Annotated in this window: 113 protein-coding genes and 3 pseudogenes; 60 read left to right on the plus strand and 56 right to left on the minus strand. The window is 68.0% G+C overall.

The window, feature by feature from the left end; translation table 11 throughout:
• Positions 1 to 652 precede the first annotated feature (652 nt).
• The gene (locus tag ACFY2X_RS39560) at positions 653 to 2,929 is read left to right on the plus strand and encodes a hypothetical protein (protein ID WP_389948243.1); all 2,277 of its coding nucleotides are present in this window, start codon (positions 653 to 655) and stop codon (positions 2,927 to 2,929) included.
• Positions 2,930 to 3,033: 104 nt separating this feature from the next.
• Here the strand turns inward: ACFY2X_RS39560 and ACFY2X_RS39565 are convergent, their stop codons facing one another.
• The 3 genes from ACFY2X_RS39565 to ACFY2X_RS39575 all read right to left on the minus strand — a co-directional run bounded on the left by ACFY2X_RS39565 (position 3,034) and on the right by ACFY2X_RS39575 (position 6,965).
• Complete coding sequence (locus ACFY2X_RS39565) at positions 3,034 to 3,213, minus strand: AAA family ATPase (RefSeq protein WP_389948245.1); 180 nt, start codon at positions 3,211 to 3,213, stop codon at positions 3,034 to 3,036.
• Between the two features lie 8 nt (positions 3,214 to 3,221).
• Positions 3,222 to 3,683: an SAM-dependent methyltransferase gene (locus ACFY2X_RS39570; protein ID WP_389948247.1), complete on the minus strand. Its 462-nt coding sequence runs from the start codon at positions 3,681 to 3,683 to the stop codon at positions 3,222 to 3,224.
• 135 nt (positions 3,684 to 3,818) lie between these two features.
• A complete protein-coding gene (locus tag ACFY2X_RS39575; protein ID WP_389948249.1) occupies positions 3,819 to 6,965 on the minus strand; it encodes a BTAD domain-containing putative transcriptional regulator in 3,147 nt (1,048 codons plus the stop codon).
• A gap of 1,177 nt (positions 6,966 to 8,142) precedes the next feature.
• Here ACFY2X_RS39575 and ACFY2X_RS39580 point away from each other — a divergent pair.
• Positions 8,143 to 8,664: a hypothetical protein gene (locus ACFY2X_RS39580; protein ID WP_389948251.1), complete on the plus strand. Its 522-nt coding sequence runs from the start codon at positions 8,143 to 8,145 to the stop codon at positions 8,662 to 8,664.
• Positions 8,665 to 8,891: 227 nt separating this feature from the next.
• Here the strand turns inward: ACFY2X_RS39580 and ACFY2X_RS39585 are convergent, their stop codons facing one another.
• Positions 8,892 to 9,632, minus strand: a complete 741-nt coding sequence (locus ACFY2X_RS39585; RefSeq protein WP_389948253.1) for an SDR family NAD(P)-dependent oxidoreductase — start codon at positions 9,630 to 9,632, stop codon at positions 8,892 to 8,894.
• A 91-nt stretch (positions 9,633 to 9,723) separates the two neighbouring features.
• On the opposite strand from ACFY2X_RS39585, the gene ACFY2X_RS39590 reads away from it, so the two are divergent.
• Both ACFY2X_RS39590 and ACFY2X_RS39595 read left to right on the plus strand, forming a co-directional pair.
• The gene (locus ACFY2X_RS39590) at positions 9,724 to 10,224 is read left to right on the plus strand and encodes a MerR family transcriptional regulator (protein ID WP_389948255.1); all 501 of its coding nucleotides are present in this window, start codon (positions 9,724 to 9,726) and stop codon (positions 10,222 to 10,224) included.
• A 265-nt stretch (positions 10,225 to 10,489) separates the two neighbouring features.
• Complete coding sequence (locus ACFY2X_RS39595; RefSeq protein WP_389948257.1) at positions 10,490 to 11,143, plus strand: class I SAM-dependent methyltransferase; 654 nt, start codon at positions 10,490 to 10,492, stop codon at positions 11,141 to 11,143.
• 33 nt (positions 11,144 to 11,176) lie between these two features.
• Here ACFY2X_RS39595 and ACFY2X_RS39600 read toward each other — a convergent pair.
• A pseudogene (locus ACFY2X_RS39600) lies at positions 11,177 to 11,563 on the minus strand (helix-turn-helix domain-containing protein); the annotation flags it as partial.
• On the opposite strand from ACFY2X_RS39600, the gene ACFY2X_RS39605 reads away from it, so the two are divergent.
• Positions 11,477 to 11,941 carry a hypothetical protein gene (locus ACFY2X_RS39605; RefSeq protein ID WP_389948462.1) on the plus strand — a complete coding sequence of 155 codons (465 nt, stop codon included), beginning with the start codon at positions 11,477 to 11,479 and terminating at the stop codon, positions 11,939 to 11,941. The pseudogene ACFY2X_RS39600 and the gene ACFY2X_RS39605 overlap by 87 nt on opposite strands.
• 59 nt (positions 11,942 to 12,000) lie before the next feature.
• Here the strand turns inward: ACFY2X_RS39605 and ACFY2X_RS39610 are convergent, their stop codons facing one another.
• Positions 12,001 to 12,579 (minus strand): TetR/AcrR family transcriptional regulator, encoded by a 579-nt coding sequence (locus ACFY2X_RS39610; protein WP_389948259.1) that lies wholly within the window; start codon positions 12,577 to 12,579, stop codon positions 12,001 to 12,003.
• A gap of 76 nt (positions 12,580 to 12,655) precedes the next feature.
• Between ACFY2X_RS39610 and ACFY2X_RS39615 the strand changes: the two genes are divergently transcribed.
• The 4 genes from ACFY2X_RS39615 to ACFY2X_RS39630 all read left to right on the plus strand — a co-directional run bounded on the left by ACFY2X_RS39615 (position 12,656) and on the right by ACFY2X_RS39630 (position 17,829).
• Complete coding sequence (locus ACFY2X_RS39615) at positions 12,656 to 13,642, plus strand: alpha/beta hydrolase (protein ID WP_389948261.1); 987 nt, start codon at positions 12,656 to 12,658, stop codon at positions 13,640 to 13,642.
• Positions 13,643 to 13,791: 149 nt separating this feature from the next.
• Positions 13,792 to 15,630, plus strand: a complete 1,839-nt coding sequence (locus ACFY2X_RS39620) for an ABC transporter ATP-binding protein (RefSeq protein WP_389948263.1) — start codon at positions 13,792 to 13,794, stop codon at positions 15,628 to 15,630.
• On the plus strand, positions 15,627 to 17,342 hold the full coding sequence (locus tag ACFY2X_RS39625; protein WP_389948265.1) for an ABC transporter ATP-binding protein: 1,716 nt from the start codon (positions 15,627 to 15,629) through the stop codon (positions 17,340 to 17,342). The genes ACFY2X_RS39620 and ACFY2X_RS39625 overlap by 4 nt, the downstream gene beginning before the upstream one ends.
• A gap of 178 nt (positions 17,343 to 17,520) precedes the next feature.
• Positions 17,521 to 17,829 carry a cupin gene (locus tag ACFY2X_RS39630; RefSeq protein ID WP_389948267.1) on the plus strand — a complete coding sequence of 103 codons (309 nt, stop codon included), beginning with the start codon at positions 17,521 to 17,523 and terminating at the stop codon, positions 17,827 to 17,829.
• A 145-nt stretch (positions 17,830 to 17,974) separates the two neighbouring features.
• Here the strand turns inward: ACFY2X_RS39630 and ACFY2X_RS39635 are convergent, their stop codons facing one another.
• Positions 17,975 to 18,622 carry a LuxR C-terminal-related transcriptional regulator gene (locus tag ACFY2X_RS39635; RefSeq protein WP_389948269.1) on the minus strand — a complete coding sequence of 216 codons (648 nt, stop codon included), beginning with the start codon at positions 18,620 to 18,622 and terminating at the stop codon, positions 17,975 to 17,977.
• On the minus strand, positions 18,607 to 19,869 hold the full coding sequence (locus ACFY2X_RS39640) for a sensor histidine kinase (RefSeq protein WP_389948271.1): 1,263 nt from the start codon (positions 19,867 to 19,869) through the stop codon (positions 18,607 to 18,609). Before ACFY2X_RS39640 ends, ACFY2X_RS39635 begins: the two co-directional genes overlap by 16 nt.
• A 41-nt stretch (positions 19,870 to 19,910) precedes the next feature.
• Between ACFY2X_RS39640 and ACFY2X_RS39645 the strand changes: the two genes are divergently transcribed.
• From ACFY2X_RS39645 to ACFY2X_RS39655, 3 genes are all read left to right on the plus strand, one after another.
• Positions 19,911 to 20,438, plus strand: a complete 528-nt coding sequence (locus ACFY2X_RS39645; protein ID WP_389948273.1) for a hypothetical protein — start codon at positions 19,911 to 19,913, stop codon at positions 20,436 to 20,438.
• A 70-nt stretch (positions 20,439 to 20,508) separates the two neighbouring features.
• A complete protein-coding gene (locus ACFY2X_RS39650) occupies positions 20,509 to 20,709 on the plus strand; it encodes a hypothetical protein (protein ID WP_389948275.1) in 201 nt (66 codons plus the stop codon).
• A gap of 77 nt (positions 20,710 to 20,786) precedes the next feature.
• Positions 20,787 to 21,656, plus strand: a complete 870-nt coding sequence (locus ACFY2X_RS39655) for a GNAT family N-acetyltransferase (protein WP_389948277.1) — start codon at positions 20,787 to 20,789, stop codon at positions 21,654 to 21,656.
• A 1,117-nt stretch (positions 21,657 to 22,773) separates the two neighbouring features.
• Here ACFY2X_RS39655 and ACFY2X_RS39660 read toward each other — a convergent pair.
• From ACFY2X_RS39660 to ACFY2X_RS39675, 4 genes are all read right to left on the minus strand, one after another.
• A complete protein-coding gene (locus ACFY2X_RS39660) occupies positions 22,774 to 23,802 on the minus strand; it encodes an alcohol dehydrogenase catalytic domain-containing protein (RefSeq protein ID WP_389948279.1) in 1,029 nt (342 codons plus the stop codon).
• Between the two features lie 136 nt (positions 23,803 to 23,938).
• The gene (locus ACFY2X_RS39665) at positions 23,939 to 24,076 is read right to left on the minus strand and encodes a hypothetical protein (protein ID WP_389948281.1); all 138 of its coding nucleotides are present in this window, start codon (positions 24,074 to 24,076) and stop codon (positions 23,939 to 23,941) included.
• A gap of 180 nt (positions 24,077 to 24,256) precedes the next feature.
• Positions 24,257 to 24,901, minus strand: coding sequence for a response regulator (locus ACFY2X_RS39670; RefSeq protein ID WP_389948283.1), 645 nt, complete (start codon positions 24,899 to 24,901; stop codon positions 24,257 to 24,259).
• Positions 24,892 to 26,040, minus strand: a complete 1,149-nt coding sequence (locus ACFY2X_RS39675; protein ID WP_389948285.1) for a sensor histidine kinase — start codon at positions 26,038 to 26,040, stop codon at positions 24,892 to 24,894. Before ACFY2X_RS39675 ends, ACFY2X_RS39670 begins: the two co-directional genes overlap by 10 nt.
• A gap of 111 nt (positions 26,041 to 26,151) precedes the next feature.
• Between ACFY2X_RS39675 and ACFY2X_RS39680 the strand changes: the two genes are divergently transcribed.
• Complete coding sequence (locus ACFY2X_RS39680; protein WP_389948287.1) at positions 26,152 to 27,552, plus strand: serine hydrolase domain-containing protein; 1,401 nt, start codon at positions 26,152 to 26,154, stop codon at positions 27,550 to 27,552.
• Between the two features lie 267 nt (positions 27,553 to 27,819).
• Here ACFY2X_RS39680 and ACFY2X_RS39685 read toward each other — a convergent pair whose 3' ends face one another.
• On the minus strand, positions 27,820 to 28,716 hold the full coding sequence (locus tag ACFY2X_RS39685) for a hypothetical protein (protein ID WP_389948289.1): 897 nt from the start codon (positions 28,714 to 28,716) through the stop codon (positions 27,820 to 27,822).
• Positions 28,680 to 28,901, minus strand: coding sequence for a hypothetical protein (locus ACFY2X_RS39690; RefSeq protein ID WP_389948291.1), 222 nt, complete (start codon positions 28,899 to 28,901; stop codon positions 28,680 to 28,682). Before ACFY2X_RS39690 ends, ACFY2X_RS39685 begins: the two co-directional genes overlap by 37 nt.
• 226 nt (positions 28,902 to 29,127) lie before the next feature.
• Here ACFY2X_RS39690 and ACFY2X_RS39695 point away from each other — a divergent pair, with 226 nt between their 5' ends.
• Together ACFY2X_RS39695 and ACFY2X_RS39700 are read left to right on the plus strand one after the other, a co-directional pair.
• The gene (locus ACFY2X_RS39695; protein WP_389948293.1) at positions 29,128 to 29,598 is read left to right on the plus strand and encodes a WD40 repeat domain-containing protein; all 471 of its coding nucleotides are present in this window, start codon (positions 29,128 to 29,130) and stop codon (positions 29,596 to 29,598) included.
• A 199-nt stretch (positions 29,599 to 29,797) separates the two neighbouring features.
• A complete protein-coding gene (locus tag ACFY2X_RS39700) occupies positions 29,798 to 30,625 on the plus strand; it encodes a Tn3 family transposase (protein ID WP_389948295.1) in 828 nt (275 codons plus the stop codon).
• A 148-nt stretch (positions 30,626 to 30,773) separates the two neighbouring features.
• On the opposite strand, the gene ACFY2X_RS39705 is transcribed toward ACFY2X_RS39700, so the two are convergent.
• Positions 30,774 to 32,336, minus strand: a complete 1,563-nt coding sequence (locus tag ACFY2X_RS39705; RefSeq protein ID WP_389948297.1) for an FAD-dependent oxidoreductase — start codon at positions 32,334 to 32,336, stop codon at positions 30,774 to 30,776.
• 111 nt (positions 32,337 to 32,447) lie between these two features.
• Positions 32,448 to 33,464, minus strand: a complete 1,017-nt coding sequence (locus ACFY2X_RS39710; RefSeq protein ID WP_389948299.1) for a hypothetical protein — start codon at positions 33,462 to 33,464, stop codon at positions 32,448 to 32,450.
• 97 nt (positions 33,465 to 33,561) lie between these two features.
• Between ACFY2X_RS39710 and ACFY2X_RS39715 the strand changes: the two genes are divergently transcribed.
• The 4 genes from ACFY2X_RS39715 to ACFY2X_RS39730 all read left to right on the plus strand — a co-directional run bounded on the left by ACFY2X_RS39715 (position 33,562) and on the right by ACFY2X_RS39730 (position 37,016).
• Complete coding sequence (locus ACFY2X_RS39715) at positions 33,562 to 34,215, plus strand: TetR/AcrR family transcriptional regulator (protein WP_389948301.1); 654 nt, start codon at positions 33,562 to 33,564, stop codon at positions 34,213 to 34,215.
• 101 nt (positions 34,216 to 34,316) lie between these two features.
• Positions 34,317 to 35,231 (plus strand): tyrosine-type recombinase/integrase, encoded by a 915-nt coding sequence (locus ACFY2X_RS39720; protein ID WP_389948303.1) that lies wholly within the window; start codon positions 34,317 to 34,319, stop codon positions 35,229 to 35,231.
• Between the two features lie 284 nt (positions 35,232 to 35,515).
• On the plus strand, positions 35,516 to 35,776 hold the full coding sequence (locus tag ACFY2X_RS39725) for a VOC family protein (protein WP_389948448.1): 261 nt from the start codon (positions 35,516 to 35,518) through the stop codon (positions 35,774 to 35,776).
• A gap of 535 nt (positions 35,777 to 36,311) precedes the next feature.
• Positions 36,312 to 37,016 carry a sigma-70 family RNA polymerase sigma factor gene (locus tag ACFY2X_RS39730; RefSeq protein ID WP_389948450.1) on the plus strand — a complete coding sequence of 235 codons (705 nt, stop codon included), beginning with the start codon at positions 36,312 to 36,314 and terminating at the stop codon, positions 37,014 to 37,016.
• Positions 37,017 to 37,184: 168 nt separating this feature from the next.
• Here ACFY2X_RS39730 and ACFY2X_RS39735 read toward each other — a convergent pair whose 3' ends face one another.
• Both ACFY2X_RS39735 and ACFY2X_RS39740 read right to left on the minus strand, forming a co-directional pair.
• On the minus strand, positions 37,185 to 37,943 hold the full coding sequence (locus ACFY2X_RS39735; RefSeq protein WP_389948452.1) for a class I SAM-dependent methyltransferase: 759 nt from the start codon (positions 37,941 to 37,943) through the stop codon (positions 37,185 to 37,187).
• 269 nt (positions 37,944 to 38,212) lie between these two features.
• Entirely contained in the window at positions 38,213 to 38,881 is a 669-nt protein-coding gene (locus ACFY2X_RS39740; protein ID WP_389948305.1) for a TetR/AcrR family transcriptional regulator, read from the minus strand.
• Positions 38,882 to 38,979: 98 nt separating this feature from the next.
• Here ACFY2X_RS39740 and ACFY2X_RS39745 point away from each other — a divergent pair, with 98 nt between their 5' ends.
• Positions 38,980 to 40,200, plus strand: a complete 1,221-nt coding sequence (locus tag ACFY2X_RS39745; RefSeq protein ID WP_389948307.1) for an alpha/beta hydrolase family protein — start codon at positions 38,980 to 38,982, stop codon at positions 40,198 to 40,200.
• A 17-nt stretch (positions 40,201 to 40,217) separates the two neighbouring features.
• On the plus strand, positions 40,218 to 40,787 hold the full coding sequence (locus ACFY2X_RS39750; protein ID WP_389948309.1) for a TIGR03086 family metal-binding protein: 570 nt from the start codon (positions 40,218 to 40,220) through the stop codon (positions 40,785 to 40,787).
• A 61-nt stretch (positions 40,788 to 40,848) separates the two neighbouring features.
• Here the strand turns inward: ACFY2X_RS39750 and ACFY2X_RS39755 are convergent, their stop codons facing one another.
• From ACFY2X_RS39755 to ACFY2X_RS39770, 4 genes are all read right to left on the minus strand, one after another.
• Positions 40,849 to 41,514: a TMEM175 family protein gene (locus ACFY2X_RS39755; RefSeq protein ID WP_389948311.1), complete on the minus strand. Its 666-nt coding sequence runs from the start codon at positions 41,512 to 41,514 to the stop codon at positions 40,849 to 40,851.
• The gene (locus ACFY2X_RS39760; protein ID WP_389948313.1) at positions 41,514 to 42,179 is read right to left on the minus strand and encodes an SDR family oxidoreductase; all 666 of its coding nucleotides are present in this window, start codon (positions 42,177 to 42,179) and stop codon (positions 41,514 to 41,516) included. The genes ACFY2X_RS39755 and ACFY2X_RS39760 overlap by 1 nt, the downstream gene beginning before the upstream one ends.
• Positions 42,180 to 42,289: 110 nt before the next feature.
• Entirely contained in the window at positions 42,290 to 43,891 is a 1,602-nt protein-coding gene (locus ACFY2X_RS39765; protein ID WP_389948315.1) for a multicopper oxidase family protein, read from the minus strand.
• Positions 43,884 to 44,318: a hypothetical protein gene (locus ACFY2X_RS39770; protein WP_389948317.1), complete on the minus strand. Its 435-nt coding sequence runs from the start codon at positions 44,316 to 44,318 to the stop codon at positions 43,884 to 43,886. The genes ACFY2X_RS39765 and ACFY2X_RS39770 overlap by 8 nt, the downstream gene beginning before the upstream one ends.
• Before the next feature lie 107 nt (positions 44,319 to 44,425).
• Here ACFY2X_RS39770 and ACFY2X_RS39775 point away from each other — a divergent pair, with 107 nt between their 5' ends.
• A complete protein-coding gene (locus ACFY2X_RS39775; protein ID WP_389948319.1) occupies positions 44,426 to 45,325 on the plus strand; it encodes a LysR family transcriptional regulator in 900 nt (299 codons plus the stop codon).
• Positions 45,326 to 45,379: 54 nt separating this feature from the next.
• Positions 45,380 to 45,505, plus strand: coding sequence for a hypothetical protein (locus tag ACFY2X_RS39780; RefSeq protein WP_389948321.1), 126 nt, complete (start codon positions 45,380 to 45,382; stop codon positions 45,503 to 45,505).
• 161 nt (positions 45,506 to 45,666) lie between these two features.
• Here ACFY2X_RS39780 and ACFY2X_RS39785 read toward each other — a convergent pair whose 3' ends face one another.
• From ACFY2X_RS39785 to ACFY2X_RS39800, 4 genes are all read right to left on the minus strand, one after another.
• A complete protein-coding gene (locus ACFY2X_RS39785) occupies positions 45,667 to 45,897 on the minus strand; it encodes a hypothetical protein (RefSeq protein WP_389948323.1) in 231 nt (76 codons plus the stop codon).
• Positions 45,898 to 45,928: 31 nt separating this feature from the next.
• Positions 45,929 to 46,219: a helix-turn-helix transcriptional regulator gene (locus tag ACFY2X_RS39790; RefSeq protein ID WP_389948325.1), complete on the minus strand. Its 291-nt coding sequence runs from the start codon at positions 46,217 to 46,219 to the stop codon at positions 45,929 to 45,931.
• Between the two features lie 394 nt (positions 46,220 to 46,613).
• A complete protein-coding gene (locus tag ACFY2X_RS39795; RefSeq protein ID WP_389948327.1) occupies positions 46,614 to 47,465 on the minus strand; it encodes a class I SAM-dependent methyltransferase in 852 nt (283 codons plus the stop codon).
• Positions 47,466 to 47,500: 35 nt separating this feature from the next.
• A complete protein-coding gene (locus ACFY2X_RS39800; protein ID WP_389948329.1) occupies positions 47,501 to 47,983 on the minus strand; it encodes a hypothetical protein in 483 nt (160 codons plus the stop codon).
• Positions 47,984 to 48,386: 403 nt separating this feature from the next.
• Between ACFY2X_RS39800 and map the strand changes: the two genes are divergently transcribed.
• Together map and ACFY2X_RS39810 are read left to right on the plus strand one after the other, a co-directional pair.
• On the plus strand, positions 48,387 to 49,211 hold the full coding sequence (gene map / locus ACFY2X_RS39805) for a type I methionyl aminopeptidase (protein WP_389948331.1): 825 nt from the start codon (positions 48,387 to 48,389) through the stop codon (positions 49,209 to 49,211).
• 222 nt (positions 49,212 to 49,433) lie between these two features.
• A pseudogene (locus tag ACFY2X_RS39810) lies at positions 49,434 to 49,565 on the plus strand (recombinase family protein); the annotation flags it as partial.
• Between the two features lie 122 nt (positions 49,566 to 49,687).
• Here the strand turns inward: ACFY2X_RS39810 and ACFY2X_RS39815 are convergent.
• Positions 49,688 to 50,314, minus strand: coding sequence for a hypothetical protein (locus ACFY2X_RS39815; protein WP_389948333.1), 627 nt, complete (start codon positions 50,312 to 50,314; stop codon positions 49,688 to 49,690).
• A gap of 101 nt (positions 50,315 to 50,415) precedes the next feature.
• Entirely contained in the window at positions 50,416 to 51,822 is a 1,407-nt protein-coding gene (locus tag ACFY2X_RS39820; RefSeq protein ID WP_389948335.1) for a PLP-dependent aminotransferase family protein, read from the minus strand.
• A 214-nt stretch (positions 51,823 to 52,036) separates the two neighbouring features.
• Between ACFY2X_RS39820 and ACFY2X_RS39825 the strand changes: the two genes are divergently transcribed.
• Positions 52,037 to 52,162 carry a hypothetical protein gene (locus ACFY2X_RS39825; RefSeq protein ID WP_389948337.1) on the plus strand — a complete coding sequence of 42 codons (126 nt, stop codon included), beginning with the start codon at positions 52,037 to 52,039 and terminating at the stop codon, positions 52,160 to 52,162.
• 20 nt (positions 52,163 to 52,182) lie between these two features.
• A complete protein-coding gene (locus tag ACFY2X_RS39830; RefSeq protein WP_389948339.1) occupies positions 52,183 to 52,623 on the plus strand; it encodes a hypothetical protein in 441 nt (146 codons plus the stop codon).
• A gap of 64 nt (positions 52,624 to 52,687) precedes the next feature.
• On the opposite strand, the gene ACFY2X_RS39835 is transcribed toward ACFY2X_RS39830, so the two are convergent.
• Together ACFY2X_RS39835 and ACFY2X_RS39840 are read right to left on the minus strand one after the other, a co-directional pair.
• Positions 52,688 to 52,858 (minus strand): hypothetical protein, encoded by a 171-nt coding sequence (locus ACFY2X_RS39835; RefSeq protein ID WP_389948341.1) that lies wholly within the window; start codon positions 52,856 to 52,858, stop codon positions 52,688 to 52,690.
• Complete coding sequence (locus tag ACFY2X_RS39840; RefSeq protein WP_389948343.1) at positions 52,836 to 53,396, minus strand: recombinase family protein; 561 nt, start codon at positions 53,394 to 53,396, stop codon at positions 52,836 to 52,838. The genes ACFY2X_RS39835 and ACFY2X_RS39840 overlap by 23 nt, the downstream gene beginning before the upstream one ends.
• Before the next feature lie 200 nt (positions 53,397 to 53,596).
• Here ACFY2X_RS39840 and ACFY2X_RS39845 point away from each other — a divergent pair, with 200 nt between their 5' ends.
• On the plus strand, positions 53,597 to 54,067 hold the full coding sequence (locus ACFY2X_RS39845) for a GbsR/MarR family transcriptional regulator (protein ID WP_389948345.1): 471 nt from the start codon (positions 53,597 to 53,599) through the stop codon (positions 54,065 to 54,067).
• Here the strand turns inward: ACFY2X_RS39845 and ACFY2X_RS39850 are convergent.
• The 4 genes from ACFY2X_RS39850 to ACFY2X_RS39865 all read right to left on the minus strand — a co-directional run bounded on the left by ACFY2X_RS39850 (position 54,052) and on the right by ACFY2X_RS39865 (position 56,784).
• Positions 54,052 to 54,843 (minus strand): class I SAM-dependent methyltransferase, encoded by a 792-nt coding sequence (locus tag ACFY2X_RS39850; protein ID WP_389948347.1) that lies wholly within the window; start codon positions 54,841 to 54,843, stop codon positions 54,052 to 54,054. The genes ACFY2X_RS39845 and ACFY2X_RS39850 overlap by 16 nt on opposite strands.
• Positions 54,840 to 55,772, minus strand: a complete 933-nt coding sequence (locus tag ACFY2X_RS39855; protein ID WP_389948349.1) for an alpha/beta hydrolase — start codon at positions 55,770 to 55,772, stop codon at positions 54,840 to 54,842. The genes ACFY2X_RS39850 and ACFY2X_RS39855 overlap by 4 nt, the downstream gene beginning before the upstream one ends.
• Positions 55,773 to 56,105: 333 nt before the next feature.
• Positions 56,106 to 56,249, minus strand: a complete 144-nt coding sequence (locus ACFY2X_RS39860; RefSeq protein WP_389948454.1) for a Tn3 family transposase — start codon at positions 56,247 to 56,249, stop codon at positions 56,106 to 56,108.
• Between the two features lie 187 nt (positions 56,250 to 56,436).
• The gene (locus ACFY2X_RS39865) at positions 56,437 to 56,784 is read right to left on the minus strand and encodes an ArsR/SmtB family transcription factor (protein ID WP_389948351.1); all 348 of its coding nucleotides are present in this window, start codon (positions 56,782 to 56,784) and stop codon (positions 56,437 to 56,439) included.
• A 184-nt stretch (positions 56,785 to 56,968) separates the two neighbouring features.
• On the opposite strand from ACFY2X_RS39865, the gene ACFY2X_RS39870 reads away from it, so the two are divergent.
• Together ACFY2X_RS39870 and ACFY2X_RS39875 are read left to right on the plus strand one after the other, a co-directional pair.
• Positions 56,969 to 57,319, plus strand: a complete 351-nt coding sequence (locus tag ACFY2X_RS39870) for a DUF4158 domain-containing protein (protein WP_389948456.1) — start codon at positions 56,969 to 56,971, stop codon at positions 57,317 to 57,319.
• 46 nt (positions 57,320 to 57,365) lie between these two features.
• Complete coding sequence (locus ACFY2X_RS39875; protein ID WP_389948353.1) at positions 57,366 to 58,826, plus strand: Tn3 family transposase; 1,461 nt, start codon at positions 57,366 to 57,368, stop codon at positions 58,824 to 58,826.
• On the opposite strand, the gene ACFY2X_RS39880 is transcribed toward ACFY2X_RS39875, so the two are convergent.
• The 4 genes from ACFY2X_RS39880 to ACFY2X_RS39895 are packed head-to-tail and all read right to left on the minus strand — an operon-like array spanning position 58,804 to position 61,239.
• Positions 58,804 to 60,522 carry a SulP family inorganic anion transporter gene (locus ACFY2X_RS39880; protein ID WP_389948355.1) on the minus strand — a complete coding sequence of 573 codons (1,719 nt, stop codon included), beginning with the start codon at positions 60,520 to 60,522 and terminating at the stop codon, positions 58,804 to 58,806. The two genes, ACFY2X_RS39875 and ACFY2X_RS39880, sit on opposite strands and share 23 nt — an antisense overlap.
• On the minus strand, positions 60,519 to 60,848 hold the full coding sequence (locus ACFY2X_RS39885) for an ArsR/SmtB family transcription factor (protein ID WP_389948357.1): 330 nt from the start codon (positions 60,846 to 60,848) through the stop codon (positions 60,519 to 60,521). The genes ACFY2X_RS39880 and ACFY2X_RS39885 overlap by 4 nt, the downstream gene beginning before the upstream one ends.
• Complete coding sequence (locus tag ACFY2X_RS39890; protein ID WP_389948359.1) at positions 60,848 to 61,051, minus strand: hypothetical protein; 204 nt, start codon at positions 61,049 to 61,051, stop codon at positions 60,848 to 60,850. Before ACFY2X_RS39890 ends, ACFY2X_RS39885 begins: the two co-directional genes overlap by 1 nt.
• On the minus strand, positions 61,048 to 61,239 hold the full coding sequence (locus tag ACFY2X_RS39895) for a DUF3073 family protein (RefSeq protein WP_389948361.1): 192 nt from the start codon (positions 61,237 to 61,239) through the stop codon (positions 61,048 to 61,050). The genes ACFY2X_RS39890 and ACFY2X_RS39895 overlap by 4 nt, the downstream gene beginning before the upstream one ends.
• Before the next feature lie 630 nt (positions 61,240 to 61,869).
• On the opposite strand from ACFY2X_RS39895, the pseudogene istA reads away from it, so the two are divergent.
• The 5 genes and pseudogenes from istA (at position 61,870) to ACFY2X_RS39920 (ending at position 66,834) form a co-directional block, all read left to right on the plus strand.
• Positions 61,870 to 63,217: pseudogene (gene istA / locus ACFY2X_RS39900) on the plus strand (IS21 family transposase).
• 111 nt (positions 63,218 to 63,328) lie between these two features.
• Positions 63,329 to 63,478, plus strand: coding sequence for a hypothetical protein (locus tag ACFY2X_RS39905; protein ID WP_389948464.1), 150 nt, complete (start codon positions 63,329 to 63,331; stop codon positions 63,476 to 63,478).
• Positions 63,479 to 63,503: 25 nt separating this feature from the next.
• A complete protein-coding gene (locus ACFY2X_RS39910; protein ID WP_389948458.1) occupies positions 63,504 to 64,106 on the plus strand; it encodes an ATP-binding protein in 603 nt (200 codons plus the stop codon).
• Between the two features lie 142 nt (positions 64,107 to 64,248).
• Complete coding sequence (locus ACFY2X_RS39915) at positions 64,249 to 64,674, plus strand: hypothetical protein (RefSeq protein ID WP_389948363.1); 426 nt, start codon at positions 64,249 to 64,251, stop codon at positions 64,672 to 64,674.
• Positions 64,675 to 64,680: 6 nt separating this feature from the next.
• A complete protein-coding gene (locus tag ACFY2X_RS39920; RefSeq protein ID WP_389948365.1) occupies positions 64,681 to 66,834 on the plus strand; it encodes a protein kinase in 2,154 nt (717 codons plus the stop codon).
• Here the strand turns inward: ACFY2X_RS39920 and ACFY2X_RS39925 are convergent.
• The gene (locus ACFY2X_RS39925; protein WP_389948367.1) at positions 66,811 to 67,353 is read right to left on the minus strand and encodes a DUF4158 domain-containing protein; all 543 of its coding nucleotides are present in this window, start codon (positions 67,351 to 67,353) and stop codon (positions 66,811 to 66,813) included. The genes ACFY2X_RS39920 and ACFY2X_RS39925 overlap by 24 nt on opposite strands.
• Positions 67,354 to 67,558: 205 nt before the next feature.
• On the opposite strand from ACFY2X_RS39925, the gene ACFY2X_RS39930 reads away from it, so the two are divergent.
• The 3 genes from ACFY2X_RS39930 to ACFY2X_RS39940 all read left to right on the plus strand — a co-directional run bounded on the left by ACFY2X_RS39930 (position 67,559) and on the right by ACFY2X_RS39940 (position 69,292).
• Complete coding sequence (locus tag ACFY2X_RS39930) at positions 67,559 to 68,386, plus strand: sulfite exporter TauE/SafE family protein (RefSeq protein ID WP_389948369.1); 828 nt, start codon at positions 67,559 to 67,561, stop codon at positions 68,384 to 68,386.
• 361 nt (positions 68,387 to 68,747) lie between these two features.
• Positions 68,748 to 68,978: a serine hydrolase domain-containing protein gene (locus tag ACFY2X_RS39935; protein ID WP_389948371.1), complete on the plus strand. Its 231-nt coding sequence runs from the start codon at positions 68,748 to 68,750 to the stop codon at positions 68,976 to 68,978.
• 17 nt (positions 68,979 to 68,995) lie between these two features.
• Positions 68,996 to 69,292 (plus strand): serine hydrolase, encoded by a 297-nt coding sequence (locus ACFY2X_RS39940; RefSeq protein WP_389948373.1) that lies wholly within the window; start codon positions 68,996 to 68,998, stop codon positions 69,290 to 69,292.
• 150 nt (positions 69,293 to 69,442) lie between these two features.
• Here the strand turns inward: ACFY2X_RS39940 and ACFY2X_RS39945 are convergent, their stop codons facing one another.
• Complete coding sequence (locus tag ACFY2X_RS39945) at positions 69,443 to 70,165, minus strand: VOC family protein (RefSeq protein WP_389948375.1); 723 nt, start codon at positions 70,163 to 70,165, stop codon at positions 69,443 to 69,445.
• Positions 70,166 to 70,315: 150 nt separating this feature from the next.
• Here ACFY2X_RS39945 and ACFY2X_RS39950 point away from each other — a divergent pair, with 150 nt between their 5' ends.
• Positions 70,316 to 70,573 (plus strand): hypothetical protein, encoded by a 258-nt coding sequence (locus ACFY2X_RS39950; RefSeq protein WP_389948377.1) that lies wholly within the window; start codon positions 70,316 to 70,318, stop codon positions 70,571 to 70,573.
• A gap of 466 nt (positions 70,574 to 71,039) precedes the next feature.
• On the opposite strand, the gene ACFY2X_RS39955 is transcribed toward ACFY2X_RS39950, so the two are convergent.
• Positions 71,040 to 72,326, minus strand: coding sequence for an MFS transporter (locus tag ACFY2X_RS39955; RefSeq protein ID WP_389948379.1), 1,287 nt, complete (start codon positions 72,324 to 72,326; stop codon positions 71,040 to 71,042).
• Positions 72,323 to 73,672 (minus strand): M20/M25/M40 family metallo-hydrolase, encoded by a 1,350-nt coding sequence (locus ACFY2X_RS39960; protein WP_389948381.1) that lies wholly within the window; start codon positions 73,670 to 73,672, stop codon positions 72,323 to 72,325. Before ACFY2X_RS39960 ends, ACFY2X_RS39955 begins: the two co-directional genes overlap by 4 nt.
• 73 nt (positions 73,673 to 73,745) lie before the next feature.
• Between ACFY2X_RS39960 and ACFY2X_RS39965 the strand changes: the two genes are divergently transcribed.
• Positions 73,746 to 74,297, plus strand: a complete 552-nt coding sequence (locus tag ACFY2X_RS39965) for a winged helix-turn-helix transcriptional regulator (RefSeq protein ID WP_389948382.1) — start codon at positions 73,746 to 73,748, stop codon at positions 74,295 to 74,297.
• A 56-nt stretch (positions 74,298 to 74,353) separates the two neighbouring features.
• Complete coding sequence (locus ACFY2X_RS39970) at positions 74,354 to 74,491, plus strand: DUF6192 family protein (protein WP_389948384.1); 138 nt, start codon at positions 74,354 to 74,356, stop codon at positions 74,489 to 74,491.
• A gap of 119 nt (positions 74,492 to 74,610) precedes the next feature.
• Here the strand turns inward: ACFY2X_RS39970 and ACFY2X_RS39975 are convergent, their stop codons facing one another.
• Together ACFY2X_RS39975 and ACFY2X_RS39980 are read right to left on the minus strand one after the other, a co-directional pair.
• Complete coding sequence (locus tag ACFY2X_RS39975; RefSeq protein ID WP_389948386.1) at positions 74,611 to 75,372, minus strand: ABC transporter permease; 762 nt, start codon at positions 75,370 to 75,372, stop codon at positions 74,611 to 74,613.
• A gap of 9 nt (positions 75,373 to 75,381) precedes the next feature.
• Positions 75,382 to 76,197: an ABC transporter ATP-binding protein gene (locus ACFY2X_RS39980; RefSeq protein ID WP_389948388.1), complete on the minus strand. Its 816-nt coding sequence runs from the start codon at positions 76,195 to 76,197 to the stop codon at positions 75,382 to 75,384.
• 728 nt (positions 76,198 to 76,925) lie between these two features.
• Here ACFY2X_RS39980 and ACFY2X_RS39985 point away from each other — a divergent pair.
• On the plus strand, positions 76,926 to 77,069 hold the full coding sequence (locus ACFY2X_RS39985; RefSeq protein WP_389948389.1) for a hypothetical protein: 144 nt from the start codon (positions 76,926 to 76,928) through the stop codon (positions 77,067 to 77,069).
• 6 nt (positions 77,070 to 77,075) lie between these two features.
• Here the strand turns inward: ACFY2X_RS39985 and ACFY2X_RS39990 are convergent, their stop codons facing one another.
• From ACFY2X_RS39990 to ACFY2X_RS40000, 3 genes are read right to left on the minus strand one after another with little or no spacing between them, the layout of a single operon-like run.
• Complete coding sequence (locus ACFY2X_RS39990) at positions 77,076 to 77,402, minus strand: DUF1048 domain-containing protein (RefSeq protein WP_389948391.1); 327 nt, start codon at positions 77,400 to 77,402, stop codon at positions 77,076 to 77,078.
• A gap of 1 nt (position 77,403) precedes the next feature.
• A complete protein-coding gene (locus ACFY2X_RS39995) occupies positions 77,404 to 77,760 on the minus strand; it encodes a DUF1048 domain-containing protein (RefSeq protein WP_389948393.1) in 357 nt (118 codons plus the stop codon).
• Positions 77,757 to 78,083 (minus strand): PadR family transcriptional regulator, encoded by a 327-nt coding sequence (locus ACFY2X_RS40000; protein ID WP_389948395.1) that lies wholly within the window; start codon positions 78,081 to 78,083, stop codon positions 77,757 to 77,759. The genes ACFY2X_RS39995 and ACFY2X_RS40000 overlap by 4 nt, the downstream gene beginning before the upstream one ends.
• Positions 78,084 to 78,257: 174 nt before the next feature.
• Between ACFY2X_RS40000 and ACFY2X_RS40005 the strand changes: the two genes are divergently transcribed.
• From ACFY2X_RS40005 to ACFY2X_RS40040, 8 genes are all read left to right on the plus strand, one after another.
• Positions 78,258 to 78,620 (plus strand): gamma-glutamylcyclotransferase family protein, encoded by a 363-nt coding sequence (locus ACFY2X_RS40005; protein ID WP_389948397.1) that lies wholly within the window; start codon positions 78,258 to 78,260, stop codon positions 78,618 to 78,620.
• Positions 78,621 to 78,707: 87 nt separating this feature from the next.
• Positions 78,708 to 79,415, plus strand: coding sequence for a M24 family metallopeptidase (locus ACFY2X_RS40010; protein WP_389948399.1), 708 nt, complete (start codon positions 78,708 to 78,710; stop codon positions 79,413 to 79,415).
• A 163-nt stretch (positions 79,416 to 79,578) separates the two neighbouring features.
• Positions 79,579 to 80,487 (plus strand): MerR family transcriptional regulator, encoded by a 909-nt coding sequence (locus ACFY2X_RS40015; RefSeq protein WP_389948401.1) that lies wholly within the window; start codon positions 79,579 to 79,581, stop codon positions 80,485 to 80,487.
• A complete protein-coding gene (locus ACFY2X_RS40020; RefSeq protein ID WP_389948403.1) occupies positions 80,463 to 80,594 on the plus strand; it encodes a hypothetical protein in 132 nt (43 codons plus the stop codon). The genes ACFY2X_RS40015 and ACFY2X_RS40020 overlap by 25 nt, the downstream gene beginning before the upstream one ends.
• Positions 80,591 to 81,391, plus strand: a complete 801-nt coding sequence (locus tag ACFY2X_RS40025) for an MOSC domain-containing protein (RefSeq protein ID WP_389948405.1) — start codon at positions 80,591 to 80,593, stop codon at positions 81,389 to 81,391. The genes ACFY2X_RS40020 and ACFY2X_RS40025 overlap by 4 nt, the downstream gene beginning before the upstream one ends.
• A 423-nt stretch (positions 81,392 to 81,814) precedes the next feature.
• On the plus strand, positions 81,815 to 83,011 hold the full coding sequence (locus ACFY2X_RS40030) for a cytochrome P450 (RefSeq protein WP_389948407.1): 1,197 nt from the start codon (positions 81,815 to 81,817) through the stop codon (positions 83,009 to 83,011).
• The gene (locus ACFY2X_RS40035; protein WP_389948460.1) at positions 83,008 to 83,151 is read left to right on the plus strand and encodes a DUF1707 domain-containing protein; all 144 of its coding nucleotides are present in this window, start codon (positions 83,008 to 83,010) and stop codon (positions 83,149 to 83,151) included. Before ACFY2X_RS40030 ends, ACFY2X_RS40035 begins: the two co-directional genes overlap by 4 nt.
• A 25-nt stretch (positions 83,152 to 83,176) precedes the next feature.
• Entirely contained in the window at positions 83,177 to 86,335 is a 3,159-nt protein-coding gene (locus ACFY2X_RS40040; protein WP_389948409.1) for a BTAD domain-containing putative transcriptional regulator, read from the plus strand.
• Here ACFY2X_RS40040 and ACFY2X_RS40045 read toward each other — a convergent pair.
• The 5 genes from ACFY2X_RS40045 to ACFY2X_RS40065 all read right to left on the minus strand — a co-directional run bounded on the left by ACFY2X_RS40045 (position 86,319) and on the right by ACFY2X_RS40065 (position 90,585).
• Positions 86,319 to 87,080, minus strand: a complete 762-nt coding sequence (locus ACFY2X_RS40045; RefSeq protein WP_389948411.1) for an ABC transporter permease — start codon at positions 87,078 to 87,080, stop codon at positions 86,319 to 86,321. The genes ACFY2X_RS40040 and ACFY2X_RS40045 overlap by 17 nt on opposite strands.
• The gene (locus ACFY2X_RS40050; RefSeq protein ID WP_389948413.1) at positions 87,077 to 88,021 is read right to left on the minus strand and encodes an ATP-binding cassette domain-containing protein; all 945 of its coding nucleotides are present in this window, start codon (positions 88,019 to 88,021) and stop codon (positions 87,077 to 87,079) included. The genes ACFY2X_RS40045 and ACFY2X_RS40050 overlap by 4 nt, the downstream gene beginning before the upstream one ends.
• A 173-nt stretch (positions 88,022 to 88,194) precedes the next feature.
• On the minus strand, positions 88,195 to 89,016 hold the full coding sequence (locus ACFY2X_RS40055) for an SDR family NAD(P)-dependent oxidoreductase (RefSeq protein WP_389948415.1): 822 nt from the start codon (positions 89,014 to 89,016) through the stop codon (positions 88,195 to 88,197).
• Positions 89,017 to 89,156: 140 nt separating this feature from the next.
• Positions 89,157 to 89,564: a PaaI family thioesterase gene (locus ACFY2X_RS40060; RefSeq protein WP_389948417.1), complete on the minus strand. Its 408-nt coding sequence runs from the start codon at positions 89,562 to 89,564 to the stop codon at positions 89,157 to 89,159.
• Positions 89,565 to 89,739: 175 nt separating this feature from the next.
• Positions 89,740 to 90,585, minus strand: coding sequence for a dienelactone hydrolase family protein (locus ACFY2X_RS40065; protein WP_389948419.1), 846 nt, complete (start codon positions 90,583 to 90,585; stop codon positions 89,740 to 89,742).
• 96 nt (positions 90,586 to 90,681) lie between these two features.
• Here ACFY2X_RS40065 and ACFY2X_RS40070 point away from each other — a divergent pair, with 96 nt between their 5' ends.
• A complete protein-coding gene (locus tag ACFY2X_RS40070; protein WP_389948421.1) occupies positions 90,682 to 91,650 on the plus strand; it encodes a GlxA family transcriptional regulator in 969 nt (322 codons plus the stop codon).
• Positions 91,651 to 91,652: 2 nt separating this feature from the next.
• On the plus strand, positions 91,653 to 91,853 hold the full coding sequence (locus ACFY2X_RS40075) for a hypothetical protein (RefSeq protein WP_389948423.1): 201 nt from the start codon (positions 91,653 to 91,655) through the stop codon (positions 91,851 to 91,853).
• Positions 91,854 to 91,868: 15 nt separating this feature from the next.
• Here ACFY2X_RS40075 and ACFY2X_RS40080 read toward each other — a convergent pair whose 3' ends face one another.
• From ACFY2X_RS40080 to ACFY2X_RS40090, 3 genes are read right to left on the minus strand one after another with little or no spacing between them, the layout of a single operon-like run.
• Complete coding sequence (locus tag ACFY2X_RS40080; RefSeq protein ID WP_389948425.1) at positions 91,869 to 93,149, minus strand: serine hydrolase domain-containing protein; 1,281 nt, start codon at positions 93,147 to 93,149, stop codon at positions 91,869 to 91,871.
• Positions 93,150 to 93,175: 26 nt separating this feature from the next.
• Complete coding sequence (locus ACFY2X_RS40085) at positions 93,176 to 93,412, minus strand: hypothetical protein (protein WP_389948427.1); 237 nt, start codon at positions 93,410 to 93,412, stop codon at positions 93,176 to 93,178.
• Positions 93,413 to 93,416: 4 nt separating this feature from the next.
• Positions 93,417 to 93,821 carry a hypothetical protein gene (locus ACFY2X_RS40090; protein ID WP_389948429.1) on the minus strand — a complete coding sequence of 135 codons (405 nt, stop codon included), beginning with the start codon at positions 93,819 to 93,821 and terminating at the stop codon, positions 93,417 to 93,419.
• Positions 93,822 to 94,178: 357 nt separating this feature from the next.
• Between ACFY2X_RS40090 and ACFY2X_RS40095 the strand changes: the two genes are divergently transcribed.
• A complete protein-coding gene (locus ACFY2X_RS40095) occupies positions 94,179 to 96,641 on the plus strand; it encodes a glycoside hydrolase family 5 protein (RefSeq protein ID WP_389948431.1) in 2,463 nt (820 codons plus the stop codon).
• 198 nt (positions 96,642 to 96,839) lie between these two features.
• On the opposite strand, the gene ACFY2X_RS40100 is transcribed toward ACFY2X_RS40095, so the two are convergent.
• Complete coding sequence (locus ACFY2X_RS40100; RefSeq protein WP_389948433.1) at positions 96,840 to 97,445, minus strand: helix-turn-helix domain-containing protein; 606 nt, start codon at positions 97,443 to 97,445, stop codon at positions 96,840 to 96,842.
• A gap of 86 nt (positions 97,446 to 97,531) precedes the next feature.
• On the opposite strand from ACFY2X_RS40100, the gene ACFY2X_RS40105 reads away from it, so the two are divergent.
• The 7 genes from ACFY2X_RS40105 to ACFY2X_RS40135 all read left to right on the plus strand — a co-directional run bounded on the left by ACFY2X_RS40105 (position 97,532) and on the right by ACFY2X_RS40135 (position 101,741).
• Complete coding sequence (locus tag ACFY2X_RS40105; protein WP_389948435.1) at positions 97,532 to 98,158, plus strand: class I SAM-dependent methyltransferase; 627 nt, start codon at positions 97,532 to 97,534, stop codon at positions 98,156 to 98,158.
• 41 nt (positions 98,159 to 98,199) lie between these two features.
• On the plus strand, positions 98,200 to 98,700 hold the full coding sequence (locus ACFY2X_RS40110) for a DinB family protein (RefSeq protein WP_389948437.1): 501 nt from the start codon (positions 98,200 to 98,202) through the stop codon (positions 98,698 to 98,700).
• A 25-nt stretch (positions 98,701 to 98,725) separates the two neighbouring features.
• Positions 98,726 to 99,754, plus strand: a complete 1,029-nt coding sequence (locus ACFY2X_RS40115; protein WP_389948439.1) for an alpha/beta fold hydrolase — start codon at positions 98,726 to 98,728, stop codon at positions 99,752 to 99,754.
• A 204-nt stretch (positions 99,755 to 99,958) separates the two neighbouring features.
• The gene (locus ACFY2X_RS40120) at positions 99,959 to 100,939 is read left to right on the plus strand and encodes a DUF4158 domain-containing protein (RefSeq protein ID WP_389948441.1); all 981 of its coding nucleotides are present in this window, start codon (positions 99,959 to 99,961) and stop codon (positions 100,937 to 100,939) included.
• On the plus strand, positions 100,920 to 101,357 hold the full coding sequence (locus ACFY2X_RS40125) for a hypothetical protein (RefSeq protein ID WP_389948443.1): 438 nt from the start codon (positions 100,920 to 100,922) through the stop codon (positions 101,355 to 101,357). Before ACFY2X_RS40120 ends, ACFY2X_RS40125 begins: the two co-directional genes overlap by 20 nt.
• Before the next feature lie 3 nt (positions 101,358 to 101,360).
• Positions 101,361 to 101,576: a hypothetical protein gene (locus ACFY2X_RS40130; protein ID WP_389948445.1), complete on the plus strand. Its 216-nt coding sequence runs from the start codon at positions 101,361 to 101,363 to the stop codon at positions 101,574 to 101,576.
• A complete protein-coding gene (locus ACFY2X_RS40135) occupies positions 101,577 to 101,741 on the plus strand; it encodes a Tn3 family transposase (protein ID WP_389948447.1) in 165 nt (54 codons plus the stop codon). It begins immediately after the preceding gene.
• Positions 101,742 to 101,810: the final 69 nt, after the last annotated feature.

The following is a 101,810-nucleotide window of genomic DNA, read 5'->3' on the forward strand; positions in this document are numbered from 1 at the left end:
CGTCCTTGAAGTCCTGATCGAACTTCCGTCGCGTCTCTGCCATCGCCGTCCCCCTTTAAGGCGATGTCTCTACGTTACGAGGGGAAGCCCAGCCCCATATACGGAAGCACTAAAGGCCGTCGTGATCATCGAGGTCATACCAAAGACCGCGAACGTGACCGACATGGCGGCCAAGGCGATGGACACCTATGGGCCCGCCATCAGCCCGGCGGTGCACCGTGTCGAATTCGCCTACCTTGAACGAGCCTCTTCAGGCGAGCCTCTATCTCGGATGGTCGTCGTCTACGAGCGAGCCGGCTCCACGTGGCAAAGACGGTCCCCGCCCTTATGGGGGCTTAAGCCGGATAATCACATCAAGCCCTATATCAGACAGAAAGCATATTATCGGGGAGCGGTGATCGGGGTTTGCATCATTGCCGCACACCATGTTGATGCGATCGCATCAACAGTGCCTCGTTGTCACAACGCACAGCCTGCCACGGCAGTGGACCGGCGGTGTCCTCGCAATCCGCTCCTTGAGCAGGCCCATAGGGGAGTGGCCCCAGTCACGCCGACTTCAGCGTGATTTGATCGTTTCAGTAGTGGCTCGCTAAGATCGGGCGCCTTTGTTTGGATCTTCAGATCCTGTCCGCTCGTGCCCGAGGGTATTCCCATGCGCCGTTACCGTTTCGGCAGAATCGCCACGCTGTTCGCCGCCATTTATGTGGCCGTGGTCATCGTCTCCGGCGTCCGCGCGCTGGCCACCGGCGACCCCGCGCTGCTGCGCGAGATCGTCACCGGAGGATGGGACACCGACTTGGTGCCCTACGCCTGGTGGGTGGAACTCCTCATGGTCGCGGGCGGCGTCCTGCAGGGCTGGGCCTACTGGCAGATACTGCGCGGGCGGCCGACCGGCGCGGCGGCGGTCAACGACAGGCCGGTCCGGCTACTACGAGCGGCCCTGTACCTCAGCGTCACCTGCACGCTGCTGTACCGGCTTCCCCTTCCATACCAGTGGTGGCTCGGCCTACCCTTCGACCTGCTCCAGATCGCCTTCGTCGGGCTGTTCTTCGTGGTCCTGGCCGACGTCCTGCCTCGATGGCTGCGGCTGCTCGGGCTCGTGGCAGGGCTGGCGAACGCCGCCATGAGCATGGCCTCCACCTTCGCCTACGGCCTCGGCCAGTACTCCGTCCTGCAGTTCGTCTCTCCGTACCAGCTCGGAAACGCCGTCTACCTGCTGTGGCTGGTGCCTGTCCTGGTCGGCCAGGACAGGCACGCGCGCTGGACCCGGGGCACTGTGCGGATGGGCGCGGCCTCGGCGCTGCTGTCGCTGCTGTCGTCGGGAAGCGGTTCGTTCATCTCGTTCGGCGGTTGGGGCGTTGACTACAACCTTCTGCTCGTCATGGTCCTGGGCATCATGGGTGTACTCGGAACGGTGTGGCAGGCCCGCTCCGCCCACGACCTGGGCGTCCTGACACCCGTACCGTCTGCGGCGCCTGCGGTCCAGGTCGCACCCGCGCGAGCGTGGTCCCTCGCCGCCGTGGCCGTGGTGCTCCCGCTGATCCCAGCGGCCGTCAACCTCGCGGACGGCATGCCCTCGTGGATCGGCCCCCGCGGCGCGGTCGACGACCTCTTCCACGGGCACGTGAGCTACCCGGCGACCGTGCTCTGGGTCGCCCTGGACATGCTCATCGGGGCCGGCGCCCCGGCCGTACTGATCCTGATCGCGGTCATGCGCAGAACCAGGCGGCTGCTGCGTGTCACGATGCTGACCCTGACCCTCGCCGCGGCGGCAGGAATCGTCACCGCCCTCACGACGAAGTCCGAAGCGGACTGGCAGCTCACCCCCGAGATGACCGAGCAGCGGCTGGCCCTGTACCCGGACGGACTGTTCGACCCGAACGACAAGGGCGAAATCCTCTTCGGGATCTCCCCGCTGTGGTACAGCGCCGCGCTCGCCGCCTCCGCCCTCGTCCTGTTCCTGCTCTACCGTTTCCCATCTACCGCCCGATCGCGCCACCACGTACTCGTGGCGGCGCTGGCCGCCTCCATGGCCCTGTGCTTCCTGCCGGCGGCCGACCAGTCACGCGGTCGGGTCACCACGGCCGAGGACTGCTCATCTTTCGAAGCCCGGGAGACGAACGGCGAGCTCGCGGAGCCCTCGCCACCGACCGACCCGCGTGCCTTCATCTGCGCCGTACGCCGGCAGCACACGTTCCCGTTCGCCGCCACCGCCCCCGACCAGGTACTGCTCGACCACGGCCATCGCCTGTGCGCCGCCTACACCCGCAACGATCCGCGCGAGCTGGCCCGCCTGCAGGAGGTCGAAGGGGTGAACATCCGCAGCCTGAGTAGGGTGCTCAGCGGGATCTGCCCGGCCGCGAAAGCGGAGATCGCGGCGGAAGCGGCCGCCGAGAATCGCGAATTCAACGAGTTCATGGCCGAGGAGCAGCGCAAATGCGACGCCACCCCGCGTCACCGCCCCCTCATCAAGCCCGCCAAGGCGATCCGCCTCAAGGAACCGCAGTGGCCCGAGGCGGGCTTGGAGCTGTACGACGAATTCCCCGGCGAGGGCAAGAGCGCGACCTCCGGCCCGGTTACCGCCGCGCCCGGCTACGTGACGGTGAGCACGGATTCCGACTTCCACGTCTGCGTCACTCTGGAGACCTACACGCGCCGCCCACCGATCGAGACCAAAGGCTGGGACAACGTCGTCGAGGTCGGCTACGCCAACCAGAGCGGCGAGATGAGCTTCACGGACGGCCTGAGCGGCACCGAACTGCCGGACCTGTCGCTCAACGGCCGCAAGGGGCACTACCGCATCCGCCTGCACCTGGCCTGGTTTCCCTGGAAGGGCGAGGAGGACGGCACCCAGCGGCTGTTGATCATGGCGTACCCCGGACCGGGCGACAAGGTCGTCACCTACCGTAGACCGCCGAAGCGACGTTGACGAAGCCGGCGCGAAGGGCACCCGCCGTGACCGCCCGGATGCTGACGGTCGAGTTCGCCCGGGTTCTCGCCTCCCGGTTATCGGGAAACAGAACCTCACCGATGTCACCGAAGCCGTCTGCAGTGTCCTCCTGGCTGCTCGCACCAGCCCGATGCCCGCGCGGCGGCGTACTCCAGCAGGGTGGACTTGCCGATGCCCGCCTCGCCGCGCACCACCAGGGCACCGGCCAGGCCGCCGAGCAACTCGTCGATCCGTGCCTGCTCCGCCTGGCGGCCGTACGACATGCCACTCCTCAGTAGTAGGTGCGCATCAACTCGGTCGCCCAGGCAGGCTGCACGATTTCACCCTGCGGACCGAATTCGACCATGTAGGGCTTGATGTCGAGAACCGGAGTGCCGTCAATGGCGTCGAGGCCGCGCACGCGCACGTCGAGGCCGTCCACGCCGAGAAGGCGGCAGCGGGAGACCCCCAGCCGGTTAGGGCGGTTCTTGCCCCGCTGCGCGAAGATGCCCACCAGCGGCCAGTCCGGATTGCCTCGGGGGCGACGAGCGGCCGTCTGCACGGAATCCGGATGCACGAGGTGGAACTGGAAGATCACCTCCAGGTGTGAGAACGTGTCGAGTCCGGCCAGGGCCTCCGGCCCGAAGCGAGCACCGTCCAGGCGGATCACCGCCGTCTCGGTATTCCAATCGTCGTCAAACGCCTCGGCGCGTCCACCGATCACGGTTCCCACCGGGTGAAATTCTATGGTCATGGTCATGACTGTACGGCTATCGCCCCATCGTCCGAATCAGTCATGACCCTGGTGCGCTCTGGGAGCCGGCGTACCTCGTCCTGCCGCCGCTGCTCGTGGCGGCGACTTGTCCGGCGTCGCATCCGAGCGCGGTCCTTACACCGCGTCTTCCAGCAACGGCGCGAGCTTCTCCTCACACGGTGCGTGTCCGATCTGCCTGCACAGTCGCAAGGCCTGGTCGGCCTTGTGCGCCGCCGCCTTGCGGTCGCCACGTCGCCGGTCCAGTCTGGCCAGCTCCGTCAGCGCGGCCAGCTCAGGCAGCCGGTACGTGTTCTCGGACGCCACGGCGTGTCCCCGTAGCGCGTGGCGGACGGCACCCTCGTGGTCGCCCTGGGCGTCGAGCAGCCGGGCGCGGGCGAGCAGCGCGTAGGCCAGATGCCAGCTCAGGCCGCCTGCGCTGATGAGGTCGTCGGCCAGGTTCAGGCTGTTCGCGGCCTCTGCCGTCAGGCCGAGGTGGATTCCTGCATCGGCCAGCGCGACCAGCGCCGCCGCCTCCACCAGCCGGTCACCCTGGCTGCGGCACACGTGGAGCGCACGCAGCGCCTCGTCCCGCGACTGCGCCCACTGGCCGTTCTCCCAGTGCAGCCGGCTGATCCAGATCTGCGTCGTGGCCGCGCCGTGGCCGCCTATCGAGGTGATCAGGGCGACCGACTGCCGAAGGCAGGTCTCCGCTTCGCCGTACCGGCCCTGGTCGAGGAGCACGGCACCCAACTGCCGCAGATCGGCTCCCTCGGCGTAGGGCAGCTTGTGGCGCCGGCTCAACGCGAGCGCCTGCCTGCAATATTCCTCGGCCAGGTCGAGCCGGCCCAGGTGGTGGTACTGGTTGCCGAGCGCGTTGAGTGCCCGGATGCGGCCGGGCACCGAGCCGAGCTCGCCGAAGAGCTGCGCGGCCCGGACGTTGTCGGCCATCGCCTCGGCGAGGTCGCCCGTCCACGCGCGCGCGAAGCTCAACCCCATCCTGGCCGCCGCCTCGCCCTCCCGCCCGCCGCTCTCGCGGGCGATGCGGACGGCCTGTTCCAGGTGCCCAACGGCCTCCTCGCGGTGGCCGGTGCGAAAGAGACCATCGCCCATGCCGGTGTGCAGCATGGCGGTTACGGCCGGCACATCGTGGGCGGAGGCGGCCTTCAGCAGGGCCGGCGCGATCTCCACCCACTCACCGATGCGGCCGGTGCGGGCACAGATGGCGCGAACCATGTCGGCCAGGCGCCAGACCTCCGGGCCGAGATCACGCTCGATTGCGCGCATCAGCGCGGCCATCAGATTGATGACGTCGGCGGCCTCGGGGGACGGCTGCTCACGGGCGTCCGTATGCGGCTGCAGGCCGGGGAGCAGGAACTCGCCTGGCGCGCACTGGGTGGCGATGGCGGCGCCCAGTTCCAGGTAGTGGTCGAACAGGCGATGCCACGCCGGCTCACGCTCGGGGTCGCGCCCGGCTTCCGCCACGGCGTAGAGCCGGACCAGGTCGTGGAAGCGGTACCGATCGGTGATGTGGTGTTCGAGCAGGTGTGCCGCGGCCAATGCCTTAAGCGAGGCGCGCGCCGCGTCCTGAGGGAGGCCGGTGGCCGCCGCTGCGGCCGCCACGGTGACGTCGGGGCCGGGCACGAGCCCGAGCAGGCGGAAGACCCGCTGCTCGACTGGGGCGAGCACGCGGTAGGAGGCGGAGAAGGCGATGGTGACGGTGTTGTGCTCGGCACCGTCCACGATGAGTCCCGCCAGCGGGTTGCCGGCGGCCAGCTCCGCCGCGACCGCCGCGGTGCCGTCCTCGGGCCGGGCGGCGGCGTTCGCGGCGGCGATGCGCAGCGCGAGCGGCAGCCCGCCGCACGCGCGCACCAACTCGCCGCGCGCATCCGACTCGGCCGGGCCGTCCGCCGGTCCGAGCACGCCGTCCAGCAGTGCCCGGCCGTCCTCGTCGGAGAGCGGGCCGAGCGAGTGCTGCCTGGCACCCGCGTACGCCACCAGTTCGCCCAGCCGGTGCCTGCTGGTCACGAGCGCTACGCCGGTCGGGGGCAGGAGCTGCTCGATCTGGGCAGCTGAGCGAGCATTGTCCAGAACCAGCAGGAACGAGCGCCCCGCCAGCAGCGAGCGGTAGAGGCCGAGCTGGATCTCGAACCCGCCCGGCACCCGTTCAGGATCGACGCCGAGCGAGATCAGCAGCCGAGTCAGCGCCGCTGTCGTGGTCAGCGGCTCATGGTCCGGATCGTAGCCGCGAAGGTCGATGTAGAGCTGGCCGTCGGGGAAGCGGCCCTTGGCCTGGTGCGCCCAGCGCAACGCGAGGGCCGTCTTGCCCATGCCTGCCGTACCGCTGAGCACGCACACGCCGTCACCGCCGCCCAGGCACTCGTTCAGCCACGCCAGCTCCGCGTCGCGGGCGGCGAACCCGGGCACGTCCCTGGGCAGCTCGGCCGGTCGCGCGACGAAGAACGCCAGCGGTCCTCGTCGCGGCGAAGGAGGCGTCGGCTGCGCGGAAAGAGTCACCGCCTGCATGCCCTGCCCCGGGGAGTCCGGTTCGTCGTCCTGCAAGAGCCGCTGGTGCAACTGGCGCAGGGGGCGGCCGGGCTCGATGCCCAGTTCGTCGACCAGCAGCCGTCTCGCGTCTCGGTACACGGCCAGCGCTTCGGCACGGCGCTCGCACCGGTGCAGAGCCAGCATGAGCTGCCCCAGCAGCCGCTCGCGCAGTGGGTGTTCGGCCACCGCCGTGTGAAGTTCGCCGACGATCTCGGCGTGCCGCCCGGACGCCAGCTCCGAGTCGTACAAATCCTCCAGGGCGCAGAGCCGCCTGTCCTCAAGACCCGGGCGTTCCTGGTGGATCAGCTCGACGCTGGTCCCTGCCAGCGCGGGCCCGCGCCACAGCCCTGCCACGGCGCGCAACCGCGCCACGGCGTCGGTGTGGCGCCCCTCCTCGGCGTCGGTGCGCGCGGCGGTTCTGTACCGCTCGAACAGATGCAGGTCGAGCTCGTCCGCGCCGGCGTGGATGCGGTAGCCGGCACCGACACGGCTGATGCGCTCCTTGCCGACCAGAGTTCGCAGCTCGTGGATGTACACCTGCAAGCGCGCGACAGCCGTGCGCGGCGCCCGCTCGCCCCAGACCAGGGCGACGAGCCGGTCGTCCGACACCGTGCGGTTCGCATTGAGCAGCAGGGCGGCCAGCACGGTCCGCTGCTTCGGTGAGCCCAGCGCGATCGGCCCGTCAGGCCCGTCGACCGACACCGGCTCGAGAAGCGCGAACCGCGCCTCCGACTCCATGTGCCCCCTTCACGCCCCGGTTCTCCCGCTGTGATGCTACCGAGTGATGATCGCGCCGCTGAGCGGCCGGGAGAAGCCGGATAGAAGGCGGGGGAAATGGGTGCCGGACTCCGTCCAGCTCGGGGGAGTGGTCAGGGCAACTGGCGATGGAGGCGGTCAGCGCGTGTCCCCCGGCATACCGTTCCCGTACTGACTGTCGGAGTCGTGCCGGGATCCAGACCGGATCCAGCCACCACTCGCAGCGCCAGCCCCGCTTGCGCGACAAGGCGCTGACGTGCCTGGTCGGGGCTGAGCCGGAAAGAAGTACCGCAGCCGCTGTGCCCGCGGTGGCGGCGCACTTTTCTGCTCGCCCAGTCGGCCGATGGCCGCCGGCCCGAGCCTGGAAGCGGCCGGCTTCCAGATCCTGTGACGGGTCCTGTCCAGCCTGAGCCGCCGGCGGGCGGCTCAGGCTGGACAGCCAGGTCAACGGCTGCGCCGCGATCGTCTACGGCAGGCGTGGACGACGTGACCACCTACAGGTAAGTGCGGCCCGGTGGGTCACTTCAGGACCCAGAGCGCCCAGAACGGACTGTCCCATTCGCAGTCCCAGTATTCATGGTCCCCGGAGTACCTGTAGCCCGCTGCCTCGCACTTCGCCAAGGTCCTGTGAACACTCTTGATGTGGGCGGCCTTGTGCTTCACCACATCCGCACTCGCACTCGCGGGCGCGCTGGTGCCGAGTGTTGCAGCCATCGCCAGGATGGTCGCTGGGACCAGCATGCTCGTGATCTTGTTTCGCATGGAGAACCTGCCTTTGCTCGATTACGCGGCAAGAGTCGCAGGCAAGGCTTCCGTGGCTCTTCTCCTTCGCTTCCGGCCGTATCCTCGCACGCTCATCATCGCGCGAGGCAACTCACACTCATGCCGCCGATACGCGCGAAGCCGTTCCCCGCCGGCGGTTTCGGCCGAGCACGCGCCGTACGGGGTGTTCATCTTCACCGTCGGTCTGGGGAGTTCGTGATCCATGCCGCCAGTTCATCGTGAGCAGGCAGGCCAATCGCCCGGAGGCGGCCCAGATGCGCTCCACCGGGTTGGGGCCGGCACTGGCCGCACGAGTGCAGGTCTGCCCGTTCGGCAGCGGGAAGTACGTGCGAGCCGAGCCGTTCACTTGAGAGGCGGGGGCATCGATCATGGAGCCGTGAAGGCAGAAAGGCTCGCGGACCTGTCGGCGGCCGATCCCGGTATGCGGGCTGAGGCCCTGCGATGGCTCGCGGGCAACGGAGACTCCGTCGACGTGGCGGCCGTCGCGCCGCTCGTCCAGGATCCTGGCGAGTTCGACGATCGGGACCATGACGATCCGCCGGAGTCGGCTCGTACGCCTGTTCGGCTGGTCGCTCTCGCCACACTCGCCGAGCTTCGGCCGCCTGGGACGTTCACCGAGACGTTCGACCGCGCCCTCCAGGATGACGATCATCGCGTCCGTGCACTGGCCGCGATGGAAGCCTCGGCCGCGGCACTGCTGGCGAGGCTCGCCGTAGAGCACGATCGAGGTGTGCAGTGCCGGATGGCGCTCGCGCTGCTCGCCCGTGACGTCGGGCGTGAGGAGGCGCTCACGGTCCTCGAACGGCTGCGTAGCGGTGACGATCACGCGGCGGTGGCCGCGGCCTCTCTCCTCAACGCCGTATCAGGCTCCTCGCCCGGCATCGATTCGACGGGGTAGCGGCGCCCGCGTGCCGCCGCGAGCGACTGGACGACACCTCGACCGCTTCGCCGCCGGTCCGGGCGGGGACCTGCACGCGGCGTCGCGGGGGTCCCGGAAGCAACGGCCGGAAAACCAACGGGGTCGTGCTGGGGGCACCAGCGGTAATAGCTGTGGGCTGGAAGCACGATCGAGTACCCGTCCACTCGCGGCCAGCCTGGCGGAGAGCGGACGGGGACGGCTCGCCGTCAGATGGTGTACCCGCCGTCCACGGCGAGGGCGGTGCCGGTGACATAGCGGCCGCCGGGACCCGCCAGGTAGGCCACCGCGGCGGCGATGTCCTCGGCCTCGCCGTATCGCCCCAGGGCGGTGAGGGAGCGCTGGAAATCGGCGGTCTCGCCGTCTGCCGGATTCATGTCGGTGTCGATCGGGCCCGGGTCCACGATGGTGGCGGTGATCCCGAGCGGCCCCAGCTCCCGGGCAAGTCCCTTGGTCAGCCCGATGAGCGCGGACTTGGCCATCGCCTGCAGGACGAAGTTCGAGCCGGGAACGCGCCCGTTGAAGCACGACCCGATGCTGATGATCCGCCCGCCGTCGCCCATGTGCCGGGCGGCGGCCTGGGCGGCCAGGAACACCGACCGGACGTCCACGGCGAGCACCCGGTCCAGTTCCGCAGCGGACACCTCTGCCAGCGGGCCGTAGGTGAGGAAGCCCGCGTTGTTCACCAGGATGTCGATGCGGCCCAGCTCCCGTACCGTCTGCTCCACTGCCTCCGCCGCGGCGTTCGGATGAGCCAGGTCGGCCTGGATGACCACGGCCCTGCCGCCATCCGCCTCGATCTGCTTGGCGACCTCGCGCGCTTGGTCCACTGCCTGGACGTAGGTCAGCGCAACCGTCGCCCCCGCCTCAGCCAGCCGTTTTGATATCGCCGCGCCGATCCCGCGGTTGCCGCCGGTCACCAGCGCTACCTTGCCGGTCAGGTCACTCATCGATGCTTCCTTCGTAGAAGGTGTGTTCGTCATGCCGGCATGGTAGAAGTTAACATCAGTGTCAGGTTCAAGTCGTCGTGCGAGGTGAGGAATGCGGATCGGCGAGCTGGCCCGGCGCAGCGGGGTGAGCGAGCGTTCCCTGCGCTACTACGAGGCACAAGGGTTGCTACGCGCGGAGCGCACCCCCGGCGGCCACCGGGACTACGACGAGTGGGCGGTCGACCGTGTCGTACGCATCCAGACGCTCTATGCCGCGGGTTTGAACAGCAAGAAGATCGCACAACTGCTGCCCTGCATGAGAGATGCGGACGGTCGCCCGAACGAGATCGCCACCCCGGAGCTGGTCGACAAGCTCGCCGCGGAGCGCGATCGCATCAACCGCATGATCACCGATCTGATTCGCTCCCGCGATGTCCTGGACGAAGTGATCGACACGGCGTCGGAGAGCCGCGACCACTGGTCCGGCTTCACTCACGCGTCGACCCTGAGCGCCGGGCCGACCGGCGCGGCAACCACCGCCCAGCGGGGCTTGAGCGGCGACCGAACGGCCAGTGGCGTTAACGAGCTTGAAGGCGTGATGTCGCCGGGCTGACAGGCGGCGGTCGTGGCGGTTCTCAACCCCGCGGAGAGCCTCTGGCCGGTGTTACGTCGCAGCGGTCAGGCCGGCACCGCTTTCACCGGCTCGAGCCATCTCCTCACGTCGCCACGCCATGAGCTCCACTGAAGCATTTCAGGCACCGCCGCCGGATTTCGGGCGAGAAGACGGCTTCCCACTACGAGATCATCACTGCTGATGCCAAGGACGAGCTGAGCGTTTTGTTCAAGACGCGGCATGCCGTGCCGCCGAGACTACGGCTATGGCTGAAAATACATTCACTCCCGCTCTGGGACGTGTGGCGCCCACGCGATTCTACGATCCGATTGTCGCGTTGACCCGTGAACGGCTGTGGCGAACTCTGATGGTCATGCACGTCGCGCCGCGGCCGGAGGATGTCATCGTCGACGTGGGATGCGGCACCGGTTCGACGGAGCTGTTGCTGAATCGGATCGAGCCGCGTGCACAGGTCATCGCCGTGGACCCGGACCCGGACGTGATCGCGGTGGCACGACGCAAGACCGAGGCCTCTGGCGCCAGGGTCCAGTGGAAGATCGGCATGGGTGACGCGCTGCCGCAAGTCCTTGGATCCGGCGTCGCGGACACGGTGGTGTCCAGCCTGGTGTTCCACCAATGTCCGCTCGATATGAAGCGGGCCATCCTCGAGTCGATGTACACGGTGGTGCGGCCTGGCGGAAAGCTGGTCATCGCCGACTACGGGCTACAACGCAACGGTCTGATGCGGCTGGGATTCCGGCTGGTGCAACTCGCGGATGGGGTCGAGGACACCCGGCCCAACGCCGAGGGCATCCTGCCGCATCTGATCGCCCAGGCCGGTTTTCGTGACGTAAGGGAGGCCGAGGTCGTGTCGACACTCACGGGTTCGATCTCGGTGTACGTCGCGTTCCGGCCCTGAGGAGTGCAGCAGCGGGTTCACCACCTTGGGTGTCAGGCCCATCATCTCGCGCATCCACCGAGTCAAGTGCGCCTGGTCGGCAAAGCCGCTCGTGATCGCCGCGCCGGCCAGCGACTCCTCGTTCCGCAACGCCTCGACCGCTCTGCGCAGCCGACTCCAAGCACGCCAGCGTGCCAGTGGCATGCCTAGCTGGCTGCGCGCCAAAGAGCGCAAACGTTGTGGAGACAGGCCGACCCTTGCGGCCACATCCGTCAGCGGGACCGATCCGTCCGACAGTGCCGCCATGGCCGCGAGCAGACGGGGATCAAGTTCGCCGGCCGGCCTGGCACCGGCGTGGCGAACGTCGCTCTCGTCGAGATGGCGCAGTTCGGGTGCGGCAGTGATCCTGGGACCGTAACGCCGGCGCAGCCGGTCGGCCATCGCGCATTGCGGTTCGACGAAGAACACCCGAAGGTCCGCCATCGCGAGCATCCGATGCCGCACCATGGGCGGCACAACGAGCGCGGGCGCCTGGTGACGGCTGCCGCCCGCGTCCACCATGGCCACCTCACCCGCGGGGGCGACGGCGATCTGAAAGGCGGCGTGCCGGTGAAGAGCGCTGTCCACCGACGGGCCCTGGTAGAAGGCGTAGCCATGGCCGACGACGAAATCCGGCATCAGCCTCTCGCCGCCCCTTTCATCATCGGCCATGTGGCAACTTTAATCGGCCTCACCTCTTCCCTGCGGTGGATGACCGGCCGGCGTGCGTACGGCGGCGACGCGGACCGGCAGGTCGGCGGCGAAACCCGGGAGCCGTAGCGCCCGGGGCTCGGGCCGCCTCGTCGCCGTCGGCGCCGATCGCCGGTTCGACGGCAGGTCTAGGCCGGATCGGCACCGTCGGTGAAGTGCAGCAGAACCATCTCGACCAGTGCGGCGACGTCGGCGTCGACCATCGGCTCGCCGGTCATGCCCATCCGGTGGAGCAAGGTTCCGACGACGACGTCAATGAGGAACAGGACCCGGTTCTCCGGCTCGCCGAGCGCGTCCTGGAGCACGAGCCGGTACGGATCCTGAAACTGCGCGGACAGGACCTCGCGCAGGGCCGGATCGCTGACGGCGTCACTGAACACGCCTGCGAACGCGTCGCCTACTCCGGGCTCGCCGATCTTCGCCGCGATCCAGCGGATGGCCGAGGACAGGAGCTCGGCTCGACCGGCGCCCTCCAGCGGCACCGGGCCGAACGCGTCAAGGAGGCAGTCCACGATCAGCGCGCCCTTCGACGGCCAGCGACGGTAGATCGTCGTCTTCGCGACGCCGGCCGCGGCGGCGATGCGGTCGACGGTGGCACGCGCGTAGCCGAGCTCGTGGACCGTGCTCAGCGTCGCGGCGAAGACCACGGCGTTGACGCCGGAGCGTGGGCGACCGGGTGGTCTGGCGGATGTGGTCGCTCGGGTCATGCCCAAACGATAACCTATTGCGCTACTGTTGGTATCGATACTTGCGGTAGCGAAACTATTGGACTGAGGAGGACGCATGAGCGAGGTCACCGATACGGAGCGGCCGCCGCTGGGCATCCGGTTGCTGCGCGCCCTGGGAAAGGAGCTGGACTGGTCGGCGATGACGGCCGAGGAGTTGGTCGCCTACCGCGACGCGGAGAACCGCAAGCGGGCATCCCGTGTGGGGCGGGTGGTCACCGGGCTCCCGGACCGCGGCGCCGCGATCCAGTGGCGGGAGATGGAACTGCCCGGCCGCAGGCTCCCGGTCCGGGTGTACCGGCCGTCGCCCGGGCGCGACGGCGGGCGCGACGGCCTGCCGCTCGTGCTCCACGTGCACGGAGGCGGGTTCGTGGGCACGGCGGTACAGAGCGACTGGGTGAACAGCCACCTCGCCGTGCGGCTCCCCGCGGTCGTCGTCTCGGTCGAGCACCGCCTTCTCGATGCGGAGACTCCACTGTCGGCGGCCGTCGACGACGACTGGGACGTGCTCCGGCACGTGGTGCAGCACGCCGCGCAGTGGGGGATCGACCCGGCGCGAACCGCCGTCTTCGGCGAGAGCACCGGCGCGTTGATCACCGCCCTGGTCACGATCCGGGCCAGAGAGTACGGCCTGCCCCTGCGGGCGCAGGTGCTGGTCAACCCCGCTGTCGACCTGACCTCGACGATGTCCGACCACGCCTCGTTCACCCGGCACGCCCACAGCCCGACCCTCACCGTGCCGCAGATGCAACTGCTCCGCCGGTTCGCCGTTCCGCCGGGAACGGATCCTCGTACGATGTCGCCGCTGTATGCCGACGACCTGAGCGGGCTGCCCCCCGCGCTAGTGGTGGTGCCGACCATCGACCCGCTGGCCGATCACGGCCGCAGTTACGCCGAGCGACTGCGAGCGGCCGGGACGTCCGCGCGGCTCACCGAACATCCCGGAGCGACGCACGCGTTCCTCAGCATGCCGGGCGTGGTGTCGCAGGCGAAGGCCGCGCGGGCGGAGATCCTCGAGTTCCTCCGAGGGGCCCTCGCTGGGTGACCGGTCCGGCCTGCCGGTTTCCGTTCCACATCATCGCCGCCATGGACGAGATGATCGTGGGCCGACCGTCGGTGGGCCGGCCCAGGGAATCCGATCATCGGCTCGACCGCGGGCTTGGCCGTGACGAGATTGACGAAGACGGGAGAGCAATGACCACCACTGACCTTGCCGAGGCGAGGGAGCAGTCCACACCATCATCGGATGCCGATCCCGCGGTGGGACAGAGCATGGCGGGGCTGCTGCGCCCTTACGGATGGAGTTTCGCCGCCGTTGTCACCCTGCAGGTGATCGGCGCTGTCGCGGGTCTGGCACCGCTGCTGGCGGTCGTCGAATTGGGTCGTACGCTGTTGTCGCCCGGCCCGATCGATCACGGTCATGTCTGGGCCGTCGTGATCGCGGGTGCAACCGGCTTGTTCGTCCGGCTGCTGTTCACGGCCGCATCATCCGGAATCGGGCATATTCTCGACGGACAGGTGCAACTGACGTTCCGTCGGCAACTGGCCTCGCGGCTGGGGCGCGTACCGATCGGCTGGTTCTCTCACCGCCGGACCGGCGAGCTGGCCAAGGTCGTGGGGGAGGACGTGAGTGCCGTGCACCCGTTCATCGCCCACACCCCCGGCGAGCTCGTCTCCGCATTCGTGGTGCCGCTGGTGTCGCTGATCTACTTGTTCACCATCGACTGGCGGCTCACGCTGATCACGCTGATCCCGGTGGTGCTGGCAGTGGCGCTGGTCCCTCTGATGATGACCCCGACCCGGCTGCGCGAGCAGGAGAAGTTCGACGCGGCCATGGGACGGATCGCGAGTTCCGTCGTCGAGTTCGTGCAGGGCATTTCGGTGGTCAAGGCGTTCGGCGGATCCGGGCGAGCCCACCGTAAATTCCTCACGGCCACAGACGATTTCGTCGGCACCTTTTCCCGGATGGTGCACGGTCTCTCCGGGATCGCCGCGGGGATGCAGGTGGCGCTGTCGCCACCGTTCGTGCTGCTGGTGGTGCTGATCGGCGGTGCGGTTCTGATCACGACCGGTGGCCTGCCCCCGGCCGACCTGCTGCCCTTCCCCCTGCTCGGACTGGGCCTGACCGCTCCGGTGGCGGCCCTCGGCCACGGCTTCGACGATATGCAGGCCGCCGGGCGCGCGGTCGGCCGGATCCGGGACGTGCTCGCGGTGCAGTCGCTACCGGAGCCCGCGCACCCGGTCGCACCACAGGGGCACCGGGTGGAACTGCGTGACGTTCGATTCGGTTACGAAGCCGATCATGAGGTGCTGCGCGGGATCGACCTGGTACTCAAGCCGGGGACGGTCACCGCGATCGTCGGGCCGTCGGGAAGCGGGAAGTCCACGCTGGTTCAGCTGTTGCCGCGGTTCTTCGACCCGACCCACGGTTCGGTCACCCTTGGCGGTGTCGATCTGCGCGAGCTCGGCAGCCGGGAGCTCTACCGGATGGTCTCCTTCGTCTTCCAGGACGTTCGCCTGCTGCGCGCCTCGGTCGCCGACAACATCGCGCTGGCCGTACCGCACGCCGACCTCGACGACGTGGTTCGCGCCGCCCGGCAGGCGAATATTCATGATCGAATTCTTGAGCTGCCGCGTGGATACGACACGGTGATCAACGAAGAGGCCGGGCTGTCGGGTGGCGAGGCGCAGCGGATATCGCTCGCACGCGCACTGCTCGCCGCCACGCCCGTTCTTGTGCTCGACGAGGCGACCTCCTTCGCCGATCCGCAGACCGAACAGGCGGTGCGCCGGGCCCTGGCGACGCTGGAGGGCGATCGGACGATCCTGGTCATCGCCCATCGCCTGGAGACGATCGCCGACGCCGACACCGTCGTGATGCTGGAGAACGGGTCGATCGTCGAGCGCGGCAAGCCCGCCGAGCTGCTGGCACGAGGCGGAAAGTTCGCCGCGTTCTGGCAATCCCACCGATCGGCGGTCGCCAATGAGACCGAAACCCGCCGTGGTGTCCTGCAAGGAGACGAGCCCCGATGATTCGAATGCTGTTGCGCGTGCTGGGACACCAGTACGCCCAGCCGGTGCGTCGCACCGTGACCCTGATGACGACGACCGCGATAGCCGAGGGTTTGTCCTACGCACTGCTGGTTCCCATGCTGCGGGCACTGTTCGGGAGCACCCCCGGAGATGCGCAGCCCTGGCTGATCGCGTTCGGGGCCGCGGTCGCGGTCTACGCGGCGCTGCGCTATGTCAGCGATCTGTCCGGTTTCCGCGTCGGAACCACGCTGTTGCGTGGCATGTATCACCGGCTTGGCGATCATCTGGCCCGATTGCCCATCGGCTGGTACAGCACAGGCCGTGTCGGGGAGGTGTCCGTCCTGGCCAGCCGCGGCGTCCTGCAGGCGATGAGCGTGATCGCGCATCTGCTGGCACCGTTCATCTCCGCCTGTGTGACTCCCCTGACGATCGTTGTCGTGATGCTTGCCTTCAACTGGCAGATGGGGCTGGCCGCGTTGGCCGCCGTACCGGTCGTGGCGGTGATCCAGATCTGGACGGGACGTTCGATGGCCGCCACCGATGCGGAGCGCGCCGAACGCGATCATGAGGCCACCGGGCGAGTCATCGAATATCTCCAGGCCCAGCCGGTGCTGCGCGCCGGCGGCCGGACCGTCGAACGCTTCCGGTTGCTCGACGGCGCGCTGCATGAACTCCAGCGCGCGTCCCGCCGTACCGTGCTGTCGGCGCTGTCCGGTGCAGTGGGCTTGGCGCTCGTGGTGCAGGCGATGTTCACCGTGTTGCTGGTCCTGGGCGCCTATCTCGCGCTAGGCGGAAATATCGGTGCGGCAGAGGTTTTGACGATCCTGGTGCTGGCCGCCCGCTGCGCCGATCCGTTGCTGTCGCTGTCGGATATCGGCGGCAAAGTGCGCGGCGCGCGTTCCGAGCTGGCGAGACTCGAAACGGTGCTGCGCACCGAGCCGCTACCGGAAGCCCGCGAACCGATCCAGCCGGAACGCCATGACCTGGAGTTCGACTCCGTCGCCTTCCGGCATGGTGATCGCACGGTGATCGGCGACGTGTCGTTGTCCGTGCCGGAGGGACAGCGGCTTGCCGTCGTCGGGCCGTCGGGTGCGGGCAAGAGCACCTTGCTTCAGCTGCTCGCGCGGTTCTACGACGTGGACGCGGGCGCGGTGCGCGTGGGAGGCGTGGACGTGCGCGCGATCAGCTCTGAGGCGTTGATGGAGCAGATCGCCATCGTCTTCCAGGAGGTCTATCTCTTCGACGGCACGATCGAGGAGAACGTGCGTCTCGGCCGTCCCGACGCCGACGAATCCGAGGTGCGGGCGGCAGCGACCGCGGCACGGTTGGACGAGGTGATCGAGCGCCTGCCCGGCGGATGGGCGACGAATGTCGGCGAGGGCGGCGCGCTGCTGTCGGGTGGTGAGCGCCAGCGTGTCTCGATCGCGCGAGCGCTGCTGAAGAATGCGCCCATCGTGCTGCTGGACGAGGTGACCTCCGCACTGGACCCGGTGAACGAGGCGGCCGTCCACGACGGTATCGAGCGCCTGATGGCGGGCCGGACGGTGGTGATGGTGGCGCATCGGCTGCGGACCGTCCAACGAGCCGATCGCATCGTCTTTCTGGACGGTGGCCGGATCGTGGAGGAAGGCAGCCACGAAGAGCTGCTGCGCCGCGGCGGCCGCTACGCCGACTTCTGGGAGATTTCCCTGGCATCGGCGGCGAGTGAATGAGTCGGCATGTCGTTCGATCCTTTGCTGCGGGACAGGCGCCCCCAGCCCCAGGCGCAGTCCGCCCGGTGAAGGACCATCACAGGAAGGTTGCTTCGGCATGACTGTTACCCCGATCGATCTCTTCGCGTCCTCTGTCCACCTTCACCAAGGCGGCAAGATTCACGCCAAGAAAAGAACAATGGAATCCGGGCGGGATGGTTGGCAGCTGATGGCCTTCCACGCGAAGACCGGCGCCGACGTCCACGCCGACCACTGGGAAGTTCATCCCGAGGCCGAGGAGGTCGTGGCCTGCCTCATCGGGAAGATACGCCTCTACCTCCGTCCGGAGCAGCCGGGACAAGAGGAGGAAGAGATCAGGCTGATGGCCGGAACCGCTGCCATCGTCCCGCGCGGACGATGGCACCGCATCGAGCTGGACATCCCCAGCAACATCATGGCCGTCACTCTGCCGCGTGGCAGCCGCCTGGAGAAGCGGGCCCAAGCCTAGCTTCGATCTTTTTCGCGGGGCATGGTCGACGTCGACCATGCCCCGAATCCTCACGAACATTTCTCAGATATGAGAACCGCGTCTTGCTTGGGACATGGCGTCTTTGGCCTGGGATGTGTCCCGGCCCTGGGGCTTGAGAAGTATGTCAGGTCTTGTTCAGGTAGGTGAGGACGGCGAGGACGCGGCGATTGTTGTTGTCGTCATTGGTGATGCCGAGTTTGTCGAACATGGAGGTGGTGTACTTGCCGATGGCGCTTTCGCTGAGAAACAGCCGCTGGCCGATGGCCTGGTTGGACAATCCTTCGGCCATGAGACTGAGCACGGAGTGTTCGCGTTCGGTGAGCTGTCCGAGTCGTCGGGTCGAGGAGCCGCTGGACAGCAATTTGGCGATGACGGCCGGGTCCATGGCGGTCCCGCCTTCGGCGACGCGTTCCAGGGCGTCGACGAACTGATCGGCGTTGAACACGCTGTCTTTGAGGAGATAGCCGATGCCGCCGGCGCCGTCGGCCAACAGCTCGCGGGCGTACAGCTGTTCGACGTGCTGAGAAAGGATCAGGACCGGCAGTCCGGGTATTTCGCTGCGGGCGGCAAGAGCGGCCCGCAGGCCCTCATCGGACTGGGTCGGTGGCATGCGTACGTCGACGATGGACACATCCGGCCGCCATCTCAGCAGCGCATCCAACGTCTCGGGTCCGGTGGTCGCGGTCGCCACCACCTGGTGTCCGTACGCCTGGAGGAGACGGATCATTCCGTCGCGCAGGAGGTAGAGGTCTTCGGCTACAACGATTCGCATGGCACCGCCATCCTCGCACAGGTCGGGCCGCCCAGCGGGCTGGTGAACTCCAGAGTGCCGTCGAAGACCGCGAGGCGGCGGCGCAGTCCCGCGAGCCCGCCGTCGGCTCGCACGCCGGCCCCGCCCCGGCCGTTGTCCTCGACCTCAACGACGATGCCGGTGTCGTCCCGGGCGATGGAGATGCGCGCCCGGGACGCATGGGCGTGCTTGACTGCGTTGGTCAGGAGTTCGGCGATTCCGAAGTACAGGGCGGACTCGATCGGCGGGTCCAGACGTAGCTGAACGTCAGAGGCGCTGACAGCCGTTTCGAGCGGGCTGTCCAAGGCGAGAGCGCGAACGGCATCGATGAGCCCTCGCTCGTTCAGCACCGGCGGGTTAATGCCCTTGACCAGGTCGCGGAGCTCGGTCAGTGACGTAGCGGCGCCGACTCGCGCCTCCCGCAGCAGCGCCATTGCCTGATCAGGGTCGGTTTCCATCAGCTTCTCAGCAATCGCCAAAGACATCCCGAGCGCGACCAGGCGGGCCTGCGCCCCGTCGTGCAGATCCCGTTCGATCCGGCGGATCTCGGCGGCCTGCACGACCGTCATGTCCGCGTGCTGGGCCGTCAGCTCGTTCACCCGGTCCGCCAGCGCCATCGCGGGCGACGGGCGCAGGAAGCGGACGGCCACCGGCTCGATGGGCCGCCAGGCGTAGGGGGCGCTGGCGACGGCCACGACCAGGCCGAGCGCCCCGGCGACGCGCGCGGCGGGCCCCGGCTGGCCGAGCCCGAGGATCGCCGCGGCCACCCCGGCCGGCGGGAGGGACGCGACCACGCCTGCGGTGAGCGGTGCGATCGCCGTGAACCGCAGGTCGCGCCAGTTGGCGGGGTCGCTCCATCGGACCCGCCACTTCTGATCCAGGAGGGCGTCGCGGCTGGTGCGCTCATAGCTGAAGCCGTTCCACCAGTACCCGGTGGACATCCGCGTCACCGGCCCGGCCTGCCGGTATCCGGCGGGGATGACGGTGGTGGTCCATCTCGCGACGAGGAGGCGGACGATCCGGCAGACCGGGCGGGACAGGGCGAGCGTGCCCACGCACACCAGCACGAACGGCGCTACCCACGACCACGGGTTTCCCGCCCCCCACCGGATCCCCAGTGCCACGGCGGCGGCCCACACGGCCGGGACCAGCATGCTGACGACCGCCACGGCGCACGCCCGTACGAACCCCACACCGGCGCGGGCCAGCCACGAACCCAGCTGTCTCATGTTCTTCCTTCACTTTCCGTTCGGTGCTTCCACTGTGCACCGTGCGGAGCCCGCTACCGCCCTGGCCGGCCGGGAAGTGGTTCGTGGACAATCTCCGGATCCTGTTGATCTCGCTGGTGGTTCTGCACCACACCGCGGGCACCTACAGCGGGCTCCCGGCCTGGTACTACGCCGAGAAGCCGACCAGCGGAGCCGTCGGGGCCACCCTGATGTTCCTCCCGCTCGCGGTGACCGGCGGGACCGACGCGATGAACGGTTACGGCACCCTGAGCTCGCTGTTCTACGCGCTGTGGGACTCCACCTTCGCGGTCGGCATCGTTCTCGCGCTGCTCACCTTCTTCCGCCGCAGGCTCAACACCCAGGGGCCGCTGCGCCGATATCTGTCCGATCACGTGCTCACCGTGTACGTGACCCACGCGTTCGTGGTGACGGCGGCGGGTTACGCCCTCAGCGTGCTGGATCTACCCACCCTGGCGAAGTTCGCGATCGCGGCTGTCGTGGTGCTCCCGGCCTGTTTCACGCTCGCCGGCCCGATCCGCCGGCTTCCCGGCGTCCGCCGCGTGCTCTGAAATGCGGCAACCCGTCGGCTGTCCCGTGGTTCACGGCAACCACGCCAGACAACACGAAGAAGAAAGGGACATGCGAACCACCAACCACACCATGGCTGAGGCCGCCCATCTCAACCATCCAGGCTTCGGCAAGGTGAAGATCCTCCTCGCGGCCTACGGCGCGCTCAGCGCCGCAGTCCTCACCCTTGGTGTATCGGGGGTCTTCTCCCGAACGTGTCACCAGCCGCAAACGAGCGTGTTCGGGAAGGTCAGTGGCAGGGTGCGTACATGATCACGATGACGCCGATTACTGACTGCCGGGGGGAAATTCGGGTGCGGAGGGCCGGTGGGGTGGTGTGTGATCGAGGGATGACGATCGAGATGGGCAGGCCGGGGGCCGACGGGCTCGGCGATGTGGCGCGGGTGTTGGGGGAGTGGCAGTACGACGGAGCACCCGTGCAGTTGCACCCGGGGGATGTGGGGTGGTTCTGGCGGTTCGGTGCGGAGCGGACGGCGGAGGCTACGCGGACCTGGAGCCGGGCTGGGGAGGTCCTGGCGGTCGGGCTGCTGGATGGTGCGGAGCTGCTGCGGCTGGCGTTCGCGCCGGAGGCGTTGCGGGACGAGGAGTTGGCGCAGCAGGTGGTCGAGGACGTGTCGGCGCCTGAGCGTGGTGTGCTCCTCGAGGGCAAGGTGTACGTCGAGGCGCCGATGGGCGCGCTGGTCCAGGACCTGTTGTTCAAGGACGGCTGGGAGAGCGGCGAGCCGTGGACACTACTTCGGCGTGACCTCGGCGCGCCTGTGCCGGATCCCGGCGTTCGCGTCGAGGTGATCGGGCCGGAACAGGCGCACGAGTGGGCCGCGGTCCTGCGGGCGTCGTTCGACGGGTCGACGTTCACCGACGAGCGCTGGCACGCGATGGCGGCAGGTGCGCCGTTTGTCGACGCGCGGTGCCTGGTCGTTCGCGATGAGCAGGGCGAGGCGGTGGCGGCCGTGGCGGTGTGGTCGGCGGGTGAAGGCAGGCTAGGGCTGATCGAGCCGATGGGGGTGCACCGGGCACACCGCGGTCGCGGTTACGGCCGAGCGATCACGGTCGCCGCGGCGCGCGCACTCCAGGAGTTGGGTGCGTCCAGCGTGGTCGTGTGCACGCCGAGCTCCAACGTCGGCGCCGTCGCCACCTATCAGTCGGCCGGCCTCGAGCAGTTGCCTGAGAGACGGGACCTGTACCGCAACGCTTCCTGAGGCTTTCGGCGTCGGGGCGGCCTGCGGCGGAGGATGTCGCCGCAGGTCGCCCCGACGGCCGCATGTCACCCCGCTCGATCAACACCATCGTGGCGGAAAGCGGTGCCCAGACGCGAGCTCGCCCGCCGACGAGGACTCTGCGGCCGCCGCGGTGTAAACCGCTATTGCAGGTCAGCGTCACGGGGGCGAGCGTCTGAAACATCGATGCAGGATGGAGATGAAGCGGTGTCCCGGCATGAGGATGCCGGGAGCCGCCGGAAGAGATCCGGTGAACGGGATGCCGTCCTCGGCGGCGAGCTTCTCCAGGCGATCAAGGTGGACATACAACGCGGTCGGCTCGAATTGGGTGTCGGTGCCATCATCGCTCGGCCGTGAAGTCGAATGGGCTTTGCGACGGACTTAGTGGTGTATCTGAAAGAAGGGACACCATGCGGATGACCGCTCCCCCCAGTTCGCCGGGGAGACTTGACGACGCCGTGCTCATCGAGCAGTCGCGGCATCGGCCCGAGTCCTTCGCCACGCTGTACGACCGCTACTTCGGTTAGGTGTCCATGTTGATCTGGATCCTGCCGTACAGGTTGGCGTGCGACCAGAACAGCGGGGATAGGGTGCGCCGGTCGGCGTCGGTGAGCCGCGCGGCGCAGGTGGGGTCCTTGAGTTCCGCTGTTCCTCAACCCCGTACATCGCCTGCTCCACCCGCCGCTCGGCCTTGGCGTTGATCTTCGAGATCAGGCCGATGAGCAGGATTTCTGGCGGTGGTTTGGAGTTATTGATCTACATTGTAAAGGCGTTGGGCCGGGCCCAAGATCAACTAAATAAGGACTGAAGACTCTTCCTCGAAAAGCCTCCTACGGAGAGGAGGCCGTTGTAGGGATCGACCAGCAGTACCGTCGTGCAACGGGGTCGTAGCTCTCGACCACGGTGTCTTCTCAGATCTGGATGATGATGTCACGACGACCTCGACGGCCTCGGCTTCGGCTTCGAGGACCCGGTGGCGGTCGCCGCGAAAGGTCACACGCCGTGCGTCATTGCTCGTCTCGCAGGCGCGCCACGACGGGCCTGTCTGTCTGTGGTGTGGGCTCCGTGGGAAGGGCCGGGCGTTTCTTCCCCCGAGGATTCAGTTACCGGTGGTCAGGACCATGCGGAAGCGGGCCTGACCGGAGACCATCTTCTGGAATGCCGCACTGGCTTCCTCCAGCGGGACCTCTTCGGTCCACGCCCGGACACCGCTCTGGACGGCGAACCTCATGGTGTCCTGGGTGTCGACCGCGATGCCGGAAGCGTGCCCGTACACCCGCTTGGCCCCGCCCACGAGCTGCAGAGACGTGATGTCCAGCGGCTCCATGGCGACGCCGACGATGATGAGCTCACCACGGCGCCCCAGCCCGTTGACCGTCGCGGACATCGCCGCGGCGCTGGTCACCGTCGCCAACACCACTTTGGCTCCCCCGTGGGCCTGTAGCGCGTCGGGCGTTTTCTCGGTGGCGCTGTCGATGTAGTGAGACGCACCGAGCTTGTGAGCCAGTGATGCCTTTTCGGGGCCGCGGGCGATCGCGATGGTGTTGAAGCCCATCTTCGAAGCGAATTGAACGCCCAGGTGCCCCAGGCCGCCCAGGCCGAGGACCGCAACGGTGTCGCCTGGACGCGCGGAGCTGCGGCGCAGCGCGTTGTACACGGTCACGCCGGCGCAGGCCAGGGGCGCTGCTTCCACCGCTGTGAGTTCGTCCGGGATTGAGGCTAGGGCGACGGCCGGTGCCACGACGGAGTCGGCGAACCCTCCGGGGTACGCGACACCCGGCACCTGAAGTTCGGGGCAGAGGACGCCGTCGCCTTCCCGGCAGGCGTCGCAGTGGCCGCAACTGCCTCCGTACCAGCCGACCGCCACCCGATCACCGACGGACCAGCCGGTGACGTTGCCGCCGATCGCGTCGATGCGTCCCGCGATCTCGTGCCCTGGCGTGATGGGAAAGGTGGTGCCCGGGATGTGTCCGGCGGTGATCAACGCGTCGGAGTGGCAAACTCCGCATGCCTCGACGGTGATCCGTACCTGGCCTGGGCCCGGTTCCTGGGTATCCATCTGGATCAGAGATACGTCCCCGCCAGGCTCGGTGACCTGCATGGAACGGTGCATGGCGGAAGAAGACATGTCGTCTCCTTTTCTTCTCAAGGGAAGCGGTGGCCTTACACGGAGGCCTTCATTAGTGCACTTTTTCCGGTTTCATCTCGTTTTATCCACTGCCCGTCGGACCTTGTAAGGATCCATGGCTGCCTTCGACCGCTGGTCAGAGCATGTTTGCGTCCTCATTGCCATCGATCTTGACGCTTTGCGGATCGATGATCCCCGCCGACGGCTCGTCCTCCCGGCCGGCCCAGGAGGCGAGGATGTCCCGGACGGCCCGACACATCTCGATGTACGGCAAGGCGGTTCTCAGACGTCCAATGTCGCAAACGACCGAGACGGGTGGTCGCCTGCGCGGCAGCGCACGGCGTGTTCAGCGACCGTGACCGCTTGCTCAGGTCTCACATGCCGCCAGAAGGGCGTCCGCGGTGCGCACCCGTAGATGACGTGTGTTGCCCTACGCGTTCGCAGCGCCCGCCCCTTAATTGTCGAGATAGCGCAGGATGGCCAGCACCCGGCGGCTGTAGCCGGGATCGCGCGGCAGCTCCAGCTTGTCTGTGAGCGAGTTGATGTGCTTTTCGACAGTGCTCAGCGACACGTGCAGGCGTTCGGCGATCGCCGTGTTGACATAGCCCTGGGCGAGATGCCGCAGCACCTCCGTTTCGCGCGGGCTCAGTCTGCTCAGCGGATCGGCGTGGGTCGTGCGCGTGAGCAGTTGGCGGACCACTTCGGGGTCGAAGGCCGTGCCGCCCGCGCGTATCCGCTCCAGCGCGTCGAGGAAGTCGGCCACCTCCGAGACGCGGTCTTTGAGCAGGTATCCCAGCCCCTCGGCGTCGCCCGCGAGGAGCCTGGCCGCGTAGGTCTTCTCCACGTACTGAGACAGCACGAGCACGCCGACGCCCGGATGGCGCACGCGGATCTCCAGCGCCGCGCGCAGCCCCTCGTCGGTGTGCGTCGGTGGCATGCGCACATCGATTACCGCCACGTCGGGCGGATGCTCATCGATCGCGTCGAGCAGCGCCTGCGCGTCGCCGACGGCGGCCACGATTTCATGCCCGGCGTCGGCGAGCAGTCGCGTCAGCCCTTCGCGGAGCAGTACCGAGTCGTCGGCCAGGGTCACCCGCACGGGACCTCCTTGGGCAGTGTGGCCGCGATCCTGGTGGGCCCGTCTGGCGGGCTGTCGACGGTGAACGCGCCATCCAGCGCCCGGACGCGTCTGGCGAGCCCGGACAGTCCTCCGCCGGAGGGGTCGGCGCCGCCTGCGCCGTCGTCGGAGACCGTCACGCTCACGGTCTGCTCGTCCTCGTCCATCATGACCAGGATGTCACGTGCGCCCGCGTGCTTGATCGCATTGCTGATCGCCTCGCGGACGATGAAGTACAGGGCGGTCTCAATCTCGGAGACGGGCCGTTCGGACAGCCCGTAACGCACGGTCACCGGCACGCTGGACCGCTCGGCGATGCCCGCGAGCGCGGCGCGTAGCCCCAGCTCGTCGAGCGCGGTCGGGTAGATCCGCCAGGCCACGCTGCGCAGCTCGTCCAGGAGCTGGCGTGACTCGGTGTAGGCCTGGGCGACCAGCTCGCCGGCCTTGCCCGGGTCGGCACTGTGCTGAGCGCGGCCGAGCAGCATGGCCAGCGCTATTCCCCGCTGCTGGACACCGTCGTGCAGGTCGCGCTCGATCCTGCGCCGCTCGTCGTCCACGGCGCGGACGATGTCGGAGCGGGTGGCGGTCAGCTCGGCGATGCGCCGGCGCATCCGCTCCTGGCTGCTCGGCCCGAGGAACCGGCCGGCGAGCAAGCGCTCCGCGGCACCGGCGCCAAGAGCTCCGGTCAGGGTCAGTACGAACAGGAATCCGCCTGTCAGCAGCCCCACGACACCGGTATTGCTGATCACCTTCACACCGGGGAGGTCAACCGGTACGGACTCGCTTTCGCCGGTGAGGAGGTCCCACAACCCTCCGAACAGGAGCAGGCCGCTGAAGAACAGTCCGGCGGCCACGCCGTACCCGATCACAAGTCCCACGGCGGCGCGCACGGCGAGAAAGCCGTACCCGCCACCGGCCGGAGCCGTCCGATGCCCCAGCCACGTGGCGAGCCGTGCCCGTTCGAGTGCCAGTAGCCGCTCCGCGATCCGGTCGCAGGTGGGCCGCGTCGCCGGGACTAGGCGGACCGGCCCGGCCACGCAGAGGAACACCAGCTCGACCACGCCAAGGACCGCGCCCGCCAACATTCCCACCAAGGTGCGCGCACCACGTCGACCTGACACGACCTGCAGTCTAGGCATCACACCACCTGCGCGTTCATAGCGGTTTCCCGTAACAGACGTGAAGGGTTCCCACAATGGTGCATGGGTGAGGGGCCTCAGTAGCTTCGGCAGGTGCTCAGAACCTCCCTTGCCGCAATATGTCTCGCCCTGATCCCTAACATTCCCGCGTCGGTCCCCGCGTCGGTCGACGCCTACGTCGAGCAGTACCGGGCGGCCACAGGCCTGCCGGGCGTCGCGGTGGCGATCACGAAGGGGAGCAGAGTCATCCACGCCACCGGATACGGCCAGACCGCCACGGGCGAGCCCGTCACAGCCGACAGCCCCATGGCGGTGGCCTCGGTCAGCAAGTCCTTCACCGCCATGGCCGTCATGCAGTTGGCCGAGAAGGGCAAGGTTGCCCTTGACCAGCCGGTCCGCCTCTATCTGCCCGAGTTCACGATGGCCGACCCGCGGGCCGCGAAGGTCACCGTACGGCAGCTGCTCAACCAGACCTCGGGCATGGCCGACTCGACCTTCCGCGAAAAGAGCCTGCCTCAGCCGGAAACGCTCCAAGGCGCCGTGGCCCGGCTCAGGACGGCCAAACTCGCCACTGACCCCGGGACCGCCTTCAGCTACCACAACACCAACTACCAGGTCGCCGCTCGGCTCGTCGAAGTGGTCAGCGGCCAGCCGTTCGCGGCCTACCTCGGCGCGCACGTGTTCGAGCCCCTCGGCATGCGCCACAGCACGACCGTCAACACCGACCGCGACCTGCCCGGCAGCGCCCGCGGCCATCTGTACGTCCTCGGCCAGGCCGTCGCTTTGCCCGAGCCCGCGGGATTCGGAAACGGTTCGGGCGGGGTCCTCAGCACCGCCAACGACATGGCCAGATGGCTGATCGCGCAGAACACCGGTCTCCCGGGTCTCCTGTCCCCGCAGGCCGTCCGGGAAATGCGCACGCCATCGAAGCCGAACGATGAGTACGCCCTCGGTTGGGAGATCGGCAAGACGGAACGTGGCACCCCCGTACTCGAGCATGGGGGAGACCTGTTCACCTCCACCGCTCACCAGCTGCTGATGCCGGACTCCGGCTACGGCATCGCCGTCATGGCCAACACCGGCCTGGTCTTCTCCGACGCGCACGCTCTCATGACCGGCATCGCCGCCATCATCGAAGGAGGCACCCCGCAGCCGCCCTCAGGGTCGTCGACGCTGCTCACCGACGTGCTCTTCGCGCTGCTGACCCTGGTGACCATCGGGCTCGCGGTGCGGGGCGTGGCCCGCGCCCGGCGGTGGGCCGGGCGCCGTACCGGATGGCAGCTGTGGAGGTTGGCGCCGTACCTGGTCCCGATCACGTTGTGCGCGACGATCGCCCCGATCCATCGCATGCTGGCACACGGCCGCGACGCCGCGTGGATCCAGCTGGCCTACCTCTACCCGACGTTCATGGTCTGGCTGGTGACGGCCGCGGCCGCGGGCCTCACGGTCGTCGCGGCACGCCTATGGGGCGCAGCGCGGCTACGACGGCAATGAAGCGTACGCGGCGCCCGGCTGCGGGCGGCGAGCCGTGTGATGTGCCGACATGACACGTGAGGCGACCGGATCCGGATGCGGTCGCCGGTCGCCGTCGTTCCGGCGCTGGCTCGCACGTGCTGAGACAGCCCGGCCGACACCCCAAAGGCCGCCGGGAGAAGAGCTTTCACGCTATAGAACTTCTATTGGGGTCCTGATCCAGAACAGGTTGGCGACATTCTCGACGCCTCTCGATAAGCCGCCGGAGACTTCAGGATCGGCTGACGCTCAATCATCATCCTGGTTTCCGGTAGCGTGGACCCGGCGCGGGCCGAATCGGGAGAGAACCCGATCGACCTCTTCGTCATCGGCGCCTTCGATGTCGATGACGTCGTCCACATGCAGAGCAAGATGCGCGAATCGTGGTGCCAGTTCAGCCAGTACGGCCAGCGGTTCACCCTCGCAGTCCTCCTGGCCGATCGTCAGGTCCCTGATTGACAGAGTTTCAAGCTGAGGAAGAACCGGGGAATCCGCGAGTGCTGAAAATACCTCAAACGAGGTGGCGTCGAACTCCGCCTTGCTGAGGTCGAGATTTCTGAGATTGGGATACTGGGGTGCCTTGAGCTCGTCGAGTTGCTCAAGCGCGCAGGAGACGCCGAAAACGTCACTGCCGATTTCCACTTCCAAGGACACCAGTCCGGAAGTCCACCCAAGGTCGAAAACAGAGCCGTCGGAGATTACGGAGCCCCGGGCTCGCAGTCGGGTCAGACCGTCGTGGTTCACGATGTGGAACAGGAACGCGCCTTCGAGTTCCAGTGTGCGCAGGGCGGGAAGCGAGTCCCACATATCGGCCTGAACAAGCCCTTTGCGGTGGAAGTCCAAAGGATTGATCCGATTACCCGTCGATTCCTCGCTGTCTTCAAACAGATACTCGAAGCCGTAGCCGAAGTACATGCGCTCCAGCCGGGGGTGTTGCCGGCCGGCAAGTGAGATCGCGGCGTGCTCGGCAGAGTGGTGGTAGTCGGTGAGGTGCAGTTCGAGGGTGTGCAGCCGATGGGTGGCGGGGTGGGAGAGCAGGGCGTCGATCAGTGCGCCTTCCCACTGTTCAGGGTCGGTCAGGTCGATGGTTGCGGTGTGCGGGTGGTCTGTCAGGAGCCGTCCTCCCGCAGCCCGTCCAGCCCCCACTGCCGTTCTACCTCCGCGTACGCCGCGGCCAGCCGGGCGGGGTCCCCATCCCCGGTCTCACAGTGGCGCTCCAGCCGGATCGCCTCGCCCCGCGGGTCGCCTGCCCCAGCCAGCAGATCCGCGTAAGCGAGCCATGCTTCCCAGTGATCCGTCTCCGGAACGTCTGCAGCATCGAAAAAGTGCACGTCATTCCCCAGGTTTTGGCGGCAAGTATCGGACGGAGCTGGGCGCGCCATCGTCAACAGCACCATAAATGCGGCCTTCGACATCAGGCTCCCATGACCACCCCCACCGCGAAGTTCAGTAGCCAGTCACATGGTCCTGCCTACGCGGTGGGGGTTCGAGTGGGCCACTGCCGGCCAGGTCGACTCCCGATTGCGATACGCCCTGACCGGCTGGAAGGTGCCCTCTGTGGCTGCAACCGTGGTGGACGGCCGGCTGGTCGCTGTCACGAGCGCCCACGATGAAACAGTACGCGTGTGGGACGCGACTACGGGGCAGCAGGTTGGTGAGCCCCTGACAGACCACTACCCGGTGCGGGCAGTGGCCACGGCGGTGGTGGAAGGCCGCCCGATCGTGGTCATCGGCAGCGACACCAACACAGCGCGGATAGTGGACCTGGCCACGGACCGGCAGATCGGCGAACCTCTACGCGGCCACACCGACGCGGTGTGCACGGTGGCGCTGGGCACCGTGGACGGACGCCCGGTCGCTGTCACCGGGAGCTGGGACGCCACGGTGCGTGTGTGGGACGCGGTGACGGGCGAGCAGGTCGGTGAGGAGCTGGTGTTCCCCGCGACGGTGAACGCCGTCGCAGTGGCGCCGGACGGGCGCCTGGCAGTCGCATTCGGTACGGAACTCGCCGTCCTGACCTCTCGCTGACCCCTTCCGCCGCCGCCCTACCAGCGGATCGCCGGGCTCGATAGGGCTATGACTTGAACCGTGGTCAGAGCCGGAACACGGGTTGAGCGTCCGGGGCGCGCCTGCCGTACGACGGGGTCTCAGTAGCAATGAAGAAATTTTCAACGAAGTAGCTTCTGACCTGCAGTAACGAAAGCGTTTGGCTGCCTGTCGCGGGTTGATGATCACTGCCGCTACGGTCGTTCCGGTTTTGTCCGGTACGGCACGTGGAGTGGTGCGTTGTCAGAGAAGATGTTCTCCGAGGAGCAGTTGGAGCAGCTGCGCTTTCGCGTTGTTCGACCTGGTCGGCAAGGCGCTCACCCCGCGCATGCGGGACCTGACCCGCGTCACCCCGGTCCGGGACGACACCCAACCGAGATCGCCAAACGCTACCCGCACGCCGGGCTGCTGCTCTGGGCGCGCGCTGGAACGAGGACCTGTGGCCGACTGCTGGCCGGACCTGCTGCGGATGGCCGGGTCGCTGAAGTACGGCCAGGCCACCGCCTCGCTGATCGTCGGCAAGTGGTCGGCCGCCTCCCGGCAGAACACCCTGGCCGCCGCGCTGAAGGAGTGGGGCATGCTGCGCAGAACCATCCACCTGGCCAAATACCTGTCGGACCCGGCCTTCAGAAGGAAGATCTCCCGCCAGCTGAACAAGGGCGAGAGCCTGCACGCGCTGCGCCGCGACCTGCACTACGCCCAGCAGGGCACCATCACCCGCCCGCACCTGGAACAGCAGACCGAGCAGGCGTGGTGCCTGACCCTGCTGACCAACTCGGTGGTCGCCTGGACGACCGAATATTATTCCAGAGCGGTGCTGGAGCTGCGTTCCCGGGGCCGGGAGGTGAGCGACGAGATCCTGTCACACATCTCGCCCGGACACAGCGACAACATCAACTTCTTCGGCGTCATCAACGTGGATGTCGAGGCGGAGCTGGCCAAGCTCGACACCAGCGGCTGGCGGCCGCTGCGGCCCGCGCAACTGCGCGAGCTGGGGCTGACGCCCTGACAGGCCCTGTCCCGCTCTAGGGAGGAGACGTGGGCGGTGGTGGCTCACCCATGGCGCGGACCACTACCGGGCTCACGGCTGGGTCTGTGTGAGCAGGAAGAAAGGTGTCGGACCGCCCACGTATATACGTGAGTCGACGCTCACGACTTTAGGTGTGGGCGGGTTTGATGACTCCGAACCACCGCTGCAAGGCCGTACGAAGCGTTTCGATCTCCATGGGGTCGGGCCGGGGCGATGCAGATGCCCAGGCCACATAGCCGTCCGGGCGAGGGAGCAGGGCGGTGGGCGCGGGAGTCTGGGAGCGCGCCGTGACGATATCGACCTGGTCGGGCCGCAGGGCAAGTGTCTCCGCCAGTGATGCTTCTTCGGTCAGGTCGAGCAGCAGCGGGCGTGCGTTTCTGGTCAGCTCGGCCAGCCGGACCGGTCCGGTCGTGGTGTCCAGGTCCATCTCCGGGGCGAACCGGCCGGTCAGCGGGTGCGCCTCGTGTTCGCCCATGTCGTAGCGGACGTCGGCGCCGGCGAGAAGGCCGGCGAGGCGCTGTACGGCGCTTTGATCGCGGAGCAGTTCGGTAAACACCTGGCGCAGTCCGGTGACATCGCTGCCGGGGGCGATCAGGGCCGATTGCGCCTGCGCGTTCAGCACCATGCGCTGGGCGGCCGATCGCCGCTCTGTCTCGTAGCTGTCCAGCAGCCCGGGCGGGGCGCTTCCCCGGATCTCGGCGGCGAGTTTCCAGCCGAGATTGACCGCGTCCTGCAGGCCGAGGTTGAGCCCTGGGCCGCCTCCCGTGGCAGCGTACACGTGCGCGGCGTCACCGATCAGGAACACCCGGCCGTCGGCGAACCGTTCGGCGATTCGGGTGTTGCCGCCGGTCAGCCGGCGCAGCACGTGCGGCCCCGCGCCGTCGGGCGGATCGAGCGGCATGTCGACGCCGAGCACACGGCGGATGCTCACCCGCAGCTCCTCCATGCTCATGGGAGCGTCGGTCGCGGGCCTGTCCCACTCGGTGGTGCTGATCAGCGGTGGGTGGCCAGGTATCGGCGCGTAGGAGAACCCGCCGTGTTCAGTGCGGTGGGGCAGGAACGGAAGAATGGCGCCGTGGCCGGGCACGTTCAGTGCACCAGTCGCGGGATCGACCCATTCCGCCGGGACCGTCGCGTGCGCTGAGTAGACGGTCATCCGGTCGTAGGTGATGCCGGGGAATGCGATGCCGGAGAGCTTGCGCGTGGTGCTGTGGGCTCCATCCGCGCCGATGAGGTACCGGGCCCGCAATTGGTAGGCCTCGCCCGGGCTCGCGACCTCGATGGTCACCGCGTCGTCGTCCTGCGATAGGCCGACGACCTCGTGTCCCCAGCGGATCTCCACGCCCAGTTCGATGGCGCGCTCCTGCAAGACCTGCACGATGCGTCGCTGCGGCACCGGCAGGGCATAGACGGGGCTGTCCTGCAGCAGGCTCAAGTCCAGGCCCATCGCGCCGAACATGAAGTATGCGGAGTTCGGCTGCGGAGGTTGTGGGCTACCACTGAGACGTTCGTGCAGTTCCCGGTGGTCGAGCACTTTCACGACTTGGCCGAGCAATCCGTTCGCTTTCGGTTCTTCGCTAGGCTCGATCAGCCGCTCCAGCACGACCGGCCGGGCCCCTGCCAGGCTCAGTTCGCAGGCCAGCATCAACCCGTTCGGGCCACCGCCGGCGATGACGACATCTGTGATCATGTGTGTTCTCCTTTATTCGTACGGAAAAGAGCGGGACGGGTGGAGCGCTGAGGCGCAGGGCCGTGGGCGGTGCCGGTGCGGCTCGCTTCGGGCTGCGGCCTTGGGACGTGGTCAGCCGCGGTAGTAGTCGGCGAGGGTGGTGAAGGCGGCCTTGGGTTCCCAGGGCATGTCGGGGTAGGTGGCTCCGAGCCGGTCCTCGTAGACCTTGACGATGCCGTAACTGGCCAGGTCCAGGTCGTCGCGGGGATTGCCGTCGGGCCGGTGCACATGGTCGTACAGCGCGAAGGTGAACACGAACGTGCTGTCGACGCCGCCGGCGTCGAATGCCTCCAGCAGCTCACGCACATAGGCGGCCTGACCAGGCTCGTCCCGGGCATAGTCACCGTTCAACCGGACAGGCCCGTCCTTGTCGTACTCGACGATCTCCAGACCGAGAGCGCCCCGATCGCCGGCACCCTGGTAGCTGGCCGCGCCGAACTCGGTGATCGTGACCGGCTTTCCCTGCGCGACCAGGCCACGGACGCCGTCGGTGAAACGGTCGGCGATCTCGGCCGACCGATAGAGATCCATGGACACGATGTCGAAGGGTGCCCAGTCGACCCGCTCAAGCGGCACGGAGGCGTAGGTCGCCTTGCCGCCGAAGCGGTCGCGGACCAGGGCCACGGCTGTGCCGAGGAATTCGTTGACACGTGCGCTGACCTCGCCGATCTGCTCTCGCACGCGATCTGGCCGGCTCAGGAACGCGACCCGCTCGTCGATGCTGTCACCGGGCAGGAACCCAGGATTCATCAGGCTGAGCTCGGCGCCGACGACGAACACCACCTCGGCTCCCCGCCGCCTCAGCCGCTCCGCGCGTTCGGCGCAGTCCGCGAACAACGACAGCATCTCCGCGGCGGTCAGTTCGAGGGGGTAGGGGGAGAACCAGACCTCCAGGCCCAGATCGGCCGCGTGCGCCGCCGCCAGCTCAATCCGTTCCGGGTCACCGCCCATGACACGGACCGCGGTGCAGTGCAGGTCATCGCGGATGATGCGCAGCTCGCGCTCGACCACGTCCGGGTCAAAGCGCTTGCGGGAGTTCGCTCCGTTCTTGACGAAGCCGGTGTCGTAGCTGATGCCCTTGGCTCTCATCGTTCTGATTCCTTCCTGACGGGGGTGAGAGGCCAGGCTAGGTATAAATTTGCGTGCACGCAAATTTGCGTGCACGCATCTAGACTATGCTGAGACCGTGACGACGAGACGGACGGGGCTGCGCGAGCAGAAGAAGCAGGCCACCCGAGAGGCATTGCGCGCGGCGGCCCTGCGGCTGGCCCTTGAGCGTGGACCGGACAACGTGCGCGTCGATGACATCGCCGAGGCCGCCGGCGTCTCACCGAGGACGTACAACAACTACTTCTCCAGCCGCGAACAAGCGATCGTCGCCGCCGTCACCGGCGAACGAGAGGCACGAGTCGCGGCGGCGGTGGCCGACCGGCCCGACGGCGTCGGCCTCGCCGACGCCGTCATCGAGGCCATCGTGGATCAGTACACCGCCTCGGACGCATCCGGCCGGGACGCGCTGCTGCTGATCATCACCCGCCCCGCGCTGCGCGACGCATTCATCGACACCACCACCGCGATCGAACATCCCCTCACCGAAGCCATCGCCGAACGTCTCGGCGATGGCGACCCGCACACCGCACGGGTGCTCGCGGCGAGCATGGCTGCCGCAGTCCGCGTGGCGCTCGAGCAGTGGCTGCAAACGACCGCCTTGTCCTCCACGGCCAGCGGGCTCGTCGTGCCGTCCGGCTCGCTATCGGACCTCCTGCACACCACGCTCGCACCCCTCAGGCCCGCACTCGACGCCGCCGAGCAACGAGCACTCCACCACCGGCACCCGTGAACTCCCCGCCTCAAGAAAACGGCGCCCCGGCATCTGCCGCTGAATCGTCGCTGGCGCGTAGGAACCCGCCGGACAGCACCAATCAGACCACGCCCGCTCTCGTGTGGCTACAACGCCTGATATGTGACCCTGCCGCTGGCGCGACGACCGCGACTGGGATCGGGCCAGCGGTCGAGTGCTTCCTGGACTCCATCACCGCGGCCACCACCCGCGCCGGCTACGCCGAGACCCTCGCCCGGCTGACCGCCGTGGCCAGCCCGGCCCATCCCGTCGCCACCCTGGCCCCCGAGCACTACGCCGCGGTGATGGACCGCTGGAACACTGCGGCCGCCGCCACCTGGAACCGGCACCTGTCCGCCCTGTGCTCCTTCACCACCTGGGCCCAGCGCCAGGAACTGCTGGCCACCAACCCGGCTCGGCGCCTGGAACGCCGCAAGCCCGCCCGCCGCGGCGACCGCGCCATCCCGCGCGCCCGGCTGGAGACACTCTTCGCCGATCCCGCGCACGCCCTGCGCGAACGACTGCTGTGGCGGCTGCTCTACGACACGGCCGCCCGCGCGGAGGAGATCCTCACCCTCAACGTCGAGGACCTCGACCTGGAATTCCGCCGAGCCCGCGTGGTCTCCAAAGGCGGCGCCATCGAGTACGTGCACTGGGCCACCCCGACCGCCCGGCTGCTTCCCCGACTGCTGACCGGCCGCACCACCGGGCCGGTGTTCCTGGCCGACCGGCGCGCCCCCGCCTCCGGCCCGCGCACGCCCGCGGCCGCCGACATCGACCCGACCACCGGGCGTGGGCGGCTGTCTTACCCACGCGCCGAGTACTTGTTCAAGACCGCCTCAGCCCGGCTCGATCCGCACAGGCAGGGCTGGACACTGCACCAGCTCCGCCACAGCGCCCTCCAGCATCTGGCCCAAGCCGGCCGCACCGCCCCCGAACTGCAGGCCAAGAGCCGCCACCAGCACCTGGCCAGCCTCGGCCGCTACGTCCGCGCAGGTCAGAAGCAACTTCGTTGAAAATTTCTTCATTGCTACTGAGACCCCACGACAGGTCGAACGTCACCCGTGCCGCGGTGCTGTCATCGCCGTCGACGCGCAGCGCGTCGAGCCGATTGCCGGTGGTCATTCGTGTGACGAGGTGAGCGATGAGAACAGGGTTGACCGCGATGTACGCCGCCGCGATCCGCAACGCCAAAGGAGTCCCCGGCGGTGGGCCACGGACTCTTCGTTGAGCCGCCAGGACCGGCTCAACGCCGATCTTCTGGAGTTCGTCAAGCGGTGACGTAGCCACCCGACGTGAGCTGCCGAGCGGTACCCATCTCATCGCCAAGGACGAGCAGGCAATACCCTGGCTGGCTTTCATTCATGTCCCTGACGCCAAGCACACCAAGAACCGCCTGCACCTCGACCTCCAACCCGACGACCAACAGGCCGAGGTCGAACGCCTCACCGCCCTCGGCGCCACCCACATCGACGTCGGCCAACCCGCCGACGCCCCGTGGGTCGTCCTCGCCGACCCGGAAGGCAACGAATTCTGCGTGCTCCCACCCCGGCGCCCCTAGCTTGATCTTTGACCTGTGCGTCGCGGACGTGGGTTAGCGGATCTCTTGGTCTTTGGTTTCTTCCCGGGGGTGTTCACACTGGTCAGCCCAGCCGCGGTGTGCACGTCGTGACGCGGGACGGGCTGGTTGGCGCGGCGGCCGGGTGGCCGTCCCGGTCTCGGCCGGGAGAGTTTCGGCACCTGCGCGCAAAGACACCCGGTCCCGTCCAGGCGCCGAAGCTCCCCGGCGGCGGCCTGCCGCGTTGAACCTCCTCCTTCGAAGCGGGGCCGAGCCCGTCAGGACTGCCGGATCGCGGCGATGTCGAGCTCCAGCGTCACCTTCGGGCTGACCAGGACCCTGGTCGCGGGGTTCCAGTTCACGCCCCAGCCGTTGCGGTTGGCTGACGTTGTAGAACCGCTTGCCGATGGTGGCGCCGAGGTCGGTGGCGTTCAGGTTCATACGGGGTTGCATGACATCGTCCTCACTTGTGGGGTTGGGTGCCGCGCGGATCGTTCGCGCGGCGTCGTGACGGCCATGGAGATGCCGGCGGGCCTACCTGGTCCGGATCACCACGCGTCAGGCGCTGGGCCGGCTGCGCACACTGCGCCGCCGCAGGGAGTCCTATATCGGCCCCTGGCTGCCCGAGCCGCTGCTGACCGCGCCGGACGTGGCCGAGGACGTCGAGCTGGCCGACAGCGTCTCGATGGAGATGCTGCTGGTGTTGGAGACCCTCGCGCCGACCGAGCGGGCGGTGTTCGTGCTGCGCGAGGTGTTCGATCTGGGCTATGAGGAGATCGCGCAGGCCGTCGGCAAGAGCCCGGCCGCGGTTCGTCAGATCGCCCACAGGGCGCGGGCGCACGTCGCGGCGCGCCGGCCGCGTGGGGTGGCTTCTCCGGCCGAGATACGTGGCGTGCTGGAGGCGTTTTGGCGGGCGGTCGAAATGGGCGATGTGCAGGCCCTGCTCGACCTGCTGGCGCCGGATGTCGTGTTTCTGGGGGATGGGGGTGGAGTCGTGCGGGCCACGCTGGAGCCCGTTGTGGGGGCCGGCCGGGTGGCCCGGCTGCTGGGCCGGATCGCCGCCGCGGTGTCGTTTCAACCGGCCCAGGTCAATGGCCATCCGGCGCTGATCATCCGGCTCAACGGTGGCATCGACACCGTCATGGCGGTGCGTATCGACGACGGTCTTGTCACCGGGCCTTATGCGGTGCGTAATCCCGAGAAGCTGTCGCGTGTCGAGCGGGAGACCATCGTGAGCCGCTGAACCCGGGCCCCTCGGAATACGACTGCAACGGGCCGCGGGTGGCTGGTACCCCCCGTCAGCGGGAGTCTCGTGCCGGTCGGCGAGCTGACCGCCGCGCACGGCCGCGGGCGCTGTACGGCGCGGACGTGACGGAGGCGGTCGCGCGTGGCAGAGCATCTCACTGGTTATTTAACGCTCGGGAGCCTTCCGGGCCTCGATGAGAAAACGCTGTGAATAGGCCACGAACGGCCCATGGCGTTCCATGAAGTCGTGGAGTACGGCCAGTCGGTCCCGATAGGCGTCCACAGTGAAACCCGGGACGATCCAGATCACCTTGCGGAGGAAATGCACTACCGCTGCGATGTCGTGGAACTCCATCCGGAGCGCCTCCTGGCGCAGGTCGACCACCTCTAGGCCGGCGGCCTCCGCCTCGGCCACGGCCGTCATCGGGTTCCGGGACGGGTGAACCGGCTGCGGGCCCATCATGAAATCGGTCAGCTCACGAGCCGATCCCGCGCCCACGTCCTGGGAAAGGTAGGTGCCACCCGGGCGCAGGACCCGCTGGATCTCGTCCCAGCGGGTCGCCACCGGGTGGCGGCTGACCACCAGATCGAAGCGGTCGGACGGGAACGGCAGGCTGTCGGCGTCGCCGACCTCGATGACGGTGGCGTTGAACTTGGCGAGGTTGCGGCGCGCGATCTCCAGGTTCGGCGGCCAGGACTCCGTCGCCGCCAGGAACGGCGGGGAGACCGGGATCGAGGCCAGCACCTCGCCCCCTCCGGTCTGGATGTCAAGGCCCGCCTCGGCTTTCGACATCCGCTCGGCGAGCAGCTTCGCATAGCCCCAGGACGGGCGCTGTTCACTCGCGCGCCCGGCGAACCAGGAAAAGTCCCAGCCCTCGGTCGGGACGGCCGCACCCTCAGCCACGAGATCTTCGAACGTCGACATGGGGTGAGGATGGCAGACGGCCGTGATGTCCGCACTTGGATTAAAACTCGATCCGGTCGATCCGGTCGATGACGTTCTTGACGGTGACACCTGGGCGGCGGCCAGGGCGCGCACCTGCGGGGCAGGCAGCGGAACCACTTTCTTGGCCGGGTCGCCGTGGCGCAGCGGCCCGGCCGGGGTATGCGCGGTGATCCAGGTGAACAGTGCCGGCAGGTGGGCCAGGTGGTTGTTGACGGTCGCGGCGGCCATCGGCGCCGCCCACACGTCGGCTACCTGCGTGGCTCATCACGGGCCGGATGCGGCTGCGGCGTCCGTTCGCGAGGGGGGCGGATCGCGTCCGTCCGGCCTGATCCTGGCGTCCCGGTGAGGGAGAGCAGGTGGTCGACGAGTGTGTTGACGTAGTCGGGGTCAAGGAGGCCGGCTCCGAACAGGATGCGGATGTACATCGGGGCCAGGATGTGGTCGAGCACGTCCAGGGCGTCCGGCGGGCGTTCGCCGCGGTCGCGGGCCCGGTCGAGCATGATCTGAAGCTGGCGGGAGCGTTCGGCGAGGAAGGCATCGCGCGCCCGCATGCCGTCGTCTCCCGCCGTGGACAGCGCGATGACCAGGCGCAGCACTGCCAGCCCGTCGGGCCCGGTGACGTCCCGGGCCACGTTGGCGGCGTAGGCGCGCAGGTCGCCGTCCAGGCTTCCGGTGTCGGGGATGGGCGAGGTGGTGGTGAGCCAGGTGATCGCCACGTCCATGGTCAGGGCTTCGAGCGTCCCCCAGCGCCGGTAGATGCTGGTGTCGGCCACGCCGGCGCGGGCGGCGACCTCGCCGACGGTGAAGTTGCCGTACCCGCGCTCGGCGACCAGGTCGGTGACGGCCTGATGCACCGCCGCGCGGATGCGGGCGCTGCGGCCGCCGGGTCGGCGGGCGGGCTGTCGCTCTTCCTCCATACTCCTCACTTTAACGCAGCTATAACTTGCGTTTGCGGTTGGCCGGGTCTTAGAGTCCCGTCAGTAAACGCAGTCACCAACTGCTTTAGGAGTGAGTTGTGACGCCCCTGTTCTTCCCCGGCAACCCCAGCTTCTGGTACGAGACCCTGCGCACCTTCGGCCACATTCCCTACGGCGGCGCCGACTTCGGCGAGGTCGTCGTCACCTGCCGGCGGATCACCGCCGGCGACTACGACAGCTGGCACGACGAGTGGCTGGCCACCGCCGACCGGGTGGCGGACGACGCGCGGGACGCCCTGGCGGGAGGGCATCACGTCAGCGCCCGCGACGCCTTCCTGCGAGCCTCGAACTACTACCGCGCCGCCGAGTTCTTCCTGCACGGCAACGCCGCCGACCCGCGCATCCGGCACGCCTACGACGCCTCGGTGGCCTGCTTCCGCCAGGCCGCGGCGCTGTTCACCCCGGTCGTCGAACCGGTGGAGATTCCCTACGAGGGCACCGTGCTGCCCGGCTATCTGTACCGGGCCGACGAGAGCGGCGCCGCACGGCCCACCGTGGTGATGCACAACGGGTTCGACGGCAGCGTGGAGGAGATGCACTTCTTCGGTGCCGCCGCGGCCGTCGAACGCGGCTACACCGTGCTGTCCTTCGACGGCCCCGGCCAGCCGGGCACCCGCCACAGCCAGGGCCTGATGTTCCGCCCCGACTGGGAGAACGTGGTCGGCCCCGTCCTGGACCACGTCCTCACCCGTCCCGAAGTCGACCCCACCCGCATCGCACTGCTCGGCGTCAGCATGGGCGGCCTGCTCGCACCGCGTGCGGCGGCCTTCGACCAGCGCGTCGCCGCGCTCATCGCCCTGGACGGGGTCTACGACCTGGGCGACATCGCCACTTCCGGCGTGCCCTTCCCGCGTGCCGAGGCCGAGCGCCGCCTGCGCGCCGACCACGACTCGGAGCTGGACGCCGCGATGGAGGCGGTGATGGCCACCAGTCCCATGCTGCGCTGGGCCATCGAGCACGGCATGTACGCCATGGGCGCACCCACCCCGCGTGCCTTCGGCGCCGCGTATCTGGACTACCACCTGCGCGACGGCATCGCCGAGAAGATCACCTGCCCCACGCTGGTCTGCGCCGGTGCCGACGACGGCTTCTTCAAGGGCCAGCCCGAACTGCTGTATGAGCACCTGACCTGCCCCAAGACACTGCTGATCTTCACCGCCGAGCAGGGCGCCGACGCACACTGCCAGTCCGGCGCCCAGCGCCTGGCGTTCGCCCGCGTCTACGACTGGCTCGACGACGTCTTCGCCAAGACCGCCTGAACTCGATGGAGACCACGATGACCTCTGTGATCAACCAGATCGACCGAGCCCTCGACATGACCGGCGCCATCGTCAAGGGCGTCACCGACGACCGGCTCGCCGCCCCCGCCCTCTGCCCGGGCTGGGACGTACGCACCGAGCTCAACCACCTGGTCGGCGGCATGCGCATCTTCGCCGCCGAACTCGCCGGCATCGACGCCGGCGCCGCCCACGAGGACGACTGGCTCGGCGCCGACCCCCAGGCCGCCTTCACCACCGCCGCCGACCTCGACCGCGACGCCTGGCACCGGCCGGACGCCCTGAACAGGACCGTGCGCCTGGGCTTCGGCACCGTCCCCGGACCGATGGCCGCGCTGATCCACCTCACCGAAGTCCTCGTCCATGGCGTCGACCTGGCACTCGCCACCGGCCAGCAGACACTCGTGGACGACGCAGCGTGCGACGAACTACTCACGATCATGCGTGGCATGGACTTCGACGCCTTCCGCCGCCCCGGCATGTTCGGCCCCGAGCTCCCCACCCCCGCCGATGCCTCCGGACACCAGCGTCTCCTGGCCTTCCTCGGCCGCGACCTCGCGCCGCACTGACACCTCGATCAGCCCGGCACAACCGCCACACCGGCACACAAGCGCCGTTGCAGTACTAGATCTAGAAGCTGCTGAGCCGCCAGATCCTGGGCGCGACCGCGGAGTTCAGCTGGAGCAGGACGATCAGCACGATGCTGACATACGTGTTGATCACTGAAAGCACCACGGCGACCGCGTATAGCGCCTGGTAGATGACGATCCGGCGTCGGTGCGCCAGGCGCATTTCGTGGTTCACTTCCGCCTTCAGCAGCCCGGCCCGGTGCCCGTACGTGATGCTGGCCAGCAGCATGGCACCGAGCAGTAGCAGGTTCAGCCAGTAGACGGCCAGCGCGAGCCGGTAGTCGATGTACTCGCCGAGCAGTGCCGTGGAGAACGGCATGAGCGACACCGAGGCCAGGAACGCCAGGTGGATCCACGTCAGATGCCGGTTGGCCCGCTCGAACTGGTTGAGCTGCGTCTGCTGGCCCAACCAGAAGATGCCAAGAGTCAGGAAGCTCATGAAGTAGGTGAGCAGTTTCGGCGCGAGCAGCGCCAGCGCGTGCCATAGCCCCTGCTCCGCGTCGAGGGCGCCGCTTGCCCAGATGGGGTCCTGGTGGTGCACGGCCTCGACCACCGGCACATGCAACTCCAGGACCAGCAGTGTCATGGCGATGGCGAACACGCCGTCGCTCAGTCCGGCCAGCCTGCCGACGCTGCTGCCGGCGAAGTGGGAGTAGAAGGCGGGCATCAGGTGGGCTGGCCGGTGGGGCGCACGACGACCGTGTTCACGTCCACGCCTTCGGGCTGGGCCAGCGCCCAGGCGATGGCGTCGGCGATGTTGTCCGCGCTGAGCAGCGGCCCGGTGGGGCGCCCATCCGGCCAGAACGAGGTGTCCACGCGGCCGGGCGCGATCAGCGTCACGCCGACGCCGTCGCCGGTCACCAGCATGCGGGTGTTCTCGGCGAGCGCGGTCACCGCCCACTTCGTCACCGAGTACATGTTGCCCGGCGAGTGGATGAACCCGGCGACACTGCCGACCAGCACGATCCGGCCGCGGGTCTCGCGCAGCGCGGGCAACGCGGCCTTCACGAGCAGGGCGGGGCCGAGCACGTTGGTGAGGACCATGTCGCGCAGCCGATCCGGGGCGGTCTCGGTGAGCGGGCCGTGAGTGGAGAAGCCGGCGTTGGCGACAACGTGATCGAGCCTGCCGTACTCCTTGACAGTCGCCTCCACGGCATCCTGTACGGCGTCGTAGTCAGTGGCGTCGCCGGGCAGTCGCAGCACGCCAGGCACCTGGGTGAGCTTGGCCTCGTCGCGGCCGGTGACGGCGACCGCTTGACCGTCGGCGACCAGCCGCTTGGCGAGTGCGAACCCGATGCCACTCGCTCCACCTGTGATCAACGTTGTTTTCACGGCCACACAGTAGGGGCGTAGCCCACCAGCGACCAATAAATCCGCTTATGGCTGATCAGGTAGAAATCGATGAGTTACGACGAACCCAAGGGATCCATGATGCCTAGCTCCTAGATGATCTCGAGATTGGCCATCATGGCCATGTCCTCGTGTTCGGCGTTGTGGCAGTGGAACAGGTAGCGGCCGCGGTAGCCGTCGAAACGGGTGATGATCTCCACCGATTCGCCCGGCCGCAGGGAGACGGTGTCCTTCAGGCCCGCGTCGTGCGGCAGCGGCGGCCGGCCGCTGCGCGAGAGCACCCGGAAGCCGACCAGGTGCAGATGGACGGGGTGGTGGACGTCGGCGATCAGCCGCCATATTTCGACGTCACCGAGGTGGGTGGTGACGTCGGCTCTGGCGGGGTCGAACGGTTGGCCGCCGATCAGCCAGCCGTGGCCGTCGTGCATCTGCCCGGCGCGGAAGGCGAAGTCACGCACCCTGACGGCGTCCGACCGTCGCCAGGTCGGCAGGTCGGTGGACAGTGTGCGCGGGATGCGGCTGTCGTCGGTGGCGTTGCGGGCGACGCGGAAGGCCATCACGTCGCGGGTACGGCCAGAGCCGAGCCGGTTGACGACTCTGACGCGGCTGCCGATTGCGACACCGGAGAAGTCAATGACCACGTCGTAGCGTTCGGCCGGTGCGATCGGCAGGAGCCGGTGGGGGATCGGCGCGGCGAGCAGGCCTTGGTCGGTGCCGATCTGGACGAGATCGAGCCGGCGTCCGTCGTCGAGGACCGCTTCGAGTTCATAGTGCCGGGCGTTGGAGGCGTTCAGGATGCGCAGCCGGTAGCGGGCCGCGTCGACCTCGTGCACAGGCCACGGGGCGCCGTTCACCAAGATCACGTCCCCGAGGACTCCGGCGAGGTACGGCTCGCGAACGCCCGGCCGCTCGCGCAGGGTGGGGTCGAGGGCGGGGTAGTCGAGGTTGCCATCGGCGGCGAACGCCCGGTCGGCGATCATCAGGGGCAGTTCGCGTCGCCCCGCGGGCAGGCCGAGTGCGTCCTCGGCGTCGTCGCGGACGATGTGCAGCCCGGCCAGGCCGCGCCAGATCGCGGGGGCGGTGAAGTCCATCCGGTGGTCGTGGTACCACAGCAGCGTCGGCCGCTGGTCCAGCGGGAAGGTGTAGTCCCGTGTCAGCTTGGTCACCACCGCACGCGGATCGTGCATGCCACGCATGCCGTGTCCGGAGCCGTGCCCCGTGTGCATGGGGACCTCCTGCCAGTCCTCGGGCAGGACGAGGTCGGTCGGATACCCGTCGGACGCCGCCGGGGTCCGTCCGCCGTGCAGGTGCACGACGGTCGGCACGGGCAGCTCATTGCGATGCGTCACGGTGACCGGCCGGCCGCGGCGCGACTCGATCGTCGGCCCGGGGAAGGTGCCTTCATAGGTCCATAGCGGCGTCCTGATGCCGGGCAGGATCTCCACGCTCGCTTCGCGCTGCGTGATCGCGTAACGGTCGGCGCCGCCCGAGGTGCTGACCGGCGCCAGCACGGAGGGAATCGGCAGCGGCACCTGGAAGGGCGGCGGTAGCGGCACGGCACTGCGCAACTCGGCACCGGTGATCGACGGCCTGCGCGCCAGCGCCGCCGAGGCCGACAACCCGGTGGCCGCCATCAGCCCGAGCGCCCCGCCGATACCCAGCACCTGCCGCCTGGTCATGCCACGCTCACGCATCGCGGGCCTCCCGCGGTCGCCGCGGCAAGGGCCGGCGCCAGACGGCGATGAACAGCACGACGAGCGCGACGACGGTCATCACACCCAACGGGATGTGCAACCACAGCGCGCCGTCCAGTCCGGCGAAGTACTGCACCGTCTCGGCCGCCACCACCGCCATCGTGGCCAGGAACGGCCAGACCTGGCGCAGCCGTACCCACACCACGATCGCCGCGATCACCTGCAGGTAGCCGATCGAGGTGACCACGTCGGCGCCGATCGCGTGCCAGCGCAGGCTGTCGAAGTCACCGGTCAGATACACCCCGGCGAACACCGGCTGGCCGGCGATCGCCACCACGTGCGCGCTGACGACGGCCCGTAGTGTCCACCCCGTGGGCGTCGTCCGATGCTCAGCATCGGATCCCAGGCGGTTGGCCACGGTAAGCATGAGGGATCCTCCTCACTCTGTCCCATCTGCAAACGCCTCGAAACTATGGCTTGCGAGTTATCTTGTCTAAGATCAATATTGCTATGCCGTTATGTATCGGAGGCATGATGGACCTGAACACGCTCAGACAGTTCCTGGTGGTGGCGCGGCTGGAGCACCTCAGCCGCGCGGCCGACGAGCTGCGCATCGCTCAGCCTTCGCTGAGCCGTACCATCGCCCGACTGGAGAGCGAACTGGGCACACCGCTGTTCGATCGGAGCGGCCGGCTCCGGCTGAACGACACGGGCAAACTCTTCCGCGGTTACGTCGAACGCTCCCTCGGTGAGCTCGATGCGGGACGGAGAGCCGTCGCCGAGGCCACCAGCGAGGGTGTGGGCACCGTGAGACTGGCGTCGGAGACCTTCCTCACCCTCACCGGACCGCTGGCGGCCTACAAGCGAGCTCATCCCGCCATCGAGGTCGAACTCCGCTGGACGCCGGCCGAGGACATGGCCCGCCGCCTGCGGGCCCAAGACGTCGATCTGTGTGTCGTCTCACAGCCGATCCACACCGAGGGCCTGGAGGCGATGCGGCTGCTCGACGAGGCGGTGGGGGTGGCCACGCCACTGGATCATCCGCTGGCGGGCCGTACCTCGGTGAGCATCGACGAACTCGCCGATCAGCCCTTCATCACCGCACACCAGGGGCACTGGCAACGCCGACTCCTCGATCGGCTCTTCGCCGCCAGAGGCCTGACACCGAAGATCGTTTGCGAGAGTGATGAGCACAGCGCCATAGCCGACCTCATCAGCGCGGGACTCGGCATCGGTCTCATCCCCGCCATCGCCCGGCGGGCCACCACCCGTGCCTCCCTCGCCTGGATCGCCGTCGACAGCCCCGACTGCCGTCGCGTGCTCACCCTGTTCTGGGGCGCCGACAGCCACCTGTCAACCGCCGCCCGCCTGATGCGCACCACGATCACCAGCTGGAACTGGATCACCGGCGAACCGCAGGAGAGACTCGGATGATCGTCAGCCTGTCGTCCACGGGCGGAGCTTGTCGGGGTTGCGTACGGCCCAGATGTGCTTGATCCGGCCGTCTGCGACGTCGAATGCGTGCACCGCATCGTCCGCCGGCTGCTCGACGCGGGCGAGAAGGTGCGCATGGACGGCTGGCATCCCGGCTTCGCACACACCCAGCCCCGCTGAGCCCAAACAGCCTGAGCCCCTCGCGGTGCCGCGTTTACCGCCAAAATCCGGTCCGATCCTCCCCGGAGGCCAACCGGTCAGGCCGGGCCCGCAACCGTCCGGCGATCTTCGTGATGACGCCGGCGGGCAGCCCCTCGGCCGAGAGGGTGAGAGGGTGGAGGTCAGGCTTCTTCGTCGAGGTCACGCCACTTCCACGCGGCGGCGGCCGAGGGGAGGAGGACGGCGGTGAGAAGGGCCAGCGCGCGGCGGTTCGTACGGCCGGCGAGCCAGCGAGGTATGGGCCGGGCCCGTCGCCTGTCGCGGGCCTCGTGCCGGACAGACTCCAGGATCTCGCGATGCTCCTCGGGTGTGGCGTCCTTGGCGGCGGCGAGGTTGTCCAGGTGCTGTCTCATGCGGTTTCGGGGGTGTTGCCGGTCGAGGAAGTCATGTCGGTCCTCCAGAATCGCCGGAACGGTAGAGCTGCGCGGACATGGGGGTGAACGGGCGGAGCGAGAAGACGGCCTCGAAGGGGAGCCCGAAGAACCCGCAGATCTTCAGTGCGAGTTCGGCGGACGGACCGTAGTCGCCGCGCTCCAGGAATCCGATGGTCTGCGGATTCACACCGACGGCGGCCGCCAGCTCGGCGCGGGAGACACCGCGTTCGGCGCGGAGTACCGCGAGCTGGTTGTAGAGGGTAGTGCCCTTGCGGCCATCTCCAGATTTCTTGCCTTCCACAGTTAGAGCGTTGCGTATACACAACGAACTGACAAGGCCAACAACGATGTTCACGACACGGCCCGGCGGCTGTCCCGATCGTTAGCGTCGGTTGCAATCGCCGGGACGGTCGCCCCGCACGCCGCGGCCTGCCCGGATGATCGCTATATCCAGCACATCCTCACCCGGCTGCGCAGCATCGAGTCCGCCCGGGACATTCTCGCCCACGGCGCGACCCCTGGCCTGCGCTATGCCCGGGGCGGGCGGCTGGAGAAGCACCCTCGCCGTGAGGTCGACGACGTAGCGGATGGCGTCGACCTCTCTGAACTATGAACCGTTACCGGACGGACGACGATAGGTGGCGACCGCGGGACCATCGGCCACGGACGGGCCGGAGGCCATCGACACGTTGCCCTCACTTGCGGCTTGCGGCTTGCGGCTTACGCCAGATCATGATCTCGGTTGGCGGAAGTCGCTCCGCGAAGCGGTTGTCGGGTGAGGCCTGCCGCAACTCCTGGCGCAGGTCCCGCTCGAAGTCCTCCAGCCTGTCGCCGAACAGGTGAGGGGCGGAGTCGGACCGGGAGAACACCCACGCCACGATGTCGTCCGCGGTGCGATTGACCACCTCGCCGGCCGGAACGACATGCCGTTCGAAGTCCTCGAACCCGGCCCGTGCCAGTACGAGGTCCTCCCGGTCCGGCGTGCCGTTGACCAGCGTTCCCTGCCCCGCGCGGCGCACCGGGCCCACGTACCGGCGCACCAGGCCCCTGATCTGCGTGTACGGGGGAGTGGGCAGCGGCAGCGGTGCCGGGTCGGCGGGCGGATTCTTGAGGTCGCTGATGTGGACGAAGGCGCCTCCGGGCTCCAGCATCTCCAGCACGGTAGCGGCGACACGATCGCGATCCGTCCAGTGGAAGGACTGGGCGAACACCACGACCCGGAACTCACCCAGACCGGCCGGCAGGTCCTCGGCGCGGGCGGCCGTCCAACGCGCGTTGGTCACCCCACGACGCTCGGCCTGTCGCTCGGCCTCGGCCAGCATGTCTTCGTCCGGATCAAGGCCGACCGCCTCGGTGAAGAACCGCGCCAGGGCGAGCGACACGGTGCCCGGCCCGCAGCCAACGTCGAGAAGCCGGCCCCGGCCGTCCACGCCGAGGGCGGTGGCCAGGGTTTCGGCAAAGCCCGGAGCGTACGGCAGTCGGCCGCGCTCGTAGTAGGCCGCGCTTCCCTGAAACAGCGTGCTGTCCCACCGCCATCCATCGGGCATGTCAGTTCCACTCCGCTCTTGTTCTACATGTTCAGCTATGGTGCGATCGGGGTCGCCGAGCAGGGGTCGGCATGTCGATCCGCAGCTCTGGCGGTCGCGGCGGCGTGCTCGTCGGCGGTCATGCCGCGGTCAGGGTAGCGTTGGTTGAGGTCGTACTGGTCGTCAGCCCACCGCTGGTAGTCCCGCCGGACGATGAGCTCGTCGGAGTCGACAACACGGGCGATATCGGCCCAGGTAACCCCGGCCAGCAGCGCGTGGTGGACGTTGGAGGGATGGCGCACGGTGCGCGCGATGCACTCCGCCAGCGCCAGCAGTTCGATGTGCTCGGCTATGGTGAGCGGAGGCCGGTCATCGGCTCCATGCCGGGCGGGGTCATAGATCCCTCGGGTCACCAGCTCAATCCGGGCGCGAGCCGATGCGTTCTTGGCGGCTAACTCGTTGTAGCGCTCCAGCTGCTGACCGACAGGCATGTCGTAGCGAGCGTCGCGCCAGGTCGTGATGTGCTCAGGCATGGTCATGACGACTTCTCCGGGGCGGTCGGGTGTTGGCTTCAGGGGGTCACCGATGTGGTGGGCCGCGCTTCAGTGATCATGCCTCAAGTTTATGAGAGGGTCGCCGGGCGACGATCGCAGACCGGCAGGCGGTCGCTGCGCCGACCTGGTCAAGCGGAAGTTCAGCCCGGGACAACTCTCAATCTTGCGCAGGGTTTCCGGCGAGATGCCGGCCGTGCGCGCGACTTCCGCTAGGTCGCGTCCCGCTCGCGCGTGGCGCAGCAGGGCGCCGAGACGCCTGCCGGTCTGCGATCTGCTCAGGTGTGAGCGGTTGGCGGACCATGCTCCCAGGACAGGACTGGTATTACTATACCGGCAAATGCTAGGGTGTCGGTATAACTATACCGGCACCCTGTGACGCGAGGTATTCGTGATTGAACTGAAGACGCCTGCGGAGATCCAACGCATGCACGTGGCCGGGCGTTTCGTCGCCGAGGTGCTCTCCGAGGTCGGCCGACTCGCCGACGTGGGCGTCAACCTCCTGGACCTGGAGCGCCACGTGCGCGGCATGATCAAACGGCGCGGGGCAGAGTCGTGCTACTGGGACTACGCGCCGTCCTTCGGACGCGGCCCGTTCCGCAACGTCATCTGCCTGTCGGTCAACGACGCCGTCCTGCACGGCCTACCCCACGACTACACACTGCGCGACGGGGACGTGCTCAGCGCGGACCTCGCGGTCAGCATCGACGGCTGGGTGGCCGACTCGGCGCGCACGGTCGTCGTCGGCACCGCCGCCGAGGAGGACCTGCGGATCATCCGCGCCACCGAGGAAGCGTTGGAGGCGGCGATCGAGGTGGCACGTCCGGGCAACCGCCTGGGTGACATCTCGGCGGCCATCGGGGCGGTAGCCCGCGACTACGGTTACCCGGTCAACACCGAGTTCGGTGGCCACGGCATTGGCCGCACCATGCACGAGGGGCCCCACGTTTCGAACAAGGGCCGGGCAGGGCGCGGCCTGACGCTCCGGCCGGGGCTGACCCTCGCGCTCGAACCCTGGTTCGCCCGCACGACCGACCGGATCGTCTACGACGCCGACGGCTGGACCATCCGGTCGGCGGACGGCTCACGCACGGCCCACTCCGAGCACACGGTCGCCATCACCGAGGACGCCCCCTTGGTGCTCACCCGGCGTGAACCGGAGAACCCCGCAACGCGGGCTGATTCCGCCAGCCGGCTATCCACAAAGGACGCCTGAGTCGCCCTGTTCAACCGATGCCGGCCCGATCGAACGGCGCTCGCAGTCAGCGCCGAAATGCTGGTGTCTCCGGCTGTGCGTCGCGATCCAGGCCGGACCACCGACGCAGTGGCCGTGACGTGGCGCTTCAACGCTCCTACCGGCCGATACCGCCAACCGCTGTTCCTGGATTCCTCAGCCCCGGGGTACGCGCGGGTGTCCACCCGAGACCAGAAGCTCGACATCGGGTTCCGCTCCCTGCACGAGGCGCTCGACACCACCACGCCCGGCGGGCGCCTGGTCTTCCACGTGTTCGCCGCGCTGGCCGAGTGCATACGTGAGCTCATCATCGAGGATACCCGCGCGGGCCTGGACGACCGGGGAGGGCCCGAAGGCGTTGTTCGACGGGGCGGTAGGGCGGCTACGCGAGCGGCGGGATGTGGGGGCCGGCGGTCAGACGATGTGTCATCAGGGTCATAGCTGTGCGGCCGTGCGGATCAGCCTGGCGAGGGCGAGGGAGCGGCTGTGTGCGGGCCGGACGATGTGGGTAACGACGGGGGTGCGTCGGTCAAGGGGACGGCGGTGTGCTCGGCCCATAGCCAGGCGCGGGCGGAGTCGGGGATGAGCCGCGGGTCGATGTCGAGCCCGAACTGCGCCGCCACTTCACCGAGCGCCGGGAGCTCGTTCGCGAGTGCCTGGCTGGCGGGCTCCCACAGGCGGGAGCGAATGAGGGCGCGGCCGTTGACGCGCAGGCTCTCCCACGAGCCGGGGATAGCGAGAATGCCACTCAGTGAACAGGTTCTGATCCCATGATCGGAAATGGGCGGAGTTGGAGGCCACCGCGGTCGAGCCCTGGCCAGGCAGCCGGCGCGTAAGATCGCCCCCTTGAGGATGTCGATCAGCGGAACCGCGCTCCAGCGGCGGGCCACCTCGTTCTTGATCCGGCGCAGGTTGCGCGGCTCGGGAGCGGCCTCAATCGGGATGAGTTTGATCGCCCCGGCCTTCTGGTCGGCGATCTCCACCCAGTCCAGGCTCGGCAGCGCGTCGTTCAGCTCCACCAGGGCGCTGGTCATCTTCTCGCGCAGGCTGTCGCAGAACTCCGTCGGGTCCAGGGGCTTGCGCACTCGTACACCATGCGCGCGACCCGCCGCCGGCCGCGGGTGTCGGCGCGGTAGACCAGGTCGGCCCAGTCTTTGAGGGTGTCCTGCAGTGACGCCCCTTCATGTCATCGGCCGGTGAGGCCGGTGGCGAGGGCGTCGATCGCGGCAGCGGTCTGCTCGGTCGGCAGGGCGCCGAAGCCGACGAGGAATCCCGTGACCGGCCCGGGGTCCTGGTAGGTGCGGCGCAGGGAGCTGACAAGAACGCCGTGCCGCATGAGGGAGTGGGACGGGTCGTCCTGCGACGCCGTGTCCGGACCGACCACGGCCAGGTGCAGCCCGGCGAGGGCCGGCAGCGGTCGATAACCCGCCGGGAGCCGATCGAGCAGTTCGCGGTAGATGCGGTGGAGGCGCGGGGTGTACGCCGCGCGCACCCGCCGGAGGTGGCGGCCGAGATGGCCTCCGTCGACGAAAGCGGTCAGTGCCTCCTGGGTGGCCGACGGAGGGCACCAGTCGATTGCCTGGCGCACGGCGATGACGGCCGGCACCAGCGTCATGGGGGCGACCAGGAACCCCATCCGCAACGCGGGACTCAGGATCTTGCTGAAGGTGCCGACGTAGATCACGCGCCCGTCGCGGTCGAGGCGGTGCAGGGGTTCGAGCGGGCGCGGAGTGTGCCGGAACTCGCTGTCGTAGTCGTCTTCCACGATGGCCGCGCCGTGTCGGCCAGCCCAGCGCAGCAGCTCCAGCCGGCGACGGCGGGACAGGACCACGCCGAGCGGGTACTGGTGCGACGGTGTGACGTACACCAGACGCGCGCCCGACGGGATTGCGTCGACCACGATGCCGTGTTCGTCGACCGGCACACCTACCGCGTCGACGCCGTGGGAGCGCAGCAGTTCCCGCACCGGCGGGTATCCGGGTTCTTCCACGCCGACCACGTCTCCCGGGGAGAGCAGGACTCTGGCCACGAGGTCGACCGCGTGCCCGGCGCCTGCGGTCACCACCACCTGCCCCGGCGTCACGATGATGCCCCGCGAGCTGGCCAGCCAGCGTGACAACGCGGCGCGCAGGTCGGCGGTGCCGGCGGGGTCGCCGTATTGAGCCGAGGCCTGCCGCAGGCCGGACAGCACGCACCGGCGCCACACGACGGTGGGGAACAGGTGCGGGTCGACCCGGCCGGCCCGGAGGTCGAAGACGGCCTCGGCCTGCGGGTTGTCGTCGTAGCGCCGAAGTGCCGCGCTGCGCGGCGTCGGGGCGAGCGCACCGGGCGACGGGCTCTCCGGGTATGGCTCGTGCCCGCCGGCGACGGCGGTACCGCCGCCGGCCCGGCCTTCGATGTACCCCTCCGCAGCCAGAGACCCGTAGACGTCCGTGACCGTCGAACGTGCGATGCCGAGTTCGGCGGCGACAGCCCGCGACGGCGCCAGGCGGTCGCCCGGGCCCAGCCGTCCGCTCAGGATCGCGTCACGGATCTGTTCGTACAGCTGCCTGGTCACGCTGCGGCCATCGTCGGGATCGATGAACAGCTCCATCGCCCACTCCAACTTGGTCTGGTTGGGAGTGCTGTGCTTGGACCTGTTGAGGAGGCCATGTTCACCGTAGCGTCGAAGACGGTGCAGCCCTCGATGAACGGTGAAGCTGATCCGAAGAAGCCGACCGCTTGGCTCGCACCTCATCGGGAGTGCACACACTCCGCCCATGGTCCGGTGGGAATCGCCGGCGTGGTCCGAGAGGGGAGCAACCTCGATGACAAGGGACAAAGCGTCCACGGCGGCTCTTGGCGCGGCCGCCGCAGCGGTGACGTTCTCGATGAGCGTCCCGGTGGCCCAGGCCGCCATGCCACGCAAACGGCAGCGGGGAGTGCCGCGCTGAGGCAGCAGAAGGGAACTGACATGCGCACCTGGCGGAAACTGTCGAAGCTCGCGGCCGTGGTCACGGTGGCCGGAGGTCTCGCGCTAACCGGAACCTCGGCGGCGGTCGCCGACGAGAATCCGGCCACGGAGAAGGCCGCCCCGCTCACCTGTGGCAGCGGCGTGTTCCTCGACGGCCTCCGGGCCCTCAGGATCACCGAGAGCGGCCGCGACGAGGTGTACATCACGAGCGGTGGCAGGAAGATCTGGCCGGTGACCTCGGCCTACGTGTCGATGGCCGCGGGCCAGCGGGTCGAGGTCGACAAGTGCGTCCCCGTCGGCGCCCAGCTCCGCCTCATGGAGTACGACGACCTCGATCCCAACGACACCATCGGCGGCGTCACCATCAACCGGGACGCGACCTGGGACTACGAGTTCTGCTGTGGCGACGACGGCCGGTACCGGATCGGGGCCGTCCGATAGTCCGCCCTTTCCGCGCGGCACCGCCTCCGGCCGGCTGAAGAAGGCCGGAGGCGGTGCCGTGCTCTCACACGTCGGTGAACAACCCGGCCGGCAGCTCGATTGCCCGAATCGCGTTCAGCTTGCGGACCTCCGTCAGCATCGAACCCAGACTCACGCTGCCCGGCACCGCCTTGACCAAGGACAGGACCGAGCCCTCGTCCTCGTCCAGATCGTCACCGCTCTCCTCGTTCTTCATCGCGGCGTTGTCGGCAGCCAACAGAGCGAGCATCCGGCACGGCCGGCCGGCCTCGGTAGCGGCCTTCGGCTTCCGCCGCGACGATCCCCTCGGCGGTCAGCTCGTTCTGCAGATCGCGCTGGAACGGCCCGACGGCGGTAATGACGTTGATGAGCAGCGCGGTCGTCGCGTCGTTGGCGGCCAAGTCGTGAAAGTTCGACAGCGGACCGGACAGGACGCGCAGGGCGACGCCGCGGGCCTGGCACCAGTCACGGACCGCGTGGATGTCGACCAGATCCCGGCACAGCCGGAACAGCTCCGACACGGTCAGGACGTCGCCCGGGTGTGCGGCGGCGGCGACCCTGGCGAACGCGGGCCGCTCCAATGCGGGGATCTTGGAGCTGGTGGCCGGGTCCTCGAACAGCAGCACCCCCTCGGCGGAGCGGAATCCCTCGGCGACGCCCTCGGTCCGGATCAGGAGGCCGGCCTCGGTGAGGATGTGCCGCTGCCGCAGCAGCGACTGGGTCGCGGTGGACACGCGCGAGTAGACGATCCGCACCGAAGGCTCCTCAGGGAAGACAGGGCACCCTTCTGCCTGTCGGGAAATCACCTAATCCCGACACCCCGGGTACAGAAATGTGGACGTGCCCGCGCCGTTCGCTCCGACGATCGTGACGCGTAAGGTTGGGCGGTCTCAGTGCGGTCTGAGCACAGCCTTTGGTCTAGTCTGAAATGACTGGTATCAAGGAAGAGGGGTGTATGGCCGAGGCAGGACCTGAGCGCGAGCGGGTGCTCGAATGGGTGGAGCGGGTGGCCACCTTCGTCTCTGAGGAATGGGGGCTGGCTCCGATCACCGGCCGCATCCTGGGCTGGCTCATGGCCTGCGACCCACCGGAGCAGACCGCCGGTGAGATCGCGGAGGCCATTGGCGCGAGCCGAGCGTCGCTGACGTCGAACATGCAGTTGCTGACGTCCATTCGGCTGGTGCGCCGCTTCCGCAAGACCGGCGAGCGTAACGTCTACTACCGGATCGAGGACGACGCCTGGTCCAAGGTCATCCGGCAGAAGCTGGCGGCGTTCACGGCCTTCGAGCGGCTGGCCGAGGACGGTCTGAAACTCGGGTGGACCGGCGAGGAGCAGACCGCCCGCATCCGCTCGGCCCGCACCTCCATCGCCGCCCTGGCCGAGGTCCTCGACCAGGCCGCCGGCGACGATCAGCCGAAGCGGTAGCGCAGGATCCGCCCACCCTGCCGGGACATGCCGTCACTGCGTGCCATGAGGCGGGTGAGCGCGCGTAGCGGCTGAGGGAAGGATGCGACCTCGGGAGCTCTGGTGAGGAGCTGCTCCACGGCAAGGGTGAGTCCGGCGCCCCAGCGCTCGGGTTCGCGGGCGTCGTCGAAGCCGGCTGCGCCGCGAACGCCGAGGGCCTTCATGGCGGGGTGGTAGCGCATGGACCAGGCGGCGAACCGGGTGTAGCCGTTCAGCGCCAGTTCCCCCGCGGGGAAGTGCGAGGTGAGGCTTCGGGTGAGTGCCTGGAAGGTCTGCCCCGGCATGAACGGCAGCACCCCCTCCGCCACGATCATGGCCGGGCGATCACCCGGGACCGCGTCGAGCCAGCCTGCGGTGGTGAGATCGGCGGCGACGGGGTGCCCGCCGGGCAGCAGGCCCTTGCGCAGGTCGATGACCTCGGGGTAGTCGATGTCGTACCAGTCCACCCCGGCGGGCGGGGTGCAGCGGAGCATTCTGGTGTCCAGGCCGCAGCCCAGGTCGAGCACCACCGCGTCCGGATGCCTGGTGCAGAAGGCGCGGACTGCGTCGTCGAGCTTCCTGCCGCGTAGTGCCGTGCCGAACACGACGCTCGGGGAGGCTTTGATCTTGCCGAAGTCGTGGTCGAGCTGCCGGACCACGTTGTCGGAGTAGGTGTCGTGCAGGATCGAGTTCGGCTCGCGGCTGTCCAGCGCCCGGGCGTACAGGGTGAGGAAGAGCGTTTCCTGGATCGGGGTCATCGGGTCATCTCGGCTACGGATTCGAGGGTGGGAGCAGGCGTGCTGGTCGCGATTCGCGTCTTGCGCAGATAGGTGTCGAACCAGTCCACGGCCAAGGCCATCGCTTCCTCGAGGCCGGGTCCGGTGTAGAGGCCCAGCACGTCGTAGGGGAGGATCTCCAGCCGTTTCGGCTCGCCCGCCTTGGTGAACGCGCTCTGCGCCTCCTCCAGCATGTGGTAGGGATCCCATCCGCCATTGGCAATCATCAACAGTGGGGTGGGCGCGAGCCGGTCGATGAGGTTCTCCGGCGCGAACGTGAGCAGGTGTTCGGTGGAGTCGAGCGTCTTGTCGTTGCGGTAGGTCGGGAAGATCTGCTCCGACAGGTCGGGCGCCTCCTGCACGTTGTCGTGGTCGAGCGTCAGGTGCGGCACCCGGGCGCTCTGGCCGCTCTCGTACCGGTCCTGCCAGTCCTCATCGAGTCGGTCACGAACGGCGCGCAGCCCTTCGCGCCCCAGCAGTCTTTCCAGGTAGCGCCAGCCGTTCCACACGCTGGGGCTCTGCACCACGACGGCCTTGGCCCGGCGATCCAGCACGGCCGCCTGCACGGCGACCGAGCCGCCGATGCTGACGCCCCACAACCCGATGCGCTCGGGCTGCACCTCCGGCCGCGTCTGCAGGTAGGAGATCGCGCTGCGGAAGTCCTCGACCTGCCGCTCCGGGTAGTCCATGCCGCGCGGCTCGCCCTCGCTGGAGCCGACCGTCCGGTAGTCGATGGCCAGTACGGCGAAGCCGGCGCGGACGAAGTAGGGCGCGAAGAAGCCCAGCGCCTCCTTGACCATGACACCGCTGTGCCCAAGGACCAGGGAGGGCGCCGGAGTTTGGTCAGGTAGGTAGAGATCGCCCGCGCAGCGGGTGCCGAGGCTGGTGAAGGTTACATGTTCGGGGGTCATGTCCGTCCCCTTGCTTGTCGATGCCAGATATTTCAGTATTGACTGAAATATCTGGCATTATCAAGCCGAGAAAACGTGTTCTGAAGCACACCCAGTCAGACCTGCTCAGCAGTGGACGATTCAAAGCTCGCGCTGGGCGGCCGGCGGGATCGGCCACGCCGACCTCGTCCGCCAAGAGACCGGGGAAAGAACGCGAGACCTGTCGGATCGAGCCCGGTTACTGATGGGGAGCGCCAATGGCTGCTCCTGGGTTCCTCGCCCCCGTGAGCGGAGGGCCGATCAGAACCTACTTCGGGGCTGGGGACGCCTTCGGGAGCTGAGGGCCCTCCCGATCTACTCATCGGCCGCGTCTGGGTCACGGTGGATGCGCCACATCTTCTGATCCGGCAGGTCGGCCAGCTGAGGCGCGTAGCTGTAGCCGGCCAGGGTCAGCAGCCCGAACACGATGTCGCTGTAAGAGCCGGTGTCCGTGACGATCGATTCTGTACAAGATCACAGTTGAGGATCTGACGGTACGGCTGGCGCCAGCCGTACCAGCGCCCGCTCGTTTGGGGCTGGTAACACGATTCTTACCGGCACCCCAAATAAGCCCGGGTCGGGGGCGATTCTGCTCCGTTGCTACCGGGACCCTTGAAGTGGCGACGGGCAAGCGTGAAATCCCGGATCAGTCGAACAGCTCCTTCAGCGCGTCAGCGAGCCTGCCGTGCGTGCCGTGCGTGCCGCGCACCAGCCGGTAGTAGACGTAGTAGCTGTGCCGCTCGGGTTCCACCCAGCCAGCCTCCGCCAGGGGTTTCAGGTGCTTGGAGATGGCCGCCTCGGTGAGGCCGATCAGGCCGGCGAGCTCGCGGGTGGACCGCGGGTGCCCGGCCAGGAGCTGGAGGATCTGCAGCCGGGTGGGGTGGGCGGCGGCGCGCAGCCGAGGGGCGAGCCCTTCCAGCATGGACGCCAGGCCCTGCCGGAACAAGGAGTTCACCGCCGCCGGGAAGTTCTCCAGGACGGTGCTGGTGGCCAAGGATGGCCGGCCCATGCTGAAGAAGGGGGATGGCATGGCCGACTCGGCCAAGAAGGCCCTCCACTCGGGTCCGTGCGATGAACCCCAAAGTAACTAAGAGTGATGTTTCAAAATCAGCTCGTAGTGGTCACGGCTATGTGATACCGATCGGTAGTCGGCTGGTTACAAACCATGGTTCTCCCGGATCTTTAGTGCAGATCGGGAGAAGGGCCCTGCGATGCGGCGCGAGTGGGAGCTGGAAAACCTCATCGAGTGCTGGACTCTGGATGAGGGCGAACTGGAGGTGCTGGGCAACAAAACCGGGGCGACCCGGCTCGGGTTCGCCCTGCTGCTGAAGTTCTTCGAACTGGAGGCGCGCTTCCCCCGGCGCGAGGACGTGCCCAAGGCCGCGGTGGAGTTCATGGCCGGCCAGGTGAAGGTCGACGCCGCCTTGTTCGCCGGCTACCAGTGGTCGGGCAGCACGATCGAATACCACCGCGCGCAAATCCGGAAGTTCCACGGCTTTCGGACGCCCACCGTCGCCGATCGCCGATGAGGACAAGCTGATCTTCTGGCTGGCCAACCAGATCTGCCCGCTGGAGATGTCGCGGGACCGGCTGCGGGCGGCGTTGTTAGCCCGCTGCCGGGAGGAGCGGATCGAGCCGCCCCGGCCGGCGCCGATCGAGCGGTTGCTGGGTGCGGCGGAGGCGATGTTCGAGCGGCAGTTCACCACGAGCACCGTTGACCGGTTGCCGGCCTCGGCGGCGGCGAGACTGGAGGAGCTGATCGCGGTCGAGGACCCCGATGCCGGCGGCGGGACGAGCGGCGGGATGCGCAGCTTCCTGTTCGCCGCCGCCCAAGCGCCGGTCCGGCTGACGCTGCTGGCCGCGTTGTGCTGGGTGCGTAAGACCGAGATGATCGACGGCCTCGTGGAGTTGCTGAGCCAGCTGGTGCACAAGATCAGCGTGCGGGCGGAGAAGAAGGTCGAAAACGAGATCAGCACCGAGTGCACCCGGGTGCATGGCAAGAACGGCATCCTGGTCCGCTTGGCCCAGGCCGCGCTCGACCTGCCTGAGGAACTGGTCCGCGAGGCGATCTATCCGGTGGTGGGCACCACGACGCTGGGCGACATCATCGCCGAGGCCAAGGCGAACGAGAAGGCCTTCAACCAGCGGGTGCGTACCAAGCTGCGCGGCTCCTACTCCCGTCACTACCGGCGGGGCCTGCCCAAGCTGCTGCGCGCGGTGACCTTCCGCAGTAACAACACCGCCTTCCAGCCGGTCATGGACGCACTCGCCCTGCTGGACCGCTACGCCGACTCCGAGGCGGTGTTCTACGACACCGCCGAGCAGGTGCCCCGGCTGAAGAACATCGGATCAGCCCGGCTGTACCGGCCCGGAACCGGCGAGGACGAGGCATGGCCGGCGCTGGAGGAGGTGCTGTCGAACAAGACCATCGACTGGGATCTCATCGCCCGCCACTACGACCAGATGATCAAATACGCCACCGCGCTGCGACTGCGCACCGCCGAGTCCCACCAGATGCTGCGCCGGTTCGCCCGTGGCGGCCCCAAGCACCCCACCTACCAGGCCATCGAAGAACTCGGCCGCGTCGTGCGCACCATCTTCATCTGCGATTACCTGGCTGATGAGCAGTTGCGCCGCGAGATCCACGAAGGGTTGAACGTGGTGGAGAACTGGAACTCCGCCAGCAAGGACATCTTCTACGGCAAGGCCGGCGAGTTGACCGGCGAGGACCGCGAGCACGTCGAGGTCTCGGCCTTGGCCCTGCACCTGCTCGCCGCGACCATCGCCTACCTCAACACCCATCTGGTCCAGATCGTGCTCCGCGACCCCGCATGGCAAAAACGGCTCACGCCCGCCGACCGGCGCGGCTTGTCGGCGCTGTTCTGGACCCACCTCAACCTGTACGGCCGGTTCGAACTCGATATGAACAACCACCTCGACCTCGGTCTGGAAGGCCAGACCGAGGAAGGCTCCGACGTGATCGGCTTGAGTGCCGCGGGTGCGCCACGCCCGCCTACGGGCGTAGATCGGCTTTGATGGTCAGCCGATCGGCTTGTGGAGTGGTGGCTGGGAGCAGTCCGTGGTGGTGCAGGAGGGTGCGGGCGTGGGTGATCGCGGTGGGGGTGTCGGGGAAGACCAGACCGTCGCGGTGAAGGTGGTCGGCGATGCCGAGGGCGGCCAGGACCTGGGTGTGTCCGGGTTTGATGCCGGAGATCAGGACGGTGATGCCACGGTGTTCCATGCGGGTGATCGCGTCGCCGAGGATGTGGGCGCCGGTGGCGTCCAGGGTGGTGATCCGTGACATCCGCAAGATGACCACGCGGACGTCGGCGACTTCGGACAGCTCCAGCAGGAAGCGGTGGGCCGCGGCGAAGAACACCGGCCCGTCGAACCGGTAGGCGACGATGTGCTCGCTCAGCAGCCGCTGTTCCTCCGCGCTGTGGTCACCGGCCTCGAGAGGAACCTGCTCGAGCCGGGAGGTCCGGGCGACCGCGCGGAGCGCAAGCACGACGGCCAGGCCGAGACCGACGGCCACCGCGGTGATGAGGTCGAACACGACGGTCACGATGAAGGTCAAGGCGAGCACGACGGCGTCACTGCGGGTCGCGCGGGCCAACGCGCGCAAGGAGCCGACCTCGACCATGCGGACGGTGGTGGCCAGCAGCACCCCGGCAAGCGCCGCGAGCGGGATCCGACCGACCAGGGGGCCGGTGGCGAGCACGATGCCGGCGAGGACGGCGGCGTGGGTGAGCGCGGCCAGCCGGGACCGGGCCCCGGCGCGCACGTTGACTGCGGTGCGGGCGATCGCGGCGGTCGCCGGCACGCCGCCCAGAACGGGTGCGGCGAGGTTGGCGATGCCCTGCCCGAACAGTTCCCGGTCGGGGTCGTGTTTCTCGCCGACGCTCATCGCGTCGGCGACGGTGGCGCACAGCAGGCTCTCCAGCGCGGCCAGCGTGGCCACCGCCAGCGCGGACGGCAGGAGCGTTCCCAGCATGTCAGGGTCGAAGAAGCCGAGCGAGGGGGCAGGCAGCCCGGTCGGCAGTGTCCCGATCCGGGCGACATTGAGCGAGAACACCTGAGCAGCCAGCGTCGCGGCCGCGACCCCGAGGAGGGAGAACGGGATACCCGGCCGCAGCCGGGCGCCGACCAGTATCAAAGCGGCCACCGCCAGCGCCATGACCGGCGCGGCCCAGGTCGGATGAGCAGCGAAGCGTGCCAGGGCCGAGGCTGCGACCTGCCACACCTTCTCGCCGTCTCCGGCTGCCACGCCGAGCGCCGCGGGGACTTGCTGCAGCGCGATGACCACCGCGATCCCGGCGGTGAACCCCTCGATCACCGACGTCGGCAGGAACTGGGCGAACCGTCCCACCCGCAGCGCGGCCAAGGCCAGGAGAACCAGCCCGGCCATCAGGCCGACCATCAGCACTCCGGCGGGGCCGTAGCTGTGCACAATCGGGACGAGTACGACGGTCATCGCGCCGGTCGGGCCGGACACCTGCAGGTTGCTGCCGCCGAATACGGCCGCGAGCGCTCCGGCGACGATCGCGGTCACCAAGCCGGCTTGGGCGCCGAGCCCGGAGGAGACCCCGAACGCCAGTGCCAGCGGCAACGCCACCACCGCGACGATCAACCCGGCCACCAGGTCCCGGCCCGGTGAGCGACGCGCAGCGACCCAATCCGACCGTCCAGGCAGCAGATCCGTAAGCCGGCGCACTACGTCCTGCAGGTTCACGTCGTCTGTTCCAGCTCGGCGAGAAGCTCATGCTGGTCCGCCAGCAGTTCGGTGAGGATCCGGCGGGCCGCCTGCATCATCTGCGACACATCCGCCCCGGCCAGCTCGTACACCACGGTCGTCCCGTCCCGCCTGGCGGTGACCAGCCCAGCCCGGCGCAGCACCGCCAGCTGCTGCGACAGATTCGGCGCCTCCACCTCGATCGCGGCCAGCAGCTCCCGGACCTGCTTGGGGCCCTCACACAACAGTTCCAGCACCCGGATGCGCAGCGGATGGCCGAGCGTTTTGAACAGCTCGGCCTTGGCCTGATACAGCGGGACCGGCATCACTCGACCCCGTCCCCGACGGCGGGACCGGCCGCCGGTTCAGGTGCCACGACGATTCCATGGGTGGCGGCCAGTCGTTCCAGATCCTCCACCTCCGAGGCGTGCGTCTGCACGCCGAAGTCATCGCCGTCCCGCTGTGCTGCTGCTAATGCCCGGCGCGCCGTGGTAAGCCGCTGCCGGAGATTCTCCCCGAAGGTACTCACGCGCCCGGCTCCCCTCTACGGTCTGAGTCCGTGTCCGCTTCGCCCACCCCGTCGTCCAGCTCCGCATGTGCGGCAGGCATCCCATCGACGCCCAGCTCCCGCCGCAGCGATTCCAGATCACCACCACCGCTGTACTTCAACGCACGAGCGACCTTCACCTGCTTGGCCTTGGCCCGACCACGTCCCACCCCGTCATCGCCTCCTTACCGACACGTATCATGGTTGCGATTATAGAGAATTGCACAAAACTGCAACTATTATAGTCCGTGGTTCAGGCCGATCCGGACGATCTTTCACGGTGACAGGGTCGCACGATGGTGTTTGATCGTGATGATGGTCGTGGCAATCGGTGTCGACATGATCGCTGTGGACCAGTCCGGATCTCCGGAGGGGGAATCACCGCAACTGAGAAGACCGCCCTGTCCAAACAGTCAAAAGACCGGCGGAGCCTGGAGTGCCCTGGTGGGCAGCCGCCGGGGCTGAGGCACTTAGAGCAGGGCAAGCACGGATCCAGCCTCGCACGGCGCGCTCGCGCCGAGCAGCGGCGCGCCACTCTTGGCCCGGTGATGTAGGGAATCACCCCGGCCCTGCTTCCATCGAGCGCGAGGCAGTGGCGGCCCGCAACTCCCGCAGATAGGGGTGTCAGCGGTCACGTTATTGAGCCACTTCGACAAGATCACCCTCAAGTTATTGAGCCAGCCAGCGAGAGTCTGATCAGGCTATTGAGCCAGGTCACGATGTATGCGTGTCGTCTGGACTTGGTCAGCGGTGTCCATGATCCTCTTTGTGGTCCGGCAGGAGGCTCGGGGGAGCCGATCATGGCGCGGAGGACGTTCCACGTGATCGACATCGCGGAGATCTTGGTGCATTGGCATGCGGGTCGATCGATCCGGGAGATAGCCCAAAGCCTGGGCGTTTCACGCAACACCGTCACCAAGTACATCGCTCCGGCCATCGCCGAGAGCATCACGCCAGGCGGCGATCCGCTCAGCGAGGCCGAGTGGGGCGAGTGGGTCCGCCTGCGGTTCCCCGAACTGCGCGACACCAGGTTGCGGCAAGTGAGCAAGTGACCTGGCCGATGATCGCGCAGCATCAAGACTACATCGTGGACCAGATCGGGCGTGGTGTCACGGTCAGCACGATTCATCAGCGGCTTCGTGATGAACAGGGCCTGACCTGTTCTCTGGCGTCGCTGCGACGGTGGATCGCGGCGAATCTGTCGGAGGAAGTGCGGCGTTCTCAGGTGCGGGTCCTGCGGCTGGAGCCGCCCCGGCCCGGCGAGGAGGCCCAGGTCGACTATGGCCGGCTGGGCCCGTGGATCGATCCGGCGACCGGCCGCAAGCACCAGATCTGGGCGTTCGCGCTGGTGCTGTGCGCCAGCCGCCACATGTTCGTCAAACCCGTCATCACGATGGACCAGCACGCCTGGTGCCAGGCGCATGTGGAGGCGTTTGAGTTCTTCCGGGGGTGTCCGGCGCGGATCGTGCCGGACAACTTGAAGACCGGGGTGGGCCGCCCCGATCTGTATGACCCGAAGATCAACAAATCGTATGGCGAGCTCGGCGCACACTACCAGGTGCTGATCGACCCCGCCCGTAGCGGCAAACCCCGGGAAAAGGCGCAGATCGAGCGACCGATCCCCATTCGGTGCCGTGGAAGTTCATCGGCAAGCACCTGGCGGTGCGGATGACGGTGAACCTGGTGCAGTTCTTCTACGAGGGTGACCTGGTCAAGACGCATGTGCGCAAGCCCCGCGGCAAGCAGACCGATCTAGCCGACTACCCGCCGGAGAAGATCGCCTTCCATATGCGCAGCCCCACCTGGTGCCGCAAACAAGCCGAGCAGATCGGGCCGGCCTGCGTCACGGTGATCGACGAGTTGCTCGCCGACAACGCGCTCTATCACCTGAGCTCGGCGCAAGGGGTGCTGGCGATGGCCGACAAGCACGACCCCGAGCGGCTGGAGGCCGCCTGCGCCAAGGCGCTGGCCGTGGGCGACCCGTCACATCGCACGATCAAGGGAATCTTGGCCACCGAAGCAGACCCCGCCGAGCAGGCCGCCCGCCGGGCCGGCGACGGCGGCGCCGGGGCGTTCCTGCGCGGCCCCCAAGGGCTGTTCGGCGACAGCGTAGTCGCGCTGGACGCCTGGGATGTCCCCGTTTCCTGACCTTGTGCCCCGCCTGGACTTGCCAGGCGACGGGCGCTCCCGGACCGGACTGTCGCTCACCCGTGCTGGACCCGGGAGCGCCGACACTTCATCACCGAAAGGATACGAATCATGGCCACTCACATCGAGTTCGGCGCGCTGGACAAGGCGCTGCGCACGCTGCGCCTCAGCGGCATGCTGGAAACCCTCGACACCCGGCTGGCCCAGGCCCGAGCCGGAGAACTGGGCCACGTGGAGTTCCTCCAGGTGCTCTGCGGATGAGATCTCCCGCCGCGAATCCGCGGCGATCGCTCGCCGCCAGCGGCGCGCCCGCTTCGACGAGCCGGTCACCATGGAAGGCTTCGATTTCGTCGCCTCCCCGAAACTACCCGCCGCGCAGCTCCGCGATCTGGCCGCGCTGCGCTGGTTCCACGCCGGCGAATCAGTGATCTTGTATGGCCCGGTCGGGGTCGGAAAGTCGCATATCGCCCAAGTACTGGGACAACTCGTCATCCGCAACGGCATAGACGTGCGGTTCATTAAGACCTCCCGCGCGCTGGCCCACCTCGCCGGCGGACATGCCGACCACACCTGGCCCAAGCGCCTGGCCGAACTGACCAAGCCCGCCCTGCTCATCCTGGATGACTGGGGCATGCGCGAGCTGACCGCCGCTCAAGCCGACGACCTGTATGAACTGGTCTCCGAACGCTCCGGCAAGTCGATGATCCTCACCTCCAACCGGGCGCCCGAGGAGTGGTACAAGCTCTTCCCCAATCCCGTGGTCGGGGAGTCCCTGCTGGACCGGCTGATCAACACCAGTTACCGGATCTTCATGGACGGCCCCAGCTACCGTCCGAAGAAGCGGCCCGGGCTCACCGGTGCCACCAGCCGCAAGAAAGATCAGTCCTAGCGGCGAACCGGGGCATGACGAGCATCGGAACGAAAAGTCCCGTTAGCGGAGCAGCGTTGAACGGCTTACCGTGACTTTCCGTTCGTATGCGTCTCGCGAGCCTGTTTCCGCACGTCGCAGCTTCGGGCAAGGAATAGCGGCCGTGATGTACGGCACCCGAGGGATGGCCCCGAAGGACTGCCTCCTCAGCTCTGGACTGCCGCCGCTGGATGTCTACGTTGAGATCATGAGCGACGACGGGCCGAGATTCGGCTACGGCCGGCGGCGCAGGCCGCTGTGGAGTGAGCGTGATCGCGACGCCGAACGTGTTCGTGACGCGTTGCGCAGGGTAGGGCTCGCGGAGTTCGGCGATGACTGGGACGGGTTCGTGGAGGAGGGCGGAGGGGAAGACCAGCCTTTCGCGGTGGCCTTCACAGGCTCCGACACCAGTGCCGGGGAGGAGGTCGGCGCGTACGCGGCGGCGCTGAGATCGGCCGGAATGCGGGCAGCTACGGCTAGAAAGAAAAGAAGGCCGACGATAGCCTTGTGCGGATCTTGCCCCCAATTTTCGGGCCGCGAAGGCAAGTGAGGTGCCATGGCCGAACCTCGCCCTCTGGGGCCGGAAGACCCGGCGCGAGTCGGCGGCTATCAGCTGACCCAGGTGCTGGGCGAGGGCGGGCAGGGCGTCGTCTACCTGGGCCGGGCCCTCGACGGTCGGCAAGTGGCGATCAAGGTACTGCACGCCCGGCGAGCCACCGACCCGGCGGAAAGGCGCCGCTTCAGCCGCGAGAGCGTCATCATCGCCCGGCTGGCCCCCTTCTGCACCGCCGCTGTACTGGACATGGGCGAACTCAACGGACGCCCCTACCTGGTCAGCGACTACATCCCAGGCCCCACCCTGGACGAACTGGTCACCGAGTCCGGTCCAATCCGCAGCGGGCTGGACCAGCTGGCGGTGACCACGCTCACGGCACTGGCCGCGGTGCACCGGGCCGGGATCGTGCACCGGGACTTCAAGCCGAGCAACGTGATCATGGGGCCGGTCGGGCCGACCGTCATCGACTTCGGCATCGCCCGCCTGACGGACAGGAGCACCACCCGCTCCGGGCTCGTGGGCACGCCCGCCTACCTGGCCCCCGAACTGCTCGGCGGCCAGACCGCCGGCCCCGCCGCCGACGTGTTCGCCTGGGCGGCCACCACGGTCTACGCGGCCACCGGGCATCGGGCTTTCCCGGGCGAGACACAGGCAGCGGTGCTCGCCGCCATTCTCACCGGCGACCCCGACCTGACCGGGGTGCCCGACAGGTTGGTTCCGGTATTGGCGGCCTGCTTCGCCAAGACACCGCAGGACCGGCCCACCACCGCCACCCTGCTCGACCATCTCACCAACCGAATCCCGCCTACGCCCCCACCTGTTCCGGCACTCAGCGCTTCCGCGGCGGCTACCGGCCCAGCCGCCATCGACCCCGAGCCCACGACGATCCCCCCACCGGCCCTCACACCCTCGCCGGCGCCAGAACCCTCCGCCGCGCATGCCGCATCGGAAGCTCTCGATTCCGCACCTGACCGGCCCTCGCCGCCGCGGCGTCGTATCAACCGGAGGGCCGTACTGGCCGCGGCAGCCACCACGGGCGCGGCCGGAGTCGCGAGCCTGCTCATTCCCCCATGGCTGGAAAAGAAGCCCCGGGGCGCCACTCCTTCCACTCCTTCCACGACTGTTCCCGCCACAGCAACCACCAACGCCCTGCATAGCACCCCCACAGGCTCTCCCCGGTCAACCGTCCTCCTCGCACGGGGCTTGTACGTCGCCGCGCTGGCGATCGGGCAGCTGGGTGACATGCCCATTGCCGTGACGGTCAGCGATAACACGGTGCGCATGTGGAATCTGACGACGCTGGAACAACACGGCGAGACCATGAAGGGAACCCCGCCGTCGGCTGGATTTGGCGGGATCAACACCGTGGCGATCGGGCAGCTCGATGGCAAGACCGTCGCCGTCTCCGGCAGCGACGACGACATAGTCGTGTGGGACCTGGAAACCTGTCGGCGCTACGGCCCACCCCTCAACGACGTCAACGCGATCAACTCCGTTTATCGATTGGCGCTAGCTCAGCTCCGCGACCGTACGGTCGCGGTGTCTGACGACGGGTACGGTCCCTCGGTCCTGGTCTGGGACTTGGAAAATCGCGAGCAGTACGGCGAAGAGCTCATCGGCCTCACCGGCCCAAACGTCAATTCTCTGGCGGTCGACCAGTTCGACGGCCGCACCCTTGTCGTGGCCAGTGACGCAAACAAGGGATTCCTGGTATGGGATCTGGAATCTGGCGAACGACGTGGCGAACCCCTCATCGGCCACACCGATACGGTCAATTCGGTGGCGATCGGGCAGCTCAACGGCAAGGCCATCGCCGTCTCCGGCAGTCAGGACGGCACCATGCGCTTCTGGGATCTGCAGTCCAGGAAACAGCATGGAAACCCAGTGTCGGTTCACCCCCGGGGCGTCGATTGGGTCGCGATCGGGCAAGTCCGCGGCAGGACCATCGCCGTCTCCCGAGAGCGCGACAACGTCATGCGGGTGTGGGATGTGGAGTCCGGTCAACAGCGCGGCAAACCCCTGCGAGGCCGCTTTAAGATCGGAATATCAGCGGCCATTGGGCGCCTCGCAGACAGGACCATCCTCCTGTCCTCGGCGTGGGAGGGGAGTGGCGGTGCGAGGGAAACCCGGCTATGGGATCTGGGCAGCGCCTAAGCGTGTTTTTGCCCCCGACCTGGGACTTCTGGTCGCGATGTAGGCTGCTTCTGATCTTGCTTGCGGGGGACGGAGTGGCGTTGGGCTGGTCCGAAGCGTGATCTTTTGGGGCGTCCCGGACCGGCCCGCGTCCGCCCAGGCGACGAAGTCCGCTTCCGCTTGGGAGAACTTCTTCAATGCGTAGGCGTCCCGGATCATCTCCTGATGCTCGAACGGCGTGTTGCGCCGCTCGGTGTAGCGGCTGATCTGTGCGACGTCCTCGATCCCGAGCTGGCCGGCGAGATACTGCAGCACCTCGGCGGCTGCATCCAGCGGGTCGGTCAGAAAGCGTCCGATGAACCGAGCGGTGGTCAACTGGAGGACGAAGCCGAGGCGGTGATGCGTCCCGCGCCGCTCCAGGACCAGGGCTCGATCCGCGTCGTCCAGGAAGAAGAACCGCTCCAGCTCCGCGGGGGACGGAGCGCCCGAGAACCGGCCGTACGCGGTCGCCTCGTCATCACTGAGGAATTCAACTGGCATAGCCGCCGAAAGTAGGGCAGCTCAAGCGACCAGGGCGAGCAGAAGATCAAATAGTTAGCTGGAGCGGCTGCTACTGTAACGGGACTTTTCGTTCCGATGCTCGTCATGCCCCGAACCGCCCGCCACTCGCCCACAAGCAGTGCGAGATCCTAGGCCGCGACCGCACACCGGGCGCGGACAAGCGTGGTTATGGAGTGTGCGTAGCGTGAGCACAAACGATGGCATCGTGCCTGACCGCAGGGTTCGCTCGACCCCGCTGGTCTTCGCGGCCGGCGCCGCGGTCGGCGTGCTGGGCGGGATGATCGGCCTGGGTGGCGCGGAGTTCCGGCTCCCGCTGCTGATCGGCCTGTTTGGTTTCGCCGCGCTGGCCGCGGTCATCTTGAACAAGGCGATGAGCCTGGTCGTGGTTCTGGTCGCGCTGCCCGCTCGGCTGGCTGCCGTTCCGCTCGTCGACCTGGGCGCGCATTGGGCGGTCGTGGTCAACCTGCTGGCCGGAAGCCTGCTGGGCGCGTGGGCGGGAGCATCCTGGGCGGTGCGGATGCGCACCGCCACCCTCTACAAGGTGCTGGCGGCCTTGATGCTGCTCATGGCCGCCGCCCTGGTACTCACCCACACCACCACGATCGGCTCGCTGATGCTGCCCGGCCCAGCGCAAGTGCTGGCGGGAGTGGCGGCCGGATTCGGCATTGGCGTCGTCGCGGCGATCATGGGAGTTGCCGGCGGAGAGCTGCTGATCCCGACGATCGTGCTGCTCTACTCAGTGGACATCAAGACCGCAGGCAGCCTGTCGCTGCTGGTGTCCCTGCCCACAATGCTGGTCGCCTTCGCCCGCTATAGCCGCGACGACAGCTTCGCCGTCCTGGGCGCCAACCTCCGCTTCGTCACGATCATGATCGCCGGATCGGTCACAGGCGCTCTGCTCGGCGGCTTGCTGCTCGGCGTGATCCCCGACCTCGTACTCATTCCGGCCCTCGCGGCCGTGTTGCTGATCTCGGCGGTCAAGCTGGCCCGTCACCCCGTGCCCAGCCCGTGATCGTCAGGCCAGCAGGCATCCCCAGCGCCAACGTCTGAGGTCAGGGAACGAAGGATCCAGACCACGCCGTGAAGCCCAAGCTGGACACCAATTCCCGGCAAACGCCACCCCAGGATCACGTCATAACCGGAACAATGCGACGAAAGCGGATAGATCGCCTACTTCGCGCCAGTCTCACCCGAGATCAAGTGGCTCAATTCCGTGATCGTAGACCGGTTCAATAACACGATCGCTGACACTTGAAGCTCCGACCGCGGCTCCAGCCGGACGGCGATCAACGGCCACCACTACAAAACGTAACTTCGGTTACCCACGGCTACTTTGGGGCTCATCGCGCGGACCCGAGTGGAGGGCCAAGAAGGTGGCCAACACGCCGGAGACCAGGTTCAACATCGGCTCGATGAACAAGATGATCACCAGTGTCGCCGTCGCCCAGTTCGTCCAGAAGGGCAAGCTCTCCTTCCAGGACACGATCGGCAGGTACGTGGACGGGTTCCCGAGCGAGATCGCCGACAAGGTCACCGTTCATCACCTGCTCACCCATACCTCCGGCATGGGGATCTGCCGTTCCAGGACGGAAGGAAGCCGCTGACCGACATCGACGCCCTGATGAAGGAGATCGTCAAGCAGCCGCTGAAGTTCGAGCCGGGCGCGCGGATGGAGTACGGCAACGCCGGATTCATCGTCCTGGGGGCCATCGTCGAACGCGTCGCCAAGCAGGACTACGCCGGTTACGTCCGCAAGCACAACCTCAAGCCCGCGCTCATGCATGACACTTACTTCCGCGATTACACGCCCGCCAAGGTCGCGCACATGGCTCATCCCTACGCGCTGTTCGACGAGAGTGGGCGGTGGATCGTTAAGGCGACTTGCGCGAGCTGGGTCGGGCAAGTCGCCGCCTCATAAGGATGATCGTTTACCGCAGCGCCATGGCTTCGGATCGGCGTCACAGTGATATCCAGGCGAATGGCGTGAGTTTCTCTACTACTGGACAGCGTGAGTCACGAATCGCGGCACCGCCGGCATAACACTGTGCCGCCCCCGGGTCCGGTCACGCTATCGGGGGGTCAACACACAGAACTCATTGCCATCGGGATCGGCCATCACCACCCGGCTGCCCCCGCGCTGGCCGACGCCGATTCGAGTCGCTCCGAGGGAGACGAGGCGGTCGACCTCCGTTTGCTGATCACCGTGCATAGGTGGAGCGAGGTCGAAGTGCAGCCTGTTCTTCCCCGTCTTCGGCATCAGTGGCGGACCGCCCCATGTGATCTTCGGACCGCCGTGCGGCGAGCGGATCGCGGTCTCCTGGTCTTGGTCCCAGACCAACGGCCAGCCCAGCGCCTCGCTCCAGAAGTACCCGACCTCCTGCGAACCGTCGCACGCAAGCGCTCCGACGAATCCGCAGTCAGCAAGGAAGTTGTTGCCTGGCCCGATGACGCAGAACTCGTTGCCTTCGGGGTCGGCGAGCACCACATGACCCTCCTCCGGGCGTTGCCCGATGTCGATGTGCCGCGCACCGAGTCCGAGCGACCTCGCCACCGTCTGCTGCTGGTCCTCGAGGGACGTGCTCGTCAGATCGAAGTGCATCTGGTTCTGGCCGGTCTTCTTCTCCTGGGTCGGATGAAATTGGATCCGGAACCCGGTGTCATCGCTCGGCAGGAGCGCGATGCCATCGTGGGGGTCGTTGGCCGTCTCCCAGCCCAGGACTCCAGCCCAGAAGCGCGCGAGACGGAGCGGGTCGTTCGCATCGAAGCAGAGCGCGACGAGCTGAGAAGTCATCCCGCATCTCCAATCTGCTGACTCACAGGCGCAGACAGGGCATGTCCTCCTGGCGTATGACGGAAGCAACGCTAGCCCGCTCGAGGACCGCGACGCCAACGCTTTTGAGTCCGAGGGCGGCGCCTTTCATCTTCTGGGTGCTCTCGCGCAATGGTCATGATGGCCAACGTGGTCACCGGCGGCTACGACGGCCCGATCGAAGTCCGGGACCTGTGCGATGGGACTCTCGTCCGCGAGCTGCTGCCCGAGGGCATTCTGGCGAGTAGCAGCCGGTGGCTTGCGGCCACCGAACTCGGTGGCCGCTCGATCCTGGTCGCCGTCGACCGCGATGGGTGCCTGCGGGTGCTGGATGCGGCCACAGGTGAGCCACTGTGCACGCCCTTGCCGGCCGGGCCGCGGAAGACCTGATGCAGTTCAACACGATGCGGCCTGCTCGGTGGCGGTGACGGTGAGCGCGGTCCAGACGTTGAATATGAGGGGAGAGGGGCCTGGGAGGCTCGGCTCGGGAGGTGCCGGGGGAGTGGCCCAGCAGCATGGGCGGCGGTAGCCCCCATCGGTTCGGCGGGAGGCGTGGTAAGCCGACAGGGCTTTCCTGGGCAGGATTTCCGAATGCATGGCAGCGATGCTCTGGAGTTATTGATCTACATTGTAAAGGCGCTGGGTTGAGTTCAAGATCAACTAAATAGGGACTAAAGACTCTTCCTAAAAAGAAGGAAGTGTGCGATTCCGATCGGTCGGCGACAATCGCGCGGCGACGGCTCATGTTTCATGCGGTGTGCTCATCCAGCAGCGCGCGAGCCTGCCCGTACGACAGGCGGACCGGCCCGGTGTAAGCCGGAAGCGCCTCCGGGCGACCTGCGAACCAGACGCGCCTTCACACCTTCTCGTGCTGGCTCGTCGGATTGATCTGGCTTGTCGTGTGGACATAGCGGTTACTGACCAGCACGCTGACGAGCGAGAGTGCGGCAAGCGCGACGAGCCAGAACGCCGGCGCGAGGGGCGTGTCGAGGGTCGCAAGCAGCCAGGTGACGGCGACTGGTGTGAGGCCGCCGAAGAGGATGGCACCCACGTTGTAACTGATGGACAGGCCGGTTCCCCGGGCTGTGGTCGGGAAGAGCTCGGCCATGCGGGCGGCGAGGGGCCCGGTGTACCAGGGTTTGATCAGTCCCATCAGCGTCATGACGATGGCCATCGTGGCAAAACTCGGTGCGGCTTGGAAGAGCAGGAACAGCGGGATGCCGGAGATGGCGATGCCCGCCGCCGCGATGATGAGCATCTTGGTCCGGCCGATGACGTCGGAGACGTGGCCGGCGAACGGAGCGATGAGCACCATGATGGAGCCGGTGATGATGACAGTGGTGAAGCTGGTCGACGCGGGCAGATTGTATTGCCGGATGGCGTACGTCGGCATGTAGGTGATCAGATAGGAGTAGGCGGTGGACACTGCGAGAATCCCGATGCAGAGCGCCATCCTGGTCTTGTGTGAGCGCAGTGTCTGTGCCACGGGCTGCTTGAGCTGGTGAGTGCGGCGCGCCTGGCTGAACTCCGGTGTCTCGCTGAGGTTCTTGCGGATGTAGTAGCCGACAGGGCCGAGCAGCAGACCGAACGCGAAGGGAACTCGCCAGCCCCATGCCTCGAACTGCGCGTCAGTCAGGGTGCTGCTGGTGATCGCGAGCAGCAGGGTGGCCAGAACTGTGGCGAACGCCTGGCTGGCGCCCTGCCAGCTGGCCATGAAGCCGCGCCGGTTGGCGTTCTGTTCGACGAGATAGCCTGTGGCGCTGCCGAACTCTCCGCCTGCGGAGAAGCCTTGCAGCATCATCGCGAGCACCATGGCGATCGGTGCGGCGATGCCGATCGTGTCGTAGCTGGGCAGGAATGTGATGATCAGAGTGGCGAGCACCATGATGCGGATGGAGGCCATCAGTGAGGGCATCCGGCCCGCGCGGTCGGCGTAGGCGCCGAGCACGAGCGCGCCGACCGGGCGGATGACATAGGCCAGTGCGACGGTGCCGAATGCCAGGAGCAGTGAGCTTTTCTCATCCTGGCTGGGAAAGAACTGTTTCGCGATGGTGCTGCCGGACAGGGTGTACGCAGTGAAGCTGAGCCATTCCAAAGCGTTTCCGACTGATGCTGCGGCCACGGGACGCCACTTGCCGGTCATATTGCACCACCGATGCTGCGCAGGACCGCGGCCGCGGTCACGATGCCGTCATGGAATCGGGTGAGTTCGAAGTTCTCGTTGGGGGCGTGGTTGCGTTCGTCGACGTTGGCCAGGGGAATGCCGTAGCAGGGTAGTCCGAGCCCGTCGGTGATGCCTGCGATCGGCAGGCTGCCTCCCATTGCGGGTGCGAACAGCGCTGGCTTGTCCGTCGTGGCGTTCACTCCGTCGAGCACCGCCTGCGCGTAGGGCGCGTCCGGCAAGGTGCGTGAGGGTTCCATCATGGCTTTGAAGACGAGCTCGGCATGGGGAAGCCGGGCGGCCACGTGCTTGCGTACCGCATCGACGACCGTGGCGGCCCGTTGGCCGCAGGCGAGCCGCATGTCGCAACGGGCGATTGCGACCGACGGGATCACTGACCGGTGTTCCTGATTGTCCAGGCATGTGAGCGAGTTGATGGTGAAGGTGGGCAATGCCAGCCGCTCGTTGACCCCGGCATCGCCGTACGGGTCCATGCGGTCGAGCCCGACCCCGGCGAGTAGCTCCTGTGGGGCCACGGGTAGCGCGTCGAGTGCCGCGCGCTCGGCGGTGTTCAACTCGGTGGTGCCGGCGTCGTAGCCTTCGATGAGGATGCGCCCATCGGGTGCCCGCATCGTCGACAGTAGCCACACCAGTTCCCACGCTGGGTTGGCCGCGACGTTGCCCCAGTTCCCGGAGTGCAACGCGGTATCCGCGCCCCGGACTGTGATCTCGAAACTCACCGCACCGCGCACGCCGAGCAACACTGTCGGCTCGTAGCTGTCGTGAACCGGCCCGTCGCTCCACACTGCGACGTCTGCGTTGAGGTCTGTGCGCATTCCTGCGAGCGTGGCCGCGAGGTGCGGACTGCCTATTTCCTCTTCACCGTCGAGTAGCACCGTCACCGAGCAGGGCAGCCCCTCTTTGCTTGCGTGCAGCGCGCGTATGGCGAGCAGTTGCGCGAGATGCTGCCCTTTGTTGTCGCCTGTGCCGCGCCCGTACATCCGGCCATCACGGATCGCGGCCTCGAACGGCGGGCTGTCCCACTGCTCGAGCGGGCCAGGGGGCTGCACGTCGTAGTGCCCGTAGATCACTACGTGTGGGCTGCCCTCGGGGCCCGGCGCGTGCCCAGCCATCAGCGGCCACCCGCCCGTCTCGACGATTCGTGGGGCGAGACCGCTTGCGGCCAGCAATCGCTTGGCGTGCTCGGCTGCTTCCGGCATGCCCTCCCCGGTGGCGCTGATGCTCGGTACCCCGATCCAGTCGGCCAGTTCCTGTTCGTGCCGTGCCTGGTTACGCGCTACGTAGTCCTTGATGTCCTCGATCGACATGCCACCGCCCTTTGCGATTGCTTCCACAAAGTGAAATCGATCCCAATAATGAACATCGGTTATACTGCTGTCAATGGCTGAACCAACGCTGTCGACGGCTGAACCGGAACCGCGCAGGCGGGCAACCCCGCAAGACCTGCGCGCCCTGACACACCCGCTGAGCTGGCGCATTCTGCGCCTCTGCCTGGAGAGATCACAGACCAACCAGCAGCTTGCGCAGCGGCTCGGCGTCTCGCCGGCCACACTGCTGCGCCGAGTGCGAGCCCTCACCGACGCAGGCTTCCTCACCGTCGAGCCACCCCGTCAGGGCGAACACGGAGCATGGGAACGCCCCTACCGTGCCACCGGTGTGACCTGGCGTCTCGATCTTGGTACGGATGCGGACCAACTGACCGCTCAGATCGACCTGGCCATCGTCGATGCTCACCGCGCTGAACTCGTCGAGAGCGGCTCGACCCCCAGCCGGCACACTCGACGCGCGATCCTGCACCTCGATGCCGAGGCCCGTGCGGAGCTCGACCAGCGGATCGATGCCCTCCTCGACGAATTCGAGAGCCGATCCACACCGGATGGCACGCCGATATCCGTCCTGTGGAACGCGATCGAGCAGCGAAACGCGCCGTAGCGTGGGCGCACCGGGCCGGACTGACCGGCGGCACCAGGCGGATTGCGGGCCTCGACATGGAGCGGCTGCAGCGGGTCCGGGTCGCAGCCGACTGGATCGAACAGGCAACGGAGACCGGCAGCCTCACCCTGGAGGAGGGCCTGGCCACCCTGCTGCGCGGGGAGGGCGGTCACGACGGACCACGCGAGCCATGAGGCCCGGCACTCGATGCCCAGCGCCTGGGTGGGTCTGCCGGTATCCGGCCTCCTTCGTGGTGAGGGGGTGGCACCGTGCCACCGAAATTGCTGGCTGATCGGTCTGTGGGGATAGGTACCTAGGCGATTTTGCGGTGGTAGGTGGCCATGGCGAAGATGTAGGCGACGATGAGGATGCCGACACACCAGGCGAGGGCGATCCAGATGTCGGTGCCGACCGGCTGCTGGGTGAACAGGTTGCGAATGGCGTTGACGATGGACGTCACCGGCTGGTGCTCGGCGAAGAAGCGCACCGGGCCGGGCATGGTGTCGGTGGGCACGAACGCCGAGCTGAGGAACGGCAGGAAGATGAGCGGGTAGGAGAACGCGCTCGCGCCTTCCACGGACTTCGCGGACAGACCGGGGATGACGGCGATCCACGTCAACGCCAGGGTGAACAGGATCAGGATGCCGGCGACCGAGAGCCACGCCGGCACTCCCGCCGCCGAGCGGAAGCCCATGAGCAGGGCGACGAGCACGACGACCACGAGCGAGATCGAATTGGCGACCAGCGAGGTCAGCACGTGCGCCCACAGCACGGACGAGCGCGCGGTCGGCATGGACTGGAATCGCTCGAAGATGCCGCTCTTCATGTCCATGAAGAGCCGGAATGCGGTGTAGGCGATGCCCGAAGCGACCGTGATGAGCAGGATGCCGGGCAGCATGTAGTTCACATACGAATCCGACCCTGTTTTGATCGCGCCGCCGAACACGTAGACGAACATCAGCATCATGGCGATCGGCATGATCGCGGTCGTGATGATGGTGTCCGCGCTGCGCGTGATGTGGCGCAGGGATCGTCCCAGCAGGACGGCGGTGTCGCCGAAGAAATGCTTGGTCATCGTTGTTCCTTACGCGTTCGTGCCGACGTTGCGGTCATTGCGGGCGGCGCCGTTCTTGCCGTTGTCACCGACGAGGGTGAGGAAGACGTCCTCGAGGGTCGGCTGCTTCTCGACGTATTCGACCTTGGCGGGCGGGAGCAGCTGCTTGAGCTCGGCGAGGGTGCCGTTCACGATGATCCGGCCCTCGTGGAGGATCGCGATCCGATCGGCGAGTTGTTCGGCTTCGTCCAGATACTGGGTCGTGAGCAGCACCGTCGTGCCCCGCTGGGCGAGTTCCTTGACGGTCTGCCACACTTCGATGCGCGCCTGGGGGTCCAGTCCGGTCGTCGGCTCGTCGAGGAAGATGATCGGCGGATTCCCGATGAGGCTCATTGCGATGTCGAGGCGGCGGCGCATGCCACCCGAATACGTCGACACCTTCCGCCCGCCCGCCTCGGTCAGCGAGAAACGCGTCAGCAGGTCATCGGCGATCTTGCCGGGATTCTTGAGGTGCCGTAACCGGGCGACCAGCACAAGGTTCTCCCGCCCGCTGAGGATCTCGTCGACGGCCGCGAACTGTCCGGTGAGGCTGATGGACTCTCGCACGTTCGCCGGTTGCGTGGCGACGTCGAAGCCGTTGACGCCGGCCGCCCCCGCGTCGGCCTTGAGCAGCGTCGAGAGGATTTTCACGATCGTGGTCTTGCCCGCCCCGTTGGAACCGAGCAGCGCGAAGATGCTGCCCCGCGCCACGTCGAAGTCCACGCCGCGCAGCACCTCCAGCTCCTTGTACGACTTCTGCAGGCCCTGCACGTGGATCACAGGCCCTCGGGCCTTATTGGCTGTCATTCAGATATCCGTTCTTTGTTTTGTCACGGCTTGTCGCCCGTGACGCGATCGCGATGGTGTTGGTCAGCCGTTCCCGCTCGCGGCTGATTCACTGACCCGGCGGGTGGTTCGCCAGGGGCGCCTCGGCGAACTCCACCGGGTCCTGCCCGACGGCTTCGCGGAGCGGGGTTCCGTCCGCCGCGCTCTGCTCGAACAGATCGGCGAGGCTCGAACAGATCGGCGAGATCCTCCAGCGTCGACAGCAGGCTGTCCGCCTCGTCCGGCGATCCGAAGGACCGCAGGTACCGCTGCAGCACATCGATCGCCGTGTGACAGGTGGCGGGAAGCCGCTGTGTGCGCGCCTTGCATGACCGATAACGCCGCGGTCCTCGATCGGGCCGGTGACCGTCTCCAGGTACTACCGGTAGCACCGCTTCGGCTCGCTCGGCCCTGGAGCCGGGGGCGGTCTTCGCGGTGAGCGCGCGGATGTGGACCTCGCCGCTGCCGGTGTGGAGGAGGTCGACCGGGCCGCGCCGATGAGCCGATGAGCGGCTAGAGTTCAGATTGGCAGTTCAACCGTGCTCTGCTGTAGCGGGCGCGGCCTCGGAGGGGGTGTTCCAGCACCCTCCTGGGGGCCCGTCCAACCGGACGGCGCCTACTCGCAGAAGACACGCAAGTGGCCATCAGGCTGCTCGAGCTCCACGACCGTCTCGTCGAGGTGCTCCACGAGCTCCTCGAGGTGTTCGGGCTTGAGTGGCGTCAGGAGGAACTCCATCGCCACCCGCAGGTACGCCTACAAGCTGCTCGGCTCGCCAGGGGCCGTCCAGGCATATGCCCACTGGCACGACAACGACGTCCCGATGGTCAAGGCGCCCGCCGGTGCCTTGGGTTGACGGGTGTTACTTCTCGGCGGTGCCGGGTTTTCCGCTGATGGACTCCTGATAGATGTCCGCGTAGGTGCGTGAGTCCTTGACCAGGTCGTCGCAGAAGGCGGCGACGTCGTTGCCGATGAGTTCCAGGACTCCCTTTCTGGCCGCGACGCCCTCCTCGAAGAAATCGACGATCCCTGAGAGCATGGGCCCGTCAAGCAAGTCGATCGGTCCGACCTTGAAGATGTACCTCTGAATCTCCTTGTAGACGATCTGGTAGTCCGGCGGGAGTGCCTTGACCCGCGCCACGTGCGCCCGCCACTGCTTCTTGCCCTCGATGATGTCTTGGATGCCCACGTCAGCCTCCTAGCCGGCCCAATTTCTTTGCGACGTTCCTGTTCAGCTGCTCGCGCCACCGGTCGCGATAGCTTCGAGCCCTTTCTTCGCCGGCCAGCGCCGCGCAGAAGCCCTCGATGTCGTCACCCAGCACCTCGTGAATGCTCTGCCCGTCGGAGGCTGTCTCTTCGAGCAGCCCCAGAGCATTGTCGAGAATCGGCATCAGGTTTCGACCTGTGAAGTCCGAGTAGGGAGAAATATGACCCTTGATCTCTTCCCACGCCGCCCGGTAGTCGGCCGGCAATGTCTCGGCTCGGGCTTCGAACGCCTTCCATTCCCTGGTGAGATCGCTGCCTGTCATGGTCTCCCAGAAGTTCATCTCCCGCCCTCCTTGAGCTTGTCGATCCGTGATGTGATGTACTCCCATTTCGCCCAGAACGTCGCGAGTTCTTTGCGCCCCGCGTCGTTGAGCGCATAGAACTTGCGTGGCGGGCCCAGCCCGGACGGTCGTTTCGTCACCTGGACGAGCCCGTTCTTCTCCAGCCGCAGCAGGATGGTGTAAACCGTCCCCTCGACGACGTCGGCGAAGCCGAGTTCGTGCAGCCGGCGCGTGATGGCGTACCCGTAGGTCTCCTCGCTGCCGATGATTTCAAGCACGCAGCCCTCAAGCGTGCCCTTCAGCATCTCCGTCAGGTCGTCCATCGTGGGTCCTCTTCGATCACTCCTGGTACTCGGTGGTATCGAGTACCAGTATACAGTACCACAGAGTAGTGGACCACGCCCAGCAGGCGGCGAGCACAGACCACGGAAGCGATTCGAATTTGGGCGAGCTGTGTGTTGACCTGTACCTCAGGGTGCGGGTTTATGGTTTCGGTCATGTTTGATCACCCTGTCGTTCTGTTCTCCTACGGCACGCTGCGCCAGTGCGAGGTGCAGTTGTCGGTGTTCGGCCGCGAGGTGAGCGGCACTCCGGATCGGTTGCCCGGCTACCGGCTGTCCATGGTGGAGATCACCGATCCGCAGGTCATCGCGATCAGCGGTGCCACCCATCATCCGATCTTGCAGGCCACGGGAAACGCCGCCGATGTCGTCGAGGGCACGGCGCTCCACCTGAGCGAGGACGAACTCGCCGCAGCCGACGACTACGAGGTCGACGACTACCGGCGTGCTCTCGTACCGCTGGCATCGGGTCTGCACGGCTGGGTGTACGCCGCTGATCACGACGGGCCGACAACGTGACCCTGTACATCCGCACCATGGACGCGCCCGGTGGGTCACCTCGCGCCGGTAGGGGCACCACGATTCGAAGAACGCAGGGGACACGGCATGACGTCTGATCATTCCGGGCCGGAGGAGGCTCGGCGGGTCGCGGGCCTGGTGGCGGCGCAGGAGAAGGCCATCGCCTTGTTCGGCGAGGTGGAGGCACGCGGACTGGTCGCACCTGGAGTCGGGGAGCGGGAGGTGAGCGATCGCATCAGGGACCTGGCCAACGACATGTTCGGCACGACCAAGCACTGGCACAAGCGGATCATCCGCTCCGGGCCCAACACTCTGCTCCCGTACCGGGACAACCCACCCGACCGCATCATCGGTGAGGACGACGTCGCCTTTGCCGACTTCGGCCCGATCTTCGAGGAGTACGAAGCCGACTTCGGCCGCACGTACGTCTTCGGCGACGACCCGGACAAGCATCGGCTGCTGCACGATCTGCCGCGCGTCTTTGACGCCGGACGTGCGGCGTTCGCGGCCGATCCGGATATCACCGGCCGGCAGCTGTACGCCGAGGTGGAACGGCTGGCGGGCGAAGCCGGCTGGGAGATCGGCATCTGGCACACCGGGCATCTCGTGGGGGAGTTTCCGCACGAGGTGAACAACGGTGCGAAGGCGGAGTCCTACATCACTTTGGAGAACGACACCCCGCTGCGGCGCACTGACCGTACGGGGAGGACCTGTCACTGGATTCTGGAGCTGCACTTCGTGGACCGGGCTCGCGGCTTCGGCGGCTTCTACGAGCAGCTGCTCGATCTGGCGTGACCGCTGCCCAGTGGTCTTCACGCTAGCGGCGTGTCGGAACGTTGACCCGGTAATTGATCTCGGCTGGTGAACCCGTCAGGCCGGCCGCCTTCGCAACTAATGACCTATGGGACCGACTGGTGCGTTGACCTGTACCTCAGGGTGCGGGTCTATGGTTCCGGTCATGCGAGTGGGTGAGTTGGCACGGCGTACCGGTGTCACGGTGCGGGCATTGCGCTACTACGAGGCGGTCGGCCTGGTCGTCCCGCGCCGCTGCGCCAATGGCTACCGGGAGTACGACCCGATCGCGGTGCGGCTGGTGGAGCAGATCCGGTCGCTGATGGCGTTGGGCCTTTCGGTGGAGGAGACGCGGCCGTTCGTCGAGTGCCTGGTCAGCGGCGCCGACTCTGGTGATCTGTGTCCGGCGTCGCTGGCCACGTACCAGCGAGCCATCGACCAGGTGGAACAGCGCATCACGCAGCTTGCCGAGCAGCGTGACAGGCTGCGCGCCCAGCTCGACGTGGCCGCGCAGCTCATGATGCAGCCGCAGTTCGGCCGGCGGCGGGTCATCGCAGCCGTAGACCCGGTCAGGCTCGTCGGGGCTGAGCTGCCGGATCTGGAGTTTGTGGCCACCGATGGAAGCAGGGTCCGCGTCCAGGCGCTCGGCCAGGGGCGCAGCGTGCTGTTCATGTATCCGCTGACCGGGCGGCCTGGCGTGGACCTGCCGCAGGGATGGGAGACGATACCGGGCGCGCGGGGCTGCACCGAGCAGGCGTGCGGGTTCCGCGACCACCATGCCGACCTGCTGAAGGCCGGTGCGGCGCGGGTCTACGGGCTGTCGGCGCAGTCGAGCGGGTATCAGCGGGAGGTGGCGCACCGGCTCCGGTTGCCGTACCCGCTGTTGGCCGACCCGCGTCTGACCCTGGCCGCCGCTCTCGGCCTGCCCACATTAGATGCCGACGAGATGACGCTGTACCGCCGGCTGACCCTCATCCTGGTCGATGGCCGGGTCGAGCATGTGTTCTTTCCCGTCGAGGAGCCGGCCGTTCACGCCGAACAGGTCATGCGGTGGCTGGCAGAGCATCAGCTCTGACGAGGGAAAGGCAGTTCCAATGGTGCAATCTCTTCTGGCTGCTGGAGCGGGTGACCGGCACCGTGCTGATCGGTTTCGGGCTGCGGCTGGCGATGGAGGGCAGGTGAGCGCGGTCCGGCGGCTGTACTCCTGCCTCTGCGAGGACATCCCGGGCCGAGCCGAACCGTCGCCCCTGCCGGTGAGCCAGGTCGCCGAGCTGGCGCGGTATCCGGTGAAGTCCATGGGCGGTGAGCGGCTGACCCGTGCACGCTTCACCTCCGACGGGGTCGCCGGAGATCGACGCTGGGCGGTCTACACCGCAGACGGCGGGATCGGCAGCGGCAAGACCACCCGCCGCTTCCGCCGCGTTGACGGTCTGCTCACCCTGCGCGCCCGCCTGGACGAGCCTCCCGCCGCAGCTCCAGGAGACGGTGAGGTGCCGCTGATGGTGTTCCCAGACGGGCGGGAGTATCGTGCCGATGACCCGGCGGCCGGTCAGGTGCTCAGCACGCTTCTGGGCCGGCCGCTGCAACTGCGTCGGCAGTCCTCCGTACAGCACCATGACGAGGCCCCCGTTCATCTCGTCACCACGGCCGCGGTGCGCAAACTGGAGCAGTTGCTCGGCGAACCCGTCGATGTCGCCCGCTTCCGCGCGAACATCGTGCTGGAGGCGGAGGGCGTCGGCTTCATCGAGGACGACTGGCAGGGCCGCCATCTCACCATCGGCGACCAGGTAGAGCTGTGTCTCGGGCCGGGAATGCCCCGCTGCGTCATGGTCGGCATGCCTCAGCCCCACGACAGGCTGGGACCCGATGCACGGCTCCTCAAGCTGCTCGGACACGCCCACCAGGTACGGTTCGGCCTGCAAGCCAGCGTCGTGCGCGGCGGCATCGTCCAGCGGGGAGACCTCGCCGTTCTCGGCTAGGAATCGTTACAGCGATTTCACCAACATTCTGGCCTGCAAAAACGCTCTTCAGTCAGGATCTTCCTGCGGGCTTTCGGCAGGTGGCGAACGTGGCCTGAGATGGGTGCTTCATCGACGCGAGCGGGCAGGCCATGCAGCGCCGGGCGGCGAAGGCGGCGTTGGCGATGACTCGGGTGACCTCGCGGCAGGCCTCCACCGACAGGTAGGCCTCGCTGCGGTCTCGGGGAAATTTTGGGCGGAGGTCCCGGCGGCGGCCAGGTCTGCTGCGGTGTCGTGTCAGCGGCCGTGTCAGCACGGCGACGGCCCGGTATCAGCGCGGTCGGCGATGGTGGACGCCATGAACGGTTCAGCGATTGCGGCCTCGGGGCTGCGAAAGGCATGTAAAGACAAGATCGTGCTCGACGGCTGATGAGAGGAATGACCATGGAACACACCGTCACCACGCTGCCGACCGCGCGTCAGCCCGGCTGCCCCTTCGACCCGCCGGCAGAGCTGATCCAGGCCCGTGAGCACGGCCCGATCAGCCGCTACCCCTTCCCCGGCGGAAAACCCGGCTGGCTGATCACCGGCTACGACCTGGTCCGGTCGGTCCTGGCCGACCCGCGGTTCAGTTCACGCAAGGAGCTCATGCTCCACCCGACCATCGACATCACCGGCATGGAAATCCCTCCGGCGCCGCCCGGGGAGTTCCTCCTCATGGACGAGCCGCAGCACAGCCGCTACCGTAAACCGCTGGTGGGCAAGTTCACCGTCCGGCGGATGCGACAGCTCACCGAGCGCGTCGAGCAGATCACCGCCGAGCACCTGGACGCGATGGAGAAGGCCGGGCCGCCGGTGGACCTGGTGACCGCGTTCGCCAAGCCCATCCCCACCATCGTGATCTGTGAGCTGCTCGGTGTGCCGTATGAGGACCGGGGCTCCTTCCAGGAGCAGATCGATACGTTCCTCAGCGGGGAGACCAGCGACGAGGACCTGATGGCGGCCTACATCGCGACCCAGAACTACCTCGCGGAGCTGGTGGCCGCCAAGCGCGCCAACCCCACCGACGACGTGCTCAGCGACCTGCTCGACAGCGATCTGACCGATGAGGAGCTGCGGGGGATCGCCCTGCTTCTGCTGGCGGCCGGGCTCGACACCACCGCGAACATGCTGGCGCTGGGCACCTTCGCGCTGCTGCGCAACCCGGCGCAGCTGGCCGCGCTGCGCGCTGACCCCGCGCTCACCGACCGGGCCGTGGAGGAGTTGCTGCGGTATCTGAGCGTCGCCAAGACCTTCTTCAGGACGGCATTGGAGGATGTCGAGTTGGGCAGCCACACCATCGAGGCCGGCACGACGGTCATCCTGTCGTACAACACCGCCAACCGCGACCCCGAGCGTTTCGCCGACCCCCACGTGCTCGACCTGCGCCGGCAGGACGGCGGGCACCTGGCCTTCGGCCACGGCATCCACCAGTGCCTGGGCCAGCAGCTGGCTCGCGTCGAGATGCGGGTCGCCTTCCCCGCGCTGGTCAGCCGCTTTCCCACCCTGCGCCTGGCCGTACCGGCCGAAGAGATTGCCCTGCGCCCGGAGACCGCGGACATCTACGGGGTGAAGAGCCTCCCGGTCACCTGGGACGCCTGACCGCGAGCCGGTGGCGGGCGCGGTCGCGTACGTCGGACGCCGACCGCGCCCGCGTCGCGGCGGCGCTCGGCGAGGCACTTGCCACGGGAAGACTCACCAGCGCCGATGAAGGTGGGCGGTGCGCGCGCAGTGGCGGTTAGTCGGTCGTCGCCACAGTTCGGCACAATGACTGATGTGCGAGTTGAATTGCTCGGACCGTTCGAGGTCCGGAACCGTGATGGGGCCGTGGTGGAGGTTCCTGGGATTCGGCTGCGCGCGCTGCTGGCCGCACTCGCCCTCGAACCTGGCCGGATCGTCACGCGTGCGAGGCTGGTGGACTGGATTTGGGGGGAACGGCCGCCCGCGGACGAAGTGAATGCCGTGCAGGCGTTGGTGTCCAGGCTGCGCAGGGTGTTGCCGGACGGTGTGGTCGAGGCGGATGCCGGCGGGTACCGGCTGGCCGTGGCTCCTGATGCCGTGGACGTGTGCCGGTTCGAGCACCTGGTGGGTCAGGCCCGTGCCGCCGAGCCTGCGGCGCGGGCGGATCTGCTGCGCTCGGCCTTGGCATTGTGGCGCGGTACGGCCATGGCGGACATCGCGCTGCAAGGCAGCGATGCGTTCGACGCCGCGGTCACGCGTCTGGACGAACTCTACGTTGCCGCGCTCGGGGATCGGGTGGATGCGGATATTCGCCTCGGCCGCGGCTCGGAGTTGGTCTCCGAGCTGACCGGGCTGGTTGCCGCGTATCCGCTGCGGGAGGGGTTCGTGGCGGCCTTGATGCGGGCGCTCGCCGAGGCTGGGCGTGGGACTGAGGCGTTGACCGTGTACCAGCGGACGCGCGAGCGGCTCGCTGAGGAGCTGGGCGCGGATCCGTCGGCCGAGCTCTCCGCGCTGCACACCGCGTTGCTCCGTGGCGAGCTGGGCGGGGGGGCGGAGACCCGCAGGACGAACCTGCGGGCCGAGCTGACGAGTTTCGTCGGTAAGGACGATGACATTGCCGCGGTCGCCGTTTTGGCCGTCGGGCACCGGCTGGTCACTTTGACGGGGGCGGGTGGCGCCGGCAAGACAAGACTGGCCACGGAGACCGCGCGGACGATGCTCGCCGAGTTGCCGGATGGGGCGTGGCTGGTCGAATTGGCCTCGGTGCCGGCAGGCGGTGACCTGGCGCAGGCCGCCCTTACCGCGATCGGCCTGCGTGACCAGGCACTGCTCGGTGATGCGCGGTGCGGGGAACCGATGGATCGGCTCATCGCCGCGGTCCGGGAACGCGTGATCTTGCTGATCCTGGACAACTGCGAGCACGTGATCGAGGAGGCCGCCGCCTTCGCGGATCGGCTTCTGGGGGAGTGCCGCAGGCTGCGGATTCTGGCCACGAGCAGGGAACCGCTCGGTATCACCGGGGAGGTGCTGTGGCAGGTCGAGCCACTCGCGCTGCCCGCGAAGGGTACGGATCCCGCCGAGGCCGGGTCCTCGCCCGCGGTGCGGCTGCTGCGGGACCGCGCGGAGCTGGTGCGCAAGGACATCGGCTCCGACGCGCACACCTTGTCGGCCATGGCGCGGATCTGCCGGGCGCTCGACGGGATGCCGCTGGCGATCGAACTGGCCGCGGCGCGGCTGCGCACCATGTCCATCGATCAGCTGGCCCGTCGGCTCGATGACCGGTTCCGTCTGTTGACCGGCGGCAGCCGTACGGCGCTGTCCAGGCACAAGACGCTGCGCGCGGTCGTGGACTGGAGCTGGGATCTGCTGACCGAGGCCGAACGCGGCGTGCTGCGGCGGCTCTCGGTGTTCTCCGGCGGGGTGAGCCTGGATGCGGCCGAACGGGTGTGCGGCGACGAGGCATTCGCCGGGGAGCAGGTGCTCGACCTGCTGACCGCGTTGATCGAGAAGTCGCTGCTGCTCGTCGACGGCGAGGGCACGCCGCGGTACAGGATGCTCAACACCATCAGGGAATACGCGGCGCACCGGCTCGCCGAAGCCGGGGAAAGCGAGCCTGCGCGCCGGGCGCACCTCGCCTACTTCACCGAGCTGGCCGAGACGGCCGATCCGCACCTGCGCACGGCCGAGCAGCTGGAGTGGCTGGCCACGCTCGCGGCCGAGCACGACAACCTCGGTGCGGCCCTGCGCGGGGCGATCGCCGAGGGATGGGCCCAGGAGGCGATGCGGCTGGTCGGGGCCGTGGGCTGGTACTGGTACCTCAGTGGGCATCGGACCGAGGGCACCGAGTTGAGCATCGCGGCGGCCTCGCTGCACGGTGAGGTGTCGGATGAGGTGCGGGCGATGGCGTGCGCCATCGTGACGATGTTCCTGACCTCCGGGCCCGGCCGCGATCAGTATCAGGCGCGGGAGTGGATCCTGGAGGCGCACCGGTTCACCCAGCGCAGCGGGTATCGGTATCGCAATCCGCTGCTGGGGTTCGTCGCCCTCTGGGAGCGGATGCTGCAGGGGCCGGCGGAGTTCCTGCCCGCGTTCGAGCCGCTCATCGCCGACGACGATCCGTGGGTGCGCGCGCAGGCCAGGCTCGCTCGTGGCCGATTGCGGCTCACACTCGGCGGCGATGAGACGGACGTCGACATCGACATCGAGACCGCCCTCGCCGAGTTCCGCGTGCTGGGTGACCGGTTGGGGATCTCGTTGGCGCTGTCCTTCCTGGGCGATCGGCTCGGCATGCGCGGGGAGTTCGCACGCGCGTGTGAGCACTACGAAGAGGCAGTTGTGGCGCTGACCGAGCTGGGCGCGACCGAGGAAGTGGTCGTCCTGCGGGCGCGGCAGGCTCAGCTGTACTGGATGCTGGGCGATGAGCGATCCAGCACGTTCGCCATGGCCGAAGCGCAGCGGTACGCGAGCGGGATCACCTGGCCGGACACGCTTGCCTTGCTGGCGCTTTCGGAGATGCAGCTGGTGCGCTGGCGCGGAGAGCCGGACAAGGCGCACCAGCACCTGGCCACGGTGCGGACAATGCTGGACGACGCGGAACTGAACGACTTCTTCCGCGCCAAGGCTCAGGACCTGTGCGGCTACCTCACCGAGGATCTCGAGAAGGCTCGCGCGCATCGGAGCGAGGCGTTCCGCGTGGCTGTGGCGACGACGTATCCGCCGCTGATCGCCGAGGTGTTGATCGGGATCGCGGACCTCGCGCTGCGCCAGGGACAGTACGAGCAGGCCGTGCGACTGCTCGCGGCAGGCGACGGCGTGCGCGGTACGCCGGATCGTTCGCAGCCGGACGCTTCCAGGATTGCCGCGGACACGCGGAATCGCCTCGGTGAAACCGTGTTCACCGAGGCGACGCGTGCCGGGCGGCAGCGGGATTGGCGTGAGCTGGCCGAGATCACCCTCGCTTCGTGAACGTCGCGCGCGCCCACAGGTAGCCGATCAACATGATTCCCGCGCACCAGGCGATGGCCGTGATGGCCGAGCCCGCCGACGGCGCGCCGGCCAGCAGCCCGCGCAGGGTTTCGATGATCGAGGTGAACGGCTGGTACTCCGCGAATTGCCGCGCACCCGCCCCCATCTTGCCGGCCGGCACGAACGCGCTGCTCAGGAAGGGCAGGAGCATCAGCGGGACACCGATGAGGCCCGCGCTTTCCGGCGACTTCGCCGCGAGACCGAACGCGATGGTCAGCCAGCCGATCGCCAGTACCGCCAACGCGACGATGCCGATCACGCCGAGCCATTGCGTGAAACTCGCCGACGGCCGGAATCCCATCAGGAACGAGACCCCGATGATGAGCGCGATGGCCACCAGGTTCCGTAGCACGGTCGCGATCACGTGCGCGTTCAGCACCGCGCCCCGGGACACCTGCATGACGCGAAGCCGGTTGATGAATCCGGTCGTCATATCGGAATTCACCGCGATCGCGGTGGGGCTGACCCCGTAGCAGATGGTCGTAATGATCAACCCTGGCGTCGCGTAATCGGCATAGTTGACGCCGACGTTGAACGCGTCGCCGAATATGTAGACCATCAGGAACATCAGAACGAGCGGCATGATGATGCCGTTGAACAGTGCCAGCGGATTTCGCGTCGTGTGCCGGAAGTTGCGCCGCAACATGGTCGCGGAATCCGCCAGGGAAGCCGAGATGCCGTTCATCGTGCGTTGATCTCCTTGCGCGCGTGCCCGGTAAGGGCGAGGAAGACGTCATCCAGGTCCGGTGTATGCACCGACAGTTCCTCGGCTTCGATGGAATGCGCGTCGAGCCGATCGAGCAGCGCGCGGAGCGACCGCACCCCGCCGTCGCCGGGCACACGCAAGGTCAGCTCTTCGTCGTCCTTGGTGGATTCGTGCAGGACCCGGGCCGCGACGTCGAGTGCGTACTGATCGGCGAACCGCAGCCGGACATGGCTGCCGGGAACCCGGCGCTTGAGCTCGTCGGCGGTGCCCTCGGCGACCAGCCTGCCCTGATCGAGTACGGCGATGCGGTCGGCGAGCTGGTCGGCCTCCTCGAGATACTGGGTGGTGAGGAAGATGGTCATACCGTCGGCGACCAGTTCCCGGATGATCTCCCACATGGTGCGGCGGCTGCGCGGATCGAGTCCCGTCGTGGGCTCGTCCAGGAAGATGATCTGCGGCTTGCCGACCAGCGTCATGGCGAGGTCCAGCTTGCGGCGCATGCCCCCGGAGTAGGACGACGCCGGTTTGCTCGCCGCTTCGGCCAGATCGAACTGGTCGAGCAACCGGCGGGCGATGTGTTTGCCCTGTGCCTTGGGCAGGTGCAGGAGATCCGCCATCAGCAGCAGGTTCTCCTCGCCGGTGAGCAGGTCGTCCACCGAGGCGAACTGCCCGGTGACCCCGATCGCCGCGCGCACCGCCTTGGTCTCGGTGACCACGTCGTGCCCGGCGACGACCACCTTCCCGGCGTCGGGGGTCAGCAGCGTGGTCAGCACGTTCACCGTCGTGGTCTTCCCGGCGCCGTTGGGCCCGAGCAGGGCGAAGATCGTACCGGCCCGGACATTCAGGTCGACGCCGTCGAGCACGATCTTGTCTTTGTACGCCTTTCGCAGCCCCGAGGCCGCAATCGCTGAACCGTTCATGGCGTCCACCATCGCCGACCGCGCTGATACCGGGCCGTCGCCGTGCTGACACGGCCGCTGACACGACACCGCATGGCCGACGGCGAGCGCGAGGGCTGGACGCCAGGTCTACTCCGGCGATCGGCTCCAGTGAGCGACCGGCGCAGGCTCGTCAGGCTGCCGGGCCACCGGCGTCATTCGTAGGAGGGCAGCGGCGGCAGGCCGCCGTCGAGCAGGGCGTCGACCTGAACGCGCAGGCCCTTGGCGTACTCGGGGTGGGTGAGCACGAGGAAACGTTCCTCGTGGATGGCCGCGACGACCTGCGCGGCCACATCGGCGGGGTCGATGCCCTTCACCATCACGTCGTCGATGATGCCCTGGGCGTCGTAGTCGTCACGGGTGCGCCCGATGGTCAGGTCGGCGGGCCGTACGCGCTCGGAGCGGTTGATCTGGGTGCGTACGGCCCCGGGGCAGAGCGCGGTGACGCGCAGCTTGGACCCGGCCATGGCCAGGTCCTGGGCAAGCGTCTGGGAGGCGGCGAACGCGGCGAACTTGCTGACGGCATAGCCCGCCATGTACGGCGCGGCGAAGAGCCCCGCCACCGAGACCGTGTTGACGATGTGCCCCTCGGTGTCCTGCTCGATCATCCGCGGCACGAAGGCCTGGATGCCGTGCAGGACTCCCCAGAGGTTCACGCCGAGCAGCCAGGAGAAGTCCTCGGTGGTGCGGGTCCACATGTGGCCGCCCTGGAAGACGCCGGCGTTGTTGCACAACACGTGCACGGCGCCGAGCTCGCCGAACGCGCGGTCGGCCAGGTGCCGCACGGCCGCCTCGTCGGACACGTCGGTGGTCTGGGTCAGCACCCGCCGGGCTCCGGTCTGGGCGGCGGTCTCCGCCAGCCCGCCCGGGTCGACGTCGGCCAGCATGAGGTCCATGCCTTCTGCGGCCAGGCGGGTGGCCAGTGCGCGGCCGATGCCGCTCGCCGCTCCCGTCACCACCGCTACTTTCCCGGACAATTCCCGCACCACAAACCTCCCGAGCGCTCGCTTGGTGCACAACGCTACAGGATCGATGCCCGACCGACTCGCCCAGGCCGCCGGCGGACTGGGCGACCGCGTCGTCCGTGTCGTCCGCGTCGGCCGCCTCTCATAGCGCGTCAGGCGAGGACGGTGTAGACGGTGGTGGCGTGGGCCGAGGGCTCGGTGGCGCCGTCGGGGATCAGGGTGATGTCGCAGAAGGCCAGCGTGCGGCCCAGCTTGGTGATCCGGACGTGGACCAGCACGTCCTTGCCCGTGACCGGCCGCTGGAACGTCGTCGACTGCTGCACCGTCGTCATCGGCACGAACCCGCCGCGGGCTGCGGAGATGGCCACCACGGTGGCGGTGTCGGCGGCGGCCATCATGGCCTGGCCGCACAGCCCGCCGCCCTCCCTGGCCAGCGACTCCGACCACGGCAGGCGCACGGTCGCATGGCGCTCGCCGACCTCCTCCACGGCCAGCCCGAGTTCCTGGATCCAGGGGGCGAAGTAGTTCCTGAGAATCGCGTCTCCGTCTTCAGGCGTCACGGGAACATCATGCACGCGGCACATGCGTGTGGAAAACCTCTTCCCGCCGTCCATCTACGAGAGCGACGTGCTGTACGAGCTGTCCGACCGGTTACGGCGGGAAGCGCCCGCGTGGCGGGCGGCGACGCTGTTCGCGGTGGCCGCCCGCCCGACTTCGCCGTCGACTCCGGCACGCTCAGCCGGATGTCGTCTCGGAGTGTCCGAACGGGCTCAAGCGGTCGGTCAGGAAGGCGACGATCTCGTCCCTGGCCTTCAGCGTGGGATGTCCGTCCTCGTCGACGAGGTGGGCGGTGACAACGCTGTGGGGGGACCCGACCACGTCGCGGAAGAACGGTGGCGGGCTGGTGTTCGCGGAACTGCCCGGAAGAACACGGCCGTCGAAGGCGTCGCCGAGGAGTGCCTGGTAGGCGGCGAAGCGCTGGCCGGTGCACCAGCGGTCGTCGTCGAAGCGATAGGCGAGAACCTTCAATCCGTCGCGCGCGATGCGGTCTCGGACCGCACGCGCGTCCTCGTCGCTGATCTCGAGTCCGGCGGGGTCGTCCAGCGGCAGCGACGGGTGGTTGACCACTGGCGCGATGACGGCCGGCTCAAGCGCCATGGTGAGAGCGAAGTTGCCGGTGAAGCACAGTCCGATCGCGCCGACTCCCGGACCGCCGCATTCGGCATGGGCTTGGCGCGCGAGCCCACGTAGCCATGCCGTGACGGGGCTGGTCCCGCCCCCGGCGAACGCACGGAACTCGGCACTGACACACGCGCGGCGGACGACCTCTTTACCACCCTCGACCGTGGGATAGGCACCGTCGATCCCGAAGAGTGAGGGGGCATAGACGGTGAAGCCCGCATCCCGCACCCACCGCGCCAGTCGAAGGACGTCAGGACTGATGCCGGGCATCTCCGGCATCAACACGACGGCCGGCCCGGAACCCGCGGCGTACACCGTCTTCACCACCCCCTCCACGTCCACGAGCCGGCGGGAGAAATCCGTGATCACGTCGTCAAGTCGTCCACTGGCAGCGCTCATGGTGACAGCGTGGACCGATGCCCCCGCATAAGGTGAGAGGCCAGATCGCCATGTATGCGGGTGATCTCGCCGTAGGCTGGTGGTGAGGAGGCGAGCGTGAGCGCGCTGCGGGTTGGCGTCCTGGCCTATCCAGGCTGCTTCGCGTCCGAGGTGTTCGGCGTACCCGATCTCTTGACGATGGCCATGCACGTTGCCGGGCCGGACGGCTCCGGATATGAGGTGTCGATCGTTTCGCCTCGTCGGCGTGTCACCGCATCGGGTGGTGCGGCGTTGGACGTCTCTCCGCTGCGCGAGGTAGATGTCCTTGTCGTGCCAGGGTTCGAGCTCCTGCCGGGCCTGGACGTGGACGCGAAGCTCGCACCCCTCGCCCCTGAAATCGCGGCGATCCGCTCACACGCTGCTGCGGGCACTGTCGTCGTCTCGATCTGTGTCGGTGCGTTCCTGCTCGCCGAGGCTGGACTCCTCAACCGACGCCGGGCTACGACAGCCTGGCTCCTCGCGGACGAATTGGCTCGACGCTGTCCGGACGCTGACGTCCGGCCCGAGCGTCTGGTCGTCAGCGACACGGGGGTGACGACGACGGCGGCCTTCAGCGCCATGTACGACTTCGCGCTGGATCTGATCCGTCGGCACAGCGGTGTCGGCGTGGCCCGGGCAACCGCGCGGGTGGCGCTCGTCGACGATGCGCGATCGTCCCAGACTCCATACGTTGACGCGCGATTTCTTCCGCAACCCGGAAATGAGTTCTCCCACAGGGTCATGCGACGACTCGACCAGAACCTTGCCGCCCGATACGACCTCGCCGCGTTGTCGGACACGTTCAAGGTCAGCACCCGGACGCTGCTGCGGCGCTTCGCGGACGAGACCGGCCAGAGCCCGCTGGAGTACCTGCAGTCGTCGCGTGTCCGTCGCGCCCGTCACCTCCTTGAGACCACGAACCGAACCGTCGCCAGCATCTCCGCCGCGGTCGGGTACAGGGACCCCGGCACGTTCGCTGCCCTCTTCGCCAAGCACACCGGACGACGCCCGAGGGACTACCGCGCGGCCTTCCGCCGCGTTGACTGATTGTGCGACCCCGGAGTCCTGCTTCGTCCCTGACGGGTTCGTCGACCGGTTGCGCCTGCTCGGCCCGGCGTGCGCGCCTGTGGACCGGCCACGCCGAGCTCGCTGAGCTCGGCGTGGCCGGGTTCGCGCTCTACCTGGTGCACGACCGCAAGGAGTCCACCCTCAGGGCGTATGGGTCCGAGGTGCCCGGCCCCTTCTACTGAACCGGCTCGGCCCCGTCAGCCCGCGGCCTGCCCGTCGCAGAACACCTCCTTGACGAGCCCGTCCAGCAGCTTCTGGAAATCCTTGGCCGGGCCCCTGGTGGCCTCATCCACCCAAGTCACCGAGCCGGTCAGGGTCGTACTGCCGTCGGGCGAGCTGTACATCAGCGCCCCGAAGCCGTGCGGGGGGCTGCCGTTGTGCTGGAAGACGGTGCCGCAGGCCGGGCCCAGGTCCTGCACGAACAGCCCGAGGCCGTAGCCGAGCTTCCCATACGGCTTGCGCATCTCGGCCAGCAGCGGGGCCGGCAGGAGCTTGCCGCCCATCAGCGCGGAGAAGAACGTCTGGAGATCCTCGGTGGTCGAGATCAGGTCCCCGGCGCCGGCCAGCAGCGAGAGGTTCTGGCGGGAGACGTCGACCGTCTTCTGCTGGCCGGCGTCCTGGTAGCGGTAGTAGCCGTGGGCGTACGGCCCGGGCAGCTGCGTCCGGGTGCCCGGCACCACGGTGCCCCGCATCCCGAGCGGCCCCAAGATCCGCCGCTGCATCTCCTCGGCGTAGGAGCGGCCGGTGACCTTCTCGATCAGCAGCAGGGCCAGCGTGTAGTTGGTGTTGGAGTAGTTCTGGTCCGTGCCCGGCTCGAACCGCGCCGGCTTGGACAGCGCCAGCCGTACCAGCTCCTGCGGCCGGTAGGTGTGGAACCGGTTGTTCAGCCATGCGTCGCCGGTGGCGGGGATCCCCGGCACGACCGTTCCGTCGTCGTAGACCTCGCCGGTGTAGTTGAACAATCCGCTGGTGTGCTGCAGCAGCATCCGTACGGTGATCCGCCGGTCCAGCCCGAGCTTGGGCAGGTAATCGGCCACCGGTGTGTCCAGCCCGATCGTGCCCTCGGCCACCAGTTGCAGCACCAGGGTCGCGGTGAAGGTCTTGGTGACGCTGCCCACCCAGAACCGCCCGTTCGTCGGTGGTTTGGCGCTCTGGCCCAGCTTGCGCACTCCGGCGCTGCCGACCCAGTCGCCCCGCTGATCGTGCACGCGCAGCTGCATCCCGGCGAACCCGGCATCGACGAACTTCTGGATGGCCTTCTGCAGCTCCGGGCGGTCCTGCCCGGCAGCGGCCTTCGGCGCGGCCGCGCTGGTGTCCGCGGCGGCCACACCCGGTGTGGCCGCCCCGGCCAGCAGCGCGGCCGCCAGTGCCGCGACCGTCGCTCGCCGGAAGACCTTGCCGAGGATGACCGGGCGCTGGCGCACGCCGAAGATGCGCGCCCTGGTCTCCGTGATCGCTGGTGGGGATTGGGTTTTCATGGTTCCTTGTCTCTGTGGTGTCGCGCTCAGGCGAAGAGTTCGCCGACCAATTCGGGGTCGGATGGGGCGGGGCGGTAGGCGGGCGGCTGGGTGCCCATCAGCTCGCGTACCAGGAAGTCCCAGGCGCGCTTGCGGACGTCATGCGGACAGTCGATGAATTGGTGCTCGGTCCCGGGCACGATGAGCAGCTCGACATCCTTGTCTGCGGTGATGGGCCGGGGTCCGGAGACCCCGTGACAAGCTGTGGCTGCGCGGGCCGGCATCCCGTCAAGCGGCGTCGAGGGCTTCGGTGATCTTGCGGGCCATGTCGGCCAGGGTGGGGCTGGGCTGGCCCTGGTGGGTGTGGGCGGATGCTTCGATGGCGACGATGACGGTGCGGCGGAAGTTGTCGGCCTCTGCCGGAGCCTGTTGCTTGAGCAGGCTCATGGCCGCGGTCAGGGCCGGCAGCACCTGGTCGGCGAGTTCGGCTGTGGACTTGCCGTACTTCACGCCCTTGGGCGCCTTGGTGAGCACGTGCCCGACCAGGCCGGTCGCGGAGGTCAGGGCGATGGAGCCGTGGGTGGCGACCTTGTGCGCCGAGCCGGCGGCACCAGCGGCGGACATCAGCGAGACGGCGCCCCACGCGCCGGTCCGCAGGGTGAGCTTGTCCTGGTCGGTGAGGGTGACGGACATGGTGGTGTGCTCCTTTGAATCTGTTACGAAGTTCGGTTGAACGGACGGCTGGTGGAATGCGGTCCTGTTGGTGCCCGGGGATCTGGATTGCTCAGGTGGGGTCGCCCGAGGGGATCTCACCCGGCCTTGAGGCCGCAGTCGCTGAACCGTTCATGGCGTCCACCATCGCCGACCGCCCTGATACCGGGCCGTCGCCGTCCTGACACGGCCGCTGACACGACACCGCTCCCGGGCCTCGCCGCCGTCTTGCCTACTTTCTTCGAGGAACGAAGCATCAGCGGGTTCGGCCGGTCTTCCGCGCTGTTGTGGATCTGACTCTTCATTTGTGAGCAATGCTCATGTATGGTCGCCGACACTATGAGAAACCGCTGGTTGTCGCCGATCGCCGTCGTGGTGCTGGCCGCCGTCATCGTGCTGGGGGCGGCGTTCGACCCGTCAGGACTGGCCGCGCCGTATACGTGGACGGGCGCCGACCTGCTGCCCGTCGCCGGGCTCTGGCAGGTGGCCGCGCCGGCCGTCTACGTGCCGCTGCTGCTGGCGGGGGTTGGGGTGCTGGCGTGGGTGGTCGCGCGCGGGCGTGCCCCGCTGCGTACGGCACTGCTCGTGTGGGGCGCGGTGGTGTGGTCGGCGATGGCGGCCAAGCTGATGATGTCGCTGGTGATGGCCTTCGGCGATGTGGTCTACCTGGCGTGGTCGACAGGCTTCACCGGCGTCAAGGCGGCGGTCTTCGGCCTGCCGGTCCTGGCGGCCACCTGGCTCACCCAGCTCCTATGCCGCCGCACCACCTCACCCCCTTCGAGCTCGACCTCCCCGCCCTCCCCAGGGCCGGGCGCTGGACCCGCTGTGGCCTTGGGGTCGTTCTTCCCGCAGGCTTCGGAGCCGGGGTGGATGGCGTCGGGGGTGACCGTGGTCTTGGGCGCGTCGGTCGGTGGGGTGTGGTGGGGCGGTTCACCCGTCGGGTACGCCATCGGCGACTCCCCGCTGGCCCCGGCGCCCGAGGCGGGACCACTGGGCTGCCTCGCCGCCATCACCCTGCTTGGCGTGATGACCTGGGCACTGAACCGCCGGCTCAGCGACACCACCTCGCCGCGGGCCGTCGTGGCCGGGATCTCCGCGCTGGGAGCGGCCGCGACGCTGGGCCTGGTCGAGGCGGCCATCGGGCTCCCCCGCGACCTGGCGGGCGGCGACGCGTTCTGGGCACCGGCGATCATGCTCCGCCTCGCCCCCGCGCTCTCCTTTGGTGCCCTCCTCGCCCTCGCAACGGCAGCCCTCGTCGCCCTCCTCCCCGCCACCCTTCCGGCGCGAAGAACCGCCTTTCTCCCGGCGCGTAAGGGTGTCGCCTTTTCTGCGCCGATACGAATGGGGGGTGTCGTGGCCGCAGCGGCGCTCGCCATACCGCTCCTGCAGCCCGGCACCACCACTGCGCCGCCACCGCGCACCAAGGGCCTGACGCTCTCAGCCGACCGCAGGATCGTCGACGCCGACGGCAACGAGGTGCTGCTGCGCGGCGTGAACGTCAACCAGCTCGAAGACTACTTCCAGAAATTTCCGGACAAGGCGGTGACGCGACCGCTCACCGAGGCCGACTTCGCCGGCATGGAGCAGATGGGCTTCAACGTCATCCGCCTCGCCCTGTCCTGGTCAGCCCTGGAACCCCGGCCCGGCCACTACGACCCGGCCTACCTCGCCAGGATCTCCTGGGCCGTCGAGATCGCAGCCAAGCATGGCCTGCGCACGGTCATCGACATGCACCAGGACGCCTGGGGCAAGGGCGTCAACGCCGCCCCCAGCACCACCTGCGAGAACGGTTCCCCGATGCACGGCTGGGACGGCGCCCCCACCTGGGCCGACCGCTTCGACGGCGCCCCCAAGTGCGAGTTCACCGGACGCGATATCTCTCCGGCCGTCGCCCGGGCCTTCACCAACTTCTACCAGGACAGGGATGGCATACAGACCCGCCTGGTCGCCGCCTGGGGCATGCTGGCGGAGCGGTTCGCGAGCGAGCCGATGGTCGCCGGATACGACCTGCTGAACGAGCCCGGTTTCGGCGAGGCCCCGCCGATCACCTCAGGCGTCCTGCTCGGCCGCTACTACGACCGAGCTATCAAGGCCATCAGGGCGGGCGAGAAGCGCGGCTTTCCGCACCTGGTCTTCTTCGAGCCATCCGTGCTCTGGTCGGGCCTCGGCTTCGAGGTCCCGGTGCCCAAGGACTTCACCGACGACCGGTTGCTCGTCTTCGCCCCCCACCTCTACAACGAGTCGATCACCATCGACCAGGGCACCGGCCTCACCATCACGAACATCGAGCGCGGCTTCGACCTGGCGAGCCGGGCGGCGGAATACTACGGCGCCGGGCTCTGGTCGGGGGAGTGGGGTTGGTTCGGCGACCCCGCCTCGGCCCCGATCGCGAAATACACTGACCAAGAGGACCGGCACCGCATCGGCGGCGCATTCTGGGTCTGGAAGCAGTCCTGCGGCGACGCCCACGCCGGCGCCGAGTCCAAGACCGGCGGCAACCTCATGACCGAGGACTGTGCCACCGGGAAGGACCTGCCCCCGCCCCCCGAATACGTTGCCGAGCTCTCGCGCCCCTACCCCCGCTCCGTCCCCGGCCGCCTGACCGGCCTCACGTCGGACCAGGCGAGCCTCACGGCCCAAGGCGAGGGCACCGGGTGCGGCCTCGACGTCTGGTTCCCCGGCGGCGTCCGGCCGGTCGTCGGTGGTGCCGGACTCACGGGCGTCGCCGCCCGGCAGACACCGGGCGGCTGGCGCGTCACCGGCTGTACCCGGGGCGCCTACACCCTGACCGCACATCGCTAATAGTGCTTTGTAGGTGGTCAGGGCGGTCGGTCGCAGTCCTCCCCGAGCCGTCCGGCTAACGGGGACGCTGGAGCGACACGGCTCGCAGCGGCCACCCGTGTTCGGCCGGGCCGACTCCTGCGGGCGCAACGTCGTCGACCACAGGTTCCGTGCGGGAAGGCTCGCTGTTGACGCGAACAGACGGCCGTCTCGCTGAGCTCACCGCTGGATCCCGCTGGGAGACGACCGATGAGGGTGCGTGCGCACGTGCGCACGCACCCCTTGCAGGCCGAACAGGATGAGAAGCTCGACCACGCCGCCGTCGGCGCTGCCCAGCCAGTGCGGCAAGGAGGTGTCGAACTCGGCTGCCTCACCGGGCGGCAACGTCAGGTCGCGCTCACCGAGCACCAGCCGCAAGCGACCGTTGAGCACATACAGCCATTCGAAGCCTTCGTGAGTCTGCGGAGTCGGTTCGAGCGGTTCCGGCTGAGCGGGGATGATCATCTTGAACGCATGCACCCCGCCCGGCTGCCGGGACAACGGGACGAAGATCATCCCGAACCGGCGGATCGGCTTCAGGTGGATCCGGGGGTCGCCGGTGCGCGGGGCGCCGACAAGGTCGTCCAACGGAACGTCGTAGGTACGGGCCAGCGGCAGCAGCAACTCCAGGGTCGCCCGGCGCTGCCCGCTCTCCAGCCGGGACAGGGTGCTTTCCGACACCCCGGTCGTCGCCGCGAGGTCAGCGAGGGTGATGCCGCGGTTACGGCGCAGCGCACGCAGCCGCGGCCCCACCGCGTCAAGCACGTCTTCCGTTTCGTGATCCACGAGGCCATCTTGCCAGAACCGCAAGATTTCGTGCCAGATCGGGCGGGCCTGGCAAGACTGAGCGCATACCGACAGAAGGAGCCTCGATGAGCACCACCGATGCGGTCACGTTCTGGGACGGCGTCTACGTGGCCCGACCGGCAGCCACCGGCCCGCGGCCGAACGACCGTCTTACCGAGACGGTCGCGGGCCTGCCGCCCGGCGACGCGTTGGACCTCGGATGCGGCGACGGCGGCGACGCGCTGTGGCTCGCCGGCCAGGGGTGGCACGTCACCGCCGCCGACATCTCGGCCGTGGCGGTCGAGCGGCTCGCCGCCCTCGCCCGCTCACACGGCCTGGGAGACCGCGTCATCACCGTACGGCACGACCTGCACAAGTCTTTCCCGCAGGGCGGATTCGACCTGATCTGCGCCCACTACCTGCACACCCCCTTCGACCTGGACAGGGCAACCGTCCTGCGCTCCGCCGCGCACGCACTGCGCCCGGGCGGGCGGCTGCTGGTCGTCGACCACGGTTCGACCGCGCCGTGGTCGTGGAACCAGGATCCCGACGTCCGGTACCCGGCCCCGCGGGAGGTCGCCGCAGGTATCGATCTGGACCCGGCGACATGGACGCTCGAGCGGGCCGACGCGCCCCGCCGGATCGCGACCGGACCGGGCGGGCGCACCGCCGAGGTCACCGACCACGTCCTGCTCATCCACCGCACCGCCTGACCCGGCGCCAGCGCCGCTCCCGACGAGGGAAGGAGCCCACTGTGCCCAGCACAACGCGCCGCAACCGTCGCGGCGACACCCCGCCGCCCCGGACCGGAAGCAACGAGACCGAGATCCTGCGCGAATTCCTCGACTACCTCCGGACCTCGATCGCCGCGAAGGTCGACGGTGCACCCGAACCGCAGGTCCGAACAGCCGGAGTGCCGTCGGGCACGAACCTGCTCGGCCTGCTCAACCACCTTACTTTCGTCGAGCGCTCGACGTTCCTCGGGGACAACGTCACCGACTGGCAGGCGACGTTCCAGGCCGCACCAACGGACAGCGTGGCCGACGTCGTCGCCCGCTACCGAAAGACGGTCGAGCGCGCGAACGAAGTTCTCGACGGGTGCACCGACCTCGGCGCACCGATCCCTCGATCACGGCCGGGAAGCCCCGCTCCCAGCATCCGCTGGGCACTCACCCACATGATCGAGGAGACCAGCCGCCACGCCGGCCACGCGGACATCCTCCGCGAACTGATCGACGGCGCGACCGGACGCTGATCCACCTCCTCCAGGACAGGAATACATGATCACCGCAATGCGGCCGTTGTCGCGCCGCTTCCTCCGATCCGCGCGCACGGTGGCGACCATTACGCTCACCCTCCTGCTCACGATCGGCACCGCAGCTTGTTCCACGCCGACAGCCGGGGACGTTCCCTCCTACGCCGTCGCCACGCGGGACGACCCCCAGTTCACGAGCACCTTCCGGCACGATTTCGCCGACGTCGACGGCGTCCGGATGCACTACGTGACCGGCGGCAGCGGCACGCCAGTGGTGCTGATACACGGTTGGCCACAGACCTGGTACGGCTGGTGGCCGATCATGCCAGCACTCGCCAAGGACCACACCGTCTACGCTGTCGACCTTCCCGGACTGGGCGACAGCACCGGCTCGCCGACCGGCTACGACAAAGCCACTCTGGCGCGGTACGTGCACAGGCTGATCGCCGATCGGCTCGGGGTGCGCGACGCCCGCGTCGTCGGGCACGATTTCGGCGCTGCGGTAGCATTTCAGTACGCCAGCCAATTCCCCGACGACACCGCACGCCTCGGCTACTTCGACCTGCCGCTACCTGGGCCCGCGATCGATGCATCCACATACCGCTCACTGAGCTGGCACATCGCCTTTCACTCCCAGCGACGGGTTCCCGAGGCGGTCGTAGGCGACGACGTCCGCGAGTACCTGGCACTGTTCTATCCCCAGGTCTCGTTCGGTGGAACGGCGTTCGGCGGCACCTCTGATCGGTCCCCGTTCACCGACACCGAGATCAACGAGTATGCCCGGACCTACCGCCGGCCCGAGGTCCTGTCGGGCGGCTTCGAGCTCTACCGCGCCCTCGACAAGGACGTCCGCGATACCGTGGCAGCAGCACCGGTACGTGTCCCGACCCTGCTCATGACCGCCCAGGGGCAGCTCGCCCCGCTCCGGGCCACCGCGGCCCCGCGCATGACCAACATCGTGCGCGCGGTGGATGTGCCGAACGCGGGGCACTGGCTCGTCGAGGAGAACCCCCAGTTCGTCACTGCGGAGTTGTCGCGCTTCCTCGACGGATGACCCCGCCCCAGCATGGCGCGGGGTGCCGCACAGCGCCCCGCGCCGGTGCGTTTCAGCCGGGGTGAACACCTCCGCCGGCTCCCGTGCCGACACGGGGTGTTGGTAAGAACCGTAACACCGGCCGCCAAATAGTTGATCATGCTTTGGGGGCTGTTGTCGGGGTTGTGACCGCCGTAATGATCTGCGGCTGTGAATCGATCCTCGTTGAATCTTGGGGACCTGGTTGAGCACTGGACGCTGGTCGGTGCCGAGCAGGACCTGGTCGCGGTCAAGCACCGCGACACGCAGCTCGGGTTCGCGCTGCTGTTGAAGTTTTACGGCCGGTTCGGGCGGTTTCCCCGAGGCCGGGCCGAACTGCATGACGACGCCGTCGAGTTCGTCGCCCGCCAGCTCAAGGTCGACGCCGCCTCACTGGGCTTTTACGAGTGGAGCGGCCGCACGATCGAGCGGCACCGGGCGGAGATCCGCGCCCACCACGGGTTTCGCCAGTGCACGGTCGCCGATGCGGACAAGCTGATCGACTGGCTGGCCGGTGGCTATGCGCAAAAGGAACGCCGCTACGAGCTGGTCAGGGACGGGCTGCTGGCCGAGCTCCGCATCCGGTCGATCGAGCCGCCGACTCAGGACCGCCTGGAGCGGATCGTGCGTTCGGGGCTGTACCGGGCCAAGAAGATCCTCGCCGAGCGGATCGCCGGACGGCTGCCGGCCGAGGTGCGGGCGCGGCTGCTGGCACTGGTGCAGCTGGCCGAGGGAGATGACGAGGACGCCGACCCGAGCGCGTTGGCGCTGATCAAGGCCTCAGCGGGGAACGTGAGCCTGGCGTCGATGCTGACCGAGATCTCCCGGCTGGAGGCGGTGCACGCGATCGGTCTGCCGGCGGGCCTGTTCGCCGCCGTGGCGCCGAAGGTGCTGGCCGCCTGGCGGGCCCGGGCCGCGGTGGAGTTGCCCTCGCACCTGCGTGATCACAGCGACGAGCTGACCGTGACGCTGCTGGCGGCGCTGGTGCACTGCCGAACCTGGGAGATCACCGATGCGCTGGTCACGCTGCTGCTGCGCACGGTGCACGCGATTCAGGCCCGCGCGGATCGGCGGGTGACCAAGCAGCTCGTGGCCGAGTTCAAGCGGGTGCATGGCAAGGAGGAAGGGGCTGATTCGGCTGCTGGAGGTGCTGGAGTTTCGTTGTGACAACTCCCACCGGCCGGTGCTGGACGCTTTGGCCCTGGTGCACCGCTACCGCGCGGCCACAGATTTGACCTATTACCCGGCCGGGGAGACGGTGCCGGCGCATTCGGGCCTGTCGGGGGACTGGGCGGAGCTGGCCTACCGCGTCGACGGGCGTGGCCGCCGACGGGTGGTGCGCACGGTGTATGAGATCCGTACCTTCGAGGCGTTGTGCGACCAGCTCAAGTGCAAGGGCGTGTGGGTGGTCGGGGCGATGGAGTTCCGCAACCCTGATGAGGATTTGCCGGCCGACTTCGATGCGCGGCGCACCGAGCACTACCGGGCGTTGCGCAAGCCGTTGGACCCGCGCGCCTTCATCGACGATCTGCAGCGGGAGATGCGCGCCGAACTGGGGGCGCTTAACGACGCGATGCCGTTGTAGTGGTTGCAGATCCGGTCCCGCCCCGGTAACCAGGGCGCGATCAAGCTGAGCCCGCTGGAAGCATTGCCCGAGCCGCGTAACCTCGGCCGGCTGAAGAAGGTCATCGTCGGCCGGTGGGGCACCGTGCCGCTGATCGATGTGCTGAAGGAGGCGGTACTGCGCTCGAGTTGCCGGGCCACGATCTCCTCGATGTTCGGCCGTGGCGAGATCACCGGTTAGATGCTGGAGCGGTTGTTGCTGGCGCTGTACGCCTATGGCACCAATACCGGCATCCGCGCGGTCGCCGCCGGCGAGCACGGCCACCGAGAGGAGGAGTTGTACTACATGCGCCGCCGTTACCTGACCGCCGACCTGGTGCGGGCTGGGCTTCCCCTCGTAACGTAGAGACATCGCCTTAAAGGGGGACGGCGATGGCAGAGACGCGACGGAAGTTCGATCAGGACTTCAAGGACG

Source organism: Streptosporangium sp. NPDC000396 (assembly GCF_042898655.1).
GTDB lineage: Bacteria > Actinomycetota > Actinomycetes > Streptosporangiales > Streptosporangiaceae > Streptosporangium.

Coding starts and splice junctions, on each gene's coding strand:
- ACFY2X_RS39560 (WP_389948243.1), top strand. CDS start 653: ATGCGCCGTTACCGTTTCGGCAGAATCGCCACGCTGTTCGCCGCCATT.
- ACFY2X_RS39565 (WP_389948245.1), bottom strand. CDS start 3,213: ATGTCGTACGGCCGCCAGGCGGAGCAGGCACGGATCGACGAGTTGCTC.
- ACFY2X_RS39570 (WP_389948247.1), bottom strand. CDS start 3,683: ATGACCATAGAATTTCACCCGGTGGGAACCGTGATCGGTGGACGCGCC.
- ACFY2X_RS39575 (WP_389948249.1), bottom strand. CDS start 6,965: ATGGAGTCGGAGGCGCGGTTCGCGCTTCTCGAGCCGGTGTCGGTCGAC.
- ACFY2X_RS39585 (WP_389948253.1), bottom strand. CDS start 9,632: ATGAGTGACCTGACCGGCAAGGTAGCGCTGGTGACCGGCGGCAACCGC.
- ACFY2X_RS39590 (WP_389948255.1), top strand. CDS start 9,724: ATGCGGATCGGCGAGCTGGCCCGGCGCAGCGGGGTGAGCGAGCGTTCC.
- ACFY2X_RS39595 (WP_389948257.1), top strand. CDS start 10,490: ATGGCTGAAAATACATTCACTCCCGCTCTGGGACGTGTGGCGCCCACG.
- ACFY2X_RS39610 (WP_389948259.1), bottom strand. CDS start 12,579: ATGACCCGAGCGACCACATCCGCCAGACCACCCGGTCGCCCACGCTCC.
- ACFY2X_RS39615 (WP_389948261.1), top strand. CDS start 12,656: ATGAGCGAGGTCACCGATACGGAGCGGCCGCCGCTGGGCATCCGGTTG.
- ACFY2X_RS39620 (WP_389948263.1), top strand. CDS start 13,792: ATGACCACCACTGACCTTGCCGAGGCGAGGGAGCAGTCCACACCATCA.
- ACFY2X_RS39625 (WP_389948265.1), top strand. CDS start 15,627: ATGATTCGAATGCTGTTGCGCGTGCTGGGACACCAGTACGCCCAGCCG.
- ACFY2X_RS39630 (WP_389948267.1), top strand. CDS start 17,521: ATGGAATCCGGGCGGGATGGTTGGCAGCTGATGGCCTTCCACGCGAAG.
- ACFY2X_RS39635 (WP_389948269.1), bottom strand. CDS start 18,622: ATGCGAATCGTTGTAGCCGAAGACCTCTACCTCCTGCGCGACGGAATG.
- ACFY2X_RS39640 (WP_389948271.1), bottom strand. CDS start 19,869: ATGAGACAGCTGGGTTCGTGGCTGGCCCGCGCCGGTGTGGGGTTCGTA.
- ACFY2X_RS39650 (WP_389948275.1), top strand. CDS start 20,509: ATGCGAACCACCAACCACACCATGGCTGAGGCCGCCCATCTCAACCAT.
- ACFY2X_RS39655 (WP_389948277.1), top strand. CDS start 20,787: ATGACGATCGAGATGGGCAGGCCGGGGGCCGACGGGCTCGGCGATGTG.
- ACFY2X_RS39660 (WP_389948279.1), bottom strand. CDS start 23,802: ATGTCTTCTTCCGCCATGCACCGTTCCATGCAGGTCACCGAGCCTGGC.
- ACFY2X_RS39700 (WP_389948295.1), top strand. CDS start 29,798: ATGATCACTGCCGCTACGGTCGTTCCGGTTTTGTCCGGTACGGCACGT.
- ACFY2X_RS39705 (WP_389948297.1), bottom strand. CDS start 32,336: ATGATCACAGATGTCGTCATCGCCGGCGGTGGCCCGAACGGGTTGATG.
- ACFY2X_RS39710 (WP_389948299.1), bottom strand. CDS start 33,464: ATGAGAGCCAAGGGCATCAGCTACGACACCGGCTTCGTCAAGAACGGA.
- ACFY2X_RS39735 (WP_389948452.1), bottom strand. CDS start 37,943: ATGTCGACGTTCGAAGATCTCGTGGCTGAGGGTGCGGCCGTCCCGACC.
- ACFY2X_RS39740 (WP_389948305.1), bottom strand. CDS start 38,881: ATGGAGGAAGAGCGACAGCCCGCCCGCCGACCCGGCGGCCGCAGCGCC.
- ACFY2X_RS39750 (WP_389948309.1), top strand. CDS start 40,218: ATGACCTCTGTGATCAACCAGATCGACCGAGCCCTCGACATGACCGGC.
- ACFY2X_RS39755 (WP_389948311.1), bottom strand. CDS start 41,514: ATGCCCGCCTTCTACTCCCACTTCGCCGGCAGCAGCGTCGGCAGGCTG.
- ACFY2X_RS39765 (WP_389948315.1), bottom strand. CDS start 43,891: ATGCGTGAGCGTGGCATGACCAGGCGGCAGGTGCTGGGTATCGGCGGG.
- ACFY2X_RS39770 (WP_389948317.1), bottom strand. CDS start 44,318: ATGCTTACCGTGGCCAACCGCCTGGGATCCGATGCTGAGCATCGGACG.
- ACFY2X_RS39775 (WP_389948319.1), top strand. CDS start 44,426: ATGGACCTGAACACGCTCAGACAGTTCCTGGTGGTGGCGCGGCTGGAG.
- ACFY2X_RS39785 (WP_389948323.1), bottom strand. CDS start 45,897: ATGAGACAGCACCTGGACAACCTCGCCGCCGCCAAGGACGCCACACCC.
- ACFY2X_RS39795 (WP_389948327.1), bottom strand. CDS start 47,465: ATGCCCGATGGATGGCGGTGGGACAGCACGCTGTTTCAGGGAAGCGCG.
- ACFY2X_RS39800 (WP_389948329.1), bottom strand. CDS start 47,983: ATGACCATGCCTGAGCACATCACGACCTGGCGCGACGCTCGCTACGAC.
- ACFY2X_RS39820 (WP_389948335.1), bottom strand. CDS start 51,822: ATGGAGCTGTTCATCGATCCCGACGATGGCCGCAGCGTGACCAGGCAG.
- ACFY2X_RS39825 (WP_389948337.1), top strand. CDS start 52,037: ATGACAAGGGACAAAGCGTCCACGGCGGCTCTTGGCGCGGCCGCCGCA.
- ACFY2X_RS39830 (WP_389948339.1), top strand. CDS start 52,183: ATGCGCACCTGGCGGAAACTGTCGAAGCTCGCGGCCGTGGTCACGGTG.
- ACFY2X_RS39835 (WP_389948341.1), bottom strand. CDS start 52,858: ATGAAGAACGAGGAGAGCGGTGACGATCTGGACGAGGACGAGGGCTCG.
- ACFY2X_RS39845 (WP_389948345.1), top strand. CDS start 53,597: ATGGCCGAGGCAGGACCTGAGCGCGAGCGGGTGCTCGAATGGGTGGAG.
- ACFY2X_RS39850 (WP_389948347.1), bottom strand. CDS start 54,843: ATGACCCCGATCCAGGAAACGCTCTTCCTCACCCTGTACGCCCGGGCG.
- ACFY2X_RS39855 (WP_389948349.1), bottom strand. CDS start 55,772: ATGACCCCCGAACATGTAACCTTCACCAGCCTCGGCACCCGCTGCGCG.
- ACFY2X_RS39875 (WP_389948353.1), top strand. CDS start 57,366: ATGTCGCGGGACCGGCTGCGGGCGGCGTTGTTAGCCCGCTGCCGGGAG.
- ACFY2X_RS39885 (WP_389948357.1), bottom strand. CDS start 60,848: ATGCCGGTCCCGCTGTATCAGGCCAAGGCCGAGCTGTTCAAAACGCTC.
- ACFY2X_RS39905 (WP_389948464.1), top strand. CDS start 63,329: ATGGCCACTCACATCGAGTTCGGCGCGCTGGACAAGGCGCTGCGCACG.
- ACFY2X_RS39920 (WP_389948365.1), top strand. CDS start 64,681: ATGGCCGAACCTCGCCCTCTGGGGCCGGAAGACCCGGCGCGAGTCGGC.
- ACFY2X_RS39925 (WP_389948367.1), bottom strand. CDS start 67,353: ATGCCAGTTGAATTCCTCAGTGATGACGAGGCGACCGCGTACGGCCGG.
- ACFY2X_RS39940 (WP_389948373.1), top strand. CDS start 68,996: ATGAAGGAGATCGTCAAGCAGCCGCTGAAGTTCGAGCCGGGCGCGCGG.
- ACFY2X_RS39945 (WP_389948375.1), bottom strand. CDS start 70,165: ATGACTTCTCAGCTCGTCGCGCTCTGCTTCGATGCGAACGACCCGCTC.
- ACFY2X_RS39950 (WP_389948377.1), top strand. CDS start 70,316: ATGGTCATGATGGCCAACGTGGTCACCGGCGGCTACGACGGCCCGATC.
- ACFY2X_RS39955 (WP_389948379.1), bottom strand. CDS start 72,326: ATGACCGGCAAGTGGCGTCCCGTGGCCGCAGCATCAGTCGGAAACGCT.
- ACFY2X_RS39960 (WP_389948381.1), bottom strand. CDS start 73,672: ATGTCGATCGAGGACATCAAGGACTACGTAGCGCGTAACCAGGCACGG.
- ACFY2X_RS39965 (WP_389948382.1), top strand. CDS start 73,746: ATGGCTGAACCAACGCTGTCGACGGCTGAACCGGAACCGCGCAGGCGG.
- ACFY2X_RS39970 (WP_389948384.1), top strand. CDS start 74,354: ATGGAGCGGCTGCAGCGGGTCCGGGTCGCAGCCGACTGGATCGAACAG.
- ACFY2X_RS39975 (WP_389948386.1), bottom strand. CDS start 75,372: ATGACCAAGCATTTCTTCGGCGACACCGCCGTCCTGCTGGGACGATCC.
- ACFY2X_RS39980 (WP_389948388.1), bottom strand. CDS start 76,197: ATGACAGCCAATAAGGCCCGAGGGCCTGTGATCCACGTGCAGGGCCTG.
- ACFY2X_RS39995 (WP_389948393.1), bottom strand. CDS start 77,760: ATGAACTTCTGGGAGACCATGACAGGCAGCGATCTCACCAGGGAATGG.
- ACFY2X_RS40000 (WP_389948395.1), bottom strand. CDS start 78,083: ATGGACGACCTGACGGAGATGCTGAAGGGCACGCTTGAGGGCTGCGTG.
- ACFY2X_RS40005 (WP_389948397.1), top strand. CDS start 78,258: ATGTTTGATCACCCTGTCGTTCTGTTCTCCTACGGCACGCTGCGCCAG.
- ACFY2X_RS40010 (WP_389948399.1), top strand. CDS start 78,708: ATGACGTCTGATCATTCCGGGCCGGAGGAGGCTCGGCGGGTCGCGGGC.
- ACFY2X_RS40015 (WP_389948401.1), top strand. CDS start 79,579: ATGCGAGTGGGTGAGTTGGCACGGCGTACCGGTGTCACGGTGCGGGCA.
- ACFY2X_RS40030 (WP_389948407.1), top strand. CDS start 81,815: ATGGAACACACCGTCACCACGCTGCCGACCGCGCGTCAGCCCGGCTGC.
- ACFY2X_RS40040 (WP_389948409.1), top strand. CDS start 83,177: ATGACTGATGTGCGAGTTGAATTGCTCGGACCGTTCGAGGTCCGGAAC.
- ACFY2X_RS40045 (WP_389948411.1), bottom strand. CDS start 87,080: ATGAACGGCATCTCGGCTTCCCTGGCGGATTCCGCGACCATGTTGCGG.
- ACFY2X_RS40050 (WP_389948413.1), bottom strand. CDS start 88,021: ATGAACGGTTCAGCGATTGCGGCCTCGGGGCTGCGAAAGGCGTACAAA.
- ACFY2X_RS40065 (WP_389948419.1), bottom strand. CDS start 90,585: ATGAGCGCTGCCAGTGGACGACTTGACGACGTGATCACGGATTTCTCC.
- ACFY2X_RS40080 (WP_389948425.1), bottom strand. CDS start 93,149: ATGAAAACCCAATCCCCACCAGCGATCACGGAGACCAGGGCGCGCATC.
- ACFY2X_RS40085 (WP_389948427.1), bottom strand. CDS start 93,412: ATGCCGGCCCGCGCAGCCACAGCTTGTCACGGGGTCTCCGGACCCCGG.
- ACFY2X_RS40090 (WP_389948429.1), bottom strand. CDS start 93,821: ATGTCCGTCACCCTCACCGACCAGGACAAGCTCACCCTGCGGACCGGC.
- ACFY2X_RS40095 (WP_389948431.1), top strand. CDS start 94,179: ATGAGAAACCGCTGGTTGTCGCCGATCGCCGTCGTGGTGCTGGCCGCC.
- ACFY2X_RS40105 (WP_389948435.1), top strand. CDS start 97,532: ATGAGCACCACCGATGCGGTCACGTTCTGGGACGGCGTCTACGTGGCC.
- ACFY2X_RS40115 (WP_389948439.1), top strand. CDS start 98,726: ATGATCACCGCAATGCGGCCGTTGTCGCGCCGCTTCCTCCGATCCGCG.
- ACFY2X_RS40135 (WP_389948447.1), top strand. CDS start 101,577: ATGCTGGAGCGGTTGTTGCTGGCGCTGTACGCCTATGGCACCAATACC.